The sequence below is a fragment of the Lederbergia citrisecunda genome (assembly GCF_018343695.1).
Taxonomy (GTDB): Bacteria; Bacillota; Bacilli; order Bacillales; family Bacillaceae_C; genus Lederbergia; species Lederbergia citrisecunda.
In genome coordinates, this window is record NZ_JAGYPJ010000001.1 from 1 (window position 1) to 115,343 (window position 115,343).

The 115,343-nt window shown below is 36.6% G+C and carries 106 protein-coding genes, 2 rRNA genes, 1 pseudogene and 2 riboswitches (1 of these 111 running past the window's edge); of the genes and pseudogenes, 86 read left to right on the forward strand and 23 right to left on the reverse strand.

What is annotated here, in order from left to right; all coding sequences use genetic code 11:
• From KHA93_RS00005 to gatB, 26 genes are all read left to right on the forward strand, one after another.
• Positions 1 to 112, forward strand: a 23S ribosomal RNA gene (locus KHA93_RS00005); the annotation flags it as partial.
• A gap of 72 nt (positions 113 to 184) precedes the next feature.
• Positions 185 to 300 (forward strand): 5S ribosomal RNA (rrf, locus tag KHA93_RS00010).
• A gap of 1,005 nt (positions 301 to 1,305) precedes the next feature.
• Entirely contained in the window at positions 1,306 to 1,785 is a 480-nt protein-coding gene (locus tag KHA93_RS00015; RefSeq protein ID WP_233710992.1) for a C40 family peptidase, read from the forward strand.
• A 533-nt stretch (positions 1,786 to 2,318) separates the two neighbouring features.
• Positions 2,319 to 4,061 carry a glycosyl hydrolase gene (locus tag KHA93_RS00020; protein ID WP_349772237.1) on the forward strand — a complete coding sequence of 581 codons (1,743 nt, stop codon included), beginning with the start codon at positions 2,319 to 2,321 and terminating at the stop codon, positions 4,059 to 4,061.
• 141 nt (positions 4,062 to 4,202) lie between these two features.
• Positions 4,203 to 4,742, forward strand: a complete 540-nt coding sequence (locus KHA93_RS00025; RefSeq protein WP_213108839.1) for a DUF2179 domain-containing protein — start codon at positions 4,203 to 4,205, stop codon at positions 4,740 to 4,742.
• Positions 4,739 to 4,927: an NETI motif-containing protein gene (locus KHA93_RS00030; protein ID WP_213108840.1), complete on the forward strand. Its 189-nt coding sequence runs from the start codon at positions 4,739 to 4,741 to the stop codon at positions 4,925 to 4,927. The genes KHA93_RS00025 and KHA93_RS00030 overlap by 4 nt, the downstream gene beginning before the upstream one ends.
• A 72-nt stretch (positions 4,928 to 4,999) precedes the next feature.
• A riboswitch (purine riboswitch) is annotated at positions 5,000 to 5,100 on the forward strand.
• A 110-nt stretch (positions 5,101 to 5,210) separates the two neighbouring features.
• Positions 5,211 to 5,699, forward strand: a complete 489-nt coding sequence (gene purE / locus KHA93_RS00035) for a 5-(carboxyamino)imidazole ribonucleotide mutase (RefSeq protein ID WP_213108841.1) — start codon at positions 5,211 to 5,213, stop codon at positions 5,697 to 5,699.
• Complete coding sequence (gene purK, locus KHA93_RS00040; RefSeq protein WP_233710993.1) at positions 5,692 to 6,831, forward strand: 5-(carboxyamino)imidazole ribonucleotide synthase; 1,140 nt, start codon at positions 5,692 to 5,694, stop codon at positions 6,829 to 6,831. Before purE ends, purK begins: the two co-directional genes overlap by 8 nt.
• Positions 6,824 to 7,078, forward strand: coding sequence for a phosphoribosylformylglycinamidine synthase subunit PurS (purS, locus tag KHA93_RS00045; RefSeq protein ID WP_213108842.1), 255 nt, complete (start codon positions 6,824 to 6,826; stop codon positions 7,076 to 7,078). The genes purK and purS overlap by 8 nt, the downstream gene beginning before the upstream one ends.
• Entirely contained in the window at positions 7,075 to 7,761 is a 687-nt protein-coding gene (purQ, locus tag KHA93_RS00050; RefSeq protein WP_213108843.1) for a phosphoribosylformylglycinamidine synthase subunit PurQ, read from the forward strand. Before purS ends, purQ begins: the two co-directional genes overlap by 4 nt.
• Positions 7,745 to 9,976 (forward strand): phosphoribosylformylglycinamidine synthase subunit PurL, encoded by a 2,232-nt coding sequence (purL, locus tag KHA93_RS00055; RefSeq protein WP_213108844.1) that lies wholly within the window; start codon positions 7,745 to 7,747, stop codon positions 9,974 to 9,976. Before purQ ends, purL begins: the two co-directional genes overlap by 17 nt.
• Positions 9,952 to 11,376 carry an amidophosphoribosyltransferase gene (purF, locus tag KHA93_RS00060; protein WP_213108845.1) on the forward strand — a complete coding sequence of 475 codons (1,425 nt, stop codon included), beginning with the start codon at positions 9,952 to 9,954 and terminating at the stop codon, positions 11,374 to 11,376. The genes purL and purF overlap by 25 nt, the downstream gene beginning before the upstream one ends.
• 22 nt (positions 11,377 to 11,398) lie before the next feature.
• A complete protein-coding gene (purM, locus tag KHA93_RS00065) occupies positions 11,399 to 12,442 on the forward strand; it encodes a phosphoribosylformylglycinamidine cyclo-ligase (protein WP_213108846.1) in 1,044 nt (347 codons plus the stop codon).
• Positions 12,439 to 13,011 (forward strand): phosphoribosylglycinamide formyltransferase, encoded by a 573-nt coding sequence (purN, locus tag KHA93_RS00070; protein ID WP_213108847.1) that lies wholly within the window; start codon positions 12,439 to 12,441, stop codon positions 13,009 to 13,011. Before purM ends, purN begins: the two co-directional genes overlap by 4 nt.
• 13 nt (positions 13,012 to 13,024) lie before the next feature.
• Positions 13,025 to 14,557, forward strand: a complete 1,533-nt coding sequence (purH, locus tag KHA93_RS00075) for a bifunctional phosphoribosylaminoimidazolecarboxamide formyltransferase/IMP cyclohydrolase (protein ID WP_213108848.1) — start codon at positions 13,025 to 13,027, stop codon at positions 14,555 to 14,557.
• Between the two features lie 68 nt (positions 14,558 to 14,625).
• On the forward strand, positions 14,626 to 15,885 hold the full coding sequence (purD, locus tag KHA93_RS00080; RefSeq protein ID WP_213108849.1) for a phosphoribosylamine--glycine ligase: 1,260 nt from the start codon (positions 14,626 to 14,628) through the stop codon (positions 15,883 to 15,885).
• A gap of 175 nt (positions 15,886 to 16,060) precedes the next feature.
• Positions 16,061 to 17,803 (forward strand): adenine deaminase C-terminal domain-containing protein, encoded by a 1,743-nt coding sequence (locus KHA93_RS00085; protein ID WP_213108850.1) that lies wholly within the window; start codon positions 16,061 to 16,063, stop codon positions 17,801 to 17,803.
• A 36-nt stretch (positions 17,804 to 17,839) separates the two neighbouring features.
• The gene (locus tag KHA93_RS00090; RefSeq protein WP_349772238.1) at positions 17,840 to 18,883 is read left to right on the forward strand and encodes a DUF3048 domain-containing protein; all 1,044 of its coding nucleotides are present in this window, start codon (positions 17,840 to 17,842) and stop codon (positions 18,881 to 18,883) included.
• A gap of 16 nt (positions 18,884 to 18,899) precedes the next feature.
• Positions 18,900 to 19,199, forward strand: a complete 300-nt coding sequence (locus KHA93_RS00095) for a YerC/YecD family TrpR-related protein (protein ID WP_213108851.1) — start codon at positions 18,900 to 18,902, stop codon at positions 19,197 to 19,199.
• Positions 19,200 to 20,169: 970 nt separating this feature from the next.
• Positions 20,170 to 20,847, forward strand: coding sequence for a heptaprenylglyceryl phosphate synthase (gene pcrB, locus KHA93_RS00100; protein WP_213108852.1), 678 nt, complete (start codon positions 20,170 to 20,172; stop codon positions 20,845 to 20,847).
• A 42-nt stretch (positions 20,848 to 20,889) separates the two neighbouring features.
• Positions 20,890 to 23,109 carry a DNA helicase PcrA gene (pcrA, locus tag KHA93_RS00105; RefSeq protein WP_213108853.1) on the forward strand — a complete coding sequence of 740 codons (2,220 nt, stop codon included), beginning with the start codon at positions 20,890 to 20,892 and terminating at the stop codon, positions 23,107 to 23,109.
• A gap of 24 nt (positions 23,110 to 23,133) precedes the next feature.
• Positions 23,134 to 25,140: an NAD-dependent DNA ligase LigA gene (gene ligA / locus KHA93_RS00110; RefSeq protein ID WP_213108854.1), complete on the forward strand. Its 2,007-nt coding sequence runs from the start codon at positions 23,134 to 23,136 to the stop codon at positions 25,138 to 25,140.
• A gap of 42 nt (positions 25,141 to 25,182) precedes the next feature.
• The gene (locus KHA93_RS00115; protein WP_213108855.1) at positions 25,183 to 26,343 is read left to right on the forward strand and encodes a CamS family sex pheromone protein; all 1,161 of its coding nucleotides are present in this window, start codon (positions 25,183 to 25,185) and stop codon (positions 26,341 to 26,343) included.
• A 305-nt stretch (positions 26,344 to 26,648) separates the two neighbouring features.
• On the forward strand, positions 26,649 to 26,939 hold the full coding sequence (gene gatC / locus KHA93_RS00120) for an Asp-tRNA(Asn)/Glu-tRNA(Gln) amidotransferase subunit GatC (protein ID WP_213108856.1): 291 nt from the start codon (positions 26,649 to 26,651) through the stop codon (positions 26,937 to 26,939).
• 12 nt (positions 26,940 to 26,951) lie between these two features.
• On the forward strand, positions 26,952 to 28,397 hold the full coding sequence (gene gatA, locus KHA93_RS00125; RefSeq protein ID WP_213108857.1) for an Asp-tRNA(Asn)/Glu-tRNA(Gln) amidotransferase subunit GatA: 1,446 nt from the start codon (positions 26,952 to 26,954) through the stop codon (positions 28,395 to 28,397).
• A 15-nt stretch (positions 28,398 to 28,412) separates the two neighbouring features.
• Positions 28,413 to 29,840, forward strand: coding sequence for an Asp-tRNA(Asn)/Glu-tRNA(Gln) amidotransferase subunit GatB (gene gatB, locus KHA93_RS00130; protein WP_213108858.1), 1,428 nt, complete (start codon positions 28,413 to 28,415; stop codon positions 29,838 to 29,840).
• Between the two features lie 134 nt (positions 29,841 to 29,974).
• On the opposite strand, the gene KHA93_RS00135 is transcribed toward gatB, so the two are convergent.
• Entirely contained in the window at positions 29,975 to 30,361 is a 387-nt protein-coding gene (locus KHA93_RS00135; RefSeq protein ID WP_213108859.1) for a hypothetical protein, read from the reverse strand.
• Positions 30,362 to 30,602: 241 nt separating this feature from the next.
• Between KHA93_RS00135 and KHA93_RS00140 the strand changes: the two genes are divergently transcribed.
• The 3 genes from KHA93_RS00140 to KHA93_RS00150 all read left to right on the forward strand — a co-directional run bounded on the left by KHA93_RS00140 (position 30,603) and on the right by KHA93_RS00150 (position 33,224).
• Positions 30,603 to 31,154, forward strand: a complete 552-nt coding sequence (locus KHA93_RS00140; protein WP_213108860.1) for a thioredoxin family protein — start codon at positions 30,603 to 30,605, stop codon at positions 31,152 to 31,154.
• Positions 31,155 to 31,171: 17 nt separating this feature from the next.
• A complete protein-coding gene (locus tag KHA93_RS00145; protein ID WP_213108861.1) occupies positions 31,172 to 31,969 on the forward strand; it encodes an arylamine N-acetyltransferase in 798 nt (265 codons plus the stop codon).
• 481 nt (positions 31,970 to 32,450) lie between these two features.
• The gene (locus tag KHA93_RS00150; protein ID WP_213108862.1) at positions 32,451 to 33,224 is read left to right on the forward strand and encodes an endonuclease/exonuclease/phosphatase family protein; all 774 of its coding nucleotides are present in this window, start codon (positions 32,451 to 32,453) and stop codon (positions 33,222 to 33,224) included.
• A 40-nt stretch (positions 33,225 to 33,264) separates the two neighbouring features.
• Here KHA93_RS00150 and KHA93_RS00155 read toward each other — a convergent pair whose 3' ends face one another.
• Together KHA93_RS00155 and KHA93_RS00160 are read right to left on the reverse strand one after the other, a co-directional pair.
• Complete coding sequence (locus tag KHA93_RS00155) at positions 33,265 to 33,843, reverse strand: hypothetical protein (RefSeq protein WP_213108863.1); 579 nt, start codon at positions 33,841 to 33,843, stop codon at positions 33,265 to 33,267.
• Positions 33,843 to 34,703, reverse strand: coding sequence for a hypothetical protein (locus KHA93_RS00160; protein ID WP_213108864.1), 861 nt, complete (start codon positions 34,701 to 34,703; stop codon positions 33,843 to 33,845). Before KHA93_RS00160 ends, KHA93_RS00155 begins: the two co-directional genes overlap by 1 nt.
• A 132-nt stretch (positions 34,704 to 34,835) precedes the next feature.
• Between KHA93_RS00160 and KHA93_RS00165 the strand changes: the two genes are divergently transcribed.
• From KHA93_RS00165 to KHA93_RS00205, 9 genes are all read left to right on the forward strand, one after another.
• Positions 34,836 to 35,717: a D-alanyl-D-alanine carboxypeptidase family protein gene (locus KHA93_RS00165; protein WP_213108865.1), complete on the forward strand. Its 882-nt coding sequence runs from the start codon at positions 34,836 to 34,838 to the stop codon at positions 35,715 to 35,717.
• Between the two features lie 85 nt (positions 35,718 to 35,802).
• On the forward strand, positions 35,803 to 36,345 hold the full coding sequence (locus KHA93_RS00170; protein WP_233710994.1) for an RNA polymerase sigma factor: 543 nt from the start codon (positions 35,803 to 35,805) through the stop codon (positions 36,343 to 36,345).
• Positions 36,342 to 36,809, forward strand: coding sequence for an anti-sigma factor family protein (locus tag KHA93_RS00175; RefSeq protein WP_213108866.1), 468 nt, complete (start codon positions 36,342 to 36,344; stop codon positions 36,807 to 36,809). Before KHA93_RS00170 ends, KHA93_RS00175 begins: the two co-directional genes overlap by 4 nt.
• A complete protein-coding gene (locus KHA93_RS00180) occupies positions 36,802 to 37,890 on the forward strand; it encodes a hypothetical protein (protein WP_213108867.1) in 1,089 nt (362 codons plus the stop codon). Before KHA93_RS00175 ends, KHA93_RS00180 begins: the two co-directional genes overlap by 8 nt.
• Positions 37,887 to 38,792, forward strand: coding sequence for a LiaF transmembrane domain-containing protein (locus tag KHA93_RS00185; RefSeq protein ID WP_213108868.1), 906 nt, complete (start codon positions 37,887 to 37,889; stop codon positions 38,790 to 38,792). Before KHA93_RS00180 ends, KHA93_RS00185 begins: the two co-directional genes overlap by 4 nt.
• A gap of 533 nt (positions 38,793 to 39,325) precedes the next feature.
• Positions 39,326 to 40,237, forward strand: coding sequence for a diacylglycerol kinase (locus tag KHA93_RS00190; RefSeq protein ID WP_213108869.1), 912 nt, complete (start codon positions 39,326 to 39,328; stop codon positions 40,235 to 40,237).
• A gap of 164 nt (positions 40,238 to 40,401) precedes the next feature.
• Positions 40,402 to 41,121: a ThuA domain-containing protein gene (locus KHA93_RS00195; protein WP_213108870.1), complete on the forward strand. Its 720-nt coding sequence runs from the start codon at positions 40,402 to 40,404 to the stop codon at positions 41,119 to 41,121.
• A 202-nt stretch (positions 41,122 to 41,323) separates the two neighbouring features.
• Positions 41,324 to 42,271 (forward strand): siderophore ABC transporter substrate-binding protein, encoded by a 948-nt coding sequence (locus KHA93_RS00200; RefSeq protein ID WP_213108871.1) that lies wholly within the window; start codon positions 41,324 to 41,326, stop codon positions 42,269 to 42,271.
• 79 nt (positions 42,272 to 42,350) lie between these two features.
• Positions 42,351 to 43,064 carry an NAD-dependent protein deacylase gene (locus KHA93_RS00205; protein ID WP_213108872.1) on the forward strand — a complete coding sequence of 238 codons (714 nt, stop codon included), beginning with the start codon at positions 42,351 to 42,353 and terminating at the stop codon, positions 43,062 to 43,064.
• A gap of 224 nt (positions 43,065 to 43,288) precedes the next feature.
• Here the strand turns inward: KHA93_RS00205 and KHA93_RS00210 are convergent, their stop codons facing one another.
• Positions 43,289 to 43,981 carry a YjjG family noncanonical pyrimidine nucleotidase gene (locus KHA93_RS00210; protein ID WP_213108873.1) on the reverse strand — a complete coding sequence of 231 codons (693 nt, stop codon included), beginning with the start codon at positions 43,979 to 43,981 and terminating at the stop codon, positions 43,289 to 43,291.
• Positions 43,982 to 44,417: 436 nt separating this feature from the next.
• Here KHA93_RS00210 and KHA93_RS00215 point away from each other — a divergent pair, with 436 nt between their 5' ends.
• Positions 44,418 to 45,404, forward strand: coding sequence for a Gfo/Idh/MocA family protein (locus KHA93_RS00215; RefSeq protein ID WP_213108874.1), 987 nt, complete (start codon positions 44,418 to 44,420; stop codon positions 45,402 to 45,404).
• A gap of 479 nt (positions 45,405 to 45,883) precedes the next feature.
• Positions 45,884 to 46,276: a hypothetical protein gene (locus KHA93_RS00220; protein WP_213108875.1), complete on the forward strand. Its 393-nt coding sequence runs from the start codon at positions 45,884 to 45,886 to the stop codon at positions 46,274 to 46,276.
• Positions 46,277 to 46,291: 15 nt separating this feature from the next.
• On the opposite strand, the gene KHA93_RS00225 is transcribed toward KHA93_RS00220, so the two are convergent.
• Positions 46,292 to 46,681 carry a hypothetical protein gene (locus KHA93_RS00225; RefSeq protein WP_213108876.1) on the reverse strand — a complete coding sequence of 130 codons (390 nt, stop codon included), beginning with the start codon at positions 46,679 to 46,681 and terminating at the stop codon, positions 46,292 to 46,294.
• A gap of 190 nt (positions 46,682 to 46,871) precedes the next feature.
• On the opposite strand from KHA93_RS00225, the gene rlmD reads away from it, so the two are divergent.
• Positions 46,872 to 48,245, forward strand: a complete 1,374-nt coding sequence (rlmD, locus tag KHA93_RS00230) for a 23S rRNA (uracil(1939)-C(5))-methyltransferase RlmD (RefSeq protein ID WP_213108877.1) — start codon at positions 46,872 to 46,874, stop codon at positions 48,243 to 48,245.
• 503 nt (positions 48,246 to 48,748) lie between these two features.
• Here the strand turns inward: rlmD and KHA93_RS00235 are convergent.
• A complete protein-coding gene (locus tag KHA93_RS00235; RefSeq protein ID WP_213108878.1) occupies positions 48,749 to 49,678 on the reverse strand; it encodes a VanW family protein in 930 nt (309 codons plus the stop codon).
• Between the two features lie 926 nt (positions 49,679 to 50,604).
• Here KHA93_RS00235 and KHA93_RS00240 point away from each other — a divergent pair.
• Positions 50,605 to 51,027, forward strand: coding sequence for a cell wall hydrolase (locus tag KHA93_RS00240; protein WP_267917623.1), 423 nt, complete (start codon positions 50,605 to 50,607; stop codon positions 51,025 to 51,027).
• 23 nt (positions 51,028 to 51,050) lie between these two features.
• A complete protein-coding gene (gerQ, locus tag KHA93_RS00245; RefSeq protein ID WP_213108880.1) occupies positions 51,051 to 51,512 on the forward strand; it encodes a spore coat protein GerQ in 462 nt (153 codons plus the stop codon).
• Between the two features lie 185 nt (positions 51,513 to 51,697).
• On the opposite strand, the gene KHA93_RS00250 is transcribed toward gerQ, so the two are convergent.
• Both KHA93_RS00250 and KHA93_RS00255 read right to left on the reverse strand, forming a co-directional pair.
• The gene (locus tag KHA93_RS00250) at positions 51,698 to 51,982 is read right to left on the reverse strand and encodes a GyrI-like domain-containing protein (RefSeq protein ID WP_213108881.1); all 285 of its coding nucleotides are present in this window, start codon (positions 51,980 to 51,982) and stop codon (positions 51,698 to 51,700) included.
• Positions 51,943 to 52,164: a hypothetical protein gene (locus KHA93_RS00255; protein WP_213108882.1), complete on the reverse strand. Its 222-nt coding sequence runs from the start codon at positions 52,162 to 52,164 to the stop codon at positions 51,943 to 51,945. Before KHA93_RS00255 ends, KHA93_RS00250 begins: the two co-directional genes overlap by 40 nt.
• Positions 52,165 to 53,016: 852 nt before the next feature.
• Here KHA93_RS00255 and KHA93_RS00260 point away from each other — a divergent pair.
• The gene (locus KHA93_RS00260; RefSeq protein WP_213108883.1) at positions 53,017 to 54,825 is read left to right on the forward strand and encodes a family 16 glycosylhydrolase; all 1,809 of its coding nucleotides are present in this window, start codon (positions 53,017 to 53,019) and stop codon (positions 54,823 to 54,825) included.
• A 248-nt stretch (positions 54,826 to 55,073) separates the two neighbouring features.
• Positions 55,074 to 57,251, forward strand: coding sequence for a DUF4832 domain-containing protein (locus KHA93_RS00265; protein ID WP_213108884.1), 2,178 nt, complete (start codon positions 55,074 to 55,076; stop codon positions 57,249 to 57,251).
• 655 nt (positions 57,252 to 57,906) lie between these two features.
• Here the strand turns inward: KHA93_RS00265 and KHA93_RS00270 are convergent.
• A complete protein-coding gene (locus KHA93_RS00270) occupies positions 57,907 to 59,604 on the reverse strand; it encodes a M3 family oligoendopeptidase (RefSeq protein WP_213108885.1) in 1,698 nt (565 codons plus the stop codon).
• Between the two features lie 513 nt (positions 59,605 to 60,117).
• Between KHA93_RS00270 and KHA93_RS00275 the strand changes: the two genes are divergently transcribed.
• The 8 genes from KHA93_RS00275 to KHA93_RS00310 all read left to right on the forward strand — a co-directional run bounded on the left by KHA93_RS00275 (position 60,118) and on the right by KHA93_RS00310 (position 68,722).
• Positions 60,118 to 60,279, forward strand: coding sequence for a hypothetical protein (locus tag KHA93_RS00275; RefSeq protein ID WP_213108886.1), 162 nt, complete (start codon positions 60,118 to 60,120; stop codon positions 60,277 to 60,279).
• 152 nt (positions 60,280 to 60,431) lie between these two features.
• Complete coding sequence (locus KHA93_RS00280; RefSeq protein ID WP_213108887.1) at positions 60,432 to 61,487, forward strand: Cfr family 23S rRNA (adenine(2503)-C(8))-methyltransferase; 1,056 nt, start codon at positions 60,432 to 60,434, stop codon at positions 61,485 to 61,487.
• A 487-nt stretch (positions 61,488 to 61,974) separates the two neighbouring features.
• Complete coding sequence (locus KHA93_RS00285) at positions 61,975 to 63,453, forward strand: Lsa family ABC-F type ribosomal protection protein (protein WP_213108888.1); 1,479 nt, start codon at positions 61,975 to 61,977, stop codon at positions 63,451 to 63,453.
• A gap of 606 nt (positions 63,454 to 64,059) precedes the next feature.
• Positions 64,060 to 65,043 (forward strand): tRNA dihydrouridine synthase, encoded by a 984-nt coding sequence (locus tag KHA93_RS00290; protein ID WP_213112704.1) that lies wholly within the window; start codon positions 64,060 to 64,062, stop codon positions 65,041 to 65,043.
• Positions 65,044 to 65,201: 158 nt separating this feature from the next.
• Positions 65,202 to 65,699 (forward strand): YehS family protein, encoded by a 498-nt coding sequence (locus KHA93_RS00295; protein WP_213108889.1) that lies wholly within the window; start codon positions 65,202 to 65,204, stop codon positions 65,697 to 65,699.
• 20 nt (positions 65,700 to 65,719) lie between these two features.
• Complete coding sequence (locus KHA93_RS00300) at positions 65,720 to 66,427, forward strand: M48 family metallopeptidase (RefSeq protein ID WP_213108890.1); 708 nt, start codon at positions 65,720 to 65,722, stop codon at positions 66,425 to 66,427.
• A 157-nt stretch (positions 66,428 to 66,584) separates the two neighbouring features.
• A riboswitch (purine riboswitch) is annotated at positions 66,585 to 66,686 on the forward strand.
• A gap of 147 nt (positions 66,687 to 66,833) precedes the next feature.
• Entirely contained in the window at positions 66,834 to 67,418 is a 585-nt protein-coding gene (locus KHA93_RS00305; protein WP_213108891.1) for a xanthine phosphoribosyltransferase, read from the forward strand.
• A complete protein-coding gene (locus tag KHA93_RS00310) occupies positions 67,418 to 68,722 on the forward strand; it encodes a nucleobase:cation symporter-2 family protein (protein WP_213108892.1) in 1,305 nt (434 codons plus the stop codon). The genes KHA93_RS00305 and KHA93_RS00310 overlap by 1 nt, the downstream gene beginning before the upstream one ends.
• A gap of 198 nt (positions 68,723 to 68,920) precedes the next feature.
• Here KHA93_RS00310 and KHA93_RS00315 read toward each other — a convergent pair whose 3' ends face one another.
• Positions 68,921 to 69,241 carry a hypothetical protein gene (locus KHA93_RS00315; protein WP_213108893.1) on the reverse strand — a complete coding sequence of 107 codons (321 nt, stop codon included), beginning with the start codon at positions 69,239 to 69,241 and terminating at the stop codon, positions 68,921 to 68,923.
• A 417-nt stretch (positions 69,242 to 69,658) separates the two neighbouring features.
• Here KHA93_RS00315 and KHA93_RS00320 point away from each other — a divergent pair, with 417 nt between their 5' ends.
• Both KHA93_RS00320 and KHA93_RS00325 read left to right on the forward strand, forming a co-directional pair.
• Entirely contained in the window at positions 69,659 to 71,713 is a 2,055-nt protein-coding gene (locus tag KHA93_RS00320) for a DUF4179 domain-containing protein (RefSeq protein WP_213108894.1), read from the forward strand.
• 168 nt (positions 71,714 to 71,881) lie between these two features.
• On the forward strand, positions 71,882 to 72,103 hold the full coding sequence (locus KHA93_RS00325) for a hypothetical protein (protein ID WP_233710996.1): 222 nt from the start codon (positions 71,882 to 71,884) through the stop codon (positions 72,101 to 72,103).
• A 214-nt stretch (positions 72,104 to 72,317) separates the two neighbouring features.
• Here KHA93_RS00325 and KHA93_RS00330 read toward each other — a convergent pair whose 3' ends face one another.
• The gene (locus KHA93_RS00330; protein WP_213108895.1) at positions 72,318 to 72,536 is read right to left on the reverse strand and encodes a hypothetical protein; all 219 of its coding nucleotides are present in this window, start codon (positions 72,534 to 72,536) and stop codon (positions 72,318 to 72,320) included.
• 732 nt (positions 72,537 to 73,268) lie between these two features.
• Between KHA93_RS00330 and KHA93_RS00335 the strand changes: the two genes are divergently transcribed.
• From KHA93_RS00335 to KHA93_RS00350, 5 genes and pseudogenes are all read left to right on the forward strand, one after another.
• Positions 73,269 to 75,497, forward strand: coding sequence for an AAA domain-containing protein (locus KHA93_RS00335; RefSeq protein WP_213108896.1), 2,229 nt, complete (start codon positions 73,269 to 73,271; stop codon positions 75,495 to 75,497).
• A gap of 100 nt (positions 75,498 to 75,597) precedes the next feature.
• A pseudogene (locus KHA93_RS00340) lies at positions 75,598 to 75,804 on the forward strand (VOC family protein); the annotation flags it as partial.
• A 592-nt stretch (positions 75,805 to 76,396) separates the two neighbouring features.
• Positions 76,397 to 78,079, forward strand: a complete 1,683-nt coding sequence (gene abc-f, locus KHA93_RS00345; RefSeq protein WP_233710997.1) for a ribosomal protection-like ABC-F family protein — start codon at positions 76,397 to 76,399, stop codon at positions 78,077 to 78,079.
• Positions 78,080 to 78,169: 90 nt separating this feature from the next.
• On the forward strand, positions 78,170 to 78,328 hold the full coding sequence (locus KHA93_RS23025) for a hypothetical protein (RefSeq protein ID WP_349772333.1): 159 nt from the start codon (positions 78,170 to 78,172) through the stop codon (positions 78,326 to 78,328).
• Positions 78,329 to 78,750: 422 nt separating this feature from the next.
• Positions 78,751 to 79,584, forward strand: a complete 834-nt coding sequence (locus KHA93_RS00350; RefSeq protein WP_432806333.1) for a YitT family protein — start codon at positions 78,751 to 78,753, stop codon at positions 79,582 to 79,584.
• Positions 79,585 to 79,618: 34 nt separating this feature from the next.
• On the opposite strand, the gene KHA93_RS00355 is transcribed toward KHA93_RS00350, so the two are convergent.
• On the reverse strand, positions 79,619 to 79,789 hold the full coding sequence (locus KHA93_RS00355) for a hypothetical protein (protein WP_213108898.1): 171 nt from the start codon (positions 79,787 to 79,789) through the stop codon (positions 79,619 to 79,621).
• A gap of 376 nt (positions 79,790 to 80,165) precedes the next feature.
• On the opposite strand from KHA93_RS00355, the gene KHA93_RS00360 reads away from it, so the two are divergent.
• On the forward strand, positions 80,166 to 82,226 hold the full coding sequence (locus KHA93_RS00360) for a DUF4179 domain-containing protein (protein WP_213108899.1): 2,061 nt from the start codon (positions 80,166 to 80,168) through the stop codon (positions 82,224 to 82,226).
• 419 nt (positions 82,227 to 82,645) lie between these two features.
• On the opposite strand, the gene KHA93_RS00365 is transcribed toward KHA93_RS00360, so the two are convergent.
• The 3 genes from KHA93_RS00365 to KHA93_RS00375 all read right to left on the reverse strand — a co-directional run bounded on the left by KHA93_RS00365 (position 82,646) and on the right by KHA93_RS00375 (position 84,317).
• Positions 82,646 to 83,353 (reverse strand): DNA alkylation repair protein, encoded by a 708-nt coding sequence (locus tag KHA93_RS00365; RefSeq protein WP_213108900.1) that lies wholly within the window; start codon positions 83,351 to 83,353, stop codon positions 82,646 to 82,648.
• 176 nt (positions 83,354 to 83,529) lie between these two features.
• Entirely contained in the window at positions 83,530 to 83,784 is a 255-nt protein-coding gene (locus KHA93_RS00370; protein ID WP_213108901.1) for a zinc ribbon domain-containing protein, read from the reverse strand.
• Positions 83,785 to 83,864: 80 nt separating this feature from the next.
• Positions 83,865 to 84,317 (reverse strand): SRPBCC family protein, encoded by a 453-nt coding sequence (locus KHA93_RS00375; RefSeq protein ID WP_213108902.1) that lies wholly within the window; start codon positions 84,315 to 84,317, stop codon positions 83,865 to 83,867.
• Positions 84,318 to 84,985: 668 nt separating this feature from the next.
• Here KHA93_RS00375 and KHA93_RS00380 point away from each other — a divergent pair.
• Positions 84,986 to 85,867 carry a CAP domain-containing protein gene (locus tag KHA93_RS00380; protein ID WP_432806298.1) on the forward strand — a complete coding sequence of 294 codons (882 nt, stop codon included), beginning with the start codon at positions 84,986 to 84,988 and terminating at the stop codon, positions 85,865 to 85,867.
• A gap of 138 nt (positions 85,868 to 86,005) precedes the next feature.
• On the opposite strand, the gene KHA93_RS00385 is transcribed toward KHA93_RS00380, so the two are convergent.
• From KHA93_RS00385 to KHA93_RS00395, 3 genes are all read right to left on the reverse strand, one after another.
• Positions 86,006 to 87,223, reverse strand: coding sequence for a hypothetical protein (locus KHA93_RS00385; protein WP_213108903.1), 1,218 nt, complete (start codon positions 87,221 to 87,223; stop codon positions 86,006 to 86,008).
• A complete protein-coding gene (locus KHA93_RS00390) occupies positions 87,210 to 87,722 on the reverse strand; it encodes an RNA polymerase sigma factor (RefSeq protein WP_213108904.1) in 513 nt (170 codons plus the stop codon). Before KHA93_RS00390 ends, KHA93_RS00385 begins: the two co-directional genes overlap by 14 nt.
• 270 nt (positions 87,723 to 87,992) lie before the next feature.
• Entirely contained in the window at positions 87,993 to 88,772 is a 780-nt protein-coding gene (locus KHA93_RS00395) for a hypothetical protein (RefSeq protein WP_213108905.1), read from the reverse strand.
• A 296-nt stretch (positions 88,773 to 89,068) separates the two neighbouring features.
• On the opposite strand from KHA93_RS00395, the gene KHA93_RS00400 reads away from it, so the two are divergent.
• The 18 genes from KHA93_RS00400 to KHA93_RS00485 all read left to right on the forward strand — a co-directional run bounded on the left by KHA93_RS00400 (position 89,069) and on the right by KHA93_RS00485 (position 105,620).
• Entirely contained in the window at positions 89,069 to 89,611 is a 543-nt protein-coding gene (locus KHA93_RS00400) for a GNAT family N-acetyltransferase (protein WP_213108906.1), read from the forward strand.
• Between the two features lie 673 nt (positions 89,612 to 90,284).
• Complete coding sequence (sstT, locus tag KHA93_RS00405) at positions 90,285 to 91,523, forward strand: serine/threonine transporter SstT (RefSeq protein ID WP_213108907.1); 1,239 nt, start codon at positions 90,285 to 90,287, stop codon at positions 91,521 to 91,523.
• 38 nt (positions 91,524 to 91,561) lie between these two features.
• The gene (locus KHA93_RS00410) at positions 91,562 to 91,720 is read left to right on the forward strand and encodes a hypothetical protein (RefSeq protein ID WP_213108908.1); all 159 of its coding nucleotides are present in this window, start codon (positions 91,562 to 91,564) and stop codon (positions 91,718 to 91,720) included.
• Positions 91,721 to 91,915: 195 nt separating this feature from the next.
• Positions 91,916 to 92,374: a GNAT family N-acetyltransferase gene (locus KHA93_RS00415; RefSeq protein ID WP_349772239.1), complete on the forward strand. Its 459-nt coding sequence runs from the start codon at positions 91,916 to 91,918 to the stop codon at positions 92,372 to 92,374.
• A 258-nt stretch (positions 92,375 to 92,632) separates the two neighbouring features.
• Complete coding sequence (locus KHA93_RS00420; protein WP_233710999.1) at positions 92,633 to 93,508, forward strand: aminoglycoside phosphotransferase family protein; 876 nt, start codon at positions 92,633 to 92,635, stop codon at positions 93,506 to 93,508.
• A gap of 495 nt (positions 93,509 to 94,003) precedes the next feature.
• Positions 94,004 to 94,405, forward strand: coding sequence for a DoxX family protein (locus KHA93_RS00425; protein ID WP_213108911.1), 402 nt, complete (start codon positions 94,004 to 94,006; stop codon positions 94,403 to 94,405).
• 18 nt (positions 94,406 to 94,423) lie between these two features.
• Positions 94,424 to 95,272, forward strand: a complete 849-nt coding sequence (locus KHA93_RS00430; protein ID WP_213108912.1) for a VOC family protein — start codon at positions 94,424 to 94,426, stop codon at positions 95,270 to 95,272.
• 17 nt (positions 95,273 to 95,289) lie between these two features.
• A complete protein-coding gene (locus KHA93_RS00435; RefSeq protein WP_213108913.1) occupies positions 95,290 to 96,342 on the forward strand; it encodes an LLM class flavin-dependent oxidoreductase in 1,053 nt (350 codons plus the stop codon).
• Between the two features lie 22 nt (positions 96,343 to 96,364).
• Positions 96,365 to 96,961 (forward strand): NADPH-dependent FMN reductase, encoded by a 597-nt coding sequence (locus KHA93_RS00440; RefSeq protein WP_213108914.1) that lies wholly within the window; start codon positions 96,365 to 96,367, stop codon positions 96,959 to 96,961.
• An 834-nt stretch (positions 96,962 to 97,795) separates the two neighbouring features.
• The gene (locus KHA93_RS00445) at positions 97,796 to 98,863 is read left to right on the forward strand and encodes an LLM class flavin-dependent oxidoreductase (RefSeq protein WP_213108915.1); all 1,068 of its coding nucleotides are present in this window, start codon (positions 97,796 to 97,798) and stop codon (positions 98,861 to 98,863) included.
• 300 nt (positions 98,864 to 99,163) lie between these two features.
• On the forward strand, positions 99,164 to 100,201 hold the full coding sequence (locus tag KHA93_RS00450) for an alpha/beta fold hydrolase (protein WP_213108916.1): 1,038 nt from the start codon (positions 99,164 to 99,166) through the stop codon (positions 100,199 to 100,201).
• Positions 100,202 to 100,504: 303 nt separating this feature from the next.
• Positions 100,505 to 100,888, forward strand: coding sequence for a VOC family protein (locus KHA93_RS00455; RefSeq protein WP_213108917.1), 384 nt, complete (start codon positions 100,505 to 100,507; stop codon positions 100,886 to 100,888).
• A gap of 145 nt (positions 100,889 to 101,033) precedes the next feature.
• Positions 101,034 to 101,852, forward strand: coding sequence for a PP2C family serine/threonine-protein phosphatase (locus KHA93_RS00460; protein ID WP_213108918.1), 819 nt, complete (start codon positions 101,034 to 101,036; stop codon positions 101,850 to 101,852).
• Position 101,853: 1 nt separating this feature from the next.
• Positions 101,854 to 102,531: an alpha/beta family hydrolase gene (locus tag KHA93_RS00465; protein WP_213108919.1), complete on the forward strand. Its 678-nt coding sequence runs from the start codon at positions 101,854 to 101,856 to the stop codon at positions 102,529 to 102,531.
• Complete coding sequence (locus KHA93_RS00470) at positions 102,531 to 102,971, forward strand: hypothetical protein (RefSeq protein WP_213108920.1); 441 nt, start codon at positions 102,531 to 102,533, stop codon at positions 102,969 to 102,971. The genes KHA93_RS00465 and KHA93_RS00470 overlap by 1 nt, the downstream gene beginning before the upstream one ends.
• Positions 102,972 to 103,138: 167 nt before the next feature.
• Positions 103,139 to 103,714, forward strand: coding sequence for a DUF1697 domain-containing protein (locus tag KHA93_RS00475; RefSeq protein WP_213108921.1), 576 nt, complete (start codon positions 103,139 to 103,141; stop codon positions 103,712 to 103,714).
• A gap of 367 nt (positions 103,715 to 104,081) precedes the next feature.
• On the forward strand, positions 104,082 to 104,342 hold the full coding sequence (locus tag KHA93_RS00480; RefSeq protein WP_213108922.1) for a hypothetical protein: 261 nt from the start codon (positions 104,082 to 104,084) through the stop codon (positions 104,340 to 104,342).
• Positions 104,343 to 104,750: 408 nt separating this feature from the next.
• Positions 104,751 to 105,620 (forward strand): alpha/beta fold hydrolase, encoded by an 870-nt coding sequence (locus tag KHA93_RS00485; RefSeq protein ID WP_213108923.1) that lies wholly within the window; start codon positions 104,751 to 104,753, stop codon positions 105,618 to 105,620.
• Between the two features lie 38 nt (positions 105,621 to 105,658).
• Here the strand turns inward: KHA93_RS00485 and KHA93_RS00490 are convergent, their stop codons facing one another.
• Positions 105,659 to 105,862: a hypothetical protein gene (locus tag KHA93_RS00490; RefSeq protein ID WP_213108924.1), complete on the reverse strand. Its 204-nt coding sequence runs from the start codon at positions 105,860 to 105,862 to the stop codon at positions 105,659 to 105,661.
• A 428-nt stretch (positions 105,863 to 106,290) separates the two neighbouring features.
• Here KHA93_RS00490 and KHA93_RS00495 point away from each other — a divergent pair, with 428 nt between their 5' ends.
• Positions 106,291 to 106,881, forward strand: coding sequence for a carboxypeptidase-like regulatory domain-containing protein (locus KHA93_RS00495; protein ID WP_213108925.1), 591 nt, complete (start codon positions 106,291 to 106,293; stop codon positions 106,879 to 106,881).
• A 100-nt stretch (positions 106,882 to 106,981) separates the two neighbouring features.
• On the opposite strand, the gene KHA93_RS00500 is transcribed toward KHA93_RS00495, so the two are convergent.
• Positions 106,982 to 108,349: a DUF4179 domain-containing protein gene (locus KHA93_RS00500; protein WP_213108926.1), complete on the reverse strand. Its 1,368-nt coding sequence runs from the start codon at positions 108,347 to 108,349 to the stop codon at positions 106,982 to 106,984.
• Positions 108,324 to 108,869 (reverse strand): sigma-70 family RNA polymerase sigma factor, encoded by a 546-nt coding sequence (locus KHA93_RS00505; RefSeq protein WP_213108927.1) that lies wholly within the window; start codon positions 108,867 to 108,869, stop codon positions 108,324 to 108,326. The genes KHA93_RS00500 and KHA93_RS00505 overlap by 26 nt, the downstream gene beginning before the upstream one ends.
• Before the next feature lie 213 nt (positions 108,870 to 109,082).
• Here KHA93_RS00505 and KHA93_RS00510 point away from each other — a divergent pair, with 213 nt between their 5' ends.
• Positions 109,083 to 109,274: a hypothetical protein gene (locus KHA93_RS00510; RefSeq protein ID WP_213108928.1), complete on the forward strand. Its 192-nt coding sequence runs from the start codon at positions 109,083 to 109,085 to the stop codon at positions 109,272 to 109,274.
• A 1,059-nt stretch (positions 109,275 to 110,333) separates the two neighbouring features.
• Here the strand turns inward: KHA93_RS00510 and KHA93_RS00515 are convergent.
• On the reverse strand, positions 110,334 to 110,732 hold the full coding sequence (locus tag KHA93_RS00515) for a VOC family protein (RefSeq protein WP_213108929.1): 399 nt from the start codon (positions 110,730 to 110,732) through the stop codon (positions 110,334 to 110,336).
• A 613-nt stretch (positions 110,733 to 111,345) separates the two neighbouring features.
• On the opposite strand from KHA93_RS00515, the gene KHA93_RS00520 reads away from it, so the two are divergent.
• The 3 genes from KHA93_RS00520 to KHA93_RS00530 all read left to right on the forward strand — a co-directional run bounded on the left by KHA93_RS00520 (position 111,346) and on the right by KHA93_RS00530 (position 113,034).
• The gene (locus tag KHA93_RS00520) at positions 111,346 to 111,762 is read left to right on the forward strand and encodes a VOC family protein (protein WP_213108930.1); all 417 of its coding nucleotides are present in this window, start codon (positions 111,346 to 111,348) and stop codon (positions 111,760 to 111,762) included.
• Positions 111,763 to 111,989: 227 nt separating this feature from the next.
• Positions 111,990 to 112,529 (forward strand): manganese efflux pump MntP, encoded by a 540-nt coding sequence (locus KHA93_RS00525; RefSeq protein ID WP_349772334.1) that lies wholly within the window; start codon positions 111,990 to 111,992, stop codon positions 112,527 to 112,529.
• 190 nt (positions 112,530 to 112,719) lie between these two features.
• Entirely contained in the window at positions 112,720 to 113,034 is a 315-nt protein-coding gene (locus tag KHA93_RS00530) for a hypothetical protein (RefSeq protein ID WP_213108931.1), read from the forward strand.
• A gap of 378 nt (positions 113,035 to 113,412) precedes the next feature.
• Here the strand turns inward: KHA93_RS00530 and KHA93_RS00535 are convergent, their stop codons facing one another.
• Positions 113,413 to 114,024 carry a cadmium resistance transporter gene (locus KHA93_RS00535; RefSeq protein ID WP_213108932.1) on the reverse strand — a complete coding sequence of 204 codons (612 nt, stop codon included), beginning with the start codon at positions 114,022 to 114,024 and terminating at the stop codon, positions 113,413 to 113,415.
• 720 nt (positions 114,025 to 114,744) lie between these two features.
• On the opposite strand from KHA93_RS00535, the gene ppsA reads away from it, so the two are divergent.
• On the forward strand, positions 114,745 to 115,343 hold the beginning of the coding sequence (gene ppsA, locus KHA93_RS00540) for a phosphoenolpyruvate synthase (protein ID WP_213108933.1). Its footprint extends 2,062 nt past the window's final position; only the first 599 of its 2,661 coding nucleotides appear in the window; the start codon lies at positions 114,745 to 114,747; the stop codon falls past the right edge of the window.

The following is a 115,343-nucleotide window of genomic DNA, read 5'->3' on the forward strand; positions in this document are numbered from 1 at the left end:
CCATCGCGCAAGCGAGTAAGATCCCTGAAAGATGATCAGGTTGATAGGTCCGGTGTGGAAGTGTGGCGACACATGGAGCTGACGGATACTAATCGATCGAGGACTTAATCAACAAACAATCAAGTTTTGGTTTGCTTTCTCTATATCTGGTTTTGAGGGAATGAATCCCTTTGTAACATACATGTCTGGTGGCGATGGCGAAGAGGTCACACCCGTTCCCATCCCGAACACGGAAGTTAAGCTCTTCAGCGCCGATGGTAGTAAGGGGCTTCCCCTTGCAAGAGCAGGACGTTGCCAGGCAATCAAAGACATCCATAGTGGGTGTCTTTTTTGTTTATTAAAAAGTACCGAAGGTACAGAAGAAAAGAAACCGAAATGATGTTAGCGAGGATCAGGAGGACCAAGAAGATCGAGGAATCAAGAGAGTGAGACTCGGAATGGGCTACGCCCATGAGAATCGAACGAGTGCAGATGACGAAGAGATTCGCCGGTCATCATGATCCGCAGCCCGAACACGGAAGTTAAGCTCGCGCGCCGATGGTAGTAAGGGGCTTCCCCTTGCAAGAGCAGGACGTTGCCAGGCAATCAAAGACATCCATAGTGGGTGTCTTTTTTGTTTATTAAAAAGTACCGAAGGTACAGAAGAAAAGAAACCGAAATGATGTTAGCGAGGATCAGGAGGACCAAGAAGATCGAGGAATCAAGAGAGAGAGACTCGGAATGGGCTACGCCCATGAGAATCGAACGAGTGCAGATGACGAAGAGATTCGCCGGTCATCATGATCCGCAGCCCGAACACGGAAGTTAAGCTCGCGCGCCGATGGTAGTAAGGGGCTTCCCCTTGCAAGAGCAGGACGTTGCCAGGCAATCAAAGACATCCATAGTGGGTGTCTTTTTTGTTTATTAAAAAGTACCGAAGGTACAGAAGAAAAGAAACCGAAATGATGTTAGCGAGGATCAGGAGGACCAAGAAGATCGAGGAATCAAGAGAGTGAGACTCGGAATGGGCTACGCCCATGAGAATCGAACGAGTGCAGATGACGAAGAGATTCGCCGGTCATCATGATCCGCAGCCCGAACACGGAAGTTAAGCTCGCGCGCCGATGGTAGTAAGGGGCTTCCCCTTGCAAGAGCAGGACGTTGCCAGGCAATCAAAGACATCCAATAGCGGATGTCTTTTTTGTTTTTCAAAGCTTTAACCTTTATGTAACTATTTTTAACCAATCCGCAACGATTGCCCTCTTCAAATTGTTTATGATGTGTATAGAAAGAAAAAAACAATAAAAAAAGAAAGAGGGATTTGTAATGGAAATGGGGATGTCAGTAAAGAAATCATCATGGGTCATCGCGGTGATCACAGCACTTGCACTAATGTTTTCATCATTGTTTAGCTTGAATGCGGATGCGGCAGCACAGACAAATGGAGATAAGGTTGTAGCCTATGCACAGACATTGAAAGGGAAGCCGTTTAAATGGGGTGGAACAACGACAAAAGGATTTGATGCTTCTGGATTTACTCAATATGTGTATGCAAAAAGTGTAAAGGTTACTTTACCGCGTACGAGTGCTGATCAATTTAAAAAAGGTAAAGATGTTAAGTTGAAAGATCTTAAGATAGGGGATTTAGTATTCTACAAAACAAACGGGAAGTCAGTATCATTTGTCGGAATTTATGTAGGGAAGCAACAATTTATTAGTGCAACATCCAATGGTGTTAAAGTTCAATCCATGAACACTACTTATTGGAAAAACCAGTACGTTGGTGCAAAAAGAATCGTAAACTAAAATAACTTTTCGGGAGAGTCTACCATGAAATGGGCAAAGATAAAGGAATTTATTCACTTTCTGATCTATTTACTTGTGGCGGTTTGCCTTTTCGGGTTAGTTACTCTCCTCGTTGTCTTTATCTTTATCCATTTCTGATCTTCGTAGTAAATAAACTACGGAGATTTTTTTTGGTTGCAGGGTAAATCCCCTTGAGTATCGTATAATGGATTTCACTACTTATATAGGTACCGTTACTCCTCGTATACAATTCCAATTCCAATATAAGTGAAGCTAAATCTAATATTATAATTAATTCTCGTTCAAACTTTAATCTATAAATTGATGCTTTTCGAGCGTTTCCATAAGGATTTGCGCTTCTTCCTTAAAAACGAAGGAGAAAATGGTAAAAAGAATGTATATTATGAATATCTTCCATTATTGACCAATACCATAATGAAAGATAAAATTAAGTTATCCATTAATTAACATTTTTGGAGGTGAATTTATTAAATAGTAAGCGCTTTCAAATAAAAAAGAGGGAGGGTTTTAAAGTGAAGTTACTTAAAACAAATGAGATTTTTAGAAAGGCGAAAGCACTTTTCTTAGTTATCACTTTATCGTTTACCTTACTCCCTTCATCCTCACCTAGTGCTAGTGCAGATGAATTTTTGATGATTTATGAAGCGGAGGAAGCGCAGCTTTCTGGTTTAACGGTTGAAAAAAAATTGAGTGGATTTTCTGGCAACGGATATGTGACTGGCTTTACGAATGATACGGGTTCTGTAACATTTACTGTCGAGGTTTCTTCCACTGCACTGTATAAATTAACAGTCGGATATGCAACTCCTTATGGTTATAAGAAATCTAATCTTCTTGTAAATGGAGTTGGGCAAGGGGAGGTTGAATTTGTAGAGGTTCCGGGATTTGCAGAAGCTCCTGCTGGAAGTATTTTGTTAAATGAAGGTTCCAATACAATCACGCTTGAAAAGGGATGGGGATGGTATGTCATCGATTATATAAAAATTGAACCTACTGAAAATCCTGATCAGCATCAAGTAGTAAAAGAGTTAATAAATCCGAATGCTACGAAGGAAGCTGTGTCTTTACTTAGTTTTCTCGTAGATCATTATGGGAAAAATATTTTGTCTGGCCAACAAGTATATCCAAATGACAACTTAATCGATGTTCAGTTTATTTATCAACAAACTGGAAAAAAACCAGCAGTTTTAGGGCTAGACTTTATTGATAATTCTCCGTCGAGAGTAGAGAGAGGTACCTCTGCTGATGAGGTGAAGGTTGCAATTGACTGGTGGAATAATGAAGGCGGTATCGCTGCTTTTACATGGCATTGGAATGCTCCTAAAGATTTGATTGATCAACCGGGGAAAGAATGGTGGAGAGGATTTTATACAGATTCCACTACTTTTGACCTTCAATATGCACTCAATCATCCGGATTCTGAGGATTATCAGTTGCTCTTTCGTGATATAGATGCCATTTCAGCTGAACTGAAAAAATTGCAGGATGCGAATGTGCCAGTACTTTGGAGACCATTGCACGAAGCTGAAGGTGGTTGGTTCTGGTGGGGCGCAAAAGGACCTGAGCCAGCAAAAGAATTGTGGAAAATTATGTACGATCGAATGACCAATTATCACAAGCTTAATAATCTTATTTGGGTTTGGAATTCCGTATCGCCTGAATGGTATCCTGGCGATGAATATGTAGACATCGTTAGTTACGATTCTTACCCAGGGAATTATAATTATGCACCGATAAGTAACTATTTTGAGAGATTGGTAGAACTTGTGGATAATAAAAAGCTTATTGCCATGGCTGAGAACGGGCCGATTCCTGATCCAGATTTATTGCCGCTGTATCACGCCAATTGGAGCTGGTTCAGTACATGGAATGGGAGTGTCTTAAGAGATCAAAATACGATAGATCATTTGAAAAAAGTGTATAGCCATGACTATGTGTTGACGTTAGATGAATTACCTAATCTAAAAACATATTTATCGGATAGTGTTTCAACACAATTTACACAATTAGATGATTCCATTAATCGCTTTTCAGCAGATGGTCAATTAGGTAAACCGATTGTTTCGCAGCTGTCGAATGACTTAAGACAAGCCGAAAAACATTTTCAAAAAGGACAGTTTAAACAGGCAATTAAAAAACTTGAGGACATAAAAAAAAGTTTAGATAATCCGGGGCAACAGAAGAACATTGAACATGATGCAAAACGATTCCTAAAGGTTAATACGAATGTATTAATACTCTCCTTAAAAGAATAAGATCATCTAGCTTCCCTTCTTAATTAAGGGAAGCTTTTCATATTTAACCATGCTTTTGTAAAAAAGATTTTCCTCCGAAATTGTATGTTCTCCACTACTTAAGGGTAATGGATATAGAGAACATATATTGGAGGAAGATGCATGTTGGAAAATAGTTATGTTATGATTGCCATTATTTTATCAATTAACGTCATCTATGTATCGTTTTTTACAATAAGAATGATTTTGACCTTAAAAGGTTATCGATATATTGCGGCTTTTATTAGTATGATTGAAGTGATTATATATGTTGTTGGGCTAGGGCTTGTTCTTGATAACCTCAATCAAATTCAAAATTTAATTGCATATGCGGTCGGTTACGGGATTGGTGTAATTGTCGGGACGAAAATTGAGGAAAAAATGGCTCTTGGTTATATAATGGTGAATGTGATAACGAAGGAATATGATCGCGATCTTCCAAAACAATTGAGAAATGAAGGGTATGGCGTGACGAGTTGGGCCGCTCAAGGTCTTGAGGGGGACCGTATGGCGCTTGAAGTATTAACGTCAAGAAAAATGGAGCTGCGATTATATCAAAAAATAAAGGAACTCGATCCAAAAGCATTTATTATTGCATATGAACCAAAAACGATTCATGGAGGGTTTTGGGTGAAAGCTGTGAAGAAAGGGAAATCTGGATGAAAAAAGAATTTGAAGTGATGGAAAACGAAACAATAATTGACTGTTTAAATCGGATGGAAAAAGAAGGATATCGAGTTATTAAACGGACTGAAAAACCAATTTTTAAAGAGGAGACTCATCAAGGGAAAACAAATTACATACCAATTGCTCGAAAAATAATTTTCCAAGGAATAAAAGACTCCTAAACACGAACATTCGGATTTTGCGGTTAAAAAATGTTCGATTTTTGATTGACTCGCATTCTTTTCTTTGTTAAGATGAAATAGTAATAAAAGCCTCGTATATCATGGGAATATGGCCCATAAGTCTCTACCCGATTACCTTAAATAATTGGACTATGAGGAAAGTGGAATTTGGGAAGCATTTGTGTGCTTTTTTCAAATGCGTTTTTAATACCCGGATGAGCTGCTTTCTTTTGAAGAAAAGCAGTTTATCCGGATTTTTTATTTTATAGACGGAGGGATTTACATGAACACCGAAGTCGGGATTATTATGGGAAGTACGTCCGATTGGGAGACGATGAAACACGCTTGTGACATATTGGATGAATTGCAAATTCCTTATGAAAAGAAAGTAGTGTCTGCGCATCGGACACCAGATTTAATGTTTGAATATGCGGAAACCGCAAAAGAGCGTGGATTAAAAGTTATCATTGCGGGTGCTGGAGGTGCAGCGCATCTACCTGGTATGGTTGCGGCTAAAACAATTGTACCTGTCATCGGTGTGCCTGTTGAATCTAAAACATTAAAGGGTCTAGATTCGTTATTATCCATTGTCCAAATGCCAGGTGGTGTGCCAGTTGCGACGGTTGCCATTGGAAAAGCTGGTGCTACCAATGCGGGATTGCTTGCTGCTCAAATTATTGCGATTGAAAATAGTACAGTAGCGGATCGTCTTGAAAAAAGAAGAAATGATTTAAAAGAAAAAGTACTAGAAAGCAGTGATCAGCTTGTCTAAAAATTTAATTAGGCCTGGACAAACGATTGGGATCATTGGTGGGGGGCAACTTGGACAAATGATGACTTTTTCAGCAAAAGAAGCTGGATTTAAAGTTGTTGTATTGGAACCCACTCATAATTCGCCTGCTGGACAAGTGGCGGATGAACAAATTGTAGCTGCGTATGATGATCGCCAAGCACTATTACAATTAGCAGAAAAAAGCGATGTTGTTACATATGAATTTGAAAATATAGATTATGAAGCATTGGATTGGCTTATGAATAAAGCGTATATTCCGCAAGGTGCGGAGTTAATCAGAATCACGCAAGATCGGATTTTGGAAAAGCAAGCTTTGACGGATGCAGGCGTTGACGTTGCTCCATATGCCGTAATTAATAGTTTAGAAGATTTAGAGGATGGAATAAGGGGAATCGGTATCCCATCTGTTTTGAAAACATCTCGTGGGGGTTACGACGGGAAAGGGCAGTACGTTATAAAAAATGAGCAAGACATTGAAAAAGCAGCGGAGCTTTTAAAAAATGGACCGTGTGTCCTTGAAGCATGGATCCCTTTTGAAAAAGAAATATCTGTTGTTATGACGAGAAGTACGTCTGGCGAATTGAGTTATTTTCCGGTAGGCGAAAATATTCACGTCAATAATATTTTGCATCAAACGATTGCTCCAGCACGTGTTACAGAAAATGTGAAAATGAAAGTGTCTGAATTGGCGCATAAAATTGCCGATCAACTTGGTTTGATAGGTACATTGGCGGTCGAGTTGTTCTTAACAGAAGATGAAAAAATCTATGTAAATGAACTGGCGCCACGTCCACATAACTCAGGCCATTATACGATTGAAGCTTGCAATCTTTCACAGTTTGATCAACATATTCGTGCAGTTTGCGGTTGGCCGCTACAAAACGTGAAGCTTTTACAAAAAGCCATTATGGTCAATGTTTTAGGACAGCATGTAGATGGGGTAGTAGATGAAATTTTGAAACGCCCTGATTGGTCGATACATTTTTACGGAAAAGAAGAAGCGAAACATAATCGTAAAATGGGTCATGTGACTGTGCTGACTAATGATATAGAGGAAACGTTAGAGGATTTACACCAAACTAAAATCTGGAGGAGACATGATTATGTATAAAGTAAAAGTATTCGTAACATTGAAGGAAAGTGTAATTGATCCACAAGGTTCTGCAGCGACAAAAGCACTACAAAAATTAGATTTCCCTGAAGTTCAAGACGTTCGAGTTGGTAAATATATTGAGCTGAAACTTGAAAAAACAGATAAAGATATCGAAGTAACGGTTCACAACATTTGTAAAGGGCTCCTCGTTAATAAAGAAGTTGAGGATTATCGCTTTGAAATTGAGGAGGTTGTTGCTCAGTGAAATTCGCTGTCGTCGTTTTCCCCGGAACAAGCTGTGAAGTCGATACGTATGACGTCATCAAAAATAAATTGAATGAAGAAGTGCAATATGTGAATCACTTAAATGAAAGCTTAGATGAATATGATTGTGTTGTGATTCCTGGAGGAGCTTCTTATGGAGATGCGGTTCGTCCAGGTGCAATTGCTAATATGCAGCCAGTAATGAAAGCTGTAAAAAAGGCTGCTGAATCTGGAAAGTTAGTATTCGGAATCGGCAATGGTTTTCAAATTTTGCTAGAGGCGGGCTTGTTGCCAGGTGCGATGTTAAAAAACAAAAATCTTAAGTTCATTTGTAAGCCTACCCAAATAAAAGTGGAAAATAACGACACTGCCTTTACGTTTGCCTTTGAAAAAGGTGAAGAAATTAGCGTTCCAATTGCTCATGGTAAAGGGAACTATTATTGTGATGAAGCAACTCTTGCACAATTAAAAACGAATAATCAAATTGTTTTATCTTATACATCAGAAAATCTAAATGGAAGTATCGAAAACATTGCAGGCATTACGAATAAAGAAGGAAATGTTCTTGGTATGATGCCTCATCCTGAACGTGCAGTAGATTCATTGTTTGGTAGCGAGGATGGTCTTAAAATCTTTCAATCGATCGTAAGAAACTGGAGGGAATCACATGCAACAAACGCTTGAGCCAAATCCAACACAAATCAAGGAAGAGAAAATATATCGTGAAATGGGTTTGACAGACGAAGAATTTGCCCTCGCGGAAAAAATGCTCGGCAGAACTCCAAATTATACGGAAACGGGTCTGTTTTCGGTTATGTGGTCTGAGCATTGCAGTTATAAAAATTCCAAACCAGTTTTGAAAAAGTTTCCTACAAAAGGTGAACAAGTTCTTCAAGGACCTGGAGAAGGTGCTGGGATTGTTGATATTGGCGATAACCAAGCTGTCGTATTTAAAATCGAAAGCCATAACTCACCATCAGCAGTAGAACCTTATGAAGGTGCGGCAACTGGGGTTGGCGGAATTATCCGTGACGTTTTTTCGATGGGTGCAAAGCCAATTGCTTCATTAAATTCACTTCGTTTTGGTGAACTTGATACTCCTAGAGTGCGTTATTTACTAGAGCAAGCTGTTGCAGGGATTGCTGATTACGGAAATGCTCTAGGTGTACCGACTGTTGGAGGCGAGATTCAATTCGACGATGCGTATAAAACAAATCCACTCGTAAATGCGATGGTAGTTGGATTACTTGATCACGAACATATTCAAAAAGGGCAAGCAAAAGGTGTCGGCAATACGGTGATGTATGTCGGTTCTCCGACTGGCCGCGATGGAATTCATGGAGCTACTTTTTCATCAGTAGAATTGGCGGACGAGGAAGAAGAAAAGGAAAGAGCTGCCGTACAGGCGGGTGATCCTTTTACAGAAAAAATGTTAATGGATGCTTGTTTGGAGCTCGTTAAATCAGATGCGTTGATAGGGATTCAAGACATGGGAGCAGCAGGTTTGACAAGTTCTTCTGCAGAAATGGCGAGTAAAGCAGGCTTCGGCGTGGAAATGAATCTTGATTTAATTCCACAACGTGAAGAAAACATGACAGCATACGAAATGATGCTTTCAGAATCACAAGAGAGAATGCTTATCGTTGTGAAAAAAGGACGCGAGCAGGAAGTCATTGATCTTTTTGAAAAATATGACCAAGAAGCTGTTTCTGTTGGACATGTAACAGATGATAAAATGCTTCGTTTGATTCATAAAGGGGAAGTTGTGGCAGAAGTTCCTGCGGATGCTCTTGCAGAAGATGCCCCGGTTTATCATAAGCCGTCAGAGGAACCAGCGTATTACCGCGAATTCCAAGCGATGGAGCAAGAAATTCCTGAAGTGACTGACTACAACGAGACATTGGTGAAACTTTTACAACAACCAACAATTGCGAGTAAAGAATGGGTGTATAGCCAGTTCGATCAACATGTTGGAGCGAATACGGTTGTTAGCCCTGGTTCAGACGCAGCCGTTGTTAGAATTAGTGGGAAAAATAAAGCAATCGCAATTACGACAGATTGTAACTCAAGATATATTTATTTGGATCCTGAAGTTGGTGGGAAAATTGCTGTTGCTGAAGCAGCAAGGAACGTTGTTTGTTCAGGTGCAAAACCACTTGCGATTACAGATGGCCTAAACTTCGGTAGCCCTGAGAAACCAGAAATCTTCTGGCAAATTGAAAAATCAGCCGCAGGTATTAGCGAAGCGTGTATCGCTCTTGAAAGTCCGGTTATCGGTGGAAACGTATCTCTTTTCAATGAAAAAGGCGGAAAAGCGATCTACCCAACGCCAATCATCGGTATGGTCGGTTTGATAGAAGATTTATCTTACATTACAACTCAGAACTTTAAATCTGCTGGCGACCTCATTTATTTGGTTGGAGAAACAAAAGATGAGTTCGGCGGAAGTGAGCTACAGAAGATGGTTAACGGCAAGATTTTCGGGAAAGCTCCAGCGATTGATTTAGAAGTAGAAGTAAAAAGACAGAAGCAAATTCTTGAAGCGATTCGCAGTGGATACATTGCATCTGCCCACGACGTTTCAGAAGGTGGAGCAGCTGTTGCGATTGCAGAGTCACTGTTTGGTACAGATGGACTCGGAGCAGAACTAAAACTAGTTGGAAACGAAACAGCAGCATTATTTGCAGAAACACAATCCAGATTTATTTTATCCGTGAAAAAGGAACATCAAGCAGCGTTTGAACAATTGGTGGAAGATGCGACATTAATCGGAGAAGTTACAGATCGTGGCCAATTAATCATTGAAGGTTCAGAAAAACAATTGATTTCTTCTGAAGTCAAGGCGTTGGATGATGCTTGGAAAGGAGCCATTCCATGTTTGCTGACATTAAAGGGCTAAACGAGGAATGCGGCGTTTTCGGAATATGGGGTCACCCGGATGCTGCTAAAATAACGTACTATGGTTTACACAGTTTGCAGCATCGCGGCCAAGAAGGTGCTGGAATTGTTGTAACGGACGGTCAGCGCCTAAAAGGCATTCGCGGTGAAGGTCTTGTAAATGATGTTTTTAATGAAAAGAAGCTTGAAAGTCTTCCGGGCAAAAGTGCCATTGGCCATGTTCGATACGGAGGAGCTGGAAAGGGTGGGTTGGAGAATGTCCAGCCCCTCTTGTTCCATTCGCAAAGTGGGAGTTTGGCGCTTGCGCAAAATGGCAATTTAATCAATGCGAATGATTTAAAACATCAACTTGAAATGCAGGGAAGTATTTTTCAAACGACTTCTGATACGGAAGTTTTAGCTCATTTGATTAAAAGAAGCGGTTATCTTACGTTCAAAGATAAAATGAAGAATGCCTTATCCTTAGTAAAAGGTGCTTATGCACTTATCCTTTTAACTGAAACTGAATTGATGATTGCTTTGGATCCAAACGGTTTGCGACCACTTTCTATCGGGAAAATCGGTGACTCTTATTGTGTATCATCGGAAACTTGCGCTTTTGATTTGATCGGAGCTGAGTTTGTCCGCGATGTGGAGCCTGGCGAACTTATTATTATTAACGACGAAGGCTTACACGCTGAGAGGTTTACCCTTTCTTCATCAAACGCGATGTGTACGATGGAATACGTATATTTTTCCCGTCCAGACAGTGATATAGAGGGAATCAATGTCCATACAGCTAGAAAAAACCTCGGTAAAGTACTGGCGCGGGAAGCTCAAATAGAGGGCGATGTTGTAACAGGGGTGCCGGATTCAAGTATTTCTGCTGCAATCGGCTTTGCGGAAACAGCGGGAATTCCGTATGAAATGGGCTTAATTAAAAATCGCTATATTGGTAGAACATTTATCAAACCATCACAAGAATTACGTGAACGCGGGGTTAAAATGAAGCTTTCCCCTGTACGAAAAGTAGTTGAAGGAAAACGCGTTATCATGGTCGATGATTCAATCGTTCGTGGAACGACATGCAAAAGGATTGTTCGCATGTTAAAAGAGGCGGGTGCAAAAGAAGTTCATGTATGCATCAGCTCACCACCGATGAAAAATCCTTGCTTTTACGGGATTGATACATCAACACATGAAGAATTAATTGCATCTTATCATAGTGAAGAGGAAATTCGTGAAATCATCGGAGCGGACTCTCTTACATTTTTAAGCGTTGAAGGAATGCTGGAGGCAATAGGACGAAAAGGATACGGCAAAAATTGCGGTCAATGTCTTGCTTGCTTTACGGGAGAATATCCTACGGAAATTTATCCTGATACGTTATTGCCGCATGAGAAGGAATTGAATAGTTATTAAAAATTATTAGGAGGCGGGCGGGATGGCTAATGCCTACCAAAAGGCCGGAGTTAATATAGAAGCTGGGTATGAAGCGGTTGAAAAAATTAAAAAACATACGAAACGGACGATGCGCGCCGGAGTTATGGGACAATTGGGCGGATTCGGCGGAGTGTTCGATTTGTCGGATTTGAATTTAAAAGAGCCGGTTCTCGTTTCTGGTACCGATGGAGTCGGGACTAAGCTGAAATTGGCTTTCATGATGGAAAAGCATGACACAATCGGAATTGACTGTGTAGCGATGTGTGTGAATGACATCGTTGTCCAAGGGGCGGAACCGATTTATTTCCTCGATTATGTCGCGCTAGGAAAAGCAGTTCCAGATAAAATAGAACAAATTGTGAGTGGGATTGCAGATGGCTGTGAACAAGCTGGTTGTGCCTTAATCGGCGGAGAAACGGCGGAAATGCCCGGTTTATATGAGGAAGATGAATATGATCTTGCCGGATTTGCAGTAGGGGCTTGTGAAAAATCGCAAATCATTACGGGTGAGCATATTCAAGAAGGCGACGTTCTAATTGGTTTAGCTTCAAGCGGTATCCACAGCAACGGTTATTCCTTAGTCCGTAAAATCTTTCTTGAAGATCAAGGGTTTTTATTAGATGTACGACTTCCTGAGCTATCAGCAAGTTTAGGCGAGGAATTGTTGAAGCCTACGAAAATTTATGTCAAGTCCACTTTAGCAGCTTTGCAAGAATTCGAAGTAAAAGGAATGTCTCATATTACAGGTGGCGGGTTTATAGAAAATATTCCGAGAATGCTGCCTGATCGACTCGGTGCTGTCATTGAAAAAGGGACGTGGCCTGTTTTACCTATTTTCCAAGCCCTTAAAAAATATGGAGAATTAGATGAAAACGAAATGTACAATATTTTTAATATGGGGATTGGATTTGTATTAGCTGTTCGCCCTGAAGATGCAGAGTCAGCCATCCGTTTTTTTGTGGAACATGGTGAAAAAGCTTATAAAATTGGTTCCATTGTTAAAAATGAAGGTGTTACATTCGTGAATGCGGGGACAGTAAAGTGAAAAAAATAGCTATTTTTGCTTCAGGTACAGGGAGCAATTTTCAAGCAATCGTAGATGCAATAAAAGCAGGGTGCCTTCAAATGGAAGTCGCCTTGCTTGTTTGTGATAAGCCAGAGGCTTTGGTTATAGAAAAAGCGGAAAATGAAAATATTAAAACCTTTGTAATTAATCCAAAAGAATATGAAACGAAGGCAAGTTTTGAGCAAAAAATCAACAGCGTTTTGCTAGAAAATGGCGTTGATCTAATTGTCCTTGCAGGCTATATGAGGTTAATTGGATCAACCTTGCTTACTGCTTATAAAAATAAAATCATCAATATTCACCCGTCATTGTTGCCATCCTTCCCAGGTAAGGACGCAATCGGCCAAGCTTTTCGTGCAGGTGTGAAAATCACGGGAGTTACGATCCATTATGTGGACGAAGGAATGGATACAGGACCGATCATTGCACAAAGAGCATTAGAACTGTCGGGTGAGGAATTACTCTCTGAAGTAGAACAGAAGATTCATGAAATAGAACATGTATTTTATCCGGAAGTTTTACAAAAATGCTTCGTAGAAAAAAATTGAGGAGGACAGGTTCATGAAAAGAGCACTAATCAGCGTGTCAGACAAAACAGGTGTAGTTGACTTTTCAAAAGCGCTTGTTGAGCTTGGATTTGAATTACTATCAACAGGTGGAACTAAAAAGACACTTGAGGAGAATGGCGTACCTGTTACAGGAGTAGACGAAATTACTGGTTTTCCAGAAATATTGGAAGGGCGTGTAAAAACACTTCATCCAATGATTCACGGAGGATTACTCGCAAAAAGAGATTCCAATGACCATATGAAACAACTTGATGAGCAAGGAATTAAGCCAATTGATGTCGTTTGCGTAAATTTATATCCTTTCCAACAAACAATTGCTAAACCAGAGGTAACGCCGGAAGATGCGATTGAAAATATCGATATCGGTGGACCTTCCATGCTTAGGGCAGCTGCAAAAAACCATGAAGATCTTGCCGTTTTAGTGGACGCAGCTGACTACGAAACAGTTCTTTTTGAGCTACGAGAAAATGGAAAAGTTTCAAAGGAGACAAAAAGAAAGCTTGCTGCTAAAGTGTTTCGTCACACAGCTGCATACGATGCACAAATTGCGGAATATATGACTGAGCTTGCATGTGAAGAACAGCCTGAACGTGTAACGTATACATACGAATTAAAACAACAATTACGTTATGGTGAAAATCCCCATCAAAAGGCAGCTTTTTATAAAAAACCACTAGGATCAGCTTTTTCAATTGCAAATGCAGAGCAGCTTCATGGAAAAGAATTATCCTATAATAACATACATGATGCGGATGCGGCTTTACAGCTTGTGAAGGATTTCGATGAGCCTGCTGCTATTGCGGTAAAGCATATGAACCCTTGTGGAGCAGGAATTGGGGCTTCTGCTTCAGAAGCATTCAAAAAAGCGTATGAAGCCGATCCAACTTCTATTTTTGGTGGAATTGTCGCATTTAACAGAGAAGTAGATGGCGACACAGCTCGTCAATTACATGAAATTTTTCTAGAAATCATTATTGCTCCTTCATTTACAGAGGAAGCTTTGGAAATCTTAACGAACAAGAAAAATATTCGCTTAATGACCATTCCATTTGACGGCGCGAAAAAACAAGAAAAAATGCTCACTTCTGTAGAAGGTGGGTTGCTTGTGCAGGATCAAGATTCATTCACATATGAGGACGCACAAATTACAATCCCTACGAAACGTAAACCTACGGAAGAAGAATTGAAAGCATTGAAACTTGCGTGGAAAGTAGTTAAACATGTTAAGTCCAATGCAATCGTAGTAGCTGGTAACGACATGACACTAGGTGTTGGCGCTGGTCAAATGAACAGAGTTGGAGCGGCAAAAATTGCCCTAGAACAAGCGGGTGAACGTGCAAAAGGTGCAGTCCTAGCCTCAGATGCATTCTTCCCAATGAGCGATACAGTAGAAGCAGCAGCACGCGCTGGAATTACAGCCATCATCCAACCAGGCGGATCCATTCGCGATGAAGAATCCATTAAAGCTTGTGATGAACACGGCATCGCCATGATTTTCACAGGCGTACGTCACTTCAAACATTAAAAGGGGACAGTCCCTTTGGGGACAGGTCCAAAAGGGACAGGTTCAAAATAGTAATGGGCGGTGATTTTTTGAAGGTATTAGTTGTGGGCGGAGGCGGTCGCGAGCATGCCCTTTGTAAAAAAGTAAAGATGAGCACACTTGTAACGGAAGTGTATTGTGCTCCAGGAAATGCGGGGATTGCGGAAGATGCAATTCTTGTTCCGATAAAAGAAACCGATTTTTCCAAACTTATTCAATTTGCGAAAAAAAATAAGATTGATTTAACGATTGTAGGACCGGAAGTTCCCCTTGCCGCTGGAATCGTAGACGAATTTGAAACAGCGGGTTTAAAAATTTTTGGACCTAGAAAAAATGCTGCCATTATTGAAGGTAGTAAATCGTTCGCGAAAGAATTGATGAAAAAATATCAAATTCCAACAGCGGAATACGAAACCTTCCATTCTTATAATGAAGCAAAATCATATATTGATAAAAAGGGAGCGCCTATTGTCATTAAGGCTGATGGACTTGCAGCTGGAAAAGGTGTTGTCGTTGCGATGACACTAGAAGAAGCTGATGCCGCTTTAAAGGATATGTTGTTAGATGCAAGATTTGGTGAATCATCAGCAACCGTCGTAGTGGAAGAGTTTCTTGAAGGAGAAGAATTCTCTTTAATGGCTTTTGTCAATGGAGAAAAGGTTTACCCAATGGTGATTGCACAAGACCATAAGCGTGCTTTTGATGGCGACAAAGGTCCAAATACAGGGGGGATGGGTGCATATTCTCCTGTACCTTTTATTCCTGAAGCGGAAGTTGAACATGCGGTTGAAGAAATCCTGTTCCCTACTGCAAAAGCCATGATCCAAGAAGATCGTCCTTTTACAGGGATTTTGTATGCCGGATTAATCCAGACTTCGCAAGGTCCAAAAGTAATCGAATTTAACGCCCGTTTCGGCGATCCGGAAACGCAAGTTGTTTTAGCGAGACTTGAAAGTGATTTAGTAGAATTACTGAATGATTTACTAGACGGAAAAGAGCCGAAAATTCAATGGTCTAATGAAGCTGTCGTTGGCGTCGTTTTAGCAGCTGAAGGATATCCAGGAGACTATAAAAAAGGTGTAGCATTACCAACTTTTTCATCTGATGATTCTAGCGTGGCCCTTTTCCACGCAGGCACGAGCCGTGATGACAAAGAAGGTCCATATCTATCAAATGGCGGCAGATTATTATTAGCTGCTGCAAAAGCAGATTCTATAGAAGAAGCAGTAAATAAAGTCTATCAAGAAATGAAACAACTAGACCATCAAGAATTTTTCTATCGTAAAGATATTGCACATAAAGCATTATAATTTTTGGGGACGGGTTCAAATGAACCTGTCCCCTTTTTGCCTGTCTCGATGCAGACGCCTTCCGCTTTTCTAGTCACAATTTGTTAAATTTTTTCTGTAGAACTTTACTGCGTTAAAACGAATAGTATGTTAGAATAATGTTATAGTGAAAGTTATACTCCCAGGAGGAATGGGTATGTGGAATCAACGATACCGTTGGAAAAATAGACAGATTCGGGAACAGGTGTCTGTTATAGATGGGCAGAAGTCGCCAACACTTTTATTAAAAAACGCCCGTTTCCTACATTCAATTTTAAAAAAATGGATAACGTCCAATATATGGATTTATCAAGATCGAATTATTTATATTGGTGAAGAACTACCAAAAAGATTAGAAAACTGTGAAATTATCGATTGCTCCGGACTCACTCTTGTCCCTGGATATATAGAGCCTCACGTTCACCCGTTTCAACTTTATAATCCCCAATCATTCGCTCGTTTTGCATCTCAATCTGGTACAACGACTCTAATATGTGACAACCTATTCTTTTTTCTACATTTAAACAAAAAGAAAGCGTTTGCACTTTTGAATGAGCTGAACGAATCACCTGTCTCTATGTATTGGTGGGGACGATTTGATTCTCAAACCGAGATGAATGAAGAGGAGACTATTTTTACAAATAGTGAAATTAAGTCGTGGCTTGAGCATGAAGCTGTTGTGCAAGGTGGAGAATTAACGGGCTGGCCCAAGCTTCTAGCTGGGGACGATTTAATGCTACATTGGATTCAAGAAACGAAGCGTCTGGGTAAAAAAGTCGAAGGTCATTTCCCTGGTGGTTCCGATAAGACACTGACAAAAATGAAATTATTTGGCGTGGATGGGGATCATGAATCAATGACAGGGGCGGATGTTTACAAGCGCCTCATGCATGGATATACGGTTGCTCTTAGACATTCATCAATCAGACCAGATTTAAATGTCATGTTAAAAGAAATCCATGAATTAGGTATTGATCAATATGATTCGCTTGTTTTTACAACAGATGGATCTACTCCTGCCTTTTATAAACAAGGGGTCATGGATATGATGATTGACATGGCGATTAAAAATGGAGTACCGACGATTGATGCGTATCATATGGCTTCCTATAATATCGCTCGTCATTATAATCTGTCGCATCATCACGGCATGATTGCAACAGGCAGAATCGCAAATATTAATTTTCTTTCAAATGAAACAGAGCCTACTCCGATATCAGTTCTTGCAAAAGGACAATGGGTAAAAAGAGATGGTCAGAATTTAATCAATGACAAGGATATAAATTGGAAGGAATTTGGATTAGAGCCGTTGAATTTAAATTGGGAACTACAATCATCCGATTTGCAATTTTCCATGCCTTTTGGAATCGAAATGGTCAATGATGTCATTACAAAGCCATATTCCGTTTCTCTCGATTTATCAATTGATTACCTTCCACAAAAACATGAGGAGAGTTATTTTGCGTTGTTTGATCGGAAGGGGAAATGGAGAATTAACACAATTGTCAAAGGATTCGCAAAAAGTGTAAGCGGTTTCGCCTCTTCTTTTTCAAATACTGGGGATATTATTTTAATAGGTAAAATGAAAAAGGATATGCTCCTTGCTTTTAAAAGAATGAAAGAAATTGGTGGAGGCATTGTCCTTGCTGAAAATGGAAAAGTCATACATGAAATTCCGTTGCCGCTTGCTGGATTAATGTCAGATCAGCCATTAGAGGAATTAATAAAAGCTGAAGAAAGATTAAAGGAGCTACTATACGAAAGAGGGTATTCTTTTACTGATCCTATCTATTCTTTACTATTTTTCTCTGCAACTCATTTACCGTATATTCGGGTAACGCAAAGCGGAATGTATGATGTAATGAATAAAACTATACTATTTCCAACATTAATGCGTTAAAATGATAGAGTAAAGAATGATGTAGGGGATGGAATAGTGAAGCATAAATCGATACCAGTCATATTATTGATCACAGCCATATTACTTTTATCAGCCTGTAGTAAGAAGGCTCCAGATAAAGAAACTCCAAAGCCAGAAGTAAATGAACCGGAGACAACGGAGCAGACTTCGGACAAAACGGATGAGTATCATTTTCCATTAACAGGGATAGGCACTGACGTGGAGCCTAATCGAAGAGCGGTTGCAGTCATGATAAATAATCATCCGGAAGCGCGTCCTCAAACGGGACTTTCGCAGGCCGATATAGTGTACGAACTACTAGCTGAAGGAAATGTTACGAGATTTTTAGCTATTTTTCAAAGCGAAGCGCCTGAAAATATTGGTCCAGTTCGTAGTGCCCGCGAATATTATATTGAGCTTGCCCAAGGCTATAATGCTCTTTTCATTGCGCATGGATATAGCCCAGAAGCTGAAAAAATACTATCATCCGGTGTCATCGACAATTTAAACGGGATGAGATATGATGGTACTTTATTTAAACGATCATCGGATCGAAAAGCGCCACATAATTCTTATATTACTTATAAAAATATCGAAAAAGGAGCAGAGGATAATGGATTTTCAATGACCGGTCCTCCAGCTTCAATGGATTTTTATAAAGAAGAAGAACTTGAGAGTATCAGTGGAACTGGCGCAAATCATATAAAAGTTGTATACGGAAATAGCTCACAATTTACAGCGGAGTATCAATATGACTCTCAATCTGGTGAATATTCTCGTTTTTCCGATGGTGAACAAACGGTTGAATATAAAACTAGAGAACCTGTGTTAGTCAAAAATCTTTTAGTTATTGAAACTGAACATAAAGTTTTGGATTCAGCTGGAAGACGCTTCATTGATTTAAAATCTGGCGGTAAAGCTTACTTGTTCCAAGAAGGGAACATGAAAGAAATAGAATGGAGAAATACTGACGGCCAGATTCTTCCATATGAGAATGGTCAACCTGCAAAGCTTGTTCCAGGGAAAACGTGGGTCAATGTCATACCTAGTTTGAACGATGTCTCATACGAGCTCAAATAAAAAAGGAGATAGATGGATGCAAATCGAAAAATTAAGAGGTCGAGAGCTTGACCAATTATTTGAAGCGGTCTTATCTTTAAAAAATGTTGAAGAATGCTATCGTTTCTTTGATGATTTATGTACGATTAACGAAATTCAAGCTTTGTCGCAACGTCTAGAAGTAGCTAGAATGCTAAGAGATGGAAAAACCTATCATAAAATTGAGACAGAAACAGGTGCAAGCACGGCAACAATCTCTCGAGTAAAACGTTGTCTCAATTATGGAAACGATACGTATGAAATGGTCCTTGAGAGGATTTATAAAGATAAGGAATAGATAGAATAAAGCCTAGTATCTTGGTAAGATTGGATACTGGGCTTTTTAGTTGCAATTCTTGTCTAAAATAATCCTATAAGTGGTGGGATACGAATAGAATTGTAGGCATGTCGAGAAGAAGTGAGAGATTGGGAAATAGAAGTAAGAGCACGGCTAATAGAAGAGAGAGCACGGCTAATAGAAAAGTGAGCACGGAGAATATAATTGTGAGCATAGCGAACAGAGACGTGAGCGAGAAACTGCACGTCAGGATAGATATTGTCAATGGAATCAGCTAATAGGGATGTCTTAACGTCTAATAGGACTACTGAATCGTCTAATAGGCTGGCAGAATTGTCTAATAGATCGTCGATACGTCTAATAGAACAGCTGAATCATCTAATAGAGGCGCCAAACCAACTAATAGAAGACAGAGCTATGGCTTAGAAAAACGCCTATTGAGAATAGACTTGCAGGAACACCGAATAGAATTCTTGTTAACTCCAGCTCAAACGACGAACAAGATAAAAAGGATTGCCAAAAACAACGAACTATTAGCCAAAGAATTTTCTCTTTTACGTCAGTACCACACTCGTCAAAATGCTATAATGTAATATGGTAATAAGAAAAGCGAAAGCGTCTTGCTCATCGACGTACGAACTACAGGTGCTTCGACTGAGATAAAGGAAACACGATGAACCTGCAAGGTGAATCGATATTGACTTATCGTAGGGAGAAGCCACGTAGTTCGCTAGTCGATAGGCGCTGTAGCTAGACAATAGAAAAGCGAAAGCGTCTTGCTCATCGACGTACGAACTACAGGTGCTTCGACTGAGATAAAGGAAACACGATGAGCCTGCAAGGTTAATCAATATTGACTCCACATAGGGAAGTCGACAGGCGCTGTAGCTAGAACACTCTAAATAAATAATATATACACTTAAAAAATATATGCTTTCATATAAAATGAAAAATGGAGGATTTTTAGCATATGTACGATGTAAAAAAATGGCGTCATGTTTTTAAGCTGGACCCGAATAAAGAGATTTCAGATGATCATCTTGAAGAATTATGCGAATCGGGAACGGACGCCATCATTGTGGGAGGTACAGATGATGTAACTCTGGATAAAGTTCTTAATCTGATGGCAAGAATTAGAAGGTATACCGTACCTTGCGTATTGGAAGTCAGCAATCTTGAATCAATTACTCCAGGCTTTGACCTATACTTCATTCCTTCTGTACTTAACAGTCGGGATATTCGCTGGTTCTCAGGTATTCATCACGAGGCTGTTAAAGAATACGGAGAGTTAATGGATTGGAATGAAATTCTTATTGAAGGCTACTGTATATTAAACGATAATTGTAAAGCGGCCATACAAACAAATGCGAATACGAATATCGATGCGGACGATGTCGTTGCGTATGCGATGATGGCAGAAAAAATGTTTCGTATGCCGATTTTTTATATGGAATATAGTGGTACATACGGTGACCCCGAACTTGTAAAAAAAGTGAAAAATCAGCTCAATGAAACAAAGCTTTTTTATGGTGGTGGAATTAATACCGTACAACAAGCAATTGAAATGAGGCAGGTTGCCGATGTAATTATCGTCGGAAACGCCATTTATGAAAACTTCGGTGAAGCATTGAAAACAGTTAACATATAACGATATAATAGAACAAATGTTCTTTAATAGGCGGTGAACAACGTGCAATTTTTAACAAATCGTCTCCTTGAAGGTTTAAATCCTGAGCAAAAGGAGGCTGTAAAAACAACAGATGGGCCTTTGTTGATTATGGCGGGGGCTGGAAGTGGAAAAACGAGGGTGCTCACACATCGAGTTGCCTATTTAATGGTGGAAAAAGGTGTGAATCCTTACAATATTTTAGCAATTACGTTTACAAATAAAGCTGCACGCGAAATGAAAGACCGTATTGGAAAAATCATGGGCGGTACAGCTGAAGAAGTTTGGATCTCTACATTTCACTCCATGTGCGTTCGAATTTTACGACGCGATATTGATCGGCTAGGATATAACCGCAATTTTACAATCCTCGATACGACTGACCAACTATCTGTCATTAAAAATGTCCAGAAAGACCTCAATATCGATTCGAAAAAATATGATGCAAGGGCGATTCTTGGCGCTATTAGCAGTGCTAAGAACGAATTAGTCACAACGAGCGAGTATGAGAAACAAGCAGCAGGCTATTATGCACAAACGGTCAGCAAGGTTTATACAGAATATCAGCGCAGACTACGCAGAAATAATGCACTCGATTTTGACGATTTAATTATGGTGACGATTCAACTTTTTCAAGGTGTCCCAGAAGTTCTCGAATTTTATCAACGTAAGTTTCAATATATTCATGTGGATGAATATCAAGATACGAACCGTGCTCAATATCTTTTAGTCAAATTACTTGCCGTTAGGTTGAAAAACTTATGTGTCGTCGGCGACTCCGACCAGTCCATTTACAGATGGCGCGGAGCGGACATTGCCAATATCCTTTCATTTGAAAAAGATTATCCAAATGCGAAAGTTATTTTATTGGAGCAAAATTATCGTTCTACTAAAAGAATTTTGGAAGCAGCAAACGAAGTCATACAAAATAACCATAATCGCAAGCCGAAAAATTTGTGGACTGATAATGACGAAGGTCCAAAAATTGTGTATTACCGTGCGGATGGAGAGCAAACTGAAGCTCAATTCGTTGCTGGCAAAATAAAAGAAAAGACGGCAGATCCTAACCGCACGCTTTCAGATGTGGCCATCCTTTATCGGACAAATGCCCAGTCCCGTGTAATGGAGGAAGTTTTATTAAAATCAAACATTGAGTACAATATCGTCGGCGGAACAAAGTTCTATGACCGTAAAGAAATTAAAGACTTGCTAGCTTATTTACGGCTTATTGCAAATCCAGACGATGATATTAGCTTGCAACGTATAATTAATGTTCCGAAACGAGGCATTGGTGCAACTTCTTTAGATAAAATTGCGTCCTATGCAAGAGAACATGACTTATCACTGTATCATGCGTTAAATGAGATTGATTTTATCGGTTTATCCGGAAAAACGGCAAATTCAGCGGCTGAATTCCATGCACTCATTCGCAACATTACGCAAATGCAAGATTTTCTGTCTGTTACTGAAATCGTGGAGGAAGTAATCGAGAAATCAGGGTACGAAGCGATGTTGCGAGCGGAAAAAACACTCGAAGCCGAAAGTCGATTAGAGAATATAAACGAATTTTTATCTGTTACGAAAAGCTTTGAAGAAGGTAATGATGATAAAAGCTTGATTGCCTTTTTAACAGACTTGGCGCTTGTTGCAGATATCGATAAGCTTGATGAAGATGGTACTCCAGGGGATGCTGTGACGTTAATGACCCTTCACTCCGCAAAAGGATTAGAGTATCCAATTGTATTTTTAATCGGAATGGAAGAAGGAGTTTTTCCGCATAGCCGATCATTAATGGAAGAAGAAGAAATGGAAGAAGAGCGTAGACTGGCATACGTCGGCATCACTCGTGCAGAAGAAGAGTTATTTATTACAAATGCACAAATGAGGACGCTTTTCGGCCGTACGAGTATGAATCCTGTTTCGAGATTTATAGCTGAGATTCCAGAAGATGTTTTAGAGCATGCCCATAAGGAAATGAGACGACCTGTTGCTTCCCAAAGCTTTGCTGTCGGAGGACAAACGAGGAGCAAGCCTGTAAGTAGACCTACTCCTACACCAGTTACAACCGGTGCTGACGGAGTAGCCTGGAAAGCTGGCGATAAAGCAGAGCATACAAAATGGGGTATCGGTACAGTTGTAACGGTAAAAGAAAAGAATGGAAGTGTCGAACTCGATATCGCTTTTCCAAGCCCAATTGGTATTAAGCGCCTATTGGCTGATTATGCCCCGATTAAAAAAGTCTAGTAAGCTTTTTAGGAGGACTGAGAGATGGCCCGCGATTCAGTAGAAAAACAGTTAAAAGAATTATACAATCTATTAAATCAATACAATTATGAGTATCATGTTTTGGACAATCCATCTGTTCCGGATGCAGAGTATGATCGACTGATGAGAGAGTTAATAAAGCTCGAGGAAGAACATCCCGAGCTCATATCGCCCGATTCGCCAACTCAACGTGTTGGTGGCGAACCGTTATCGACTTTTGAAAAAGTTCGTCATGAAACACAGATGTTAAGCTTAGCTAATGCTTTTTCTGAAGAGGATCTTCGCGACTTTGATCGTCGAGTTAGACAGGGGATTGGGGAACAATTTTCATATGTTTGTGAATTGAAAATTGATGGATTAGCCGTATCGCTTCGTTATATCGACGGACTTTTTGTACAAGGGTCTACAAGGGGAGACGGCACCATTGGTGAAGACATTACCGCTAATTTAAGGACGATACGTTCTATTCCTATAAGACTAAAAGAGCCATTTTCTCTTGAAGTTCGCGGCGAAGCATATATGCCTAAAAAATCGTTTTTACAATTAAACAAAGTGCGAGAAGAAAATGGTGAAGTACTATTCGCAAATCCGAGAAATGCAGCTGCAGGCTCTCTCCGTCAGCTTGATCCGAGAATTGCCGCATCACGTAACCTGGATGTTTTCTTATATGGGATGGGGGATTCTGGGACAACCGGCGTAACCGCACATAGTGAGGGCCTTGATCTACTTCAGAAGATGGGCTTAAAAGTGAATAACGAAAGAAAAAAATGTGAATCTATCGAAGAAGTAATAGAGTATATTAAAAAATGGACAGAGAATCGACCACATCTCGATTATGAAATTGACGGGATTGTGATCAAAGTTGATTCAATCGACCAACAGGAACAGCTAGGAAGTACAGCCAAAACGCCTCGCTGGGCCGTTGCTTACAAATTTCCTGCGGAAGAAGTCATTACAAAACTGATTGATATTGAACTAAGCGTTGGACGAACTGGTGTAATTACGCCAACGGCTATATTGGAGCCTGTTCGTGTCGCAGGAACGACTGTACAAAGAGCTTCTCTTCATAATGAAGATTTGATAAGAGAAAAAGATATTATGCTTCACGATTACGTAGTTGTTAAAAAAGCAGGAGACATTATTCCTGAAGTCGTAAATGTACTCACTGAAAGAAGAAACGGTGAAGAAATTCCGTTCCATATGCCTACGCATTGCCCAGAATGTGATAGTGAATTAATTCGTTTGGAAGGTGAAGTAGCTCTTCGTTGTATTAACCCAACATGTCCAGCACAAAGACGTGAAGGTCTAATTCACTTTGTTTCTCGGAATGCAATGAATATTGATGGTTTAGGTGAAAAGGTAATTGGTCAATTATTTTCCCTTCAACTTGTAAAAGATCCTGCGGACATTTACTTTTTAACAAAGGATCAACTATTAAACATGGAGAGAATGGGAGAAAAATCAGCAACGAATTTAATCAATGCGATACAAGCATCTAAAGCTAATTCACTTGAAAAATTGTTGTTCGGTCTTGGTATTCGTCATGTAGGGGAAAAGGCAGCAAAAACACTTGCAGAGCATTTTGAAACGATCGATAAACTTTCTATTGCTTCACGTGAAGAATTAATAAGCGTTGAAGAAGTTGGAGAAAAAATGGCAGATGCAATTGCTACGTTTTTTGAAAACGAGGAATTCGAACAGTTAATCTCAAAGTTGAAAAATGCTGGAGTAAATATGGAATATCTCGGTCCAAAAAGATCGGAGACAGCAAATATAGATTCTTATTTTAACGGAAAAACCGTTGTACTAACCGGAAAGCTTGAAAAAATGAACCGAAACGAAGTAAAAGCAACGATTGAATCATTAGGTGGTAAAGTTTCCGGCAGTGTTAGTAAAAAAACGGATTTAGTCATAGCTGGCGAAGACGCTGGATCGAAATTGACAAAAGCAGAAGAACTTGGAATTGAAGTGTGGGACGAAGAAAGGCTTCTAGAAGAACTGGTCGACTAGCACTTCCCCACAATCTTTTGAAAATAAAGGTGGAAAAATGGCATGAAAAAATGGTTGGCTTTGCTTATGGCAACGGCTCTTTTAAGTGGCTGTGTGCCAACGTTTCAAAAAAATGATGAAGTTGTACAAGATAATAATGACAACAAGGATAAATCGATCATACCTAGTTATCAAATATCTGATTCTTATTATCGATCAGTTGTTCCATTTAGGACTAGTAAAACAAGAGGAATGGTCGTATCAAACCTAAATTCTAAATATGATATTGATGAGTTTGAAACAGGCTTAATGCGAGTTGCAAATGAACATTTCTCGACGGATAAATACGTATTTGAAGAAGGCCAAAAGCTTGATAAAGAAACAGTAAGCAAATGGTTAAGACGAAAATATACAGCGAGTCAATTAAAAGAATTAAACATAAAAGAAGAGGATAACATTGGTCTCAATCCTTTAAATAACGAAAAAGGGTCGATTGAACAACAAAATGAGAAAAGTCCAATTTATCTTGCACAAGTTCTTGAACATGACTATTTAATAAAGAAAGATGACAAGGTGAAACTTGGCGGGATTGTGATTGGACTTGCGTTAAATTCTGTTCATTATTACCAAAAAGAAAAATATGGAGCGACGTTCGAACAGGACATTCCTCATGATAAATTGGCCGCGGAAGGAAAGAAAATGGCCGAGGAGATTATTAAACGACTTCGTTCTAATACAGAGATTGGTAATGTACCGATTACCATCGCCTTGTTCGAGCAGAAAGGCAAAAACTCGGTCATTCCCGGAAACTTTTTTGCATACGCACATGCCAATGGAGGGAGTGCTTCTCTAGGCGACTGGAAAGCGATTGATGAAACATACTATCTCTTCCCATCATCCGCTGCTGAAAAAGATCATCGAGATGATGTTACCTCCTTTATGGCGTTTAAAGACGAAGTCGAGAAATATTTCCCGAATTATAACGGTGTAATAGGACAGGCCTTTTATAAAAATGGACAGTTTATTAAACTTTCCATTGATATACCAATTCAGTTATATGGCCATGCTGAAATTATAGCCTTTACTCAATATGCGACTTCCCTCGTCATGGACCATTTTCCGGATTATGTTACGGTAGATGTAAATATAAATTCCATTAATGGAGCGGAAGCATTAATTGTTAAAAACGCCGGAGATAAAGAGCCGTTTGTTCATATATACTAATTGATTCTATATCAGGCGCGTTAATGTCTGCTCCAGCCCGATTCGGGAAAGAAATCAATTGACCATCCCATTCCGTCTCGAATAAATCCGAATCACAACTTATATCGCCGTCTGGGACTTATAGGAGATCTCGCAGGCACGTCATGTGCAGAGGAGACCTACGGAGAAGTTCTCGGTACGGAAACCAGCGTGCAATTTTATCAAAGCAAGAGGGGGCAAATACCTTGCCCTCTTGCGTTTGTTTAAGTTTTTCTGATATTATCAATAGTATTGCAAGGATCGATTTTTTACCGGAGGTGCAGAAAATGTCGAGAATTTCGAAAGATCAAGTATTGCATGTAGCTCATTTAGCTAGACTTGAAATGAATAATGAAGAAGCGGAACAATTTACTGAACAGCTTGACCGCATCATCGAAATGGCAGAGAAATTAGATGAACTGAATACCGAGAATATTAAGCCGACTTCCCACGTGTTCGCTCAAGAAAATGTAATGCGTGAAGATGTGGCGGTAAAAGGGTTGCCAATTGAAGAAGTGCTGAGAAACGTCCCTCAACATGAAGATGGACAAATTAAAGTACCTAAAATTTTGGATTAAGGGGGGACTCCCATGTCGATTTTGGATCATAGCATAAAAGATATACATGAACTTTTACATAAAAAAGAAATCTCCGTTTCTGATTTAGTAGATCAATCAATTAATCGGATCAATGAAGTTGATGGAAAAGTACAAGCTTTTCTAACAGTGGATGAAGAAAATGCTAGAAAAAAAGCAAAAGAATTGGACGGTAAGTTGGGAGACAATCCACTTTTCGGAATTCCAGCAGGGATGAAGGATAACATCGTTACGAAGAACTTGCGCACTACATGTGCTAGTAAGATGCTTGAAAACTTTGATCCTGTTTATGACGCAACGGTCATGGAAAAGTTGAATGAAGAGAGCACTGTTACAATTGGTAAATTGAATATGGACGAGTTTGCGATGGGGTCTACAACTGAAACCTCAGCTTTTCACATAACGAGGAATCCATGGAATCTTGACCGAGTTCCGGGTGGATCTTCAGGTGGATCCGCAGCCGCAGTTGCATCTGGACAAGTATCATTTGCTCTAGGTACCGATACAGGTGGATCTATCCGTCAGCCCGCTGCTTTTTGTGGAGTAGTTGGTATGAAACCTACATATGGGCGTGTATCTCGTTATGGATTAGTCGCTTTTGCGTCATCCTTAGATCAAGCTGGTCCTATTACAAGAACTGTAGAGGACAATGCAATTGTTTTACAAGCTATTGCAGGCTTGGATTCCAACGATTCCACTACTGTGAACAAAGAAGTGCCTAATTACTTAGCAGGATTAACTGGAGATGTAAAAGGGTTAAAAATTGCTGTTCCTAAAGAATATTTAGGAGAAGGAGTAAGTGAAGCTTCACGTCAGTCCGTGCTTGATGCGCTAAAAGTACTTGAAGGTCTTGGCGCAACTTGGGAAGAAGTTTCCCTACCGCATTCTCAATACGGGGTAGCAACGTATTATTTACTTGCTTCTTCTGAGGCTTCTGCTAACCTTGCACGTTTTGATGGTGTTCGTTACGGTTACCGTACACCGAATCCGAAAAATTTAATGGATTTATATAAAAAGTCACGTTCAGAAGGCTTTGGCGACGAAGTAAAACGTCGTATCATGCTTGGGACTTTTGCGCTTAGCTCAGGGTTTTATGATGCTTATTATAAAAAGGCACAACAAGTTAGAACACTGATTAAGCAAGATTTCGATAATGTGTTTTCAAAATATGATGTAATCATTGGACCTACAACTCCAACACCAGCTTATAAAATTGGAGAAGTCGTTCATGATGTAGTAACCATGTACGTAAGAGATCTACTGACAATCCCTGTCAACCTAGCGGGTCTTCCAGGAATATCTGTACCTTGTGGATTTACAGAAGGTCTTCCACTTGGACTACAAATTATTGGAAAGCATTTTGACGAACAAACGATTTACCGTGTTGCTCATGCATTTGAGCAAGCGACGAATTTCCATCAACAAACGCCACAATTGTAAGGGGGGAGAGACGACATGAATTTTGAAACGGTAATCGGACTTGAAGTCCACGTAGAATTAAAAACGGAATCAAAAGTATTTTCACCAGCTCCTAACCATTTTGGAGCGGAACCAAATCATAACACAACTGTTATCGACCTTGGCTATCCTGGTGTATTGCCAGTATTAAACAAGAGCGCAGTAGAATATGCAATGAAAGCTGCAATGGCGATCAATTGTGAAATCGCAACAGAAACGAAATTTGATCGTAAAAACTATTTTTACCCAGATAATCCAAAAGCTTATCAAATTTCTCAGTTTGACAAACCAATTGGGGAACATGGCTGGATTGAAATAGAAGTTGACGGTGTTAAAAAGAAAATAGGTATCACACGCCTTCACCTTGAAGAAGATGCTGGTAAATTAACGCATAAAGAAGACGGATCACTCGTTGACTTAAACCGTGCTGGAACTTCACTAATTGAGATTGTTTCTGAGCCGGATATTCGTTCACCTCAAGAAGCGTATGCTTATTTAGAGAAACTAAAATCCATTATTCAATATACAGGTGTTTCTGATGTTAGAATGGAAGAAGGTTCTCTAAGATGTGATGCCAACATTTCTTTACGTCCAGTTGGACAAGAAGAATTTGGAACAAAAACAGAATTGAAAAACTTAAACTCCTTTAACTTTGTCCGTAGAGGATTAGAGTTTGAACAAAAACGTCAGGAGAAAGTTCTTTTATCAGGTGGAGTGATCCAACAAGAAACTCGTCGTTTTGACGAATCTACTGGTGAAACGATCTTAATGCGTGTCAAAGAAGGAGCAGAAGATTACCGCTACTTCCCTGAGCCGGATCTCGTTCAGTTATATATTGATGATGAGTGGAAAGCCCGCGTTCGTGCGGAAATTCCTGAGCTTCCAGATGCTCGTAAAAAGCGCTATGTTGAAGATTTAGGTCTCCCAGCGTATGATGCGATGGTCCTTACGTTAACGAAGGAAATGTCCGACTTCTTTGAAGCGGTACTTGCTGAAGAGGCAGACGCGAAGCAAGCTTCCAACTGGATGATGGGAGAAGTTTCTGCTTACCTGAACTCCGAGCAAAAAGAACTACATGAAACGGCACTAACGCCAGCTGGACTCGCAGGAATGATTAAGTTGATCGAAGATGGAACGATTTCATCCAAAATTGCGAAACAAGTATTCCGCGAACTTGTTGAAAAAGGCGGAGACGCAGAAACAATCGTAAAAGAAAAAGGCTTAGTCCAAATTTCAGACGAAGGCGCATTGCTCGCCATCGTAACCGAAACATTAGATGCCAACCCACAATCCATTGAAGATTACAAAAATGGAAAAGGCCGCGCACTCGGATTCCTAGTCGGCCAAATCATGAAAGCCACAAAAGGCCAAGCGAACCCACCGATGGTTAATAAGTTATTGAAACAAGAAATGGATAAACGATAATAATAGAGATAGGTACTCCGTAACGGGGTGCCTATTTTTATTTTTGGCGGCTGAATACTGCGTGTACGAGTTTCGAGGTCAAATAAAGATCACCGTTCGGTAATAGGTTAAGGAAATTGCATTTTATTAGTAAGTTAAACGTCATTCGATAAAATAAAAGCCGGTTGAACGGCAATAGGATTCAGCTGAACGGGAATAGAAGGTGTTCGAACGGTAATAGGATTCAGCTGAACGGGAATAGAAGATGTTTGAATGGTAATAGGACCCAACTGAACGAGAATAGAAGATGTTTGAACGGTAATAGGATTCAGCTGAACGGGAATAGAAGGTGTTCGAACGGTAATAGGATTCAGCTGAACGGGAATAGAAGGTGTTCGAACGGTAATAGGATTCAACTGAACGGGAATAGAAGGTGTTTGAACGGCAATAGGATTCAACTGAACGGGAATAGAAGGTGTTCGAACGGATATAGGGTTCAACTGAACGGGAATAGAAGGTGTTCGAACGGTAATAGGATTCAACTGAACGGGAATAGAAGGTGTTCGAACGCTAATAGGATTCAGCTGAACGGGAATAGAAGATGTTTGGACGGTAATAGAATCAGCTGAAGACGATAGAGGACGGCTACCCCATAAATAAAACCATATCTTTAGAATAGTAATATGTAGAAAAAACAGTTTTTATTTTATAAGCCTTTAAGCTGAATGAAAATGGATCCTAGTATATAATAATAGGCAATAACAAAAGAAAAGAGGCGGAAATATGAACTTAGTGGACTGGTTTAATAAAGGAATGACATCTGAAGAGTACATAAATTCAATGGAAAAGCATCAAGAAAATTTGCAAACGATTCTTCAAAAATTTGAAGTTCCAGTAGGAGATGAAGCATCTTTAGCAAAATTAAAAGATGAAGAACTTCGCGTTATTGTCCTTACGGAAGATTGGTGTGGCGATGCCATGGTGAATGTTCCTATTTTATTAAAAATAGCCGAAAAAAGTGGAATAGAAGTTCGTATGCTGCTTCGTGATCAAAATTTAGAATTGATGGATCAATATTTAACGAATGGTACATCACGAGCAATCCCTATTTTTGTTTTTATCGATAAAGAGGGAAATGAACGTGCCGTCTGGGGACCAAGAGCGGAGAGTGTGCAACAATATGTGGATGAGCAGCGTTCTATGCTCCCTAGTAAGGAAGATGAAACCTTCGCGGAAAAGCAAAGTGAAATGTACGCTCAAATGATGGATAAATATGTAACAGATTCTACTGTTTGGGACGATGTATATAGTAGCATTAAAAATAGACTTCAATAAAATCGAGGTGTTGAATAATGGAGGAAATTGCAAATCAATATTTACAATATTTACGCTTAACACGTGAGGAACCGAATCTAAATTATTTGCAGCGCCTTATTCAACACCATTTGTCATTTATTCCGTATGAAACGTTTAGTAAATTTCAATATTTTTCTCTTGCACCGGATTATATTCCACCACTACCTGTCTTCGTTCAAAATATGGTTGAAAAAGGCTGGGGGGGCACATGCTATACGCTTAACATGAATTTTGCTAGATTACTATCATTGCTAGGGTATGATTGCTCTCTCGTAAAAGTAGAACCAGGCCATCTTGCCATTATGGTGATGATTCAAGATAGAAAATACTATGTAGATGTTGGATATGGTTCTCCCATTATGAAGCCAGTGGACTTGGAAGCTAAAACGAGGCATCATATGCACGGGTTCGGTGAAGAAATTATTTTTACGAAGCTTAGTTTGGATACATACGAAATAGATCGCCGATCAAATGGTAAATCGTTTGTAAAAAAACAAATCATCTGGAAGCCTCTCTCGGAAAAGGATATTACGGATGATATTCGCTCATCGTATTTAGACAGTGATGACAATATTACTATGAGAAGAATTACTGCCGTTCGTTTCAATGGTCATCAATGTTATTTTTTACGCAATAACTCGATGAAGATCATGACGTTTCGAAATATTAGTGAGGTAAAAATGAATGATTTTGGTAAATGGGAGAAACTAGTAGGGGAAGTTTATCAAGTAGATTCCGAGTCTTTAGTAGACTCTATTCAATTCCTTGCCGAACGAGGAATTAAATTGTTTTAAAAAATTCACCTGAATAGAGGTGGATTTTTTTATTTGGAAACAAATATTAATAATTTACGTCTTAACTTGTAGAAGATAAATATATTGGGGAGGAAGCGCTATGTATTCACCTGATGCTTTTAACTTTGTAAAATATGAAATGGTTTTTTTGACGATTATCTTAATTGTAATATTTATTAGCATTGTTTTTCTTAAAAAGTATACGAAATTTTTAAATAGATTTTCAGTTATGTTGATCAGTTTTATATGTATAATAATCTCTTCCTTAAACTTGATTATGCTTGGGTATGTAGCAGATGAGTTAAATTATGTGGATACTGTTAATTCGTATATATTTATTGCAATTATTGGATTTAGTGTTCTTAACTCAGCTTTTGCATATAAAAATCAATAGTGGGACCAACGCGAATTTTTATACTAATTCTCTTTGATATTTTGCTATAATTGCAATCGTATACATAAAAAGAAAGGGGCTTTTCTGATGGATTTACGTATTATGACATACAACGTGCGAAATGACTGTGACGCACCGCCTAATTCTTGGGAGGAACGTAAAGGGCTAATGAGGGATTTGATTATTCGAGAATCTCCAGATCTGATTGGTACCCAGGAATGTAAATTTAACCAAGTGCAGGATTTGGATCATCTTCTTGAGGATTACAATTGGATTGGTTTGGGACGAGAAGGCGGCAGTAAAAGTGAGTTTATGGCGATATTTTATAAAAAAAGTCGTTTCGACGTGTTAGAATACGATCATTTTTGGCTGTCGGATACTCCAAATGTGATTGCCTCAAGCACGTGGGGAAATGATTGTACGCGGATGGCCACTTGGGTTCGCTTCCTTGATAATGAGACGAATCAATCTTTCTATCATTTAAACACTCACTTGGACCATATTTCTGAAGTTGCGAGAGTAAAAGGTGCCGAGTTGATTGTAAAACATGCAAAAGCATTTGAGTCGTCTGTTCCGATATTTATTACGGGGGATTTTAACACTTTAGCCGAAACGGACACACATCAGGCCTTTTTGATAAAAGGGAATTTCATGGATACATGGAGTAATTCATCTGAACGAATGAATGAGGAACTGGGCAGCTTTAATAACTTTAATGATCCGACCGGAGGAGAAGGACGGATCGACTGGATTTTATATCGTGGAGATGTAAAAGTAGGTACTCTTAAAATTGTAAATGATCAAGTAGACGGAAGGTTCCCAAGTGATCATTTTCCAATTGTAGTAGATTTTGAGGTTTAAAAAAATGGTAGGCATCTTCAAAAGGATGCCTACCATTTTTTTAAGCTTGTATATTGTTGAAGATTTTGCGATATTGCCATATTAGAATGAGGATCATGATTTCCACTACAAATGAGGCAATTGCTCCTATTGTAATCAAAGTGAGGGCTGCACCTTCCGAAATATTTAAAGCAAAGGGTGTTAGAATCGCAACGCTAAGTACAACAATGACATAAATCTTTAGGTTGTTTTTGGTTGTATTGGCGAGCGACTCCTGTTTATGTTGATTCGCTAGTTCTATGGAACCCTTTAATAAATAATAAATAAGAACAAGGTGAATCAAAGTCATTATAGATGATGATGCAAGAATCAAAATGGTCGATGTAGAAGGGATGAAACCTTCCAAAATATTGATTTCCCCAATAAAATAAGTGGGTATAGATGCTACTCCTAAAAGGATTGCGTAAATATTAGCCTTTTTAAAATAAGAAGAAAATGTGCTTAAATCACTTAGACCGGATACGATGATAAAATAGCCGATGAAATCCGGGAAGAGATCGAATTGATTGATGTTTAAATTTAAAAATACGAGCATGAATCCCCAGAAGATTTTCGTAAAGGCTTTTGCGATGTCTGTCATTAATTTTCCCCCTGAATAATGGATACAATATCTTTTTCGGTCATTTCTGGCTGATAGTAAATCGTATCTGGGAATGAAAATGTTTTGCCTTCTTCATCATTACCAATCAATTTAATATCAAAGGTATATAAATGAAGTTTATTTTTATCATCATTATTAAACTTTATTTGATATTCCATTGACAAATAATCGCCTTTTTTCTTTAGTATGGGAAAGGAATCTTTAGTTAGGAGCTCTCCCTTTGGTACGATATCTGAATGATTTTCAGGAGTTCTTTGATGTTCTCCTACATAAACCTTTATTGCCTTTTCAAATTTATCCACAAACGGAATTTCCAAATCCGTGATAGTCACATCTTTTTTTGCAACAGCTACTGTATATCCAGTATGATCCGATGAACTCCCACTGGCACTAAAGTCGAAAGGGGTCTTGTTTTCTTTGTATTTGCGAAGAATCACATCTCCAATATCCATTAATTGAATTTCCCCATTCGTAAAATGTGCTTCTACTTCGGTTAGCTGTAGTTCTCCATTATTCATGATCTCTTCAAGTTCTTCAGTTACATTAACATGGACCATCTTTATTTGATGATGTGTAAATGTATCATATGTTTGATTTTCAAGCACTGGCAGCGTTATCTCTGAATCAGGAATCATAAACCAAGCAATTTCAATATCATCATTTCGATTTGTTATGTATTGAAATTCTAAGGTACTCCCAACGCTAACCTGGGTGTCATAATAATGTTTCAACATAATGGGCTCTTTCAATTGTTTACTCACAAAAAATAAATAATTCCCTATCATACTTATAATTGCGATTGCCATGCCACCTACTAGCACGGCTTTTTTGATATTCATATTTTCGTTCCTTTCTAAAATGTTCTTCACCTATAATTCTACAATTTTATATTATATCCTTTTTTAGTGTAGGGGAAGGTCTCTTTTCTACGTCTATTAGTTATAGATATGTGAATTATAGGAGTGAATTCCATGAAACGAAGTGCTATTTTACTTATTATTATTCTATTAGCGGTCATTACTTATCATAAAAAAGATCAAATTATTATGGCGTTTACGCATTCACCTGTACATATTTCGGGAGAAGCTGCCGTCCTAATGGATGAAAATACTGGGAAAATCATTTTTTCAAAAAACAAAAATGAAAAATTGTATCCAGCGAGTACGACGAAACTTTTAACTGCTTTGGTGGTCCTTGATAGAAGCGCACCTAACGAAAAAGTAAAGATTGGTAAAGAAGTTTATTTGCAAACGGAAGGTGAGGCGCGCGCCGGTTTATTCGAAGGACAAGTCCAGACTGTAGAGGGACTACTAGCCGCCATGCTTTTACAATCTGGAAATGATGCGGCAAGATCACTAGCTGTCTATACAGCTAACCAAGACAAGAAGATGAGTGAATTTGAAGCTATTCAGTATTTTGCAGATTTAATGAATAAAAAGGCGATGGAAATCGGAGCGATCCATTCTCACTTTGTAAATCCACACGGTTTGCATGATGAAAATCATTTTTCCACTGCCTACGATATGGCGTTAATTGCAAAAGAAGCGAAAAGAAATAACGTGATTAACAGACTTGTAAGTCAGCAAATTTATTCTACGAAAACACATACGTATAAAAATCGCAATCAGCTTTTAAATCCTAACAGCGATTATTATTACGAGGACGCGACAGGTCTAAAAACAGGATTCACTGATCAGGCGGGATATTGTCTCGTATCGTCTGCTAAAAGGGGGAATCGTAAGCTGATTTCGGTTGTTCTTCATTCAGGAAAAGAATCCATGTGGACAGATTCCATTTCGTTACTGGATTATGGGTTTGTACAAAATAAAGAAAATAAGCTTGCCCGACCATGATAAAATAAATTAGAAAAAAGTGTAGGGTCGGATGTTGTTTGTAACGTCTATAGAGATGCAAGCTCAGGAAGGGGGGAGAGAAGATTTGGATGATGTGCTCATTGAAAAGATAAAAAACGGAAATGATCATGCGTTTCGTATTCTCGTTGAAAAATATCGAAACCATATATTTTATACAGTGTACGGCGTTCTTCGAAATGAAAAAGATGCAGAAGATGCGACGCAGGAAGTGTTCCTAAAAATCTATACTTCTCTCCCCCAATACGAGAAGCAAGGTTTTAAAACTTGGATTACACGAATTGCCGTCAATCATGCGATAGATATAAAAAGAAAACAAGTAAGAAGGCAGGAAAACCAGCAAGTTGAGTATGACGAAACCGGCCATGCACCGCGAGCGGAAAGTGTGGAGTTTTTAGTCATTAATAAGGAAAAAAGAGAACTCTTACGAAAAAGGATCAAAGAACTGCCAGAAAATTATCGTTCAGTCGTTGAGGACTTTTACGTAAAAGAAAAGTCTTATCAAGAAATAGCAGTAAAACAAAATGTACAGCCGAAAACAATCGAAGTAAGGCTATATCGTGCAAGACAATGGATGAAAAAGCACTGGAAGGAGGATGATTTTTCATGAATCACATGACGTATGAAAATTGGCTAGAATACGTTCGGGATGAGCTTAATGAAGAAACACGAAAAGTATATGAAAACCATCTATACAGTTGTGACCACTGCCTAGAACTTTATTTAAAAGCGGTGGAAGCGACGGAATTCCAGATGCCGGGATTAGAGGAAGTGTCCAGCTTTACAGATTCGATTATGCAACAAGTCACAGAGTTAAATAAACCAAAGACAAAGCCAAAGCCACGAAAAAAGATTTCGCAAAAACAAACAATTGTTCATTATTTCGTAGCGGCCGCAGTAACACTGGTCTTAATGTCGACTGGAGTATTTTCTCATCTAATGAATATGGCAAGCTCATTTGAACATAGTGAGCAGAAACAAGCAGAATCATTTGTTCAATCGTTTTTAAATAAACAAGATTCCTTTACAAATAAATTCGAAGAGATACTTAAGGAGGAGGATCGTCATGAATAAAAACCCATTTATCGCCTTTTTGCTCGCATTTTTTCCGGGTGGAGGTTTGATGTATCTTGGGAAAGTATTGCGCGGGCTATTTTATACAGCAACTGTTTTTGGAATTCCACTTGTGTCGTTTGGGTTGGCAGCAATGTCGAACGAAGGTATATTTGCAGCATTCGCCATAGGCGGTGTGATCATGTACATTATCAACTTTATTGATACTGTCGTAACCGCGTCAAAGCTATATCAACAACCAGCCAATACACAGGATGTGGACTTACAAAAAAAGGCTAATGACTCTGAACGATTTTTTACAATAGTGCTGTCGATTGTACCTGGATTAGGCCATTTCCAGTTAGGGTTAGTATATCGAGGAATGACACTGCTTGCTTCCTTCCTTGGAGCAATGATTATGGTGTTATTTGTAACAATGATGACGGGACGAAGTGAGTTTCTTGTATTTCTCGCAACACTTCCAATCATTTGGATTTACGGATTCTTTGATGTAATTAGGCTACTTGATGCCAAACAAAAAGGAGAGACGCTTGTCGATAAATCAGTATTAGAAGATATTGAAAATAGATCAGGAGAAGGCAGAAAAAGCAAAGCCATTGCAACATTACTTTCCATTATCCCAGGAGCGGGTCACTTATATCTAGGACTGCAAAAACGCGGGATTCAGTTAATGGCAGCATTCCTTTTTTCCATCTACATCCTTGATGTATTAAGGCTTGGAATCTTCCTGTTTGTCGTTCCGATTATCTGGTTCTTCAGCTTCTTTGACGGTCTACAAAAAGCCTCAAGAGCAGAAAGTGATGAAGTGGAAGATGATGTACCAATCGTATCTTTCTTTGTTAATCATCAAAAATGGGTCGGGATTGGTTTGATAGCGCTTGGCGTGTATTACCTAGGAACAAACATTTTAATGCCAATTGTCGCTCCGTATTTCCAAAGACTTTTAGACCTCGATATCAATTATTGGTTCTATCGTTATTTCCAGACGGGAGTGCTCTGTATTTTACTCATCGGAGGCGGAATCAAATTAATGTCTGGAAAAAAAATAACACAAGCGAAAGAAGAAGGTGATACAGAATGAGAACGTGGAGAGTCGGTTCTTTTTCAATGGGAGGAGCACTCGTTTTCCTCGGCGTGTTCCTTCTTTTACAGCAAGTCCTTGATTGGGATCCTGCGGTTGCTCTTTTATCATGGTGGCCCGTATTATTCATTATTTTAGGAATTGAGATCCTAGTTTACTTATCGTTTTTTAACAAAGAAAATAGCCATGTCAAATATGATTTTATGAGTATCATCTTTATCGGTTTTATTGGAACTGTTGGACTAGGGGTTGCTTTGTTGCAGACTGTGGGGCTGCTGGACGCGGCGAACCAATATATTTCAGCGGATGTAAAAACGGTCGATCTACCAAAATATGAAGAAACGATGCTTGATGGGATTACACGCGTCCAAGTAGACACGGGTCCATATCCCGTTACGATTGAAAGTACGCCCAGTAAAACGATGACGATGTTCGGAACATATAGAGGGAATGTCGATAAAAAAGGCTTCCCGGTTAAAGAGGTTTCAGACTATGCACTCGTAGAAAAACACGGGGATACGATTTATATTCGTTTTAAAGAAATCCCGTACAAACGATATAGTAGTTTTAGCGGCCAAATGGAGCCTACTCTACTAATTCCAGAAAATATGAATCTTGAAGTCAATGGAAAAGGAAATTCATTGGCGTTGAAACCTCGGAATATGCAAAGTGACTGGGAAGTAGTAAATGGTGGTTATTTGGACATCATGGTATCGAAAGAAACAAACGTCACGCTTGAAGTTCAGGATTCCCGTAATTTGGATGATGGAAAATGGAAAAACATTCAAAAAGTGCAGAACGAGTACGAAGACGAGGAAACTGTGAAATCAGCGAGTCGAACATTTGGTTCAGGTAAGCATACCATTTTTATTAAAAATGCTGATGGCGTCCATATCAAATAGTCATGTGTAAGGCCCTGAAGATTGGATACCATTTATTAGTTAATGATGGAATATTTTTAAATTATCGGTTCGTCGTGACCAGTAAGTAGTATTCTGTTGCTTGTTGGTCACGATGAAGTATTCCAGGTGCCTTAGATTTGGAAAAAGCAGCGAGAAGGGCACGCAAGTCGATCTTGAGAAAGTCGGAGATGGTGTCCGATTGAAGCATTCAAAGTACCCACTTGATGAGAAAAATAACTTTAAGTATTAACTGTTCCCTCAGGGTTTAAAATGGATTACGAGCGGGTCAAGATTATGTAGTAGTGTGACACTTCAATCCAAAAATTAACTATTAATCCTAAAATTAATAATCAATTGCAAACTCGCTACGTAATCACAATCTGTTTAAAAATGTTCACAACATCTCCATCATCTGGGCCAATTCTTGTCCACTGTTCTGGATTTTATTGAAAAAAAGAGGTATGATATGTCCGGATACTTAATTGATAATAATATGATGTAGTCATTGATTTCTTGGTGATGGGGTGAAGTGAATGAAGAGAGCACGAATTATTTATAATCCGACTTCAGGCCGGGAAATTTTTAAAAGAAATCTAGCTGATGTTTTACAAAAATTAGAGAGTGCTGGGTATGAGGCATCTTGTCACGCTACGAGAAGTGAGGGAGATGCGATTAAGGCTGCTAGAACTGCTGTAGATCGTAAATACGATATTGTCATTGCAGCTGGCGGAGATGGCACAATCAATGAAGTAGTTAACGGGTTGGCCGAACAGGAGTATCGTCCAAAATTGGGGATTATTCCAACTGGAACGACAAATGATTTTGCCCGTGCCTTAAATATACCGAGAGATATTGATTCAGCTGTTGATGTTATCATCAAAAATGATACTATTCCCGTCGATATTGGTCGTATGAATGATAGTTATTTTATTAATATTGCTGGAGGCGGAAGGTTAACAGAATTGACGTATGAAGTACCGAGTAAGCTTAAAACCGTTTTGGGACAACTTGCCTATTACTTAAAAGGAATAGAGATGCTGCCATCTATCCACGCCGCAGATGTTAGTATCGAATACGATGGTAGGCTTTTTGAAGGTGAAATCATGCTCTTCCTAATAGGCTTGACCAACTCTGTCGGCGGTTTTGAAAAATTGGCTCCCGATTCATCGATCAATGATGGATTATTTACGCTGATGATTTTGAAAAAGACAAACTTAGCGGAATTCATAAGGATTGCGTCATTAGCCCTTCGTGGAGAGCATATTAATGATCCGAATTTAATTTATACAAAAGCAAATCATATAAAAGTAAAATCAAAAGAAAAAATGCAGCTAAACATTGACGGTGAGTATGGTGGTCTGCTGCCAGCTGAATTTTCAAATCTGTATCGCCACTTAGAAGTTTTTGTACCGATTGACAAAATTAGGGAACAAGATAAAGTATGAAACAGTCTTTCATTTTTTTGAAAGGCTGTTTCTTATTTTAGACTTTTTTGAATTTAATCCCTTGTTCATCTACCGTATAATTGCTATATTAACAATATTAGAGTATGAAAGCGTTTAAAACTCTAATTTTAGAGAGTACATAAAATAGTAAGGGAGAGAATAATATGAAAATTACAGTTTGGAATGAAAACCGCCACGAGAAAACGAATCAAGTCGTTGCGGATATTTATCCTGAGGGCATTCATGGAACGATCTCGAATGCACTTGCCGAAAATGGATTTGATGTTAAAACAGCAACTTTAGATGAACCAGAACATGGATTAACTGAGGAAGTTCTAAAAGAAACTGACGTACTTTTCTGGTGGGGACATATGGCTCATCATGAAGTAACTGACGAAATTGTCAACCGAGTACATAAACGTGTTTTAGAAGGAATGGGACTAGTCGTATTGCATTCTGGACACTTCTCAAAAATTTTCCAAAAGTTAATGGGGACAACTTGTAACTTAAAATGGCGTGAAGCTGACGATCGTGAAAGACTCTGGGTTGTTGATCCTTCTCACCCTATTGCAGAAGGTATTGGCGAGTATATTGAATTAGAAAAAGAAGAAATGTACGGTGAGCATTTTGACATTCCAGCTCCAGATCAACTAGTATTTGTAAGCTGGTTTGAAGGGGGAGAAGTCTTCAGATCTGGATGTACATACCAAAGAGGTAACGGTAAAATTTTCTACTTCAGACCTGGTCACGAAACTTACCCAACATACCACAATAAAGAAATTCAAAAAGTGCTTGTGAATGCAGCAAAATGGGTAAGCCCATCTAATCGTCCGTATCCTGCATATGGAAATGCGAAGCCATTAGAGGAAATTTCAAAAAAATAATAAATACTGAAATCCTTGTCTAATTTGTGACAAGGGTTTTTTTAGTTGAAATTAAATATATTTATGTTATATTACTAATTGAGAATGAATATCATTGTCATGTGAAGAGAAAAGGAGGAATATTAAAGTTTATTTTTTTTGAGATTAATTGATAATGATTATCATTGATAATTTTACATAAAAATTTCTAGAGGTGAAGGTAATGAAAAAAATAATTTCTCTATTAATCATTTCTGCATTAATGATTATAATCGCTGCTTGTGGCACAAGTTCGAAAAGCAATAATGATGAAAATACAGATGCTGAGCCTACAGAAGAATTGACAATTAAACACAAGCTAGACGAAACAAAAGTGAAAAAGAACCCTGAAAAAGTAATCGTTTTTGATTTTGGCTCACTTGATACATTAGATAAACTTGGAATTGAGCCAATTGCATTGCCAAAAGCAAATATCCCGAAATACTTAGAAAAATACGAAGATGCAAAGTATGAGAATGTCGGAAGCTTAAAAGAACCTGATTTTGAAAAAATTCATTCTCTTAAACCAGACTTAATTATCATCTCTGGAAGACAAATGGAGTTATATGATGAATTCAAAGCAATTGCTCCAACGATCTTCTTAGGTGTTGATACTGAAAACTATATGGAATCATTTGAATCAAATGCTAGAACAATCGGTAACATTTTTGATAAAGAAGATGAAGTAAACAAAGAACTTTCTGCCATTGAAGAAAGCATTAAAGCATTGAATGAAAAAGGTTCTAAAGTAGACGGAAAATCATTAATTGTCTTGGCCAATGAAGGAAAAGTAAGTGCATATGGTCCAAAATCAAGATTTGGAATTATTCATGATGTGTTTGGATTCGCACCAGTTGACGATACAATTGAAGTATCAACGCATGGACAGAGTATTTCTTTCGAGTACATTGTAGAAAAAAATCCGGATTACTTATTTGTAGTGGACAGAGGTGCAGCCGTTGATGGTGAATCGTCAGGCAAGCAAATTGTTGAGAATGACATGGTCGAAAAAACAAATGCTTATAAAAATGGTAAAATCATTTACTTAGATCCGGATTATTGGTACTTATCAGGAGGCGGACTTGAATCTGTTTCTAGCATGGTTAAAGAAGTTGAAGGTGCATTAGAATAATCGTTGGGACTGCTCCGTTATATTGGGGCAGTCTTTTTATTTGGTATAATACTAGTAAAAGCTGAAAGGGGTTATCTCATTGTTAACACAATGGTTGAAGGACTCTAACTATACAGTTATTTTAACAGGTGCTGGAATGTCGACAGAGAGTGGGTTGCCGGATTTTCGTTCTGCCGGAAAAGGACTTTGGACTAAAAAAGATCCAAGTCAGATTGCTAGCACAGAAGCATTAAATAAAAACGTCGAGGAATTTTTTCAATTCTATCGCCACCGTGTACTTGGCTTAAATCAGGCGAAGCCTCATCAAGGTCATGAAATTCTGGCCAAGTTGGAAAAGCAAGGTCTCATTAAAAGTATTATCACTCAAAATATTGATGGATTTCATTCAGAAGCTGGAAGTCAAAAGGTGGTAGAACTTCATGGAACGATGAAAAGGGTCCATTGCCAGTCATGCGGCAAGGAATACGGGAATGAGAAATATGCGAATGAAGAGTTTATATGTGAATGCGGAGGAAAGCTCCGTCCATCCGTTGTATTGTTCGGAGAAATGCTGCCTGAAGAAGCATTAATACAAGCAGCGGAAGAAAGCGAAAAAGCAGATTTGTTTATCGTTCTCGGATCTTCCTTGACAGTTACCCCTGCAAACCAATTTCCTATTATTGCAAAACAGAATGGTGCAAAACTAGTAATCGTCAATATGGAGCCAACGGACTTTGATATATACGCTGATCTCGTGATCAATAACAGTAAAATCGGGGAACTGTTAAAAGAAATAGAGAAAGATCTCTCCTGAATGCAGAAGAGATCTTTTTTATATAGCTAAAGAATTATTTTGGTATTTAGTGGACAATTTTCTAGGTAGGGGTTTTTCGTCCAGCTCCATCGCCAATCGACTAGCAAACTTCTTGCCCTTTTCCTAACGATAAGTCAACATCGGCTCGTTCCTAGCCGTGTTTCCTTTATCTTAGTCGAAGCCCCTGAAGTTTGTACGTCGATGAACAGGCGCTTCCGCATTTGTTATATAGCCATTAACTTATTAAGATTCTCAATCATATATTTTGGACGGATATTTTTCTCAATCGTATGCCCCATACGATTATAAAAACAGAAATCAATTCCTGCGTTTAACGCTCCATAGTAATCGTCGTGGAGTGAGTCTCCGACAAATAATGCGTCGGTATGATTGATATCCATACGTTTTAACGCTTCTTCGAAAATTTCTTTTTCAGGTTTCCAGTAGCCCACTTCATCGGAAATAATTAATTCGTCAAAAAAATGATCAATCCCACCAACAGATAGTCTACTCCTCTGAGCTTCTCCAATCCCATTTGATATGATAGCCATTCTATAATTTCCATGTAAATGGGACAATAAATCTTGAGCATGTTCTTCAAAATCACAGGCGTTGCAAAATGTTTCCCAATAAAAATTAGCCAACATCTTAGATTCCGTGCTATCAAGATTCAGGTTTTTTAACGTGTCCTGAAAGGAATACTCTAATACTTGATAAATAGAGTAGTTGGATTTTACTCGATCGTTCCAATAGTTGGTATTGATCGTTGTATACACATTCCAAAAGTCATCCCATGTAAATGACTTATTGTGAATTAATCCATGCTCTGTAACTGTTTTTTGCATGGATTTCAATTCGCTGACAGAGTAGTTTAATAAAGTATTATCCAAATCAAATATGATCGCTTTATAATCCATGAAAAACACCCTTTAATTAGTTTAGTAAATAGGTTACCGCAAATTGATGAAAAGGGCAATGGTGTTGTAAAAAGATAAAACTATCCAGTTGACGATAGTATTCTAGTGATTTTTCTCTCCTGCCATCCCAAAGGTATAAGGAAATGTTTTGCTCGTAACGATCTTATGAAAGTACTTGTACTCTCTCACCACCCATTCAGGAACGTGGACATCCCATCTTTAGGCAATAAGAGTTTTTTACCGTTTATTTGAATCACCTCATACTGCAAGATTTATATGACCAGTTTTTAATTAAATCCAAGAGTGATGTTAGCGTTAACAAAATTTAAAAAATTAATAACATTTCTTTTCACATACTACATATATAAAGATATAATAGTTTTGTATGATTCTTACTTTTTTGAGGATTCATAATAATAGAAGGGAAGTGTAAGTTTTGATTAATGTTGCTTTATTAAGTAGATGGCATGTACATGCTGATGATTATGCGAGAAATGCTCGAGATAATGCAAACCTTTCCATTCAATTAGTATGGGATGAAGATGCTGAACGTGGTAAAAAGTGGGCAGAAGAGCTAGGAGTGCCTTTTGAAGAAGATTTGGGAAAAGTATTATCAAATTCCGATATCGATGCGGTTATCGTTAGCACTCCAACAAGCTTACATAAAGAAGTGATGATTGCAGCTGCTAATCACAAGAAACATATTTTCTCGGAAAAAGTGTTGGCTTTTTCAGTGGAAGATTGTGAAGAAATCTATCAAGCTGTGGAAGCAAATGGCGTTCAATTTATGCTTTCATTACCTAGATTGACAGAAAGCTATTATTTATATGCTCAAGATGCATTAGATTCAGGAAAACTAGGTAAGCTTACAACAATTCGTTGCCGTTTTGCACATAACGGAGCTGTTCCGAATGAAGGAGCAACAAGAGGCTGGTTACCGGAACGCTTTTTCAATAAAGAAGAAGCTGGCGGTGGCGCATTAATCGACCTTGGTGCGCATCCAATTTATTTAACGAATCGCCTTGCTGGAAACGTTGTTTCTGTTCAAGCGAGACTTCAACAAACAAATGGACTTGGTGTAGACGACAATGCTGTCGTTCTAGTAGAATATGAATCTGGTGCATTAGGGATTATCGAAACAAGTTTCGTATCGAACGGAAGTCCATTCCAACTTGAACTATATGGTACAGAAGGAACAGTATTGATCGAAGATGGCCGTATAAAAATAAACGGCAAGCACTTTGACGGCTGGCAAAATCCAGAAGCACCTGAAGCATTACCAATGCCAATGGTACAGTGGACAGAAGCAATCGTGAATGGCATAACTCCGTCCATCACGAAAGATGACGCTATCCGTTTAACAGCTGTGAATGAAGCTGCTGCCCGTTCACAAGAAGAAGGAAAAAGAATTGAGTTAAATTAATTAGAAAAGAGGCTAGATATACTGACTTAGTATATCTAGCCTTTATTACTTGGGATTCGGAAAAGTTTTTTTGAAAAACAATACCCACCAAACAATGATATACAAATAACCCAAGAAAGAATAAATAGCCCAGATTGCCCCCTGTTGTAATTGACTAAGAAAATGTTCAACTTCATTATGGCCTTCTATTCTTCCAATACTATGGATCACACTAACAATAGGAATAGTCACAGTAAGTATGATTGTAATCAAAGACATCTTTATCAATTTCTTATATCTGACACTTAATATTGAAGCCCCAACTGTTATCAACAAGCATATGTAATAAATTACCCAAAACCAACTAAGAAGAGTTTCCCAATACATGTTCTTACCCTATCTTTTCGAAATAACAAAAAATTCCATAATTATAAAACTATTTTTCCAAAGATCCAGTTTAATAGAATATAATGGTAAAAAATTTTACTATGAGGTGACGTATGAAAGAGTACTTATATACAAAAATGTTAGGTATTTTTGTTGGAGCGTTAACCATTCTTGCAGCAGTAGGATTTGGAATACTGTTTTTAATAGGAACCGGCTTATCAAATGCACTGAATTCGGGATATGATAACTCCTCATCTAGCAGTTCAGCGGCAATCATCATAATCATTCTTCTTCTTTTTGCATTAATAACTGGAATCACTCCGTTTAAACTTAAAAACAAAATATGGAGAATAATTTATATAGGATTTTGTTTCATTCTTGGAATAGGATTTGTCATCGCCTTTATTATTTCTATTGGAGCACTAGGATTGATAAATGAATTGTTTATTTTATGTTTAGGGATTATATATTTGGGATTGAGTTATTTAGCTTATAGGAGAAAATAGCTTTATCAAAAAGAGTTAAGATCTCTTTTTTCTAAACAATGCTAGATCCATAAATGATAAGCCTAAAGCAGACCCTAACCCAATAAACAAAAATCCATAAGTATTAATTTTTTCAGGCAGAAAAAAGAAATTGAACAAATAATTCGAGCCACCCAATAAAATAAACAAAATAATAAAATTGAAAGTTCTTTTTCTTATCTCTTTCCAAGATAGTTTCTTTATATTTACAAAGGCGACAATAATTAAAAACAAAGCATACATCAAAAGATAAATAACATAGCCTATTATAAAAATGTTTGAGAAAGGATTATCAATATCCTTATAAACAATAAACAATGTAATAATTGTACTTATGAAAAATAAGAAAAACGGAATGATATTCAGCCATGAATATTTTTTGATCATAACACACCACCAAAAGGCACAATTTATATTGATTATCTCAGATTGCAAAATATTTGTTAATTAACATTTTTTTCAATCTAGATTCTTTACCATTCAGCAGGTTCCACTCCGGTCATATACCCTTTATGAACTAGATTCAAATTATGTTATAATCTACAAAGTAAAAAATGTACTGAAAAGGAAGACAATAATGGCTAAATTTCAAGCACCAGTTAACAAAAACGATTATATAGATGTTACGTTTGAAGATTTGACTCATGACGGCAACGGAGTAGCAAAGGTTGATGGATATCCACTTTTTGTTCCGAATGTATTACCAGGTGAAAAAGCAAAAATTAAAGTTGTTAAGTTAAATAAGGGCTACGGCTTTGGACGATTGATTGAATTATACGAAGAAAGTAAGTATCGAGTTCAGCCGGAATGTCCAATTTATAAAGAATGTGGCGGCTGCCAGCTTCAACATCTGAGCTACGAAGGACAACTAATAGCGAAAGAAAAGCAAGTTCGAGACGTAGTGGAGCGGATTGGAAAACTAGAAAATGTGACGGTTCATCCTGTTCTTGGGATGGATGAGCCTTGGCGCTACCGGAATAAATCCCAAGTTCCAATTGGTGAGCATGAAGGCGGTCTGATCGGAGGATTTTATACAAGAAGATCCCATGACATCATTGATATGGAAAAGTGTCTTATCCAAATGGAGCAAAATGACGTTATACTGCAAAAGGTTAAGGAGATTTGCAGTCAATATGGAGTAAAAGCGTATAATGAACAAACTCATAAAGGAACGTTAAGACATGTGATGGCACGTATTGGTAAAGTAACTGGTGAAATGATGATTGTGCTTATCACCCGGACTGCCGAAATACCAAACAGTAAACAAATTGTAGAGGATATTGTAAAGGCAATACCAGGCATTAAGTCTATCGTGCAAAACATTAATTCCAAACGTACAAATGTTATTTTTGGCGATCAAACAAAAGTCCTTTGGGGAAAGGAAGTCATATATGATTTTATCGGAGACATCAAATTTGCCATCTCAGCTCGCTCCTTCTATCAAGTAAACCCAGATCAAACAAAAGTACTTTATGATAAAGCGTTGGAATATGCAGATCTAAATGGAGAAGAAACCGTCATAGACGCATATTGCGGAATTGGCACCATTTCCTTATTTTTAGCCCAAAAAGCAAAAAAAGTGTACGGAGTGGAAATTGTTCCTGAAGCAATTGAAGATGCAAAAAGAAATGCAGAATTAAATGGTATCACGAATGTAGAATTTGAAGTAGGGGAAGCCGAAACAGTTATTCCAAACTGGTATAAACAAGGGATTCAAGCAGACATTCTAGTGGTAGATCCACCGCGGAAAGGCTGCGATCAAGCGTTGCTAGATACAATTATTAACATGAAACCGAAAAAAGTGGTTTATGTATCGTGTAATCCTGCAACTTTGGCAAGGGATTTGCGCATTTTGGAAGATGGTGGGTATAAAACGGTGGAATTGCAGCCAGTGGATATGTTCCCGCAGACCAATCATGTGGAGTGCGTAGCGTTGATAGAATTGAAATAGCTAGGTATCACTGGTTATACTCAATTTTAATAAATATCAATATGTGTATAATGTTCCCTCGGACTAATGGTTTGGGGGATTTTTTGACCTTCGGGGTCTTACTTTTACGCGAAATACGGAAAATTTTCAGGGGAAAGGTCTTTACTGCACAAAATTGTATGGACACTGTTTATCCATGTATTTTATTGCTCTAGAATTAGATACTTTAATTTTTTTCACAACAGGCTAGGAATGTGGAGTAACTCGTATATTACGGAATAGACTTATACTGCGCAGCAATAGACTTAATTATCAGCTGACTTTGTGAAGATATATATTAATACGGACTCACCTATTGGTGGTCCGTTTTTAGCTTAGTCAGTTTAAAATTAAAGGTTAAAGCGATAAATTCAGAAAATCATCGATATCCACCCCAAGCAAGTACAAAACTCGATGAAAAAAGAATAAATTCAAACTAAAAACCGGACATACCAAGTTCACTAGTCCGGTTTTTGTAAAAAAACTTAATCATTCTGATTAACCTCTGACCCAAGAGGAACTTCTTCCGGAAGCTTATACGAAGCGCTAGGAATTTTTCGTGGCTCATTATTAATGACATCTGACGAATACACCAAAATTCTAACGGTTCCACCGTAAACATTTGATCGAATCAATATAGGCTGGTTGTATTTGTTCGTAAAGCGGAAATCGGGTCCATACCAGCTAACAGTAGCGTCTCTACCTGAAGGTACATAGCCAACCCGTTTACTATGGGAGTATCGTTCTGTAATAGTCAACCCCGCTTTATCTACTGCATTGTACAACGTTGAAGAAATTTGGCATATTCCACCACCAATGTCCTCCGACAATTCACCCTTTACGATAACCGGTGCCCGCTTATAGCCCTTTTCCCTCGTTCGTTTTCCGACCACTTGATTAAAGGAAAAAGTCTCACCAGGAAAAACAACGTGGTTATTGATTGCTTCACTTGCAAGTAAAATATTATGAGAACGCTCTCTGTTATTTGAATTAAAATAGGTAGCATATTGTCCAATTCGATTTACTCTTATATGTGAGAGCAGTTCGCTATCCACGTTTGGAAATATTGTATGCATGGGAGCTTCTACGAAAGAGGAGCCTTTATTGAAAAAATATGTATAAAACATACGTGTGAACGCCTCATGGTTCAGTTTATACCCTACTTTTTCAGCAACAATATTCCCATTGTTATCCAGAGAAGCGTTTGTTGGCGGTTTATAGGTGGTCTTATCTAGTTTTTGAATAAATTCATTGTAGTTTTTTTGATCAATAAGTGGAATATCTATTAATGGGTTTGAAAAATAAACGCGATTAACATTTGCAATTGTTTTTCCTTCATGACTAACGACTAAATTGTCAGGAAGATTGTTTTGACTTCCTATCAATAATAATACTGACAACCAGATGAATTTCATAAGATAACCTACCTCCCAAAGTTAGTATGGGTATAGGGATACCTTTTCATGTGTATATATACACTTAAACTCCCTAAGTTCAATAAGGAGGGAGAGATGCAGTAGAAAATTTATCAAAGCATTAGAGGGATATCGAGTTGATGGAGTATTAGACCTTGCAGGACATTACATTTTTTAATCAAAAAACCTCCATTTTGGGGGCCCGGTCGGAAATCTTTATTATAACGGCAACGGAAGAATGCGGGTTTGGAGCGGGGGATTTCGGAAGGTTTATTTTGGTTGTACAAAAAGAATAATAGGAGATGTAACAATTAGAAAAGCCTTTCCATTTGGAAAGGCTTTAAGTTTTTGTAAATATAAAAAGGTTCCCAATCTCTACGTTGCCAGGGGGAGGATTGAAATTTTTTATAATATACCTAGCTATTTTAGAGTTAAGTAAGAAGTAATAGTCATGTTAAATACATATCTAAGGAAATATTATGTTTTATCTATAATTAATAATTTTTAGACATAAATACTTATTTACATTGTTTAATTAAATATTCAAACAAATCATATTTTGGTTTATCTTATGTTTTGAAAATGTTTTTTTGTTCATGTATCAACGTAGCTAGTCTTTCTAATGGTTGATATTTCAGTAAGAGTGCTATTGTCATCTAAAAAAATTTTTTTTAACAAGTCATTAAGAAAGAAAACTGTAGTAAATAGGATCCATAATCTTTGGATGTATAAACATTTTTATTTTTTGAGAAGCTGCTTTTGTATTTGTAATTTGAATAGCGGATGGAAGCAAAGTATTTGGGCTGATAGGCAAGTTACCAAAACCATCTTTAGGCAATAAGTTATTTGTATAAGCCGAAGGTGGTGAGAAAATGGGTAGACGAATAAAACATACATCACGTGACGTGGAGGAGTTATCGAGGCTCATGCTGGCGGAAGCGAACGGCGAAGGCGTTCAAGGGATGAACATGGTAGGAACGGTTGTTGCCAATCGAGTCGAGGCTGACTGTTCTCCTGACTTCAGAGGGTTGCGCAATATCAGACATGCGATCTATCAAACCATACCCGGAACTGGTATTCCTCACTTCGAGCCTGTCTTAAATGGAACATTGTATACACAACGTCCCACAGAAGCTGACCTCCAGAGGGCTAGGAATTTGTTACAGGGGGATAGGGAACCTCGTTCAAGAATGAATTTGTGGTTTTTTAACCCCAGTCCGGGGAAAAAGTACCGAGCTCCTTGTACCGAAACGATGCCAAGATCCCCCATGACGAAGTTCGATTTTGCGCACAAGAACCATTGCTTCTATGTCGGGGTACCGGGCTATTGCCCAGAGTTTTATAGATAAATTAAAAAGGAGTTGATCTTCTCATGACTCGCGAAGACTCTACTTATTATCCAACGAATTATTATCATGGTTATTATCCAACTTACATGATGCGGGGCACTGGCGCACAACCTGCTGGCTATCCGATGGCTATGCCTTCTGGCCCCTCGTATGCCGCCCCAGTGGTCCCGATGGGGACCGCACAGCAACTTCTAGGAGGCGCGATGGAAGAATCATTTATCGAAAATATTATACGCTTCAACAAAGGTAAGATTGGTACATTCTACTTTACTTACCAAGGTAACGACAAATGGAATTCAATGGTTTACCACGGGCGCATAGAAACAGCTGGTCGTGACCACATCATCATCAGCGACCCGTCCAGCGGCAAACGCTACCTACTAATGATGGCAAATCTCGACTGGGTGGAATTTGATGAAAAAATTAACTATCCTTACCCGAAAATCAGTCCGGATGTCCAGGCGTCCCTGACGACATCGGAATGAGTTATAGAACGCTAAAGCCCGCTTACTTCTTTTGGAGGATGAGCGGTTTTTTAGTTCTGACCACGTATAGAATGAAAATTCGGCAATGTATTGAAGTGAACGTTTTTCGCTGGTGCTATTGATACAATAAAGGATTATACTGATGATAAATTCGGTCTGTATGCTTTGTTTTACGAGGAAAAGAGTTAGAGAATCTCTACCCATATAAAAACAGCTTCACTAAAGGAAGAGTATAAAGGCTCTAAGTACATCTCAAATCCGAATGTCCCTGCGTGTTCATACTCCGAGTCATTAATCCATTCGTACAATTCTCCATATGCACTTCCAGCATTATCTATGTCTCCATGATATTTTAAGATTGCATAAGTTCCTTTAGGAAATACATATGAAATCATATCAATTGGTAGTTCTGCTTCAAGGGATATATCCCTTATCCCGCTTGTCTTTTTTCGATTTCCACTTCCCCCCATAATGAGTTTTCTCCTAGCATATCTTCGTTTTCTTTATTCGCCTCCACCCGAAGATTTTCATACTTATTTCCTAAATCGCAAGCTTTTTTTCTTATTCCGATTAGTTCTATTTCACTATATGTGGTATTGATTTTCCTGATTTCTCCTATTATAAGTTCACTTATGATCATGATGATTTTCATTTATTAGGGGACTAGTACTTTCGTTGCGATTTAGTGAAGTAAGGAGGAATTCAAAGTCTTTTTACAGAATAATATTAATATTTAGGTAAATATGAATAAGATGAAAATTATGAGTTAGATAATAACCAATTTGATGAATGAGGGAGACTCTAAGTGAACCATTTGAATTCCAAGTAATTTCTTTATATAAAAAAATATATGCCTCAAACAGGGTACGTCCTTGATAATGGGGCTGGACCAGGGAAATATTCAATGGAACTTGCAAGAAATGGATATAAGCTAGTATAGCGGACTTTCCCCATAAATTAGTTGAAATTGCTAGAGATAAAGCAAAAGAACTTAATTTGAGAGACAAGTTGTAGCGTTCATACAGCGGATGCTAGAAAACTTAATATGATTAAAGAGTTTTTTGAAAAAATATGATTCATAACTACTTCTTTGAAACCATATCACGTGATTACAGTTGTACGAAATTTTTTTTGTCCGTTCAAAGGAACCCTGGCGAAGTGTAAAAATACATCACGAGGTTAACCGAGTCCTTGTTGCAGTGCGATAGGGTGAATTTCTAGTGGAATTTGACGGATTAAGTGCTGATTCGCATGTAAAGAAGGAAGGTGATCTTTTAGACGCAGCGTATAGCTTTAAGCTTCGAGCATAATGGCGGTCGCATAACATAGCTATTTGCAGGTAGGTGTCCCCTTCGGGGGTGCTCTCTGTAATTACAGTCGATGGGAAGGACCAAGGCAGCTTTTTAATGATACCCGCCTTGCAGGTCTTTCTCTTCAGGAAAGGAAACGAGATAGGGTTCCATGTCTTATTCAAAAAATATATATGGTAAAGGGGAGAAAATATATGTCAAGGAAAAGAAGGTATAGTTTTTATATTTCGTTGGTACTGGTATTGAGCCTGGTCGTAACACTTGGCATGCTGCCTTCCGCGCAGGCAGCTCCAGATGAGGACACTGTATTCTTAGAGGTCAGGCCAATCGCAACACCTGTGGCGGGTCATTTCCCAACAAGTCTGTACAAATACCCATTCAAGTCTAATTCAACTACGAATAACGGCTTCGACCAGACTCTCACTTGGAGCCCGGAGATAGAAAAAACCTTTTTGACCAATACCGAATACACGGTGACACTGAGGTTGTCTCCGAACAACCGTTGGTCAAGTGTTTTCCCGGGGAAGAGTAACAGCTTTAGCATCAATAACGTTGACATCAAACAAATTGCTGGGCTTCCCACCGAGGGAGTGAAGTCAAGTAGCTATGAATACGACAACGCCGACATGCTGATCCATATCACGTTTGAAGCGACAGGGTCTGATAAAGCAGCCCCAGACTTCCTGTTCTACGATGATTTTACGGGCGAGCGCAATGCCAACGGCCTCACGACCAGCTGGGTAAAGGGCCCGGATCAGAAACGTCAAGCAATGTCCTGGTGGAAGGACGACATGTCGTGGATCGACGAGGAAAACGGACAGCTTGTGCTTGCTTTCAAGAGAGATCCATCCCTCGCGTCTTCCCGCGATTCGGAATATGTAAAAAATAACTTTATAAGGTCGGGCGCCGTACGAACCCGCTCCAAAGACTACTCTGAGATTCCCTTTGAAAACGCGTACGGCTACTACGAGGCCAGCATCAAATTCCCGAAAGTCAACGCCATGTGGGGCGCGTTCTGGTTGATGGGCCCGACTAATACCACAAACCCTGCCGGCAGCATATACGGAACCGAAATAGACATCGTGGAGACCTCCTCCAGCGTTTTTGATAATGGTTTCAACTCTGCCTTACACTCTGGCGGATACGGTAGTCAGCACAAGGAAGTCTTTATGGGCAATGACGAAACCTCAACAGGCATCAACATTTACGACGGCGAATTCCATACCTTCGGGCTGGAGTGGTCGCCCACAGATTACATACTCTATGTGGACGACATTGAGGTAGCCAGCCACCGAAATCTTGACTCTCACTATTTTGATGAGGAAAATCCGGATAATAATTGGGATGGCCTGACTAAGCAGAACGAAGGCATAAACCAGAACCCGAACTATATCAAGTTGTCAGTTGAGGCCAGCGACTGGTCCGGCATGGGCATATATTATGACGGCCCTGAAGGACCTTTAGGTTTGACTGCTGACTACGGCGAGATGTACGTCGATTATGTGTACGTTTTGAATGGGCCGAAACCAGCTCACAAGATAGACAAGAGCGGATTGCAGGCGGCGTTCGAAGAGTATGATCACTTGAAGAAAGATGACTACACGGATGAAAGCTGGAATTCGTTCCAGAATGCTCTAGAAAAAGCGAAGGTCGTTTTGGATAATCCAAGTGCCACACAGGAAGAGGTCGATGTATCGGAACTTGATCTCAGGGAGGCTGTAAAAGGCTTGGTAGTAAGGATAGTCGTGACGAGCGTTACCCCTGGCAACGGCCAAACCGATATTAACTTTGGGATATGGTCGGCAAACGGCAAGGGCTATTCGGTATATATTTCCAAAACGGGTACGGATGGTTCATTTAAGTTGGCAGACGTTAATTTCAACAGTAAGGGCGCGCATGTCAAGGGCCTAACAAATGGGGAAACATATTACGCTTATATTGTCTACTCGGGAAATGGCATTGTTGAAAAGAGTAATATTATGATGCTGAAACCAAGCAAGTAGAGCGCAACGCAAACATATTGGCGGGCTTGGTTATAAAGATTCCAACTTAAAAAAACAAACGGAACATTGAAGAATAAATTTCACAAAAAAGCACATGAATTCGGACATTTTAGCTTGAATCACAAAGGAGACAAGCTAAAATGTTCTCGAACTGAAATGTTAGATTCTACAAAAAAACCGCTTGAAATATAGAGGAACCAGTTTGTAAAGAGTTTCTATTAACTATTTTAATTTGGGGAGGTTACGCTTTGAAAATAGTATTCAGAGGGCTTGCGATCCTGTTTATCGTTTGCCTGGTGTTGTCAAGCTCGTTGGATGTCGCAGGGTCGGATTTCAGCTCTGTGAAGACTCCAGGAAACGACATTGTATGGAATGGTGCGGATGATAGAGAAGTAGCAGCAGTTATTGATGTCGCTCAAAACGATACGCGCAAAAATGCTTCTGGCCCTAAAATAACATCCAATGCCCACAGTGCGGAATTTCCCGGTACCTACTTTATCTGGGATTCCAAACAATCGGACAATGGCCACTTAAAGGTTCATGCATCTGTATTCGATAAATTTGATAGCTTCATACTGACCGCGAAGACATCCAATTCATACTGGGATTTCGAAATCGCGATCCAGCCTGGCCAGGAAATGACCGAAGATGATTGCTTTGTGTTTTTTATTCCAAAGGTGAAGGAAGGCAAAAACATCAATATGGTATTTATTAGTGAGTTCAAACAAAAATCGCTTGTGTTACAGGAGCTTAACTATACGGAGAATCCTGTTGATATTCCGAATCCGGATAGGGGCTTTTACAGACCCCAATCATATGTAATTCCGGTTAACGGTGGAACTCCAAGTTTTCCTAACTTAAAGGCCACTATAACAGGTACCACGGTCCAGGTTGATGCTCGCATCGTTTATATGGAATTTGACCTTAGAAACTTTTCGTCGAACGCTCCTCTCAATGGAAGACCCATAGGACCCTGGAGTAAAGCTGGTGCTACTCCGCCAAATTATGGAACAACTCAACCTATAACACCCGCTGCACTTGATTATGTAAGGGCAGCACTTCAAAAAGTAAGAGATAGTGAAGCTGTTGCCATTGTGAAATTTAGTTATGACGGACAGGGCTATACTTATATTGATAGTGGAATTTATGACCAGGTCATTCATGATAGCGAACCAGGGGCGCCACAAGGTCGGGTTTGGTATGAAACAGGAGTTCGTGAGGAATCTGATTTGAGTGGAATACCCGGTCATGAGGAGAAAAACTGGGTACAATATCATCTTTGGCAGCTTGGGAATGTTTTCAGCGAATTCGAAGATAGCATAATGGTTGTTAAAGGGGGAATCTTTGGCCCATGGGGCGAAATGCACTCGTCATCATATGCCCGAACTCGGGAGGGTTACCACTGGCTTCTGAATGCGTTGCTGAACTATGTTCCCGATTCGCGTTCAATTTTAGTACATGCAGGCGGTGTGATGGCATGGCATAACGTTGAGTATGGTACCGATTATAGCTTTACTAATTTAATGCCGGCCCCGGAACGCGGAACACCGGCACAACGGTTCGGTATGTTTAACGATAGTTATGCGCATGGTGGGGAAGACGGAGAGTATGATGACTGGGGCTCGCTTTCCGAAGGATTTGCATTAATTGGAACTGGAGATTATGACGATTATGATCGTAACGCTGTTTTAAACTGGATTAGAAATCAAAATAATTTCTATGGCGGTGAAACAAATGAGCTCGATGAAGATGAGGAAGGTTATGAAGATAATATCTATCCCAAACTTCCGAGCGCTCTTTATGAAGCTGCTTATACCCAAACAACTCATTTAAATACGAGTTGGAACAGAGACACTTATAAACTTTGGGATGATTTTGTTTATAATGAAGCAAACGTCACCGCACCGTTTACGTCTCCACACGATGGAGTGACTCGAACGGCAATCTTTGATCCGGTATATGACGGCAGAAACGGAATGGAATATATGCGTGACAGATTGGGCTATCGGTTAGTGTTGCGTGAGGCTTATGCAAGTAAATGGGTAGTGCGGAATGGCACCCTGAGGTTCGAAGGAAAGATCCAAAACGTCGGCTTTGGTAATATAGTAAACAAGAAAAATGTTTCAGTCATTTTGAAAGCCAAAGATGGTTCTAACACTTACACGGCACTTACGAACCTTGAAGCAAGGGATTGGCGGCCTGATTTGGACAGTAGGGCAAGCAATACCGCTGCATACCGTGATTTGAACTTCTCAATTAAGATGAGCGAATTTGGTTCTGTGCCTGCCGGCGACTATGATATTTACTTGAAGATCAATGATCCTAAAGAAACTAGCACTAACAGGCGTAGTATCCAGTTTGCGAATCACGATATTTGGAATACTTCCCTTGGAGCAAACTTAATTGGTTCGACGACAGTCAAGTAGACAATAGGAAGAATGACGTTATTCTGCAAAAGGTTAAGGAGATTTGCAGTAAGTTTGGTGTTAAAGCCTATAATATTAGCAAAATTTACACAAAAAGAGTTCAATGGTGAACTCTTTTTGTGTTTGGAAATAGAATTAAATGATTACTCTCCTGAATACTTGTTTAACAATCGGGCCAAATTGTGTGTTAGCTTACTCTGATATTAAGTTGTAGACTCAACTGTTCAACAAATAATTACCTGAGAGAGAAAGCCAGAAAGCCATTGAACTTCATCAAAAACATTTGGGGAAAAATAGAATTGATGAGCTACTAAAAGGACCTGTTACAGAAGGCAATCTCTTAACTATATCAAACATTATTACTCAAAAAGCCAATTCATTGGGGAGGGGGAAGATGTACCCAAATATGTTTTTCTATGAAATTTAGGAAGAAGTGAAGGAAAAAACAAAAGCAAAAAACATGGAAGATCATAATATTGAAACCCCATAGGCTAGGGTCGCGACTTCATTCTTCTCAGGCAATCGAAAATATTGTGGACAGATCTTTTGACTGTAAAACAAAAGGCACAACTAGAAACTCTCACTAGTTGTACCTTTTAGTGCGGAAAACTTCCGATTGTCCTCTGCTAAGAACAGTCCCCGTGCTCCTACTTCGTTAATGAATGTCTTGAATGACTTTTTCTAGGAATTCACCCATTCGCTTAACGGCTGGCTCTGAAAAATCAAAACTTACCCCAGTTTCTTTATAAATAGCTGCGATGGACTGATTGTAGTCCGCACTTGCCCCTTTTTTAAAGGATTCGACAGCTTGCTCTGGGTTTTTTCGATAATTCTCAAGTAATTGTAGAGCACCAAGCATCGAGATGGAGTATTCAATATTATAGAAAGGAACTTCGAAATAATGAAGGGTACCTGCCCAACTCATCCCAATTTCCTCCTCAAACCCAGAAGTATCGACAGGGTTTAAGCCATAACGTTTTGAGATTTCAAAGTATTTTTCATCACGCTCTTTAGCAGTATGTTTAGGATTCGTATACATCCAATGCTGGAAGAGATCCCCTGACAATGGGCCGTATAACATTGTAAATGCCCGTCTTAGCTCTTCACGCTGTGCGCTCTTAAAATCTTCTTCATCTGGATAAAAACGATCCAGCTTATCCAATAAGAGCAATTCCATCCCATGTGAATACAGTTCAGCAATTTCCATTCTGTGCTGGTAGTCTTCCATAGGACCGTGTTCTGAAAACTCGAGGTACCCATTCACTGCATGGCCCATTTCATGAATTAATGCGATCAGAGAGAAAAAGGATGGACTAAAGTTCGCAAAGACAAATGTATCCCCTGAAACAGGTAAGGAGGTACAGAAACCACCTGGGCTTTTTCCTTTCCGATCCCCAAGATCTAGTAACCCATGCTCTCTCATATAATCGAAACGGTCTGCAAAATATGGGTCGGTCTTCCCTAATATCTCAGAAACGCCATCCATAAGAGTAGACACCTCGGAGTATGGTGGGTTTTTCATCAATTTAGCCGTGTTATCCCAAGGGCGATATGTATCGACACCAAGCTTGGACTTAAAAACATCTGCGAGTCGATTCCAAGCCGGAATAATATGTTTTTCTACATTTTCATGAAAGTCATAACAATCTTGAACACTATACTCACGATTTTTGACCACAAACATATAATCGCGATAATTTTCAAAGCCTGCATTTACAGCGATTTGATGGCGTAGTTGAACGAGCTCGTCCATGATGGCATCCATATCGGGCTTAATTTGACGATGGGCTGACATCATCGCGTGATAAGCTTTTTCTCGCACGGCTCTGTCTAGATGATCCAGTTGGGATTGGATAAATGGAAAAGGCTTTTCCTCCCCCTCCCATTCAACGGTTAACCCTCCCATAATTTCACTATACTTCGTACAGAGTTCTTGTTCTTTTACCATTAATGGAATGTTTTCTTCTCTGAACAATTTAACCTTGGACTCGCGAACGCGTCGCATTAAGCCGTAGCGGTTATCATCTAATTGATTTAAATAAGGAGACTCACAGAATTTCTCATTCAGTTTTGCTTCATATTTCATTAAAAGTGGTTGGATGACTTGCTGATCGTGAAGATAAGTTGACTTGATGTCCGCATCCTCTGTGTTTCGGTAGAAGTCGACTTGGTGACCTGTCATCGCTTCAGTGATTTTAATCATTAAATTCTTTTCATCTTTTAACCACTTTTCTAGGTCAGAAACGGATTCGATTGGAACATCTAGTAAACTTCGAATTTGAGCTTCGACCTCTTTTACATCTTGTAAATCAATTAATTCTTTATAATAATTATGACCTATATCTTGTGTCATGGATAATAACTCTCCTTCCCCTTTAAATTATTATAATTATCTCAATAATAATAATATAATTTCCTAGTTATCAAATCTAGCTTTTTCAAAAGGATCAACAATTAATTCTTTAAAGGAAGATGATAGAATCTGCTTTTTTAACGGGATAAAGCTTTAAAAAGCGAGTGTAAACTCACCAATCACCCCATGTGTTGCCACATACACTAGGGCATGATGAGTGCGTGGCGCAATTAGTTTTGTAATTGTAATCCAATAATAAACTTTACCCAGTAAAAATAAACATCTCTCAATTCGACCCTGATTTCGAGAAAATGAACTCCTCCGATTTCCGGGTCTTTTTCCTATTATCCCTTACCCTGTCTGTCTTTTCTCGATTTTCTCTTCCTTCCATTTTCGGTAAACTTTATTTTAACTCCCAAAAAAATGTAAAAAAAAAGCGTTAAAATAGTTTACATATACTGACTTTTATGTTAGATTACTCAATATTAAATTTGACAAAGGGAGGTGCAAGCAATGTTAACTGTTTTTAGAATTCTATTTGGTAAAAACGTAAAAATTGGTGATGGTTTAGCAGACAAAGGGAGTAGTCTGTCCTTTTTTATGCTCTACAACCATACAAAAACAGTTATCGGAGCTTTGCCTCTATGGCAAATAAATTACAAAGCAATGACTTAGAGTCCTTGTTAATTTATTTGTGCATATGTTTAAAAGGTCAGCACCGATAATTCTATCGGTGCTTTTTTTGCATTAATTTAAACTAAAGGGATAGACAACTCCTTTCTATTTACTCTTATAAAACTAGAGAGTCATATGGAAGGATGAGATAGATGGAATTTAAACAAAACAATAAGTATAGAAGAATAAAAGAATTCTTAAGGGAACATAATTACCCTAATTTTAGAATGAAACAAATATTGAATGCCATATTTAAAGAAAGAATACCTAAATTCAACGAAATTAATGTACTTCCAAAATCATTAAGAGAAGTTTTGGTTAAGGAATTTGGAGAGACTATTTTAGATATTGTTCCTTTAAAGGAACAATATTCTGAGCAAGTCACTAAAGTCTTATTTGAAATTTCGGGGAATGAAAGGATAGAAACGGTAAATATGAAATATAAAGCTGGGTGGGAATCATTTTGTATTTCTTCTCAGTGCGGATGTAATTTTGGGTGTAAATTTTGTGCAACAGGTGACATTGGATTAAAAAGAAATTTGACTTCAGATGAAATTACTGACCAAATTCTCCACTTTTACTTACTAGGTCATTCAATTGATAGTATTTCTTTTATGGGGATGGGAGAAGCGTTATCCAATGTACACGTTTTTGATGCTATAGATGATCTCACTGATCCTATGCTGTTTGCTTTAAGTCCTCGTAGGATATCTATTTCAACTATTGGTATTATACCAAGTATAAAAAAAATGACTTTGAATTATCCGCAAGTCAATTTGACGTTTTCATTACATTCTCCTTTTAATGAACAACGAAGTAAGTTGATGCCGATTAATGATAGGTATCCATTAATAGATGTAATGGACACATTAGATGAGCATATACGAATAACATCAAGAAAAGTATATATTGCTTATATTTTGTTGCCTGGTGTGAATGATTCCATTGACCATGCTAAAGAAGTAGTAAGTCTATTAAAAGGTCGATATAAAGAAGGAAGTTTATATCATGTAAATTTAATCAGATATAACCCAACTATCAGTTCTCCTTTAAGTTTCGGTGAAGTTGATGAAGGTAGTGTTGGTAATTTTTACAAAAAATTAAAATCATCAGGTATTAATGTGACCATTAGAAGTCAATTTGGAGTTGATATAGATGCTGCTTGTGGTCAATTGTATGGAAATTATCAAAAGAGCAACAAGCAGTAATTTCAGGCGAAGATGATGCTATATTGTATTCCATAAAAAAAATTGTTAATATAAAAATACAATTATGAGAGGACTGATGGATGGACAATGATTAACTAATCTAAATTTTTATTTGAAATGAATAACTTCAAACTACAAAATATAGGGTTAGTCTATCCATTTTTATAAATCAGTTTATACTTTATTTGTCATGATTCCAATGGCAAAAAAGAACTTATTTAATATAAGAGAAAGACTAATCCTTCCAATTACACATTGGGAGGATTTTTATTCTCCCATAGATAAGCTGGATATTTTTTCATTTGTAACTTTAATAGAATAAATAAAGGAGTGAGAGAAATGAGCAATTCAGACACTATTGTTACGCATGTAATACTCCGTATAAGTCGTTAATATCCATCAAACTTATACGGAGAAATTAGAATAGATGGATGTGCCGACTTTGTATAAAAAAGTAAAAGTGTTGATATACAAAGGAGGAATTATCATGTCAATGATACAAGTTCAAGACTTAACTTTTTCTTATCCAGGTAGCTTTGATAATATTTTTGAAGGTGTAAACTTTAAAATAGATACAGATTGGAAACTTGGATTTATCGGTAGAAATGGACGAGGTAAAACAACATTCTTTAATTTATTATTAGGGAATTATGAGTATAGTGGAAAAATCATTTCTTCGGAAGAATTTAATTATTTCCCTTATCCAGTTTCGGATAAAAATAAGTATACTCATGAAATCTTTGAAGAAATTTGCCCCCAAGCAGAAGATTGGGAATATCTTCGTGAAATATCCTATCTAAATGTTGATGCCGAGGTCATGTACCGACCATTTAAAACATTATCAAATGGAGAACAAACAAAGGTGTTGCTTGCTGCACTTTTTTTGAATGAGGGTCAATTTCTATTAATTGATGAGCCAACTAATCATCTAGACACAGATGCACGAAAGATAGTCTCTGATTATCTTAGGAAAAAAAAGGGGTTTATTTTAATTTCACATGACAGAATCTTTTTAGATGGATGCGTTGACCATATCTTATCTATAAATAGAGCAAATATTGAAGTTCAAAGTGGTAACTATTCTTCTTGGAAGTTAAATTTTGATAGACAGCAGGAACACGAAGAGGCAACAAATCAGCGTCTACAAAAAGACATAGGGAGATTAAAACAGTCTTCAAAGCGTTCAACAGGTTGGTCTAATCAAGTGGAAGACTCCAAAAATGGGACAACGAATTCGGGTTCGAAGTTGGACAAGGGTTTTGTAGGACATAAAGCGGAAAAGATGATGAAGAGAGCAAAGAACCTTGAATCAAGGCAACAGAAAGCTATTGAGGAAAAGTCAAAACTGCTGAAAAATGTGGAAAAAACCGAGTCATTAAAATTAGAACCATTGGAATTTCAGTCAAATGAATTGATCTGTTTGGCTGATGTGTCTGTTAAGTACGCTGAACATATAGTGAATAAGCCGATTAGCTTTAAAGTTGAACAAGGTGACCGAATTGTACTTGATGGAAAGAATGGAAGTGGAAAAAGTAGTATCCTAAAATTAATTCTAGGAAATCCCATCCAACATACAGGTACAATGAATTTAGGTTCAGGCCTCATTATTTCCTATGTTCAACAAGATACTTCTCATTTGAAGGGGCTATTATCGGACTTTATTGAAATGCATGAGATTGATGAAACGTTATTTAAATCCATCCTACGTAAGATGGATTTTGACCGTATTCAATTTGAGAAAGATATATCTCATTATTCTGGTGGACAAAAGAAAAAGCTGCTTATAGCCAAAAGTTTATGTGAAAAAGCTCATTTATATATTTGGGATGAACCGTTAAATTTTATTGATATTTATTCACGCATGCAGATTGAAGAACTTATTCAAAGATTTAATCCCACAATGGTTATTGTTGAGCATGATAAGGTATTTCAACAAACAGTTGCAACAAAAACTATATCTATGTAGTTAAATATGAAGAATAAAAGATGTAATTAGTAAATCAGATAATTAAACTATATGGTACTTTAGTTAAAGAACGTAGCTAAAATGATCAAACTTTTTTATGAAAACTAACATAAATCTGTTAGAGAAGAATTCATTTTGATCAATCTTGATATGCTCATATGCTCCCCATTAGGTAGACAGATTAAAAAATAAAATCTGTTTATCTAAGGGGTGTATTTTATATGGCTCGAATTAAATATTCTAAAGCTGAGAAATTAGCCATTCTACACCTTTATGGTTCCAGTCTTTTTCATTATTGTCTCAATCCCTTGTCCTTCCTGGCTTTTCACGTTATTTCAGAAGACTTTATTTTAAAATGTGAAAAAATGCGGAAACCTGGACAATATGTCTATACCTGTGTGTCTCAAATCACCTCATCTTACCCGATTTTCTTTGCACTTTTTATTTGTTAATATTAAAATGTATAATGATTAAAATTTACTATCGTTTGATAAAAAGTGCTTAAGCACGGCATAAGTGTAATAAAGGCAGGGAAATCCTTGCTTTTTATTTTTGGGGACATGGGCTTGCCTAGGTGTCCAATAATGAGAGGATTTGAATTTGATTATGATAGATAATTTTTGGCGTGATTTACCACGACCTTTTTTTATACTGGCACCAATGGAAGAAGTGACGGATGTTGTTTTCCGCCATGTAGTGAGTGAAGCGGCTAGACCTGATGTGTTTTTTACAGAGTTTACTAATACGGAGAGTTATTGTCACCCACAGGGGATCCAGAGTGTGCGTGGGCGTTTGACTTTTACAGAGGATGAACAACCAATTGTAGCCCATATATGGGGGGATAAGCCTGAATACTTTCGGCAAATGAGTATTGGTATGGCGAAACTAGGCTTTCGGGGTATAGATATCAATATGGGCTGCCCTGTACCTAATGTGGCACAGCATGGGAAGGGAAGCGGTCTTATCCTCCGTCCAGAAGTTGCTGCAGATTTAATACAAGCAGCAAAAGCAGGAGGATTACCCGTAAGTGTAAAAACAAGGCTTGGTTACACGGATGTAGACGAATGGCAGGATTGGCTGACACACATATTGAAACAAGACATTGCCAATCTATCCATTCATCTGCGTACAAGGAAGGAAATGAGCAAAGTGGATGCTCATTGGGAGCTAATCCCGGAGATTAAGAAACTTCGTGACAAGGTGGCACCAGATACACTTTTGACGATCAATGGGGATATTCCTGACCGCCAAACTGGCTTGAAACTTGTTGATCAATATGGTGTTGATGGGGTTATGATTGGGCGTGGTATTTTCAATAATCCATTTGCCTTTGAAAAAGAACCGAAAGATCATAGCAGTAAGGAATTGCTTGATCTCTTAAGGTTGCATCTGGATCTCCATGATAAATACTCAAAATTAGAGCTACGTCCGTTTAAGGCTCTTCATCGCTTTTTTAAGATATATGTCAAAGGATTTCGAGGGGCGAGTCAATTAAGAAATCAATTAATGAGCACAGAGTCAACAGATGAAGTGCGTGCGATGCTCGATAATTTTGGGTCAAAGAATCTCGATGAAATTGGGGAACAGTAGAAGAGTCCTCATTAAAAAAGTAGGCAACTACCCCATTGGGAGTTGCCTATTTACTTTTTTGATATCCAATTTACGATAAGGTAGTATTAGATTAATCAATTGGTCACTACCTTTGGTGGGACAGAGGCTTGACACTATTATTTTTATGGAGGTCTATTATGGATAATAACGATATATTAATTCGATTGAGATATGCGCTTGAGATTAAAAATAAAGAAATGGCAGAGATCTTTAAACTTGGGGGAGCGGGCGTAACAGTGCCAGAAGTAATAAAGATTCTCACAAAGTCAGACGAGTATGATGCCGAAAGTGACGATCAAATAAAATGTAATAACAGTATGTTAGATTCATTTTTAAATGGTTTGATTATTTATAAAAGAGGAAAACAAGAGCCCAAACTAGGGCAGTCTGATACGCCAGAACCATCTTTAAAGAAAAGTGCAAATGTTAATAATCTCCTGTTAAAAAAGGTAAAAATTGCATTAGCATTAACGACTGAGGATATGCTGGAAATATTCGAAAATGCAGGAATCACAGTTACAAAAGGGGAGCTAGGCGCTTTATTAAGAAAAGAAGGGCATAAGAACTATAAAGAGTGCGGAGATAAATATGCCAGGAATTTCTTAAAAGGATTGGCGATCAAATACAGGGGATAAGCCTTAATACAGGTGATGACATGATACATGCCTACTTAGGTGAGACAATACGTTTTGATATCAAGTACAAAAATCGTACCTCCATAGGAGTTACAATAGATAGTTATGGAATTGTTAAGGTTCACGCTCCGAAAGGGACATCTGATGATAGAGTGCTTCAATTACTAGAAGAAAAATGGGATCTTATACAGCAAAAATTAAAAGAAATGAAGGATAGGCTGCTGGGACCTGAGAAAAAGGTCTATGAGTATGGTGAGAGTTTTCTTTATTTAGGAAACAATTATCCCATTCAGATCTTCCAAGATATAAATATAACGCAAGAACATGTAGTGTTTGAAGACGGTAAGCTCCTTATATATGTAAAGCAGCCAGACACTGAAAAAATAAAAAAAGCTTTGAAACGATTTTATTACCAGCAGTGTAAGGCATTAGTGGAAAAGAGCATTTTCTCCTATCAAAGCAACTTCAAAACAAAACCACGTTCTATTCGTATTTCGGATAGTAAAACGACTTGGGGAACCTGTGATTCAAAGCTGCAGTTAACATTTAATTGGCGACTAGCAATGGCACCACTTGAGGTCATTGACTATGTAGTCGTTCATGAAATGTGCCATATGGTTCATCTGAATCACGACCGATCCTTCTGGCGCCTTGTTGGAAAAATAATGCCAGATTATAAGGAAAAGGAAAACTGGCTGTCTTTATCAAGCTGGAAAATGACTATATAGTAATCCCTAAACCTATTTCGAGTGCAAGTTTAACAAAAAAGACGAAAAATATACCTTTTTTAGGCAGTAGCTCTTGCGAGGTTGGATATAATCCATTTTCTATTACCTAAAAGTAGTTATTGAAAATCCGATTAGAAGTGCTATAATAACAATATTCTACAATTCTATAGTATTCACTCATATAATCGCAGGGATAGGGTCTGCAAGTTTCTACCGATTTGCCGTAAACAAATCGACTATGGGTGGCAAATGATTGGAAAAAATAAGGTTATGTGAAAATCTTGTTTTTTTCCTATTTCTTTTAGATTCAAACTCGAAGACTTTGCTACCCTGCATTTAAAAAGGGGCATATCGTCTGCGAGTTTTTTTTGTATTTTATATCAGTTAGCTGGAAGGGGACAACATTGTGAAGGCATTACAGGAGAAAATTGTTTCAGAAGGAAAAGTCTTGTCAGATACCGTGTTAAAAGTGGATTCGTTCTTAAATCATCAAATAGATCCGAATTTAATGAAGGAAATTGGCGAGGAATTTGCCGTTCGTTTTCAGGAAGCTGGTGTTACAAAAATTATTACAATCGAGTCGTCCGGTATTGCTCCAGCAACGATGGCGGGACTTTTGATGAAGGTCCCCGTTGTATTTGCTCGGAAAAGGAAGTCATTAACGCTATCAGAAAATCTTTATACTGCTAAAGTACACTCTTTTACAAAAAAAGAAACAAATGAAATTTCAATTTCCGGTGATTATATTCAACAAGATGACGTTGTGTTGATTATTGATGACTTTTTGGCAAATGGACAAGCTGTTTTAGGTTTACTGGAAATGATTGAGCAGGCAGGAGCAAAACTTGCGGGAGTTGGAATTGTCATAGAAAAAGGTTTCCAATCAGGTGGTCAATTGATTCGTGATCGCGGAATTCGGGTTGAATCACTTGCCAATATTGCCTCCTTGCAAAATGGAAAAGTCGAATTTATGGAGGAGTGTTCCATCTAATGAAAAATGCACTGAAGTCCACCACATTGGGAATCCAGCATCTTTTGGCTATGTACGCGGGTGCTATTCTCGTGCCATTAATTATCGGAAAATCTTTGGGATTTGATCATAAACAATTAACGTATCTTGTGTCGATTGATATTTTAATGTGTGGAGTTGCAACACTTTTACAAATCATGAGTAACCGATTTGTCGGAATAGGCCTCCCAGTTGTGCTTGGCTGTACTTTTACTGCGGTAGGTCCGATTATGAAAATTGGTGAGGAATTTGGTATTTCTGCTATTTATGGTTCCATCATTGCCTCTGGCTTGATCATTATGTTGATTGCTGGTTTTTTTGGCAAATTGATCAAATTTTTTCCACCCGTTGTAACAGGTTCCGTTGTGACCATTATTGGTATTACCCTTATTCCAGTAGCGATCAATAATATGGGCGGTGGCCAAGATGCAGCAGACTTTGGGTCATTGTCGAATATTATATTAGCTTTTGGGACCTTACTAACGATTATCTTAATCTTCCGTTTTTCCACTGGCTTTATTCGGGCCATCTCCATATTACTCGGTCTTGGTGTTGGAACAATTGCTGCCAGTATCATGGGTAAGGTTGATTTAATGCCAGTTCAGGATGCAGCAGTTGCACAAATCGTAAGACCATTTTATTTTGGATATCCGACATTTGAATGGTCAGCCATCCTTACAATGACAATCGTTGGGATGGTATCTTTGGTAGAATCAACGGGTGTTTATTTTGCCTTGAGTGATATTTGTGATAAGAAGTTGAAGAAAGAAGATTTGGCAAAAGGCTATCGTGCAGAAGGGCTAGCCTCCGTCATTGGCGGTCTTTTCAATGCCTTTCCATATACAACATTTTCGCAAAATGTCGGTTTGATTCAAATGTCAGGTGTTCGGTCTCGAAAAGTGATTTTGATTACGGGTTCCATGCTAATCGCCCTTGGATTCCTGCCTAAAATTGCAGCATTCACAACCATTATTCCAACATCTGTCTTAGGGGGAGCAATGATGGCGATGTTTGGGATGGTCGTTTCTCAAGGGATTAAAATGCTAAGTAAAACTATTTCCGATTCGCAAGAAAACTCGATGATTATTGCTTGTTCTGTCGGTCTAGGTCTTGGTGTTACGGTTGCACCTAACTTATTTTCAGCACTTCCATCAGGACTGCAAATATTGACAAGTAATGGTATTGTTGCAGGCAGTGTAACGGCCATTGCGCTTAATATTATATTTAATATGTTGCCAAATAGGAAAAGGCAGGAAACCGTTGTTGTATCGAAGCAAAGTGCTTAACAGATAAAAACATGTCCTATTTAGCTTGCGGGGATTAATTACGTAGGCTAAATAGGACTCTTTATTTTCCATTTTTATGACTATCATAGTGATAACTGATGTTATATGGACTAAATTTTTATTAAACTCCAATTGGATATATTTTCTCATAACAGGTTAACCTTTTATTTGTCAAAAAACTATTAAACTGAGGGAAATCTACTCTACAATGATTTCTGTAGCAATCAACTCGACTGATTTATATATATCTTCATCACCTTGAATTAAAATATTTACATTCTGCCCAACTTTTAAATCAGAAGCAGAATCTACCTTCCCATTTATATTGGTGTTTTCATTAATTGTTATATCGTACATAGGATATAGAGCAGTGGGATCACCTGCATCTTCTCCAACACGAATGGTTGTTGGATCAATAATTTCTAAAATTTTGCCTTCGAAGTCAAATTCTTTTCCTCCGCAACCTGTGATAAAAAGCAAATTCAAGAATGCACCTAAGATAATTAGTTTTTTTATCACTTTTACTCCTCCTAAAAAACATAATCCAATAGATGCTAATAAAACTTTTCGCATAATAGTAATCTACTGTTTGTTAATTAGCAACAATAAACAAAATACAAATTTCAACAAAAAATCATGGTTTAAGTTTGCTGATATTCATTTCGATTCAGAACCTAATTTATTTAACAGATGAACAAAGCTATAATAGGATTAAATAATCTGGAAATTCAGGGAAAAATATACAATGCAGCAAGTTGTTTATCTACAGAGTTATGTGTACAAGAAAATAGAGATTTACAGCCATTACAGGTAGTTCTGCATTTAGAGACAGGTATACAAGTTTTGATTCACCATATCTACGTCCTTTTCGAAAGGATGGATAGAATAATAGAGAATTTAGCTACAAAGAGAATGTTAAAAGGGGGAAACGCATTTATGATCTCAGCAAAAATAGATCCCATATCAAGAACTACGATAAGAGAAAAAGACGTGGAATCTATCGTTGATTGGTTCGATCAGCATAAACAATCGTTCTATATACTTGGTTGGTCCTATCTTAGGAATCAACAGCAAATGGAAGAGCTTTTTTATCAGTCCATTATAAAAGTGCACAAGGAATTACCTCGATTTAAACGAGAAACGTCATTCGAAAAGTGGGTAACGTCTATTTTCCTACATATCTGCCGTGAACTTTCTGATGATAAAAGTTTACAAGTTTCTGAGGAAGGTGAACTACGTCAGGACTTATTTAAAGCACTCGATCAGTTGAAAGAGTATGAGAAAAAAGCGGTGCTTCTTACATATGTAATAGGAATTTCTCGAGAGGAAGCGGCACAGCTTCTCCAAGTTTCAGTGGAAAAGATGAAAGAACTTTTGTTTTGCGGAATTCAGTCATTTAGAAAAGAAATGGGCTACGAGACATCCATTAATGGCTGTAAGGAGTATCACAAGAATTACATCGATTACTTAGAAAGAACACTGGAACGGTCAAAAAAGGTTGATTTCGAGGTGCATATTTATCATTGCCAAGATTGTCAGGAGGAATTAGGTGCCTTTCAAGATGTCATGTTAAATCTTACTGAAAGGTTGGAGGATTTCTATGTGCCATCTTGTTTCATGGAGAATGTTAAAGATAGGCTTGCAGAAAAGGAAAATCACAGACAACAGAGGACCAAGAATCGTAAAAGAATAGGATATGTTTTTGCAAGTGTTTTAGCGTTATTAATAGGTATAGAAGTTTTTACAGGGTCTTTTTCCGACCGCTACTATGCATGGACAGAAGAAGATCAGCAATTGCGTGCCTTTCTACAACACGGCTTAGGTGAAAGGCTGAACCTAGAAGCGGAAAGCAATGGGATAAAAATTAAGATCAAAAGTGTGATTGCTGATGATATACAAACACTTGTTTTTTATGAAATAGAAGATAAAGCTAAAGAAAACCAATATGCGATGAATTATGATGATGGGGTTTTTGCGGAGAACAAATATGAAATCATGAGTCGTGACACTTCTCCAATGTACTATCCTCCTGACCTTAAATCCGATCTAAATAATAAAGAAAAGAACGTATATCATGGAAAGCTTAGTCTATTGCCACTGAAAATGGATAACGGGACAATAAAACTTAAGATCACAAAGCTTCAGAAACTGATTCGTAATTCCTCTGTCCAGGAGAGTTATATGGCTTACAAAAACATGGCATATGAAACTGGAGAGTGGAACTTCGAGATCCCTGTAACGAAATATCTCTCTATCGAATATCAATTGGATGAAGAAATAGAAGTCGAGGGGGTCCAAGTTCGATTTGATAAACTAACGATTGCTCCTACAACGACGATTCTACATTATTCTTTAGATTATGAACAGCCAGAGAAGAGGATAGATGAGCTTGCTTTTGACAGTCTAAAAGTGAACAATAAAAAAGTGAAGGCATATATGTATAGCAACTTATATCGAAATAATAATTGGTTTTCTTTTCAAACAAAATTTGATCCACTTTTTGTAGAAAAACCAAAAGAGGTTAATGTTCAATTCGAATCTGTTTCTTTATCGGTTGATGAACAAAAAAACATTGAACTGGATGTTTCTAGAGGATACCCTCAAACATTTGAATATGCAGGCAGTACAATCTCCATCGACAGGGTGGAAGTTGGACAGCCGACCCAAGTTGTCTTTAGTAATCAGGAAATTGAGAATAGAGCATATGATTGGATTCACTTCAATATTGTGAGTGAGGATGAAAGTATCATTAGTTCAAGGGATACGAATTCTGAAGGTGTACTTGTCGATAAAAACGGAATTGAATACGATTTAGATAAAAACCCTTACGCATATGATGAAATCGAGCAGCCTCGTTATTTCTTTACAGTTCAAAATGTAGCGTTACACAGTAACGACGCAGAAGAGGCAGTAATTCCTAAAAGATTAGAGATTTATGGATATAATACAATAAAATATTTTGATGATGTTGTGAAGATATCTTTGAAATAACATTAATCGCTACAGGTTATGTCCCAAATATTTTTCGATAAATTTAAGAGAGGTATTTCATTTTATCTAAGCTTGAATCTTAATTTTATTACTAACGTATATAAACTATATATAACTTATCCATAATGTATTAAACTATTGAAAACAGAAAAAAATGAGGTGATTTCTTTGTGGTGGATTATTGGGATCATGGTTTGTTCAATTCCAATACTTGGAATCATAACGGACCATTTGCGTTCTAGTGCAAATATCAAAGGTAAATTCATTCAAGACCAATTAGAATTGGAAAAAATGAAACATCAGAATTATTTGCTGGAGACGGAAAAATTAAAACTAGAATTAGAGCGCATGCAATTAGAGAGTTCAAAAGAAGAAGTCTTTAAAGTATAGTGAAAAATAGCCAAACTAACGAAACCTGCAAATATTTAAACAAAAATTTAATTTATAGCGTTAGAAAGGCCTCTCCCGAAAAGGAGAGGCCTTTTGCAGATTAATCAATTGTGGAGCAAAAAACTCCTGACATTTTTATTAAACTCCTGTCGAAAAATCCTTGCCTTTGTGAAAGTGGTAAAAAATTATCAGTGAAGAGATAAACAAATGTTACTTACCTTTTTTTCTTTTTTGAATTATCTACAATAAGTGTATTTTTTTTCACCTTTTCAAAAATAACTTGAACATGAAATTTTTTTTCATCAATACTTTCAACACTTGAAACTTTACCTTTACGACCTTTAATAGTTATATCCTCACCGACGGATGGAACACGTTTAAGCAGCTGATTTAATAAAACATTTTTGTTTTCTAAAAAATAAACAACAAACATTTTGGCCTCACCTCTTTCATATGGTAGGTGTTACATAAAAAGGACAAATTGTATCCTTCTAATAAAATATATGATTACAGTTAGATTTAGACCAAAAGATTAGTATAATACTATTGGAAAATGATAAAAGCTTCATACTTGGAATTTGATTTTGTAGGTTAATCAACAGGAAGGAATTTCGACTTTATCATAATCTATTATTTTTACAAAAATGCACTCGTAAGGTAAAATCATTCAAGATCAGTTGGAATTGGAAAAATGAAACATAAGAAATTATTTGCTGGAGACAGAAATATAGAAGTTAGAATTGGTACGTATCACAATTAGTGCATTCAATAGAAGAAGTCTCTAAAGTGTTAAAAATAGCCAAACTAAGCTTACTACCTTGTAGAAAGTGAGTTAAGAAGGTCACAGGGGGAATAATTCCCATAGAATTCTAGCAAGTAATTTACTGATTCAAGATGATAGCGCGTGGTAATATAAATATTGAAAGAAGGCAACTAACCTTTGGGAGTTGCCTTTTAACTTTTCGTCTGAGATTCATGTTTTGTACAAAAGGGTAGAAGAATAAGTTCAGAGACAGTGAGAGACTAGGGGCTACTCATAATTAGGTCTCCTTTTTTCAGCAACATAGAAATCTCTTACTTAGACTTATGATATTTTTTCTAAAGTTTAATTTAGTTTTATTGGAACAAAGCAGACTATCATGTAGTAAACGACAAGGGGAAGTAAATGACAACAACGAAGACATATATCAAAGAATGGCAGCAAGCTCTGCAACAAGAGATTAATCACTTAAAAAAGTTTGGCGGAAGCCGCTATTCTGTCATAAATGGAAGGCTGTTATCAAACGAAGGTCCTTATAGCTATTATTTTGATACAGCCATCTCATTAAGGATACCAGTTGGTTCCTCCATAAAATTGGAATGGGGAACGATGAAAAGCAGTGGAAAGGTGCTTTCCTCTGAAGGCAGGGGGATCATTCTTGCATTAGAACAAAGCTTTGGCGACCTCATTCCAGATGCGTATCTGCTGCATGACCCTTGGGAATTACTTGAACAATTAATAGAGCGCTTGGATGAAATCAAAAAAAACAAACAAAAACGGCTGAGAGTGAAGAGATTGATGAATCCTTCCATGGAAACGAAGCATCCTGAGGAAAAGATCAAGAGTAATGTCCATGAATTGGTTTTGCGGTCCAAATACAATCCAGTTACGTTCGTCTGGGGGCCTCCGGGTACGGGGAAAACATACAGCTTAGCCAGAACAGCAGCTAATAAATATTTTCAGAAGAAGAAAGTATTGATTTTGTCGCATAGCAATCAAGCTGTCGATGTATTGATGGGGGAACTGACTGAGTTTATTAAAAAGAAAAAAAGATTTCGAGAAGGGGATGTGCTCCGCTACGGTGGGATTAACGGGGAAACTCTATCAGCTCATCAAGAAATTACAACAAATCTGATGATTGAAAAGCAGGACCCTCTCCTTGCCAACGATAGAGAGAGACTAGTTGAGGAAAGGCGCTACTTAAAGCAAGACTTGGCTCAATCTTTCAGTAAACGAGACTCCGATCTTCTGCTGGAACTAGAAACCAAGATTGCCAGAATACTAGAAAAGGTGCGTAAGAAAGAAGTTCAATTAGTAAAAGATGCGTTCATTGTTGGCACGACACTTGCGAAAGCAGCTAGTGACAGCGCTGTTTATGAACTTGATTATGATCTCGTCATCCTCGATGAAGCAAGTATGGCCTATGTACCACAGACAGCTTTTGCTGCAACTTTGGGAAAGAGAGTCATTATTTGCGGTGACTTCAAGCAGTTGCCTCCGATTGCAACAAGCCGTGACCCGCTTGTAGCCAAATGGCTGAAAGAGGATGTGTTCCATAAGGCTGGAGTGGTGGAAGGGTTGAATGATGAGAAACTTCACCCTCAACTATTTTTATTAAAAGAACAGCGGAGGATGCACCCTGATATATCAGCTTTTACCAATCAGTACATCTATCATTCACTCGTTGGAAATCACGAAAGTGTCTATAAAAGCAGGAATAGCATCACAAGCCTTGCTCCTTTTAAAGATAGAGCTTCTGTGCTCTTGGATACTAGTTTCACAGGTCTACATTGTATAAGTGATAAAACAACCAATTCCAGATTCAATCTATGGCAGCTGCTTCTTTCTTTTCAATTGATTCATGAAGCAACATTAAGTGGAGCTAAATCGATCGGATATGTAACACCATACCGTGCTCAGGCGAATCTAATGGAGCTGCTTCTTGAGGAGATATATGAGAAAGAGCGCAGTCAAGCGGATATTATTGCGGCCACTGTCCACCGATTCCAGGGAAGTGAAAGGGATATGATGATATTTGATACCGTCGATAGTGCTCCGCAAAATCGGGCTGGTATGCTAATAACCGGCAAGGAAAGCGAACGTTTGATTAATGTAGCCATTACAAGAACGAAAGGAAAATTTCTTCACGTCAGTAACAGGAATTTTATCGAAAAGCACAAGTATTCGGGAAAAACGCTGCGGCATCTTGTTAACCATCAGGTTAGGAACAAACAAACGGTCACAACAAAAGAAATTGGTTCTTGGATTCAAAACCAACACCCAAAATTAAGATGGATTCATGCGCGAAAGGTGGAAGCTGTTTTTCAAGATATGAGCTCGGCAAAGTCATCGATTACGATCACCTTGCCAGAAGGAAGCAAGTTATCTGATGAATGGACTAAACAGTTACTAAATAGAGGAAAACGAATAAAATTGACCATTATTTCGAATCAAAAGTGGAGTGAGTGCGATGACTGGATGGACGAAAGCTTTCCATTTCCGTTTGTGATCATTGACGCGAAAGTTTTGTGGTTAGGACTTCCGCTCGAAGGAGCTAGAGGAGTCCAGCCCCCTTATGTAGCCGCTAGGCTTAATTCGAGTAGAGTGTGTGAATACTTGTTAAAACAGATTTAGTTAATCTGTAATACGTTTAGTAATGTTAATGTGTCTTTATTGACTAGCTCAAATTTAACAAAAAAGACTAAAACCGCCCCTGAGTTAGCGTCTCTGTGCTCCGCCGGAAACAAACCAGCCTTAAAATGGGTTTGCTTGTACAATGGGAGTGGAGAATTACGATATAACGGAGTCTAAAATTATTGAAAATGGCGGCAAGGTTGCTATGCCTAAATATGCTCTACCTGGAATGGCGTGGCAAGGATACTATATTGATACCGAAGGCAATATATTTGGAATTCATCAACCCGATGAGTATGCTAAATAGAAACTATAATAATTGAATATAAAATAGTTCTTTTTTTGCACAATCAATTGGATTGAGTGATTCGGATTGAAGCTACCTTCAATGAATTGTCAGCAAACATTCCAGATACAAAAATTTACCAATTCATTATTTACAAAAAAGTGAAACGGTGAGATAATAAGGAAAATTTCGGAGGAGGAAAGTAAGTTTATGGAACCAACTAATTGCTAATATTAATTGATTTTGAAAATTAATATGAATTTTATGAAGAGGAAATTTACCTATTTACGTTAGGTTTATTTGTTATGCTCTTTATGAATAAGGCAATTTAGAAGGTAACTTACTTTACTAATATCGAGATGATAATTTATTGGATATTTCAGGGTTTCATTTGAAGTATTCCGCAGATTTTATACAAGAGGCATGATTGTGCTTTTTTAGCATGCACATTTTTGTGTAGACTTCTTTTAATAAATTATTTTCGCTGATTATAGACTGTAAGAAGAAACTATCTTCTTACGGTCTTTTTTATTTCAAAAAAATAGTAAAGATTGTCTTCTTAACCCTTTCCATAAAAGGCGTAACTACATTATGGATGAAAGAAGGGAATTTCATGAAGGAACTGAAATTAATCGGCGTTAAAAAATATATGGATGCCACACTTGTGGTTAAAAATGTTTCCTTTGAAGCTTATGAAGGAGAGAAGGTTGGAATCATTGGTGCAAACGGAAGTGGAAAGAGTACGATTCTTAAACTAATTGCAGGAATAGAACCGATGAATTATTATCCCGGTTATCCGCAAACCTCTAGCCCTGGATATGATGAAGGTCTAATTAACCCGTCAAAAGCAGCGACTAAGGCTTACCTCGAACAATCGCCAGTGTATCCCGAACACTTAAAAGTAATTGATGTGCTTAACCTGGCCTTTGAGGAGATTGATCGCATGGAAAAACAAATGCGTGAATTAGAAGAGCAAATGAGGTCATTGGAAGATAATGCCCTGGATAAAGCATTAAAAAAATACAGTGATCTCGTTCAATTATTCGAAGTAAAAGGTGGATACGAAAGGGAAGAAAAGATAAGCAAGGTTTGTACAGGTCTTCATTTTGATGAGAGCTTTTTAAACAGGGATTTTGATTTATTAAGTGGTGGGGAAAAAACGACAGTCGTGCTTGGAAAGCTCCTGATTCATACTCCGGATATATTGCTGCTGGATGAACCGACGAATCATTTAGATATGGAATCAATTGAGTGGCTCGAGGGATATCTAAAAAACTATAGGGGAATTGTCCTGATTGTCTCTCATGATAGATATTTTTTAGATAATGTCGTGACTAAAATTGTGGAAATTGAGGATATGGAATCGAAATCTTACAAGGGAAACTACTCCTCTTTTGTACATCAAAAGGAAGAAAATATGCGGATTCAATATGAGCATTATAGGGAGCAACAAAAAAAGATCAATAGCATGGAAAAGACCGTAATGAGCCTGAGAGAATGGGCGATGAGGGCTGATAATAACAAGTTCTTTAGAAGAGCTGCCAGTATACAAAAAAAGCTCGATAAATTGGATCGGATCGATAAACCAGTTTTTGAAAGACGGAATATGAAACTGGATTTAAAAGCTGCAGGTCGGAGTGGAAATGAAACCATTAAGGCGATCGATCTTTCAAAAAACTATGATGATAAAATTATTTTTAAGGATACAAATGTAATGATTACTTTTGGTGAGAGAGTGGGATTGCTCGGTCCTAATGGAAGCGGGAAAACCACTTTCCTTAAGATGCTTTTAGGTGAAGAGCGACCTGATAATGGTGTGGTGGAACTTGGCGCTAATGTTAAGGTTGCATATTTGCCCCAAAAAATAACGTTTAATAATGAAGAACACACGGTGCTGGAATCTTTTAGAGATGACATTTTGATAGTGGAGGGGAAAGCAAGGGAATATCTTTCAAAATTCATGTTTTATAAAAGTAGTGTCTTCAAAAAAATAAAGCATTTATCAGGTGGAGAGAGGATCAGGCTAAAGCTAGCTATACTGCTATTTCAAGATATCAATTTATTAATACTTGATGAGCCTACAAATCATCTTGATATTGATTCAATTGAAACGCTTGAGGAAGCTTTAGAAGACTTTAAAGGGACAATATTCTTCATCTCTCACGATAGATATTTTATCAATAAAATAGGTGAAAGAGTGGTCGTTATTGAGGACCATTCCTTAAAGAGCTATCTTGGCAATTACGATTATTATAAAAGTGAAAAAGAGAAAGTAGTTCTTCAGGATAGGAAGTAGCCTTTTATAAAAACTGAAAAAGTAAAAACACAAAGAAATACCTCTGAAGATTCAAAGAAAGAAGTAACAAAAGCTAGAGCACTGGCGAGAATTGAAAATCTTGAAAATGAAATAAATGAGATAGATTTAACTATGGCTGAAAATCATCTTAATTATGAAGAGCTCAGTAAGCTATATGGCAGGAAAATTGAGTTAAATAAAGAACTAGATTCATTAATGGACTTATGGTTAAAATTGGAAAATAATTAAAGAATTTATCAAACTCACCTAATGTATTTCTTTTAGTAAGAAATGATATTAAAGCTAATAGAGTTTATAGTAATGAGGAGCGTCTAGCTTCTCTCTTTTTTTTTGTTTGTCTCGTAAAAAATGACTTGGTAAAGTTAATCATTGCAACATCATTTTTTTCCGCCATGATATTCCTAGCTATCCATTCGTGTGGTACATTATTAAAATAAGAAATGTGATGTCCCGAGAAGGTCCCCATTGTCTACAGTTTATTTCTGCCAGGATATGGATGTCCTAGGTTATCCATTTTAAATGGTTTGAGAAATTTTGAATAAAACTAACTCATTAAAAAGGATAATGTAAAGACAAAAATTCTTGAATAAGTTGGAAAAGAGGAAATTATTTTGAGTACAACTACAAAGACCAAACGTAAACAACTTGTTATGGTTTCACGAGCATTAATAGTAATTATTGGTGGAATTATTACAGCCTATGGACTAGAAGCAGTATTAATTCCAAACTATGTATCAGACGGTGGTGTGACAGGTCTGAGTATAGTTGGTTCACAATTATTTGGATTACCCCTGGGACTCTTCATTGCATTATTAAATATCCCATTCGTATTTTTAGGATATAAACAAATCGGTAAAAGTTTTGCTATTTATTCAGTTATAGGTATAGCCTCACTAGTAATCAGCACTAGCCTTATGCACCATGTACCAACCATTATTCAAGGTGATACATTGTTAGTAACTGTTGTTGGTGGTATTATCATTGGTTTTGGGATGGGATTAGCCTTACGTAATGGCGGTGCACTAGATGGAATTGATATGTTGGCCGTACTACTTTCCCGAAAATTACCTTTTGGGACGAGTGATTTAATCCTTTTTTTGAATATGTTTGTTTTTATTGTTGTATCAACTGTATTCGGTCTTCAAGGAGCTATTTTATCAGCTATTGCTTATTTTATCGCATCTAAAGTTATTCACATTGTAGAAGAAGGATTAAGCGGCTTGAAAACCTTTAAAATTATTACAACTCAACCTGAATTAATGGTTGAAACTATACGTGACAGATTAGGTCGTGGAGCAACATATCAACTTGCTCTAGGGGGTTATTCTAATGAGCAATTTAAGGAAATTACTTGTGTCATTAACCGGTTGGAAGAAAGTAAAATGAAAGAAATCATTAATGAAATTGATCCAAAAGCATTTGTAGCGATATACGAAGTATCAGAAGTTAAGGGTGGTAATTTCAAAAAGCATGATATTCATTAATTTATTTCTTTCTGTTTTTGGTTACCTATAACAATTACTGACTGGATCCAATAGTAGATCCAGTCTTTTCTTTTGTCCAATATTCCTTCAATCCCTTGTCAGTACTGAATCCAAGTGGAAGAACAGGAGGAGAATAGAGAGGAGAGATCGAAGGATTACTACTCATTGTGACAATTATGATGAAAATAAAAATAATGGCAAGCACTACTCCTTAATGTTATTCATTTGTTCTTACTATGAACTCAAGGCAGTGGAGTACTAACTCATCGAAGATAAATAGTTAAGAAGTTCTTTTTAAAGTTTACTGATATTTAATTCGATTCAGAATCTAATTTATTTAACAGATGAACAAAGCTATAATTAGATTAAACAATCTGGAATGGCAGGGGAAAATATGATTAAGTAACAGAGTTAAGTGTACTAGTGAAGAAACATTTACGAGCCCTACCGTTAGCAAAGTTCCGCAATTAGAGACGGGTATACGAGTTTTGATTCGCCCTGCCTACGTCCCTTTTCGAACGATGGATTGAATAATAGAGAATTCAGCTATAAAAAGAATGTCAAAAGGGGGATACACATTTATGATCCCAGCAAAAATAGATTCCATGTCAATCACTACGATTAAAGAAAACGGCGTGGAATCTATCGTTGATTGGTTCGATCAGCATAAACAATCTTTCTATATACTTGGTTGGTCCTATCTTAGGAATCAGCAGCAAATAGAAGAGCTTTTTTACAGGTCCATTATAAAAGTACAGAAGGAATTGCCACGATTTAATCGAGAAACATCATTCGAAATGTGGGTAACATCTATTTTTATACATACATGCCGGGAACTTTCTGATGATAGAAGTTTACAAGTTTCTGAGGAAGGAGAACCACGTCAGGATTTATTAAAAGCACTCGATCAGTTGAAAGAGTATGAGAAAAAAGCGGTGCTTCTTACATATGTAATAGGAATTTCTCGAGAGGAAGCGGCACAGCTTCTCCAAGTTTCAGTGGAAAAGATGAAAGATCTTTTGTTTTCCGGAATTCAGTCACTTAGGAAAGAAATGGGATACGGAACATCCTTTGATGGCTGTAAGGAGTACCATAAGAATTACATCGATTACTTAGAAAGAACCCTAGATCGTTCGAAGAAGATTGATTTCGAGAAGCATATTTATCATTGCCAAGACTGTCAGGAGGATTTGGGCAACTTTCAGGATGTCATGTTAAATCTTCCTGAAAGGATGGAGGATTTCCATGTGCCATCTGGTTTCACGGAGAACGTCAAAGATAGGCTAGCTGTAAAGGAAAAGCACGAAAAACAGAAGACCAAGAAGCATAAAAGAATGGGATATGTTTTTGCTAGTATTATCGCGTTATTAATAGGTATAGAAGTTTTTACACACTCTTTTACGAATCTTTACTATACATGGACAGAAGAAGATCAGCAATTGCAAGCCTTTATACAACATGGCCTGGGGAAAAGGCTGAACATGGAAGCGGAAAGCAATGGGGTGAAAATTAAGCTCAAAAGCGTGATTGCTGATGATGTACAGACGCTTGTTTTTTATGAAATAGAAGATACAGTCAAAGAGAATCAATATATGATTGATAACGATGAGGGTGTTTCTATAGAGAACGAATATGAAATCATGAGTCATACAACATATCCAAGGTACTATCCTCCTGATCTTAAATCGGATCTAAATAATATAGAAAAGAATGTGTATCAAGGAAAGATAAGTCTGCGGCCACTTTTAAATGATAAAGATACGATAAAACTTAAGATAACAAAGCTTCACAAATTGATTCGTGATGACTCTGAACAGAATAATTTTATAAATTACGAAAACATGGAATATGAAACAGGGAAATGGAATTTTGAGATCTCTGTAACTAAACAGCCCTCTATTGAATATACGTTGGATGAAAAAACAGAAATCGAGGGGATTCCTGTTCGATTTGATAAACTAACGATTGCTCCAACAACGACGATTCTGCATTGTGCTTTTAATTATGAAATGCCAGAGAAGAGGATACAAAATCTTAATTTTGACAATCTAAAAGTGGACGATAAAATATTAAAAGCTGATTTATATGGTAACTCTTTTATAACTGAAAACGGTAATTGGATTTCTTTCCAAACATACTTTGACCCACTTTTTGGAGAAAAGCCAAAAGAGGTCAACGTTCAGTTCGAATCTGTTGATTTAATATATGAAGACAAAAAATTCATCGAGCTAGATGCTGCTCAGGCTTATCCTCAAACCTTTGAATATGCAGGCAGTACAATCTCCATCGACAAAGTGGAAGTTGGACAGCCTACCACTGTTGTCATAAGTAATCATGAAATCAAAAATCGAGCATATGATCGGTTTGAATTCCATGTTGTGACTGAGAACGAAAATGAAGTTAATTTAGTGGGGATGGATTCAGAAGGAGTGCTTGTTGATAAAAATGGGATTGTATACGATATGAATAAAAACCCATTCGTATATGAAGAAATCGAGCAGCCCCGTTATTTCTTTACAGTTCAAAGTATGGAGTTGGAAAATATCAACACTGAAGAGAAAGTGATTCCTAAAAGACTGGAGATTTATGAATACAGTACAACAAAATATTTGGATGATGTAGTGAAGACTTCGTTGGAATAATATTTATTGCTTACATACTATGTCCGAAAAGCTCTTCGTTTTAGAATCTTAGAGTAATCTAAGTATAAAAACTCAATAGAAACCTACTTTTTTCCACATACACTTAAGATACGTGGAGTGTGTGTGGTGGTTGATAGAGTTGAAATAGATTTGTATCAACATAGTTACGTGGATTTTTAGTAAAGATTGCAGTGAAAGGTGATTGTAACCTTGCTGGATGGCATAGAAGGTGAGTGCCAAATTGAATAAAAAATAATGATAAGGAATTCCTAACTACCTCGAATAATCATACAATCAGCATCTAAATAAAGAAGGCTTGGAAATAGCTCCAAGCCTAAAATTCTTCCTTCACTAACGTCCCTTTAGTTCAGTAACTTCAACAAAAAGAGCGTCAGTCCTTACAGATGCGAAGCTAATTTTTAACATCTTACATATTTGCGTTTGAAACCAAGCTTCCCTCTATCAATTTCTTTTTGAATACTTTCGAAAGCGTTTAGGAAACTGCTTTTTTTCTTGTCTCGTTTGACTTCTACTATACCTACTTCCTGTGCAGTCTCGACTGCCTTTTCATGTAACGGCAAATATGAAATCCCCACGGTGTATAGAAAATTATTCATAGCTGATTTCGTTCGCTCAGGTGAATCATGAATCGTATTTTTCACAATATTAAGCATATTGGAAATCTTACTTTCGAAAAATTCATTGTCTTTGCGATTTCCTAAAAGCCAACAGTAGCAACTCCAGCCCGCTGACATTTTCAGCTCTTCACCACTTGCAATCCATTTATCAGCAACTTCTTGTGCAATATCTGACTCTGATAAAGTTACCGCCACCACATAATCGGATAGCATGTAAAAATACGCTCCATCTATCCAACGGTCAAAATCCGACTCTGTCATGCCTTTGGGGTCTGCAATAATGCCTGCAAAATACATGGCATCGTAGTTGCCTGTCGCATAAAGCTCTTCAGCTAATCGTTGATTTATTTTTATTTTTTTTGCGATTGGTTTCATAGCGCCTGTAGCCACCCCAAATAGCGGCTCGTGCGCACCATTGGATATGTATATTTTTTTAGTTCGTTCCTTACCGAGAGCTTCAAGCTCCTGCATAACTGTTTCGAAATCCATAGTTATTGTACTTCCTTCCTTAATATTAAAGCCAATTTAATTGAATTTTTAGAGAGGAAATTCAATATAAAATCAAACTTTAAATGGTCAAAAATGAATACGAATGTAACGTAGTAATTCGAGTAAAATTGTATGACATTTTATCTTAAAAGTACTAATGCAATTATATTATTTTTCTATTTCCAACGTTCGAGTTTGTGTATGTTTTTTACAAATATTCCAGCAAGAAACTTTGGAAATCCCATCTCTATACATTTGTCTTTTACAAGCTGCTTCATTTCATTTACTGATATATCTTTTTGCGTAAACTCTCCATTTTGATAACAGTGCTTACAGTACATATTACTTTTTTCTAGATTTCTTTCGATCCCGCGATCCTCATTATTTTTTAAGGGCATTGCACAACTCTGGCATTTTTTATATATTTTCAAATAGATTCCTCTCTTTTCTCGTGACTATATTTTATTAAGATGGACCTGACTCCCAGGTGTGCATTAGTATTCCTATTCACTTATTTCTCCAAATAGTCAATTAACGAATCTAAATCTTTTGCACAGGCTTTTTTAAAAGTTCCCGATATCATTTTACCAAAAAATTTAGATAATCCAGTAAGTCCATTTATTTCTCCATTCAAAGAAATCTCTGTATAATTATCTGTTGAAGTAAGTATGTAAGTAAACACAAATTCTCCTTTTCCTGTTGTTCCTTTTGTTCCATCACAACGAAGAACAATCTTATCAGGTTCATTAAGCTCTACTACTTCAAAATGTTCAGAAGCCTCTTTTCCAAACATCTTTCTTGTTTCCTTCCACTGACTCCCTACTTTTAATGGGCCTTGGTCCAATCGCTTTATTCGAACTAATCCATTCATCCAGTGTTTTGCAGAATCAAGATCTAGCAAACCAGTGTACGCTTTTTGCTTGGATACCTGAACAGTCCTTATTACTTCAAAACAAATACTCAAGCTGTTCCCTCCTATGAAATCTACCCTTTTAAAGAATAACACGAAACCTTATCTAAAACATTAATCCAATTCAGAATTATCAATAATTAAATTCAATGTGAAATCAGTGCGGGAAATCGTTAATGAAGCAAATACATAGCTATTAAATCTAATCAAGGAAATATCTGACATGCAGATAGAATTACATAGATAAGAAATTTGATTTTGACTTTTGAACAAAACAACAAACCTGATATAAATAAGTTAAAGATTTTAATTTGGTTGGGTTTGAAAGCTGTGGAAATAATAGAGCATTATATTAGGAATAAAGTAAGAGGATAGGTATCCTAAGGAAAGAAATGGAGTAGATAATTAGAATGTTTGCTGGGAAATATGGATAAATTAGGAAAGCTTTATGTTTATTTGAAAATTAGCGAAGTAAACCAAAATATATTAAATTGCCATCACCATCCAAGCCATTGTGAAGCTATGGCGTTGATTGTCTTAAGGAAAGTAAGAAGAGACTGAGAAATCATGAAAAATTTCATGGTTTCTCAGTCTCTTTTGTTGTAATTTTAACTTTTGAGGTTCATGAAATTCATTTGAATAACTGGTTTTACCAGTTATTTTTTTAATAAAATAATCAAAAATATAAATGTAATAATATCGTTTCAAAGGAGGCGTTTCAATTGATAAACAAGAAAATCATGTTAATAACACCTTTCATCATGCTTAGCCTTGTTGCATGTAATAATAATGCAAATAATGATAATAATGATCAAACCAAGGATCTTAATATCTCTAGTATGGCTACATCGATGTCTAGTAAGGATTATCCTCACACAAAAGCGGTTTTAACTCAACAGGCGAAATACGATTTTGTTCCGATAGAGCCTGGAAATCAATTTCAATTTCAAGTGGAGGCCCCTGATATTAATTTCGGTCAAGCGCCAAATCAGCAGCAAGATCAAACGGGTGTACCACCGATTTCTCAGCAAGTACCACAATGGCAGCAAAGACAAGCAGCTCCACCACCAAATTATCAACAAGCACCATCACAGCAACAAGGACAAGCGGCTCCACCATCAAATTATCAACAAGCACCAACACAACAGCAAGGGCAAGCTCCTAAAGCGCAAACACAGCAACCGGCACCAACACAGAAACAGCCGGAAAAAGCACAAACTACTGGAATTAGTAAAGCAGCACAACAGGTGATTGATTTAACGAATGCAGAGCGAAGAAAAAATGGCTTGCCTGATTTAAAAGCTGATACACAATTAAGTAATGTTGCCCAAAAAAAATCTGAAGATATGCAACAAAAACATTATTTCTCACATACGAGTCCTACTTACGGGTCTCCATTCGACATGATGAGAGACTCAGGTGTGACCTATCAAAGTGCAGGGGAAAACATCGCACAGGGACAACAAACCCCTCAAGAAGTCGTTCAATCATGGATGAATAGTGAAGGTCACAGAGAAAATATATTAAGTAAAAACTTCACCAATATCGGAGTTGGTTATGAGCAGACTGGTAAACATTGGACTCAAATGTTTATTGGAAAGTAAAATTCCGAAATTGGAATTATTAAAAAAGTGGGACAAGGAATAACCCTTATCCCACTTAATACTGGAAAATTAGTTTGAAGAATGAGCAATTGAATTGGCATTATCAATAATCTTATGGGAGGTCTCGGGTCTCTTATTTTAAATCGTCCACCCATCATTCACGATTGCAACTAACTTCCACATACCATTTTGGTCTTTTTCAAATACGAGTATAATGCTTTCTCGGTCCATTCCGTCATTTTCTTGCGTACCTTCTAGAAAGTACTCGACCGTTTTTGATTGAGGGAAGATATCCTTAATATTGTTTTTAATATTGCCGCGTTCCTTTAAATCATCAACTAATACTAAGCCATCTTTTATGAATTTTTCTGCAGAAAGGAATTTTGCAAAATATTCACTAGTTGTAAGCTCGATTTCCTCCCCTTTGCCATCGTAATATCCCCACAAGTATTTGTTTTTGTCATTTAATAAATCGCTAATTTCATTCTTATGAAAAACGACAGATTCTTGGTTGATGAATACATAAGGTGAAAACAAAAGACCTTTTTCTGAATGGACATAATCTGATAGATTCACCATATCCAATTTATCAATTTCTTCCATAATGGCTTGAGCGGTTTCCTGTAGGACAACTTCTTCATCAAGATTTGGTGTCTCCACTTTGCTTATTAGCCAATTATCATCAATATTTTGAAAGTGATACGTTAATAAAACATGGCCAAGGGTGAGGGAATCTTGTTCCTGGATAACTATATATTGATCATCCTCGACTTTCGTAACTGTAAAATCTTTTTCTGATAACCAAGCTGGACCACTCTTTGGAATTATAAATACATTCCCGTCTTTTTCCGTAAAATAAGAGTCAACAATGGATGCGGCAAATTCCTCTGTCAACACTCCAGTAAAGGATTGTTGAATTTCAGCTTTAGAAGCAAAGGATGTGATTTTTTCATTATTTTCTTCTGCTTCTTTTGCAAAAGAATTAAATAATTGCTTGTATTTGCTCGTTAATTCCCTCGCTTTTTCGGCATTAAATTCAGACATATTTTTTATAGGAGGATTTTGTGTTTTATCTGGACCCTGATTGGACCCATGATTTTTAGAATCTATATTATCATTCAAAAAGTGGCCATCAATCATCGTAAAAGTGAAAAATACAACTAAGGAAAATGCAACTACTCCTGCAAAGCTTGCAAGTAATTTTTTCATCATGCTTGCTTTCCTTTCTTTCTGTTCATATTGAATAACGGTTTTCATTAACTGTTTGTGAATGTGCTCTTGGCTTGATTTGTTTAACTGAAAGGATGGTAAGTCACGAAGCTGTTGTTCCATTTCTTTTTGATTAGAGTTCGTCATTTAAATCCCCACCTTGTAGCTTTCTTAGTGACTTCAGTGCCCTGGAATAAGTACTTCTCACTTTCTCTTCTTTCCAATTAAGAATTTCGGCAGTCTCTGAAACCGTCATATCTTTTATACCTCTTAGTAAAATCACTTCGCGGTAATTACTTTTTAACATCTGAATTGCATTATATAATGCTTGTTTTTCTTCATTTTGTAAGAAAAATTTTTCAGGTGAATCCCCGTCAATACTAATCAATTGTTCATCGAATGATAAATTCCTTTTTTTATTTCTTTTTCTTGCGTCATCAATTGCAACATTACGAGCAATACTGATTATCCAAGTTTTTGGACTAGATTGTCCTTTATATGATTTCAACCCCATTATTACTTTAATAAAAACCTCTTGCACTAAATCTTCTACATCTGTAGACCCGGTATAATAAACTAAATAGTTGTAAACGTCATTGCTATATAGATGAAACCATTCGGATATGATTATGTTACTTTTTGACATTCCACCGTCCCCCGTCTTCGATTTCACTAATTAGACGTATAAGAATACTGCTTATGGCACAGTAAATAAAAAATTCCTTAAAAATGGACTTTTATATAAGCTGAATTCATTTTCGTAACGCTCAAATACGAGAATGAAAAGTGACAAACTTAGGATTTAGTACTTATATGCAGCATATACCACATCTTTTTTGAGAAGAAGAGGCAATTTACTATTCGAAATCCATTCAATAAATGTATTTTTCTCAGTATTATAATGTATATCTTTTAATTACACGGCCCTATATCTTTCCTGAATCTCTTCCAATCGTTTTTTCCTTGCAAGCATTTCTTCATCGAATTCAATATTTATTTCATTTTCATCTTTGCAGAACCAATATGGTAGTGATTCCGTACGAAGCTGCTTTCGAAAGATTGTTTTATTTCTACCGGCATGCGCTCTGTTTGTAATCAATACTTTATATGCGTATTTCCAAGCGTAAATAGACTTCTTCGCAGTATGTTCAATGGCAGCCATGATTTGCGACAGCGGAAAGGACTGGCAGGCTTCCTTCAATTCTTTCTTTTGATCTTCTTTTAATGGAAAAAAGTTAAGTTCGTTCAACCTGTTTTCTATATCTTTATATTTTTGCTCTGTTTCTGGTGACAGGCTTTGTTCGTTAGTATGACTGGTTTCAGTATGTGTAGACAACTCCGCAATGTTTTCTAAGTTCTTTTCATTTTTTAAGAAGAACTCCTTCTTTTTAGTGTTACAAATGCAGTACCAGTTGGTTCTGTCATAACGATGTTTGCCGTGTTGTTCAATTTTAATAAATCCCATTTTATGTAGTGAGGTAAAGATTCTTTTAATCGTAGTAGTAGACCAAAAAGGAAAAATCTCTTGCCACTGCTCATATGTCATTGAGACCCAACGTTCTCCATCCAATAAGATTCCATTATCATCAATACATTTTGCGAGTTGTTGAAAAACAATACTCTCATTTAACCCAATTTTAATAGCTAAGTTCGGTGATAATTCTAATCTATCAATTTTGTTCATTCGATTTGTCAATTTAATCCCTCCACCCTCTATATAGGGAAAAGGAGGTCAAAAGGACACCCTTAATAAAAAATTATTTAAATTATGGTTTATTCAGCTTTTTTAAAGATCAAAATTCATAAAGAAGAGACCAAGTTGGATGATTCGAAAAGTCAACAAATATTCTCATGTATTAGTTAAATTGAGGGGAGGAACGAAGCAAATATTATCCTTCTCCTTTTTAATTGTTTAATAGAATTTAAATCTATTTTTTGGTAAAATATTCTCAATTTATTGTTTCATAGGTTATATGTTGCGGAGGGAATATAATGTTTGTACATAAAATTGATGAGGAATTATCTTTAAAATTAATTGATTTAAGGGACAGGGAAAGGATTTTTGAATTAAGCAATCATTCAAGAGAGTATTTACGTGAATGGCTGCCTTGGCTAGATACTACAACAAAAGTGGGAGATACAGCAGAATATATAAAAATGTGTTTAAAAGGTTTTGCTGAAAATAATAGTCTGACTACCGTTATTTTGTTTAAAGGAAATATCGTTGGAGTTGCTAGCTTTAATAGTATTAATTGGTCAAACAATACAGCATATATTGGCTATTGGCTTGGGGAAGAGTATCAAGGAAATGGCATTATGACTAGGGTTGCTAGGGCATTAACGGATTATGCTTTTTCGGAATTAAAATTAAACAAAGTGGAAATTAGGGCTGCTGTAGAGAATAAAAAAAGTAGAAGTATTCCCGAAAGACTAGGTTTCGTAAATGAGGGCTGTATTAGAAGAGCCGAATGGTTATATGACCACTATGTAGATCATGTTATTTATGGAATGCTAGCTGATGAATGGAATAAATAGTCCTTTCCATGTAGAATGGAACGAATGCATAGATATCAACTGAAAAATAGTAGAACTTCCTTTATCGAATTAATATTTTGAACATCTAGTAAAAATAATTGTTTGTCTTGATATTTTGAAAAAAACAATATGAATCAGAAGTTCGATACAAAAATCATATGTGCTAATGCTTAAATAGGAATAACCTCATTGTTAAACAATTTCCAAGATAAAATAAGAACATGGAAGAAAGTAAGCAGTGTTAATATAACACTGTTTTTCTCTATTCATAAGCAAAGTTCTATGGATATAGATAATTTGCAAGGCTTCCTTTATTACTGGTCGTAATGTTTTTTTAAAATAATAATCCTCATCGATGATTTTGTTAGTAACTATCACCTTTTCTTTATTATCTATCTAAATCCCATTTTATTTAAAAATTCCCATTAATAATAATAGTATTGTAATATAATAAAAAGTAAGTATAATTTTACTTACAAGAAAATTAAATGTCTTAATGGCGTGGAATGAGAATGGGGTGTCCATAAATAAGAGAAATTATTTCTAAATGAAACCGCTTTAATATTTAGATGAACTTTTGAAGGTCTCTAGCAATAAAGTTGATATTATCTCCATTTTATAATTATCTACGATTTTATCCGTATCCGCAATATAACAAGTAGGGGGAGCAACTATGAAAAATCTACTGAAAAAGTGGAATCGCTTGAGTCTAGTAAAACAAATCATTGTAGGTCTGATTATTGGTATTATCCTAGCTTTAACGATCCCAGAAGTAGCAAAACCTATTGTCATTTTTGGTTCTTTATTTGTAGGTGCTTTGAAAGCGATTGCACCTGTGTTAGTACTCTTTTTGGTTATGTCGGCCATCGCTCAACATAAGAATGGTCAAAAAACGAATATGAAATCTGTTATCATCTTATACCTTTTAGGAACATTTTTAGCTGGATTAATCGCTGTAATTGTAAGTTTTATTTTTCCCGTAGGTTTAACACTTACAAAGGGTGCGGAGGGTGTGACGCCTCCTGAAGGTGTTGTTGAGGTACTTAAAACATTACTATTGAACGTAGTTGATAACCCCGTAAAGGCAATTTTTAATGCGAACTATATCGGTATTTTAGCTTGGGCAGTACTTCTTGGTTTGGCTTTAAAAAATGCAGCTGATTCGACAAAAACAATGATTTCAAATGTTTCTGATGCTATTTCCAAAATGGTTACATGGGTGATTAAGTTAGCACCATTAGGAATCATGGGTCTAGTATTTGAGTCAATTACGACAAGTGGACTCGGCGCTTTACTAAGCTATGGTAAATTACTTGCTATATTAATTGGGTGTATGCTCTTTGTGGCGTTGGTTGTTAATCCAATCATTGTGTTTGTAGTGATTAAGCAAAACCCTTTCCCGCTTGTTTTTAAGTGCTTAAGAGAAAGCGCTATTACAGCGTTCTTTACGCGTAGCTCAGCTTCAAACATTCCGGTAAATATGAAATTATGTGAAAATCTTGGTTTAAATAAAGATAGTTATTCAGTTTCCATACCGTTAGGTGCAACGATTAATATGGCTGGTGCAGCTGTTACTATTTCTGTTTTAACTCTTGCAGCGGTTCATACTCTTGGAATACAAGTGGACTTACCAACTGCAATTATTCTCAGCGTATTGTCAGCAGTATGTGCTTGTGGTGCTTCTGGGGTTGCTGGCGGATCATTATTGCTAATCCCTCTAGCTTGTAGCTTATTTGGAATCTCGGCTGATGTTGCTATGCAGGTAGTTGGAGTAGGCTTTATCATAGGTGTTCTACAAGACTCTTTTGAAACGGCACTTAACTCTTCTACTGATGTTCTGTTCACAGCAGCTGCTGAATATAAAGAGTGGCGTAAAGAAGGAAAAAAAATAGATTTCACCAAAATAGGATAGATAAGATATTCTATTTGAACTGCACTTCCATTGTTAGATTGGCGGTGCAGTTTTTTTATGGAAAAATAAAACAAAGATTAGTTGTTATTGGTGAATATTTAACTAAGGAAAGTCATAAAAATGACATTCAGGTGAACTTAGAAACGATTGTTAGAAACAGTCGTGTTGTTGAATTGGAGCTTCATGTTTTTAGATAGAGCATTTATTTTGGTAAATCTGAAGTAATCGTAAATCTTATATGTTCATTTAAAAAAAGTAACTATTTGATTTTAGAATAGGAAAATCAAGTAATCCTGAAATAAAGAAATAACTGGACTCTTTTCGTCTAAGGTATTTATCGCCAATAAATGAAAGTGAATAAGAGAATGAATGTAAAGGGAGGAGCCGTCTTAGTGAACCCACACAAAATCATCATTACTAAATATGATCCCCAATACGCTGAACAAACCGTGAGAATGTGGCGAGATAGTAAGGAACAGGCTATTGGTCAGAAAGAAATTCATAGTTTTGATAATCATATATATTTTTTGAATCAAATTTTATCCGAAGAGTTTCAAATAGATTTAGCGTTAATGGATGGAAAAGTAGTGGGAATGATTGCCTTTACTAAAATGGAAATCAGTCAACTTTATATTCATATCGATTATCAAGGAATGGGTATAGGTCAAACATTACTAGATAGGGCAAAAGCGCACTCAAGTGGAAGAATAACGTTATTTACATTTGAAGTAAATGAAAAAGCACATCGATTTTATGAAAAGCACGGGTTTAAAATCATTGGTAGAGGATATGAAAATGAAGAAAATTTACCGGATAGGCAGTATGAATGGGTATCTAAAGATATTTCTTAAAACATGGAAATGGGGGAGGAGAGTGTTGACTTGGTGCCCAATCCCAGGTAGTAAAAGAATCATTTATAATTGGTAAAACAAATAAAAGAGAAGCTTCGGATGACTCTAAATTTTTTTCGGAAGGAATTTGAACAGGGAAAGTAGAAGAACAAACTAAGATAATTCATGTTGAATAAAGTTAAGATTTATTGTGTTAACAGCAGTTGTAATGGACTTATACATACTAATCAAAATAAGCTTACGAAAGGAAGATGGTCATTGAGTACACCCTTAAGCGTTGTGAATTGGATAGAAAAAAGTGAAATTCTAGATGATTTAATTAATCATGAAGACACTTTAACCTTACATCCCATGAATCAAGGATATGAAGCAGAAGTCATAAAAATAGATTCAGATAATGAGAGTTTTGTACTAAAAGTATGGAATAAGAGATCCAAACCTGATATTCGTTTTCAATATCATTTATTGAATGTCCTTTTTGAAAGAGAATTATCCGTATCTAAGCCTATTGGTTGGGGGATAGATCAAAACTCAGACAAGGTATTGTTAACAACTTTTGATGGGGAGCCTGTTCTTAAAGTAAATAACAAGAAAATGATTGATTTTGCATACATATTATCAACTTTACATCAAATTAACATTGAAGATAAAGGAACGATCCAACTTCCAAAGTACGATTTCGTAGACTATTTTTTTCCTGAACTTAACAAACATCCTGACATACACAACGCCGTAAGTTCTTTAGTTCATCTAATACATATAAAACAGGAACGTATTATTCATGGTGATTTTCATCTAGCCAATATTTTGGAAGAGAATGACCGATACAATGTTATAGATTGGACGAATGGACAATTGGGTGATCCTCGATATGATTTTGCCTGGTCATTTACTTTGAAAAGAATATACATCTCGGAACGACTTGCACAAGTGTTTCGTTCTAGTTATCTATTGAATAATGACATTCCAAACGAAGACTTAGAAGTTTTCGAATCATTGGCTTGCCTCAGATGGATCTTACTAAGTAGAAGCGGAGGTACACCCATAGGGCCAAATACGATGAAGCGGGTGAAAAGTTTAATTGGAAATAATCCATTCTTACAAGGTGTGGATATTAAGGATTTAGATAAATAAGTATTAGTTAATTATTGTCGGATTTTCAATATATGCAAACTAGCTAGTAATTTGTGAAATTCAATATAAGTTAGAACCATAAATCATATCGTATACAACTAAAAATTGTGAGCATTGTAAACTGCAATTACTTTGTTATCATTCGTTTTTGTCAAATAATATTAAAAGTGAAGATTGTAATAGAATCCCTCAAATATATGTTTGAGGGATTTATTTATTATGGGGGCTAAAACTATTCAATTTAATACAAGATGAATAACGATCTTCTTCAAAATATATAGCGTTATGTAGGTGCAATTGACAAAATAAACTTGCTAAATCAATTCTTGAATAAGCCAAAGAATTATAATTTTCTCTGTCATTCAGTTTAAAAAATAACTGGACAACCAAATGTTCCATTATTTTTTCAATATAACTTACTTGACGCAATTTACACACTTATGTATACTTACTTACGTAAAGTAACCTGATTGTATAGAGAGGAGAAAAAATGTAATGAATAACGAGTTAGGCAAGCTAGTATTACGTTTAGCTTTAGGTATTATTTTCTTTATTCATGGAGTAGTAAAGTTTCAAGGAGGTATCACGAATACTGTCGGCTTCTTTGATAGTATTGGAATTCCAGGATTTTTTGCTTATGTCGTTGCACTGATCGAACTAATTGGTGGTGCTGCGTTGATATTGGGTATAGGGACACGAATTGTATCTATATTATTTGCTGTAATTATGTTAGGAGCCATTTTTACTGTCAAACTTTCGGTAGGATTTCTTGGGAATGGAGAAATGGCCGGGTATGAACTTGATTTAATTTTACTTGCTGCATCTATTTATTTTGTCATAGCAAGACAATCTGCATTATCACTTGATTACAAGTTATTTCGTTCAAAAGGAAATTAGTCGATAAGGAGGGTTATAGTGACATTTCATGTTAAGCCAACTACTTTTGTAGGTCATGTAACAATTAAAGTAGAAGACTTGGAGCGTTCTCTTCAATTTTATCAGGAAGTGATTGGTTTTAAAGTTTTAGAACAAACGAATTCAACTGCCAAGTTAACGACTGATGGAAAAACTAGTATCTTGTCTCTAGAAAAGCCAGAGAATGTGATTCCAAAACAAGCAAGAACGACAGGATTATATCATTTTGCACTTCTTTTGCCGAATCGTTCGGATTTAGCGAATATAGTTTTTCATTTTATTGAAAAAGGGGTCCGAGTCGGGTCATCTGATCATCTTGTCAGTGAGGCTCTTTATTTATCTGACCCAGATGGAAATGGGATTGAAATTTATATCGACCGTGATCCTTCCGAATGGGACTGGAGTAACGGAGAAGTAGCAATGGCAGTGGATCCTTTGAATTTTCCAGATTTGCTATCAAGCGGAAAACAAGGAACTTGGAATGGACTGCCTGCTGGTACGGTAATGGGACATATCCATTTACATGTTTCAGAATTAGTTAAGACGGAAGAATTTTATACAAAGGGACTTGGTTTTGAAGTAGTAAACCGTTTTGGAGACCAGGCACTTTTTATTTCTTCTAATAAATATCATCATCATATTGGCCTAAATACATGGAACGGTATAGGGGCACCGCAGCCACCAAAAAATGGTGTTGGGCTTGAGTCGTTTACATTGATTTTCCCAGATGAAGAAACTCGTAACAAGGTGGCCGCCAATTTGAAGCAAATTGGTGCAATTATTGAGGAAGAAAACGATGTTTTTATCACTTATGATCCTTCTGGTAATGCAATTTCATTGATGTTTTAGCTGAATTGAGGTGTGATATGGAATCGGGAAAAGGAATTGAAATTGGACTGTACACGCTCGCAGATATCGTTCCTAATCCTCATACAGGAACAGCCATTAGTGCCGGACAGCGAATAAAGGAAATCATTCAAGCAGCAAAGCTTGCTGATGGGGCTGGGCTTGATATCTTCGGTGTTGAAGAGCATCATCGGTTAGACTATGCGGTGTCAGCCCCTCCGGTTGTTTTAGCAGCTATTGCTCAAGCAACCGAACGAATTAAATTAACAAGTGCCACTACCGTATTAAGCACAGTTGATCCAGTTCGTTTATTTGAGGACTTTGCTACCTTGGATTTGATTTCGGATGGGCGTGCTGAAATCATAGCAGGTCGCGGAGCGTTTGTGGAATCCTTTCCTCTTTTTGGATTCGACATCAATGACTACGATGCATTATTTGAAGAAAATATGGAGCTTTTATTAAAAATAAATGAGAATGAGCGAATTTCATGGTCTGGTCGCTTTCGCACACCATTAAACAATGCTGAAATCGCTCCTCGTGCATTACAAAATAAGTTGCCAATCTGGGTTGGTGTTGGCGGTACTCCGGAAAGTGCAGCTCGTGCCGGTAGATTAGGGGTTGGAATGGCGATGGTCATTCTCGGTGGAGAGCCAAGACGGTTTAAGCATTTGGTTGACCTTTACCATAAAGCTGGTATGGAATCGGGACATCAAGATCAACTAAACGTAAGCGTAACGGGGCATGGGTATATTGCAAAAACAACTCAACAGGCTAAGGATGAATTTTACCCTTTTTACTCCAATTACTGGACTTACGTAAACCGACAGCGTGGAATGAGTTTTAAAATGACACGTGAAGACTTCGAGGAAATGACGAGGCCAGAGACAGCGTTGTTTGTTGGAAGTCCGCAGCAAATAGTTGAAAAAATTCTTTATCAATATGAGCTATTTGGACATAGACGTTTCATGGCTCAGATGGACATAGGAGGAATACCCTTTGAAAATGTAGCACAGGCCATTGAGCTTTTAGCTACAGAAGTAGCTCCTGTTGTCAGAAAAGAAACAAGTAAATAAGTATAAATAGGTAGGTGCAACAATGGGTTTTTTACAAAAATTATTTAGAAAACAACCAAATCATGAAGAAAAGGCAACTGAAAAATTAAACATTGGAATTATTTTAGGAAGTACACGCCAAGGTCGCGTAAGTCCACAAGTAGGTAAATGGGTGAAAGACATTGCGGATAAACGTGGAGATGCCAATTATGAAATCGTCGATATTGCTACGTTTAATTTACCTTTCTTAGGGACAAGCGATGGTACAGAACCGGGAATAGTTGCTTGGAATGAGAAACTTGCGAATTTGGATGGATTCGTATTTATCGTTCAAGAATATAACCACAGTATTACAGGAGCTTTAAAAAATGCACTTGATTTCGCACGCGAAGCATGGAACGACAAAGCAGCGGGGTTTGTAAGCTATGGCTCTACAGGTGGTGCACGTGCAGTAGAACATTTGAGAGGAATTTGTGGTGAACTAAAAGTGGCAGACGTTCGTACACATCCAACCTTGTCATTATTTCTAGATTTTGAAAATGGTACTGACTTCAAACCTCGGGATATGCATCTAGACAATGTGAATGAAATGCTAAGCGACGTTGTGGCTTGGGGTAGTGCATTTAAAAACATAAGATAAAAACAATGAAGTGTTAGTATCTAAATGTTTTTGAATCATTAGCTTGCCTGAGATGTTCCAATGATTGATAATCAATATGATGTGGAACAATAAAAAACCGATAGATAAAAGTGGACATTAATTTAACATAATGGAAGAGCCGATATTCCTAAATGCTTAGGAAATCGGCTTTTTTCATCCAGAAATAGTCTCAAAAAAATCCACGTTTTGTAGCAGGATTTTGGGTATTAGCCCCTCGTTATTACCGTTTTCTTCTTTTGACCGGCCGCCCCATATACCCTAGTAATTTCTATTTGGGTCGAAAAAAAGGGAGCTGTGTCCGCAACTTCGTTTATAAACCATTTTTTAAACTTCTATGCACTTTTACGTCATTCCTATATGAATCCTCTATGTTTTCAACTTGGTAAGTAAAAAAAGGCTTCCTTTCACCTTTCATTGTGACGAAATCTATTTTCGGAATTTCGTTACAGCGAATAAAACCAAATCCCACCGTCTAGCCCAAACAGCCAGAGTAGTAGTTTTAGTACAAATAACATAAAGGGGCTAAGGGAAATTTCCTCCTGACCCATCCAAATAATTCACATGGAACTTACTCGCTTTTTCTTTTATTTTCATATATTAATATCAATTACCACATATTCAAATACTTGGAGTGTGGAATAGGGGGCACTGTAACCTAAAAAAATTGTGTTGGGATTAATTAATTTACACTGATTTTCTCAGATAAGTAACTCGAAATAAGTAGCTAAATAGAAAAAATTTGGTGCAACTTTTCAGAAGGGAAGACGATGGATTAATACTCATGCCCCTTCTGGTAATGAAAAGAGGTATGTTATGGAATCTGGAAATAGTTTGAAACATACGGGATTTGAAATAGGTCTATACACGCTTGCGGACATCGCTCCTAATCCTCTAACTGGTAAAACAATTAGTTCCAGTCAACGAATAAAAGAGGTTATTCAAGCAGCAAAGCTAGCTGATGAGGCAGGGTTAGATATATTCGGAGTTGGAGAGCATCATAGGTTAGACTATGCGGTTTCCTCCCCTCAAGTTGTTTTAGCAGCTATTGCTCAAGCAACAAAACGAATTAAATTAACGAGTGCCACTACCGTATTAAGCACAGTTGATCCAGTTCGTTTATTTGAAGACTTTGCTACCTTAGATTTGATATCGGATGGACGTGCTGAAATCATAGCAGGTCGAGGAGCGTTTTTGGACTCCTTTCCCCTTTTTGGATTTGACATTAATGACTACGATGCATTATTTAAAGAAAATATGGAGCTATTTTTAAAAATAAATGATAGTGAGCGAATTTCATGGTCTGGTCGCTTTCGCTCGTCATTAAACAATGCTGAAATCTCTCCTCGTCCATTACAAAATAAGTTGCCAACCTGGGTAGGTGTTAGCCGCAATATAGAAAGTGCAGCTCATGCCGGAACTTTAGGGGTTGGATTGGCGATGGTTATTCTCGGTGGAGAGCCAAGATTGTTTAAGCCTCTGGTTGATCTTTACCGAATAGTTGGTATGGAATCAGGACATCAGGATCAGCTAAACGTATGCGTAACAGGACATGGGTATATTGCAAAGACAACGCAACAGGCAAAGGATGAATTTTACCCTTTTTACTCCAATTACTGGACTAACGTAAACCACCAGCATGGGAATAGTTTTAAGATGACGCGAGAAGATTTCGAGGAAATGACAGGTCCAGAGACAGTCTTGTTTGTTGGAAGTCCGCAGCAAATAGTTGAAAAAATTCTTTATCAATATGAATTATTTGGACATAGACGTTTCATGGCTCAGTTGGACATAGGAGGAATTCCGTTTAAGAATGTAGCAAGGGCCATCGAACTTTTAGCCACAGAAGTAGCTCCTGTTGTCCGAAAAGAAATTAGTAAATAAGTTTTATTATAATTACTAGAAAGTTTGCCGATTAAATTAAAGAGGGGAATTCCCCCTCTTTATCCATTACATTCCGTTTTATATTATCGACTTGAAAAGTAAAAAAATTTTCTCTGATAATGATTTTTTCCTTTACTTAAAATTCATTTGGAGAAGAAGGACAATGATACTTTTGCATTGAAGTATTGATACAGTTTGTTTTATTAAGTTAGTAATGCTTTTTTCTATAATTCAAGAAGAGGATTTTTCTTTGAAGATTAAATAGAGAGAAAAGTAAATAAACATATTAGGAGCTTGGCTTTGAATAGAAAGAAAAAATTGATAGCGATTTGTATTTTTATTTTTTCATTAGTTGTAATTAGCTTATTCCTACCTACATGGACACCAACTATTAAAGGGAAAAATAGTATTAGCACTTTGCAACAGGTAGAAATTAATGGAACTAAACTGGAAGTCATGATTAGAGGTAATGATCGATCTAATCCGATTATCATATTTGTTCATGGTGGTCCAGGTTGTTCCGAAATACCTTATGTTAGGAAGTACCAAGATTTACTCGAAAAGAATTTTACGATTGTTCATTATGACCAACGAGGCAGCGGGAAATCATATCATTTCTTTGAGGATTATTCAAATTTATCATCCGATTTACATGTAGATGACCTTTTAGAATTGACGGACCATATAAAAGAATTGTTGGGGCAAGAAAAGGTTATTTTAATAGGGCATTCATATGGTACATACATAGGAATGAAAGCAGCAAACAAAGCACCAAACAAATTTTCAATGTACATAGGAATAGGCCAGGTTTCTAATTCGGTTCAAAGTGAATTGGACAGTTTAAGCTATACAATAAATGAGGCAACGTTAGCTGGAAATCTGAAAGACGTAAAAAAACTTGAAAGCCTTCAAAACTCAATTGAAAATGGTGAAGTTCTTACACCAAGAAATTTAGTTCGAAAATATGGTGGAGCAGCAAGACTGATTAATGATAATATGGATTACTATTTAGGATTTCTCTTTAGTCCTGAGTATAATTTTCTTGATGCTGCTCGTTATATAAAGGGAGTTTCTCTCTCTCAGAAGATATTAATACCTGAGGAACGAAAACATGATATTACAAGTATAGTTGATAAACTGGAAATACCTTGTTTTATAGTCATGGGGAAATATGATTATATGACATCAGTAAATGCAGCAAAAACATACTTTAATGAAATAGAAGCACCTGTAAAAGATTTTGTAATTTTTGATGAATCCGCACATTACCCACAGTTTGAACAAAAAGAATTATTTGCAGATTGGTTAAATAATACTTTGGAAGAGTTTAATAATTAGCAAAGTAAAAAAAGTGGTCTTTGTAGGTGAGTGTACTTTAATAACCAAGCAGTATTTTTTCTAATTAAACTTAAGAGATAGATGTTGAGCTGATTTTACAAGTTAGAGAGTCAGCTCTATTTTTTTTGATTTTATTAAATGTCGACAATATATTTTCTGCACATACGCTTTCTGGAAGTATCACTCAAACATTTAGATAGAACAACAAAAGATCATTACATAAAAAAGGAAATTGAGCTAAACAGCCGAATTAATAAGCAAGTGAATGATTTGGAGATTACTAAATGTAGGAGGGGTTTTTTTATGAAACCAATTATTTATAACAGAGTGGACACCATTTTTATTCATGTTAGTAACTTAAAAGAATCGGTAAGATGGTATTCAAAATTATTTGGACTAGAATTTAAAGAATCGGATTACAAGGGACCTATTCATACGATAGATATGGGGCCAGGAAGACCTGGATTAACGTTAGACAATCATTGTTTTGACGAGGAATATAAATTCATGCCTTCAAACCAACCCCTATTTAATCTAAGTACTGATGATATTAATATTGCTTATAAACTTGTAAAAGATATGGGAGCGGAAATTGTAACAGAAATAGAAACATTCCCCAATCTTGCAGATTTTACGTTTAAAGACCCCAATGGAAATATCATAATGATTTGTACTTGTTTTACTTAATAAAGGTAGGTAAAGCTCTATTTTAAACTGATAGTTGATATTATTTACGACTAAAAGTATAATTTTTACAATTTATTCAAGAAAGTAAAATTAATATTTATTAGCGAAACGATGTATATGAATCATTAATAAGGTGGGATCCTCTATGTCGAAAAGATATACATTTGAGTGGAGTGGAAGTGAAATTCATTATGTAGATGAGATAAAAATAGAATCATGTAATCAAGTTCTTATAGGGAGGTATGGTGGCAATTCAAGTGCAGGTGCCAATAAAAATGAAGACGGTGCTTTAGTATGGACAGGTGTGGATTGGGAGCTGTCCATGATCTTGGATGGTCATGATAGTTCAGAGAGTGTGGACCTTGTTATTCATACCATCCAGAATGAATGGAAGAGTATTTCAGAGATTTTGAATAAACCTATAAAACATGTATTTCAATTATTAGAAATTCATTTACTATCAGTCTTCCAATCATCTGAGTTTATAAATGCCTGTCAAAATATCAAAGGAGAAACCGCCTGCCTCATTTGTGTTAGAAAGGAAAATTACCTATGGTGGTTTTCAGTTGGAGATTGTTTAGTATATCTGTTGCATGAAGAACTACATAATTTAGGTCAATATAAACTAAATCAGCGTCAATTTTATGAGTGGATTGGTTTTGTTAATACTTTTTCTCTACCCGTCCCTTGTTATTCTACTGGCATTAGGGAATTAAGACCTGGAAGAAACGTAATCCTAATGCTTACGGATGGAATATTGGAATGTGGGAAGGAGTATTATCAAAATGGTAAGAATATATATAAGGAGTTTTCTAATGATAGGGAAATAGAGAATGGTTTAAGGCGCATGTTACAACATGTTCATGAACATCTAGGCAGAGATAGTGGGACTATCATTTGTTGGGAGTGTAACAACACATTTTCTGCACGATATCCAAGTGATCTACCAAATAGGGATGAATAGAATGTATGAGTTTAATGAAGGAAACGTAGTTAGAAATGAACAATCAGCAATTAACTATATATGGATTTGTGGTAAAGAAAAAAATAATAGTATTTGCATTATGCTTCCTGGACTTGGCTACACAACCCAGCGACCACTTTTTCACTATGCGACCAATGTGTGTATGAATGAGAATGTCGATATTCTCCATATTAATTATAACTATTTAGGCAATGAAGCCTTTAAAAAACTGGACCACCATGATCAGGATCAATGGATATATGAAGATGTGAAATCTGTGGTTACAGCAGTTCTTAAAGATGCAAAGTATGAAACGTATTTTATTTTAAGCAAATCTATTGGAACCATTCCTATGGCATATGAATGGATCGAGAAGGACTTTATTAGCAAGCAAAATTCATATGGAATATGGCTGACACCTCTTATCAAAGATGAGATTGTGTACAATGCCCTTTCAAAAACAGAGATTCCTTCTCTTTATGTAATTGGAACGGATGACCCTCATTATAATGAAGAGTCTATTGCATCCATTAATGAAAATACCAACGTTACAGGACTTGTCATTCCTAAGGCAAATCATGGATTAGAGGTAAAAGGAGATATTAAAATGACGATTAATATTGTTTATGATGTGATGGAGTCTATTGAGAAAATTATAAAAAAATATAAGGATAAATAATGGGGATGGAATTGCATCCAATAACCGTTATTGAAATAATCGCATCAAGTATTTTAATTGCTTCATTATTTATTGTCGCGATTTTATTGCCCAGAAAGATAAGGAAGCGTGGGTTATATATTGCGGGTTTATTGACTTTCTTGCTTCTTATGTTCTTTATAGCCCGCCCCTATATACACGACTATCAATTTTCAAAAAAGAAGGAGTATTTAAATCAATACCTCATTAAAAAATACCCTAATCAAAATTGGGAAATAACGAGGCGAATGGGGAGGCAATATAATAGAAATTATTTACTTGTGAATTTTGACAATGAAAGTGATTGGACCTATGCTTACCTGGTGAAAAATAAAAAGAGAATTTGCCAAGGTGCATGGATTCCTCCTGAAGGGAAGTTTCCTAAAGAGGGGAAGCATTACGAAGTGAAAGACTGTGAATGAGTGGTTATAAAAATTTAATGGCGTGATGCTCACTCATCGGGAAATTAATGTAAACAATGAATATACAGTTGTGAATGATAAGACGATTCTGTTGAAGTGAAGAAGCAGGATAAGAACAGTTACACATGTAAACCTAAATTTCTATAAAGTATGTTAGGTGGGATAGTATGACCATATATATTGCACTACTTAGAGGGATAAATGTAGGGGGACATAATAAAATAAAAATGGCAGACTTAAGAAGTTCCCTTGAACAACTAGGATTACAAAACATTAAGACATATATCCAAAGTGGAAACATCCTTTTTGAATCGAGCGAACCTGAGGAGACTTTACAAAAGAAAATTCATAATAAAATTGAAGAGGGTTATGGGATAAACAGTAGTGTTATCATTAGGACAGCCGAAGAATTACAGCAAATTGTTAGTCAATGCCCTTTTTCAGATCAAATGATCTCAGAAGCGAGCACTTCATCTAAAGGGGAATGTCTACATGTTGCATTGTTGCCTAAAGCTCCTTCCAAGTTCAATAGTGACAAGTTATTAACTTATACACATGAAAAAGAACTCTGTGTCATAAATGGAAGAGATGTTTATCTTTTATTCTATGACAGCATTCGAAATTCCAAACTCGCTAATAATCTGAAAAAGCTGGAGGTTCCAGCAACTGTCCGCAATTGGAAAACTCTCACTAAGCTTTCTCTTATGGTAGAAGAATTCAACCATAAGAGAAGTGAGAAATAATTATTAACATATATGATATATGGAAAGAACACTAATTTCGCTAAGTACTCCATTTTTAGCTAACTGATATTAGGGCTGTCATTGTGGCGGCTTTTTTTTACTGTGCGAAAGAATAAGGTTACAGAAGCTTTTAAAAAACAGTAAATTCTAAAAATATTTATTTGCTTCAGAAATTACCTAATGTAGTCAAACATATTCAGGAAGAAAGCTAAAATATGGGCGAATATCATGACTTTTAATGCTTTCTATACTAATGCACTCTGGCTTCTTTAGTGGAATGATATAGGTTGTTGGTACTAAATAAATTAAAAATTTTGTATATGATAATGGGGTATTTATGTTAGAATTTTCTTGTTGGAGGTGAAAAATGGTAAAAAAGTATCTTTCTATCTTTTGTCTCGTTATCGCTATCATTGTTTTTTTGTATATGTTTTTTGGTCATAGACTTGGAGCGTCATTATACTTTTGGGACATTATATTGTTTATAGCAGCTCTTATCACATCTTTCTTTATGCCAAAGGGAAAAGCCAAGAATATCACCATCAGCTTATCTTTTATTTGTTTAATCTTGTTTGCGGGCTACACTGTGTGGGTTGTTAATGCACTTAATCACATTGGAACTAAGTAAGAAAATAAACTAAATCTAGAGTAATAATACACTGTAACTTCATAAGAAACGACAGTGTATTTTTGATTTGATATATACTTTATCTGTGTATACACAAATAGCTGGTCTTATTCTAACAAAAGTAATAAGGTCGATGGATTGAGGCCTCCTACTTAACTATCAAACTAAAGGATCCTGATTAAAAAAAAAAAAATTTTATTATTTCTAAAGTTTTGTAGAAGGTGTTTTTTTATTTAATAGAAGGATAAAAAGTTTGGGTGAAATTATATTTAATGATTTAGGGAAGAAACTTAAAAGTAAAAAAATGAAGGGTTTATGATCACCTGGTTCTATAAGTTTGTTAAGTGGTGGGGAGTTCAATTAAAGTGTAAATTATCGGTTCATAAAATTGAAATGAGGTAAATAAGCTTGAACAATTTTAAAGATTCATATATTCATCTACGAGATAATCGTAAATTATCATTTAAGAGTTATGGTGATAAGAATGAGAATAAAGTTATTTTCTTTCACGGATTTGGTTCTTCAGCCAGTGCCATTCATCCTGATACAGAAATATTAGATAAAAACAATATTCACTTTATTGCAGTGAATCGTCCAGGATATGGAGATTCGACTTTAATTGAGAAATATACAATGGAAGATGTAGCTGATGACATAAATGAGTTGCTTGATTGTAAAGGAATTCAAAAAGTTTCAGTTATTGGTTATTCAGCAGGTGGGCTTTTTAGCCAAGTTTTCACAGACAAGTATTCAGAAAAAGTCATTTCTCTTAACCTAGTTAGCAGTGCAATACCTTTAAATAGTAAAGAAACCAAAAAGATACTCCCTTCAAATTGGAAGATGATATCGTATATGAATCGATATTTTCCGTGGATGTCAAAAACATTCTTTCGTAAACTTAGTCAGGATCTAACCAATAATTTAGAAACTACGATACAAAAATCTATTAATCAAATGGTTGAAGAAGATAAAAGAATTGTAAATGATGCAAATTTAAAGCTTGTAATTACTAAAGGTGCAGTAGAGGCGTATCATAATAAGGGGGCAGCTGTGTATAATGATGCTCTTGCATTGTGTAAAAAAATAACACTAAATAAACCATCATCCAATATTAAAGTGAATATTTGGCAAGGTAGGAAGGATAACATATGGACACCTTCGACTTCGATGTATCTTAGAGAAAAGTATACTAATTCTACTAATTCATTTCTCGATGATGAAGGACACTTACTTTATTTATCTCAATGGGAAGAAATCCTCAAGAAATCTTTATGCTAAAGTTCAAAATGATTGCAGAAGGGGAAAGCCTTCTACAATCATTTTTTTCTTTTATTCTCCTTTTGCAATTTCTTTTTTAGTTTGTATTGTTTTGAGATTGTTTTAACGATAAATAAACCTGCAATTAGGGTTAATAAGTTTAGTGAATCACCTAAATTAATTGAAAGACTAATGTTGTTATTAACGCTTATATTGTCCCTGTTTTGAATATTGCCTTGATAATCCTTTTCCATGTTTTTCAATCTTATACCTCCAATTTGTTTATTACATTTTTCACGACTTGTCCTAATTCAATATAAATATATGTATGAATAAATTATCGTATGCAGAACAAGTAATGTGAACCATTCCACTTAAAGTAATTGGTGCGTTGATCCAGAAGGATTAACGTATTTTTTATAGAATTTTTATTAAACTAACGGGCATGGGTAAAATAAGAGAATTTTTAGTAAGTGAATATAAAAAAAGGGGAAAAGGATATGAAAAGTTGGTTAAAATGGAGCTGTTTTTGGGTGTTTTAGTTAGGTTATATTGGAATTCCGATGATTTCGAGACTGCTCGTTTATATCTTCAACAGCGCAGTATGGTCCAATAATAATAAAATGTATTTATTTATAAAGAAAATCAAAAAATACTGAGGAGTAAACTAGATGAAAGGTAGTGATAATCCTTGGTTAAAAAGATTTTTATGATAGTTATTATGATTATTTGTTTCAATCCGTCTTTATCAGTATTTGGAGAGACAAATGAAAATGCAGTGTACGGAATACTGAATATTAAAGTGATGACAACTATTAGTCCATCACAAAAACAAAGTACTCCAATAAACAACGCTAGGATAGTTGTAATAAACTCAGGCGGAGAGATAATATCAACAGAATTAACAAATTCCAACGGGGAAGCAACAATAGCTGTTTCAGTGCCTAAAGATAGTAGGTTTCCTATGAAAAATATGGGAGAGGTTACTGTAATAGCGATTGCAAATGGTTATAACGAGCATATTGACTTTAGTGTTCCAATCAATGAATATAACGACAATACTGGAAGAGTTACAATTTCTCTTTGGCAAATAGATCCTAACAGAAGAAATGAACCCCAATTTCTCCACGGAAGTTTTCATCGCTTAACAGTTTTTGAAATGCTTGATTATTATGCAAATAAATTAGGGTTAAAAAGACAAAATATTAAAGAAAAGTCTATTTCACCAGCTCCTTGGGGACCTAAATTTGCTCTTTTGATGAAGGAAATCGAGATAATATAATTAAAAAATTCAAGCCAGAGAAAAGAATGCTTCTCAAGCTTGAACTTTTTCTTTAGATAACCTAATAGTTTTTTTAATTTATTTGTTAGGATGCATCATCTTAGAAATCTATCCCAATCTCCAATTCTTTAAATACTTTATAAGTAGCGTCGTACATTAATAACTCCAAGGTTTCAGGGTTGCTTATCTTTGGATAGGTTACTTTTATAAATTTCCCATCTTTTTTAAAGGATAATGCCTCAAGCATTATGTCATTTTCACGATCTATAATTTTTGGAAAGATTGGTAATAAATCTTCCATTTCATAGTATACAACAGTCTCGTCTGTATTATTAATAATTTCTGCAACTTTAATCAAAGAGTCTGTTTCTAGTATTGCTCCTTGATTGAAAGGGGAAGTGATCTCATTCCACTTATATCCGTATTCACCAACTTTTTCGCCCTTATAAGTTGCGATAAACGGTACAATTTTATAGGAATAAGTACTTATTCCTCTTGATATTTCTAGAAATTCATTTATTGTTCTATTATCGGTAATTGGATCATATGATGCACCACTATCGTTGCTGTACTGTCTTAAAGGATCTGAAAGATAATTATTTCCATCTGGTCCTAGTGCAACAACCGACATAAAAAGAAAACTATTATCTGGCATGGCTTTATTTAATGTAATTTCAGTTTTTGTGTTTAACACTAACTTAGATGGAGTTAGATACGCATTATTTACGGAAAGGTAATTACCAGAATTGTCCTCTTTAGATGCAAGGCTTGATTTTTTAATATACTCTTTTTCCTTTTGTAAGTTAAAAGTGAAGGACCAATTGCCCTGGACACCATTAATAGAATGTATGCGAACCTCTAGCTCCGGATTTGTTGGGAAATCATTAGAAGTCTCGAAGTGAAAGATGTCACCTTTTTCGCGTATTTCTTTGGTTTTCATCCCACCAAAGCCTGAATTACCATTGGAAATACCATCAACCAGGAGCTCAGTTTCTATTGTCGTGTTATCATGTGTACTGGCAACCTCATCATTAAATTCTACTCGATATGACAATGCCATTTGATGGCTGTCTAAAAATCCCTCTTTTAGAATAACTTTTATCTTCTGGTCTTCTGATTCTAGTGATAAATCCTTAACTCTTCCTTCAATTGCCATTCTTTTTAACCCATCATCGCCTACAGCATAAAAGATACTATCATCATATGAAAAGTATTCAGTAGTTTGTTTGCTAGTAATTCCTTCTGCTAACTCAGGTGATTTTGGATAGTTAGTGGCAAATAATATAGCTACAATTACAAAAACAAAAATAGAAGCAATGCTAACCATTACATGTTGCCTATTAAAGAGCGAATGTTTTTTTTGTTTTCTTACAATAGATATGGCTGTATGGACGGTTTTATTAAGTTTATCAGTTGGTATGGCTACATTGTCTACCATACTCTTAATATCTCGTTGAAGCTTTTCCATATGTATCTCCTCCATTTTCAAGTTTTACCTTAACTAATTGAAGGGTGCGATGTAGTTGGGATTTAATTGTTCCTTCAGGCTTACTAAGTATTTCCGATATTTCTGAAATAGAATAGCCATAATAAAAACGCAATAATAATAAAGTTTTTTGCTGAGGTTTAAGTTGCTCGAATACAAGATTTATGTCCATTGTTATAATCGAATTATTTTCCTCATTTCGTCCGGGGTCAAACCATTCGGGTTCTAGAACAATTACGTCCTTTTTCTTTCTTATATGATCTATAGCAGTGTTTATTAGAATGCGAGTTATCCAAGTTGCGAAGTATTTAATATCCTTTAATCTTTTAAAAGATTGATAACCCTTTATGATTGCTTCTTGTACGATGTCTAATGCGTCTTGCTCATTTCTTACATATGAAAAGGCAACCTTATAAAGTTTTTCCTGTTCTTTTTTGATTAGTGTTTCGAAGGAAACCTCTTCAGAATCTGAATTCTGATAAAATGATTTGAAAATAGACATTGGACCCCTCCCTTTCATTTGGCATTATTTTACTATGAATCCATCCGTATAGACATTGTTGGTTAGCCGTCTCCAAACGTGACTACTTATTAGACAAATTTGGGGTTAGAATCGTTCCATTATTTTTGTTTATTGTCGTAATGGTTTTTATTAAAGTAACATCTGTTTATCTTCAATTAAGAGATCTCGCCTTTATTTTTAAAGGGCGGGTTAATGTACAAGGCATATTCTAGTGTGAAAAGCATAACTCTTTATATAGCTGTTTTAAGCAATATTGCTGCTTTTTATCGAATTACAATATTGATTTTTTCGGTTGAGGAGGATTTTATATGGATGGTATGGCTCGCAGTACTTATTATTATTGGGAATAAATCATTTATAAAGAAAAAATACGGGTTGAACTAATTGGGAGTTATGCTTCAAGATCTGGCTGCTAAAATGCAGCCTTTTTCTTATTTAACTAACGGATAGTTGAACATGCAGGTATTTTTGAAAGGATATCGAAGTAATTAATATACATTATAAGGGGTGTGAGGCAACTTGTTTTATGAAAGCTTCAGTTCAGCTATTTATGCTTTATTATTTTGGTGGGCAATATTTCTCTTATTTCAAAGAATAAATAATCGCTACCCGAAAAGTAATACTTGGAAAAAAGACATTATTTTAACACTTATCCAAAGTATAGTAGTTACTTTAATTTTATCTCCTTTATTGGCTATTTTCCTTAGAAAGTGAATTAAATATCTAATCAAGTCAAAACGAGAAGATGCTAATACTTAATACGATGATTTGCTTAGCAATCCTTCTTTTTTACTACTTTCATAGAAAGTTATTTTAAAGATAAAGTTCAAAAATGAATGGAATTCTCTAAATGTTTATTGTTCTAACCAAGGTTAAATGGTGGTTTTTTTTTGAGAAAGTATATGAATTTATTTTTGCTTTATCATATTTATTTTCATTACTTACTTTATATCTATTGCATTAAAAGGTGATGTTAAAGAAATCAAAAAAGCAGTTTCTTCTTTGAATCAACCATTAACAACAATTGGCTGGTGAAGAATATATTGGTCATATGATGGAATAAGTGAATATGTACAAAGATAAAATACTTTCTGATATGAATGTGAATTAAAAAGCTCTTATACTACCTAAATGGTGATAGAGTTGAAGATTAGAGCTTTCATTGTGGCGGTTTTTACTTACTCCTAACTATTTTTGAATACTACTCGCCCACGTAACCAGCACCTTCCAATGTAGTATCGACAACAAAAGTAAAAGAAGAACTGCCGTTAAAGTCTATCAAAATTGATGATTTTACTCCTATCTTTTAGGAAAATTGTTAGGAGTTTGTCCTTGCTAAAGAAATATAGTTCATCTGATTTCCTGTCTAACAAATCATAACCTCAATTCTCTCTTACTTTCAAAATATAGTTTAACGAGATAGAAATCCATATCTTCAACTTTTTAATTGTATTCAGTTACGTTAATTAAATTTCCATTAATATCGTAAAAATCCATACAATAAGCCCAGCCTTCATCTGTAAAACTAGCAATTTGTATTTTTGCTTCTATTAATTTGTCTCGCAACAAGTGTATATCATTGGTTTTAAAGCATAAGACAGGCATTTGTACAACATTTTTAGTAAAGTGAATGTTTGTACTTTCATTTGTTTTCCATAGGAGAAATAAAGGCCTGTTATCAGCATCATTTTCTTGGTCTAAACAGAGAAAAGCCATTTGGTCATGGTTTGGCCTTCCATGAAGATGAAAACCAAGATGATTAGTGTACCATTCGATAGATTCTTCCACATCTTTAACAGGAATTTGAATATGATCTAATGAATCAATATGTTTTTGCAACAAACTTAACTACCTATATCCGATAAATATACATATGCTTATATTCTATTTACTTTAATAATTCACCTTTAATCGATGATAAATATTAATCAGTATTTACATTATTCATTACTAATATATATCGTCTGTCTCTCCTTTAAATTATTCCAGCCCGAGTGCTTTATTCTTTTGGAGATCCTTAGTACCATTTTGAACGATTCACAATCGGGATATTCTTTTTCTCTGTTCCCCGAAGTTTTCCTTTTCATTTTTAACTTCGTTCGATTAATACTTTTCATCTTTTGTTGCATTTCCATCAATCAATCCAAAATCAGAACATATTCATTTTATATATTGTGATTCTAATGTAGAAGAAAGAATAGTAAAGAAAAAGGCAATTGGTCATCTATACGTTAAAATGGCGAATTTATTCAGTTTTTTTTTAGTGGCTAAAAAACACTAAAATACTTGCCGCAGCTTGTGGAATGCAGTCTATGAATAAGAAGAAAAACAACAGACTTTGTTATTGCAAGGATCAATTTCGTTTAAGAACAATCTTTCATTACCGAACGATTTTAATAAGAAGGTTTAATGGAACAGTATGTAGAATAATTTATCTAGAAATGGAGGGGGATATATGGAAAAGGTAGAACAGGAAATATATCTTAAGAATTTTCTTCAAGTAAGACTTGTATCAGATTTTAATAAATCAAAAATGTATTATCAAAATATCCTAGGATTTAGTGTAGATGGTTGGGGACATGCAGAACGTGGAAATAACCTTGGCTTTATCCTTCAACAAGCTAAGCATCCTGGTGATGTAAGACCCAACGCAAAACCAGACAATATTCAGTGGGAAGGAAAAAATAGTGGATGGGATTCATATTTTTACTCTAATTTTGAGGGTGTTGGGAAGTTGTATGAGGAATTTAAGTCAAAAGGTGCTATTATTGCATACGGACCAAAAATTGAGACTATGGGAAATGGGCAATGGAAAGAATTTGCTGTTAAAGATTTAGATGGCTATGTAATGGTATTTGGTGGTAGTGATTAAATTATTAAACTAACAAGTGCGTTTCTATAAATGGAGACGCATTTTTCTTATTTATGTAACGGTGTAGGTTGAACAAAAAGTAACGGAACTTGGGTACACAAAAGATGTCCCCTTACATAGCATGTAATTAGGAGTTATGCCTCGGGTAAAAGCAGTAAAAAATTTATTATTCGTACTCAAAAGGGGGCGAAATAATCGATTTAGATTGGTTTAGTTCTTTGTTAATTGTGAATATGATAGGGATAAGTACAAATCTTGATAATACGTCTGTAGGAATTGCCTATGGGCTCAAAAATACCCATATTCCTTTCTGGTTTAATATGATTGTTAATTCTATCGGATTCTGTTTTGCCCTAATTGGGGCTTATTCGGGTTCTATGATTTCACAATTTATTTCTCCGAGAGAAGCAGGTATATTATCTTGTTGTGTTTTGTTTGGTATTGGTATATTCATCATTTATAGTGAATATTGTTTTTTGGTTTGTGGTAATAAACTAGAAGTAAAGGTGGGGAAAATTGGTATCCGACAAGCTATTTTCCTTGGATTTGCCCTATCTTTTACAAATATTGCAAGTGGTTTTGGATTAACCGTTATAAACGAATCGATGATCTGGCTAACAATAATCAGTATCACTATTTGGGGGTATATTGCCATTTGGTTTGGAAATGTAGTTGGTAATAGAATAGTTACAAAAATACTAGGTAAATACTCTTCCCTCATAGGTGGGCTTATATTAATCACTCTTGCACTAAAGCAAATTTTATAAATTTTTTTTCTTACCCATATACATGGAAAATGTAATAAAAAATATTATACAAAAACGTTACTCGAATTAGCATTACTTCAGTAGAGCTCACTAGTTCTCAAGAGTCGCAGTTGAAAAAGATAGTAGAATATGCAAATAATTGAGATATTAAGATTAAAGAAGAAATTATGAAGTAATAGGGTGAACAGACTTGAGAACCAATCATGGAATTGCTTCAATTTTTAGTGATTTAGAGGGTAATTTGATTATTATTCCAAATAGTAGATCAAAAAAATATGAAGGTTCGTTATCTCAGGTAGATACAGTATTTAAGTTGAACTCACCTTTCTCTGATAGCGAATTAGAGGGGAAATTAAACAAAGCTCTCGATTTATTTGATGTCTTGACCCCTGATGAAGAAAGTAAAGAGTCAGTTATTGAAAAAGTATTAGGGATAAAGGGGTATTCCAAAGCTACAAAAAGTCTTAAATATGTATCTATTTATTGGAATGAACATGAAGGCTAAACAGTTGAGCTCTATGAAAAATCCAAAAGAGGTTATACTATCATTGAGGAAAAAATATTAGAAGTACCCAAAAATCACCCTCTTGGAAAATTGGCCAATGAGATTAAAAAGGCTATAGAAATATCTAAACTGTAAACTTCAGTTAATAAGAAAAGGACTAACTCCTGCAGAAATCTGCAGGAGTTTAGAAGGCAATAAACCTATCGAAGTATGGATTACTTCATAAAGAAAGCCTTGAGATTAGCAATTAATTAATCAATCTTAACTTTCCTAAACGCTAACTATTACGAAGAAGTCAACAATTTGTTGGCTTTTTCTAATTAACTTAAAGGGTGAGAAGAAGAGTGACATGTAAGTGTGTTTTTAAATCAACCCGTTTTAAGACTGATTAATAAAGGATGATAAAAACTTGGTAAAAAGATAATGGATTGTCTCTTGTTTAATTAAAATAATGATACCTAATCCTATGAAAATAAAAGGTACAATAATGTGACCTTTACTTTGTAGAGTGTAAGCTATTAACGGTTGGTGAGCTAATAAATATCCTAGATAGCACCATACTGCTAATAGAATAATGAAAATAACCACAATCAACATAATATTAAAAAGGCTATTGGTTGCTAAAAATGGAATGTAAACACCGAGATTATCACCACCATTTGCAATTGTGATTGTAGCAGTGTTTATTATCCAAACTAATCTAATAGATGTCACTCCTCTAAATAGGGGCGCTGCGATCAGTGATTTTATGCCAATATAAATAGGAACTAATCCAAGTATCCCTAGCCACTCTTTAGGAATGAGCATAGCCCCACATGCTCCAATTAAACTTAATGTAAGAAGAATAATAAATCCAAGACAATGTCCAGCCACAACATTAAGTTTCTGTTCCGTTGTCTTTGCTTGTGAAAACCAAGTAATCAGCAGGAAGACGTCGTCAATATTCGTTGCAGTAAAAAGCACGATAGTAGAAGCAATAATAGATAACATATTATCCAAACGATTCCTTTCTGTAAAAGGTTGTTATCATTTTCAGGGGTAATATTAATATATTTTTTTAATATAGATATATGAGAACAAACGGCAAGGAGTGGTGTAATAAGATTCCTGCCAGGAAGAAGGATGTAACGCTTTGTTTGTTGTAGTAATTAACGTACGAAACAGGTTAAAGGGATAAGCATACAAGTATTTTTTTTTTTGAAAGTCAGTTTGTAAGAATATATGATAAACGGGGTAAAAATTTGATGAACTATCTGGAAATAATGAAATGGAAAGGTTACATATTTTTGAAAGAATTATAGGAAACAGATCAACTTAATAAAACTGGACAATATAGGGGGAAAGAAAGGTAATCCACTTCAGAAATATTAATACTTTGTACAATAATGTGCTTAAACTACACCAGTTTTTTATTAACGAAGCAATTATTTAATAAGAGCTTGATATCTCATATTAATACAAGGTATTTTTGAAAAAAACAGATTAAATGGAAAAAATTGACTTTATCCATATTCATTGTGGGTTAAAAGGTATTGAGTTGATTTCGAGGGGGGAGCTGGGGCATTAGCTTACTTTATGGTAAGGTCTAGCTATTTTTTTGAATTCTTCCTAATTTAATTATAGCATTTAGAAAATGGTTAATATAGACTTTTTATGCTCATTTACTGCTGCTAAAATCAATAGAACATTAATGTTTAGGAGAGATGGAGAATGAGTTCTGTGGTTCTCGGTTTTCAGGAAATGGACAAAACGCAGCTTATGCTCGTTGGAGGAAAAGGGTTAAATTTAGGGGAATTATCAAAAATTGAAGGAATACAAGTTCCAGAAGGATTTTGTGTTACAACAGTGGGATATCAAAAAGCCATCGAACAAAACGAAGTGTATCATGCTTTGTTGGATCAACTAACAATGCTTAAAGTAGAAGATCGAGATCAAATTGGTGAAATCAGCAGGAAGATTCGACAAATCATTATGGAAGTAGAAATTCCTTCTGATGTTGTGAAGGCGGTTACTCTCTATCTCTCCCAATATGGTGATGAACATGCTTATGCAGTGCGTTCTAGTGCAACTGCTGAAGATTTACCACATGCCTCTTTTGCCGGTCAGCAAGACACCTATTTAAATATCATCGGAAAAGAAGGCATTTTGCAACACATCAGCAAATGTTGGGCTTCCCTATTTACGGATCGTGCCGTAATTTACCGTATGCAAAACGGATTTGACCACAGTCAAGTGTATTTATCCGTTATTATTCAACGGATGGTGTTTCCACAAGCTTCAGGAATTTTATTTACTGCTGATCCGATTAC

Bases quoted from the DNA above. Each gene is read 5' to 3' on its own strand.
- KHA93_RS00145 (WP_213108861.1), top strand. From the start codon at position 31,172: ATGGAGGAAATTGCAAATCAATATTTACAATATTTACGCTTAACACGT.
- KHA93_RS00290 (WP_213112704.1), top strand. From the start codon at position 64,060: ATGATAGATAATTTTTGGCGTGATTTACCACGACCTTTTTTTATACTG.
- purF (WP_213108845.1), top strand. From the start codon at position 9,952: ATGTTTGCTGACATTAAAGGGCTAAACGAGGAATGCGGCGTTTTCGGA.
- KHA93_RS00480 (WP_213108922.1), top strand. From the start codon at position 104,082: ATGGTAAAAAAGTATCTTTCTATCTTTTGTCTCGTTATCGCTATCATT.
- KHA93_RS00175 (WP_213108866.1), top strand. From the start codon at position 36,342: ATGAATCACATGACGTATGAAAATTGGCTAGAATACGTTCGGGATGAG.
- KHA93_RS00085 (WP_213108850.1), top strand. From the start codon at position 16,061: ATGTGGAATCAACGATACCGTTGGAAAAATAGACAGATTCGGGAACAG.
- purH (WP_213108848.1), top strand. From the start codon at position 13,025: ATGAAAAGAGCACTAATCAGCGTGTCAGACAAAACAGGTGTAGTTGAC.
- KHA93_RS00385 (WP_213108903.1), bottom strand. From the start codon at position 87,223: ATGACGAACTCTAATCAAAAAGAAATGGAACAACAGCTTCGTGACTTA.
- KHA93_RS00225 (WP_213108876.1), bottom strand. From the start codon at position 46,681: ATGATCAAAAAATATTCATGGCTGAATATCATTCCGTTTTTCTTATTT.
- KHA93_RS00200 (WP_213108871.1), top strand. From the start codon at position 41,324: ATGAAAAAAATAATTTCTCTATTAATCATTTCTGCATTAATGATTATA.
- KHA93_RS00400 (WP_213108906.1), top strand. From the start codon at position 89,069: ATGTTTGTACATAAAATTGATGAGGAATTATCTTTAAAATTAATTGAT.
- pcrB (WP_213108852.1), top strand. From the start codon at position 20,170: ATGTACGATGTAAAAAAATGGCGTCATGTTTTTAAGCTGGACCCGAAT.
- KHA93_RS00535 (WP_213108932.1), bottom strand. From the start codon at position 114,024: ATGTTATCTATTATTGCTTCTACTATCGTGCTTTTTACTGCAACGAAT.
- purS (WP_213108842.1), top strand. From the start codon at position 6,824: ATGTATAAAGTAAAAGTATTCGTAACATTGAAGGAAAGTGTAATTGAT.
- KHA93_RS00190 (WP_213108869.1), top strand. From the start codon at position 39,326: ATGAAGAGAGCACGAATTATTTATAATCCGACTTCAGGCCGGGAAATT.
- KHA93_RS00470 (WP_213108920.1), top strand. From the start codon at position 102,531: ATGGGGATGGAATTGCATCCAATAACCGTTATTGAAATAATCGCATCA.
- abc-f (WP_233710997.1), top strand. From the start codon at position 76,397: ATGAAGGAACTGAAATTAATCGGCGTTAAAAAATATATGGATGCCACA.
- KHA93_RS00095 (WP_213108851.1), top strand. From the start codon at position 18,900: ATGCAAATCGAAAAATTAAGAGGTCGAGAGCTTGACCAATTATTTGAA.
- KHA93_RS00180 (WP_213108867.1), top strand. From the start codon at position 36,802: ATGAATAAAAACCCATTTATCGCCTTTTTGCTCGCATTTTTTCCGGGT.
- KHA93_RS00030 (WP_213108840.1), top strand. From the start codon at position 4,739: ATGAAAAAAGAATTTGAAGTGATGGAAAACGAAACAATAATTGACTGT.
- KHA93_RS00295 (WP_213108889.1), top strand. From the start codon at position 65,202: ATGGATAATAACGATATATTAATTCGATTGAGATATGCGCTTGAGATT.
- KHA93_RS00195 (WP_213108870.1), top strand. From the start codon at position 40,402: ATGAAAATTACAGTTTGGAATGAAAACCGCCACGAGAAAACGAATCAA.
- KHA93_RS00150 (WP_213108862.1), top strand. From the start codon at position 32,451: ATGGATTTACGTATTATGACATACAACGTGCGAAATGACTGTGACGCA.
- KHA93_RS00475 (WP_213108921.1), top strand. From the start codon at position 103,139: ATGACCATATATATTGCACTACTTAGAGGGATAAATGTAGGGGGACAT.
- KHA93_RS00255 (WP_213108882.1), bottom strand. From the start codon at position 52,164: ATGAAAATCATCATGATCATAAGTGAACTTATAATAGGAGAAATCAGG.
- KHA93_RS00500 (WP_213108926.1), bottom strand. From the start codon at position 108,349: ATGGAAAAGCTTCAACGAGATATTAAGAGTATGGTAGACAATGTAGCC.
- KHA93_RS00425 (WP_213108911.1), top strand. From the start codon at position 94,004: ATGAATAACGAGTTAGGCAAGCTAGTATTACGTTTAGCTTTAGGTATT.
- KHA93_RS00465 (WP_213108919.1), top strand. From the start codon at position 101,854: ATGTATGAGTTTAATGAAGGAAACGTAGTTAGAAATGAACAATCAGCA.
- KHA93_RS00520 (WP_213108930.1), top strand. From the start codon at position 111,346: ATGGAAAAGGTAGAACAGGAAATATATCTTAAGAATTTTCTTCAAGTA.
- KHA93_RS00155 (WP_213108863.1), bottom strand. From the start codon at position 33,843: ATGACAGACATCGCAAAAGCCTTTACGAAAATCTTCTGGGGATTCATG.
- KHA93_RS00015 (WP_233710992.1), top strand. From the start codon at position 1,306: ATGGAAATGGGGATGTCAGTAAAGAAATCATCATGGGTCATCGCGGTG.
- KHA93_RS00350 (WP_432806333.1), top strand. From the start codon at position 78,751: ATGGTTTCACGAGCATTAATAGTAATTATTGGTGGAATTATTACAGCC.
- gerQ (WP_213108880.1), top strand. From the start codon at position 51,051: ATGACTCGCGAAGACTCTACTTATTATCCAACGAATTATTATCATGGT.
- KHA93_RS00235 (WP_213108878.1), bottom strand. From the start codon at position 49,678: ATGAAATTCATCTGGTTGTCAGTATTATTATTGATAGGAAGTCAAAAC.
- KHA93_RS00435 (WP_213108913.1), top strand. From the start codon at position 95,290: ATGGAATCGGGAAAAGGAATTGAAATTGGACTGTACACGCTCGCAGAT.
- KHA93_RS00300 (WP_213108890.1), top strand. From the start codon at position 65,720: ATGATACATGCCTACTTAGGTGAGACAATACGTTTTGATATCAAGTAC.
- KHA93_RS00310 (WP_213108892.1), top strand. From the start codon at position 67,418: ATGAAAAATGCACTGAAGTCCACCACATTGGGAATCCAGCATCTTTTG.
- KHA93_RS00220 (WP_213108875.1), top strand. From the start codon at position 45,884: ATGAAAGAGTACTTATATACAAAAATGTTAGGTATTTTTGTTGGAGCG.
- KHA93_RS00330 (WP_213108895.1), bottom strand. From the start codon at position 72,536: ATGTTTGTTGTTTATTTTTTAGAAAACAAAAATGTTTTATTAAATCAG.
- KHA93_RS00165 (WP_213108865.1), top strand. From the start codon at position 34,836: ATGAAACGAAGTGCTATTTTACTTATTATTATTCTATTAGCGGTCATT.
- purL (WP_213108844.1), top strand. From the start codon at position 7,745: ATGCAACAAACGCTTGAGCCAAATCCAACACAAATCAAGGAAGAGAAA.
- KHA93_RS00335 (WP_213108896.1), top strand. From the start codon at position 73,269: ATGACAACAACGAAGACATATATCAAAGAATGGCAGCAAGCTCTGCAA.
- KHA93_RS00115 (WP_213108855.1), top strand. From the start codon at position 25,183: ATGAAAAAATGGTTGGCTTTGCTTATGGCAACGGCTCTTTTAAGTGGC.
- KHA93_RS00360 (WP_213108899.1), top strand. From the start codon at position 80,166: ATGATCCCAGCAAAAATAGATTCCATGTCAATCACTACGATTAAAGAA.
- purE (WP_213108841.1), top strand. From the start codon at position 5,211: ATGAACACCGAAGTCGGGATTATTATGGGAAGTACGTCCGATTGGGAG.
- purM (WP_213108846.1), top strand. From the start codon at position 11,399: ATGGCTAATGCCTACCAAAAGGCCGGAGTTAATATAGAAGCTGGGTAT.
- KHA93_RS00510 (WP_213108928.1), top strand. From the start codon at position 109,083: ATGTACAAGGCATATTCTAGTGTGAAAAGCATAACTCTTTATATAGCT.
- KHA93_RS00320 (WP_213108894.1), top strand. From the start codon at position 69,659: ATGATCTCAGCAAAAATAGATCCCATATCAAGAACTACGATAAGAGAA.
- KHA93_RS00365 (WP_213108900.1), bottom strand. From the start codon at position 83,353: ATGGATTTCGAAACAGTTATGCAGGAGCTTGAAGCTCTCGGTAAGGAA.
- KHA93_RS00280 (WP_213108887.1), top strand. From the start codon at position 60,432: ATGGAATTTAAACAAAACAATAAGTATAGAAGAATAAAAGAATTCTTA.
- KHA93_RS00270 (WP_213108885.1), bottom strand. From the start codon at position 59,604: ATGACACAAGATATAGGTCATAATTATTATAAAGAATTAATTGATTTA.
- KHA93_RS00390 (WP_213108904.1), bottom strand. From the start codon at position 87,722: ATGTCAAAAAGTAACATAATCATATCCGAATGGTTTCATCTATATAGC.
- KHA93_RS00160 (WP_213108864.1), bottom strand. From the start codon at position 34,703: ATGAATATCAAAAAAGCCGTGCTAGTAGGTGGCATGGCAATCGCAATT.
- KHA93_RS00250 (WP_213108881.1), bottom strand. From the start codon at position 51,982: ATGGGGGGAAGTGGAAATCGAAAAAAGACAAGCGGGATAAGGGATATA.
- KHA93_RS00445 (WP_213108915.1), top strand. From the start codon at position 97,796: ATGGAATCTGGAAATAGTTTGAAACATACGGGATTTGAAATAGGTCTA.
- KHA93_RS00505 (WP_213108927.1), bottom strand. From the start codon at position 108,869: ATGTCTATTTTCAAATCATTTTATCAGAATTCAGATTCTGAAGAGGTT.
- gatC (WP_213108856.1), top strand. From the start codon at position 26,649: ATGTCGAGAATTTCGAAAGATCAAGTATTGCATGTAGCTCATTTAGCT.
- KHA93_RS00460 (WP_213108918.1), top strand. From the start codon at position 101,034: ATGTCGAAAAGATATACATTTGAGTGGAGTGGAAGTGAAATTCATTAT.
- rlmD (WP_213108877.1), top strand. From the start codon at position 46,872: ATGGCTAAATTTCAAGCACCAGTTAACAAAAACGATTATATAGATGTT.
- KHA93_RS00260 (WP_213108883.1), top strand. From the start codon at position 53,017: ATGTCAAGGAAAAGAAGGTATAGTTTTTATATTTCGTTGGTACTGGTA.
- KHA93_RS00140 (WP_213108860.1), top strand. From the start codon at position 30,603: ATGAACTTAGTGGACTGGTTTAATAAAGGAATGACATCTGAAGAGTAC.
- gatA (WP_213108857.1), top strand. From the start codon at position 26,952: ATGTCGATTTTGGATCATAGCATAAAAGATATACATGAACTTTTACAT.
- KHA93_RS00285 (WP_213108888.1), top strand. From the start codon at position 61,975: ATGTCAATGATACAAGTTCAAGACTTAACTTTTTCTTATCCAGGTAGC.
- ligA (WP_213108854.1), top strand. From the start codon at position 23,134: ATGGCCCGCGATTCAGTAGAAAAACAGTTAAAAGAATTATACAATCTA.
- KHA93_RS00185 (WP_213108868.1), top strand. From the start codon at position 37,887: ATGAGAACGTGGAGAGTCGGTTCTTTTTCAATGGGAGGAGCACTCGTT.
- KHA93_RS00455 (WP_213108917.1), top strand. From the start codon at position 100,505: ATGAAACCAATTATTTATAACAGAGTGGACACCATTTTTATTCATGTT.
- KHA93_RS00275 (WP_213108886.1), top strand. From the start codon at position 60,118: ATGTTAACTGTTTTTAGAATTCTATTTGGTAAAAACGTAAAAATTGGT.
- sstT (WP_213108907.1), top strand. From the start codon at position 90,285: ATGAAAAATCTACTGAAAAAGTGGAATCGCTTGAGTCTAGTAAAACAA.
- gatB (WP_213108858.1), top strand. From the start codon at position 28,413: ATGAATTTTGAAACGGTAATCGGACTTGAAGTCCACGTAGAATTAAAA.
- KHA93_RS00025 (WP_213108839.1), top strand. From the start codon at position 4,203: ATGTTGGAAAATAGTTATGTTATGATTGCCATTATTTTATCAATTAAC.
- KHA93_RS00210 (WP_213108873.1), bottom strand. From the start codon at position 43,981: ATGGATTATAAAGCGATCATATTTGATTTGGATAATACTTTATTAAAC.
- KHA93_RS00440 (WP_213108914.1), top strand. From the start codon at position 96,365: ATGGGTTTTTTACAAAAATTATTTAGAAAACAACCAAATCATGAAGAA.
- KHA93_RS00240 (WP_267917623.1), top strand. From the start codon at position 50,605: ATGCTGGCGGAAGCGAACGGCGAAGGCGTTCAAGGGATGAACATGGTA.